The following is a 115,343-nucleotide window of genomic DNA, read 5'->3' as shown; positions in this document are numbered from 1 at the left end:
TGGCCTCGCGCCATTTCGCCGAACTCTGGACCTCCTTTGCCCGCACAGGTAAGCCGAGCCTTCAGAACGGCCCCGTATGGCCTACTTACAATCTCAAAACCCGGCCTACCCTTCGCATCGACACGACCTGCACGGTTATTAACAACCGCTTTGCCGACGAACTCGCCCTCTGGCGCGCTCTGGGCAAATTTTAACCGGCCGGGCAGCCCCGCATTAGTACTCAATCGTTAGAAAAACCATGAAATTGAACATTCTGATCTGGCACATTCACGGTGCTTACCTCACGGCCATTACCCAAACCGAACACAATTGGTACCTCCCCGTCCGGCCCGACCGGGCGGAGGGGTACATTGGCCGGGGCGAAGGCTCTACCCTACCCGATTACGTGCGCGAGGTGCCCGCCGACCGGGTGAAGGATCTCGACCTGGACCTGATTATCTACCAGACTCCGCACAATTACACCACCGACAAAGTCGAGATTCTGTCGGAAACGCAGCAGCAGTTACCGGGTATTTATCTGGAACACAATACGCCCGAACCACACCCCACGCACACGCTACACCCGGCCTCTGGCGACACAGGCGTGCAACTGGTACACGTAACGCAGTACAATCGGCTTATGTGGGACAACGGGCAGGCCCAGGCGGAGGTCATCGAGCACAGTGTGGCTATCGACCCCACGGTGCAGTACACCGGACAGCGGGCCGAGGGAATTTGCGCGATTAACAACATGCAACACCGGGGCCGGATTGCCGGCTACGACCTGTTTGAAACCCTCCGCAAACGGGTGCCCCTCACCACCGTCGGGATGGACGCCGGGGCCATTGGCGGGTTGGGCGAAATCCACTACCGCGACCTGCACCGCACCGTAGCTAACTACCGGTTTCTGTTCAGCCCGATGCGATACAGCAGCCTACCCCTGGCCGTAATCGAGGCCATGACCATCGGGATGCCCATTGTGGCCCTGGCCACCACCGAACTGCCAACCGTAATCGAAAACGGTATCCACGGCTTTGTTTCAAATGACCCCGACGTGTTGGCCGACCGGATGCAATACCTGATTGACCACCCCGACGAAGCCCTCCGCATGGGGGCTAATGCGCAACAACTGGCCCGCACCCGGTTCGGAATTGGGCGGTTTGTGCAGGACTGGAATCACCTTTTTTCCCGATTGACCGCTTCGGTGTGAACCGGGACCTTAAATAGACCATATTTGTCCCATGAGCATTGAACACATAGCCATCTGGGTGCGCGACCTCGAAGGAATGCGAACCTTCTACCAGACGTATTTCGGGGCGATGCCCAACGAAAAATACACCAACGCCCGCAAAGGGTTTTCGTCGTACTTTCTGTCGTTCCCCGACGGCGGCCCCCGGCTCGAACTGATGCAGATGCCGGGCATTCCCGATTCGCAAAACGACCCAATGGTGCAGTTTACGGGCCTGATTCACCTGGCGATCTCGGTCGGGAGCGAGGCCGACGTGGACGCCCTTACCGAGCGGCTCCGGGCCGACGGTTACACCATTGCGGGCGAGCCCCGACGCACCGGCGACGGCTACTACGAAAGCGTGGTACTAGACCCCGAACTGAACCGGCTCGAAATAACGGCCTGAAGATGGGCAACGTTACTGTCCGATCAGTCATTTCCACGAATGACACAAATACAGACTAATTCTGCTTACTTCTCAACTGCGTAAAAGGCCCTTTTTTGGGCCTTTTTTATGCTACTAAAGCTATAGGGTAAACCCTAAGTTTTGCGAAAATTGGGGTTTACCCTATTCCCAGGAGCGCCCTTTCCGTCCTAATTTTGCTTAACAAAGTTCAATAAGGTGCTGCTAATACGGGAAACTATTGGCCCTTACCTGAATAAGAGAGCATACGTCCCGAACGTTAACTAATTTTGGGGTTTAGTTACCCAAACCTTTAACCTCCACTGACCGAATCCGGGGTCGGGCCTTCTTCAGTGGCTAATTTTTGAATGCATGATACGGGTGTTAATCGCCGACGATCATAATGTGTTTGTCGAGGGAATAGAGTCGTTGCTGTCGGGTTCGTCGGAGATTGCCGTAACCCAGCGCTGCTTCACCGTAGCGTCGGCACTGGCTTCGTTGCAGGCTAACCCGGTCGATGTGGTACTGCTCGACATTTCGTTTCCGCACATCGACGATGGCCTCGGGCTCTGCGAACAAATCAATCGGCTATATCCACACATTAAAGTAATTGCCCTGACCATGCACGACGACGCCAGCCTGATTAAGCGGGTAGTGAAAAAAGGCGTGAAAGGGTACCTGCTGAAAAACACAACTAAGACCGAATTGCTCCAGGCTATTCAGACCGTACACGGCGAGAAACAATATTTCAACGAAACCATAACCCATATACTTCTGAACGACGAGCCTCGGAGCCGAAAGGCTACGTCGGGGGCAGGGTTGCGCCCCAACCTGACCCCGCGCGAGTCGGAGGTACTGGCCCTGATTGCGCAGGGCTTTACCACCCAGCAAATGGCTAACCAGCTGTTTGTTAGCTCCAAAGCCGTTGAATTTCACCGCAGTAGCCTCCTGATGAAGTTTGGGGTTCCGAACACAGCCCTGCTCATCAAGAACGCCATGGAAATGCAGTACATTGATTAACCGACAACATGGATAGGGTTCTCTGGCTTTATCTGGGTCTGATGCTGAGCGCCGGTCAGGTACTCGGCCGGGCCGACTCGGTCCGTATCGATAGCGTCAAGAGAGCGATCAACCGATTTTTGAGCGATAAACAGTATGCGAAGGCGGCTCAATCGTACGAGCGGCTGGGGTACCTCTATCACCAACAATTTGGCTACAACAAGTACACCATGGACGCCTATTTCAACGGACTCAAGTACTACAGTCTGGCGGGCGATTCGCTGGGGTACTACCAGCAGCACATGGTGATTGGCGACTACTACACCCACGACTACTTCATGCAGTTGTCGGCGGAGAAGTATCTCAACAAGGCGCTCCAGTATTTCAGGCGGACACAAAATCTGCCCAAAATCATTGAGTGCCGGCTGGGGCTGGCCAACATCGACCAGAAAAAAGTACCGATTCCGGCCGGGCTCGTCGCCCGACTCCGCGAGGTTGAGCAACTCAGTGCCGCCAACAAACAGCCCTATTTTCAGGCGTTTGCGCAGAACCTGTTGGCCAACACATACTCGCAGCTCAAAAAGCCCGACTCAGCACAGTACTTCGCCAGCCGAAGCCTGGTATTGGCTAAGCAACTGAATGTCAACTGGCTTATTGCGCTGAATCACTTTTACCTCGGCATTGTCGAGCAGTTTAAGAACAACCCGCAGGCAGCGCTGAAAGCCTACGAACAAAGTGTAACACTGGCGCGGTCGGAGAACAACGTCGGGATGCTGCGCGAGCTGGCCAAGCACTCGGCCACCAGTTATTCGAGCATGGGCAACTACAAGCAGGCCTACGAGGCTTCGCTGCGGGCGCTCGACTTTGCCGATGAGTTTTATCTCTCGGAGCAAACCAAAAGTATTCGGTTGCAGGAGCTGGACAGTCAGATTAAAACCCTTGAAATTGAAAAACAACTGGTTGAGCAGCAAAGCGCACACCAGCGATTACTCAACACAACTTTGGCCATTATTCTGATTATTAGCGTTCTGGGGGTAGTAGCCCTAATCTTTCTGCGCCGACAGCAGAAACTGATTGCCCACCAGCAGTCGGTAATTGCCCAGCAGCAGATCCGGCAACTCGAACTGAAATCGTTACGGGCTATGATTGAGGGGCAGGAAGGCGAACGAAGCCGGATTGCCCGCGATTTGCACGACGGCCTGGGTATTCAGCTCTCGCGCATCAAACTCTTTGTCGAAGCGCATCAGGAGCAGTTACCCAACTCGGTAAAAGAGCCGCTCAACCAGTTTCTCGACGAAGCCTGCACCGAAACGCGGCTGGTATCAAGCAACTTACGACCCTACACGCTCACCACGTTTGGGCTTATTCCGGCCCTCGATGACCTGGTGCAAAAGCTGAATCTGGTCAACGAAACACGGCTTATTCTGGAGCATTACGGCGAGCTGCCCCCGCTGGGCGACGAGGCTTCGGTGATGCTGTACCGGGTGGTGCAGGAGTTGCTCAACAACGCCCTGAAACACGCACAGGCTCAACAGATTACGGTGCAGATAATGGCAAATGACGAAACCCTGCTGATTAGCGTCGACGACGACGGGCGGGGGGCCGAGTTCCCGGAAGTTCCGACCAAGGGCAACGGCATCACCAACATCAAGTCGCGCATTAGCTACCTCGGCGGGCAGGTCATGTGGCAGAGTGAACCGCAGCGGGGCACCTCGGTCATGATTTCGCTGCCCATGCCCCGGCTTCTGAAAACCGAATCCATACCGGCGTAAACCAACCGGCCCCGAACGGTAGTCGGGACCCATACACACCGAATATCTACTACCCCTATCACCTTACTATTTCAAACACAATTACCACTCATGAAGAAACATGTGCTTACGGGTGCCGTTCTGTTGAGCTGTTGGCTAACGGCCTACGCGCAGGAACGCCCATTAGCCCGAACCGCCCTCGATCCCAATCGGGCGGTGCTGGCCACCACCAAAGCGGTGAAACCGGCCAAAGGTCTGGCATTGTCAGACGTGCAGGCGCTCATCCGGGGCACCGTGTCCGACGAAAAAGGCGTCGGTCTACCCGGCGCAACCGTATCCGTAAAAGGAACACAGATCGGAACCACCACCGACGTCAACGGCGCTTTTTCGATCAATATGCCCGAAGGAGCCAAGGTACTGGTGTTTTCGTTTATCGGTATGAAAACCCAGGAAGTGGAAGTCGGTAGCCGCACAACGCTAAACATCACGCTCCAAACCGGCGATCAGTCGCTGGATGAGGTGGTAGTAATCGGCTACGGAACAGCCAAACGCTCCGACGTCACCTCGTCGATCACAACGATCAAGGCCACTGAGCTGAAAGACATTCCGGCCGCCGGTATCGATCAGTTGTTACAGGGCAAAGCCGCCGGAGTAACCGTCACCAGCAATGGCGGGCAGCCGGGGGGTGGGGTATCGGTAAAGGTGCGCGGGGTAACCTCCATCAACAGCAACGACCCGCTGTTTGTGATTGATGGCGTGCCGTTTGTGGGCGGCAACACCTCCAACAGCTCCGGGTATGCCGGGCTGGGGGGCAGCGATGGGCAAACCGGCAACTCGGTCATGGCCATGCTCAACCCGAACGACATCGAAAGCATCGACGTCCTGAAAGATGCTTCGGCTCAGGCCATTTACGGGTCGCAGGCGGCCAACGGGGTGATTCTGATTACCACCAAAAAAGGGAAGCAGGGCGAGGGCAAGATCAACTACGAAATGTACACGGGGGTGTCGGAAGTGGCCAAACGGCTCGATCTGATGAACCTGCGCGACTTTGCCCGGTACCAGAACGAGGTACTGCCGATTATTGGCAACCCCGTAGCCGATGAATTTCGGAACCCCGACCTACTGGGCGAGGGCACCGACTGGCAGGAGGCCATGTTTCAGCGTGGCAAAATCAACAACCACCAATTGAGCTTTTCGGGCGGGCAGAACAAAACGACGTACTACCTCTCGCTCAACTATTTCGACAACAAGGGAATTCTGCTTGGGTCCGATTTCAAGCGGTACGCGTCGCGGTTCAGCCTCGACAGCCAACTCAAAAGCTGGGCCAAGGTGGGTATCAGTGCCAATGTGTCGCGCAGTATTCAGAATGTGTCATTGGCCGATGCCGCCGAAGGAACCATCTGGTGGGGCGCGTCGACAAGCCCGCTGACCCCCGTGAAAAATCTCGACGGTAGCTGGGGCGGTGGCCAAACCGTGGGCGGAGTGCAGTATTTTGGGGCCAATCTGGTGGGCAACAGTCAGTTTCGGGGCAACACCAAAACCACCAACAACATTTTTGGTAGCCTCTACGCCGAGCTGCAAATCCTGAAAGATCTCTCATTGCGCAACGAGCTCTCGTACTCACTTGGGCAGGACAACAATGCGGCCTTCCAGAAAGCGGGCAACGTGGGCAGTACCTCGTTTCGGAGCAAACTGATCGACTCGCGGTCCGACAGCTACTACTGGTCGCTGACCAACTACCTGACGTACAACAAGTACGTAGGCAAGCACGGTATTCAGGCCACGGTGGGGCATCAGGCGCAGAACTCGTACTACCAGGGCATTTCGGGCACCAAAGTCGATTTGCAGGCCAACATCTTCGACCTCAACACAGGCAGTGCCGACCAAACAACCTGGGGGCTGAGTGGCGGCAAAGGGCAGTGGGCTATGGAGTCGTGGTTTGCCCGTGCCAACTACACCTACGGCGACAAATACTCGATTTCGGCCAGTTTCCGGGCCGATGGTTCGTCCAACTTCGGCCCCAACAACCGGTGGGGGTATTTCCCCGGCGTATCGGTGGGCTGGACACTCTCGAACGAAGAATTCATGAAAGGAGCCGTAGCCAACGTGCTGAGCTACGCCAAAGTGCGGGCGGGCTACGGGGCCGTGGGTAATCAGAACTTCCCCAACGGAGCACCTAACCCGGCCTACGTGGGCGCGGTGCAGTTTTTCTCCGGCCCGGTAGGTTTCGGCTCGTCGAACATGATCAACGGTATTCCGAACCCCAACCTCAAGTGGGAGTCGGTGAAAACGACCAACGTCGGGGTTGACCTCGGTTTCCTCAACGGCCGCATCGATGCTACGGTCGACGTGTACAAGAAAGTAACGTCGGACATGATTATCTTCCTGACCGGCCCTAACCTCATCGGGGTGGGCGATCAGTGGGACGACCTGAAAGCCCCCCTGGGCAATGCCGGCCGCATGACCAACACCGGTATTGATATTGGCCTGACTACCACCAACATCAAAAAAGGCAACTTCAGCTGGAAGACCAACGGCGTGCTGACTCAGTTTACGAACCGCTACGAGAAAGCAGCCTCGGCGGCATCGGCCCTCGACGGGAAGATTTACTACAACAACTACCTCATTACGCACACCACGCCCGGCCGGCCGGTGGGCTCGTTCTGGGGTCTGGTGACCGATGGGCTGTTTCGGACGCAGGAGGAGCTAAACGCGGGTCTGCCCCAGTTTGGCTACAAAGTGAATCCGACCGAAACCTGGCTCGGCGACATCCGGTTCCGCGACATCAACGGCGACAAAAAGATCGACGCGCAGGACTTCACTTACATCGGCAGCCCCCTGCCCAAGTTTACCTGGGGCCTGACCAACTCGGTCAACTACGGCGACTTCGATTTCTCGCTGTTCCTGCAAGGCAGTCAGGGCGCTAAGGCGTTCAACTTTTTGCGCTGGCAACTGGAAGGACTGAACAATGCGTACACCAATCAGCTCAAGACCGTAAACGATCGCTACACGGCCGACAACACCGACGGTGCCCTACCCCGGTTTACAAACACGAACAAAAACAACACGGCCATGTCGGACCGGTACGTGGAAGATGCCTCCTACGCCCGGATTCAGAACATCACGATTGGCTACCGCTTACCCCGCACGGTACTCAACCGGGTAAAAGTGGCCAACGTACGGGTGTACGGGTCGATCCAGAACCTGAAAACCTTCACGAAGTACTCAGGCTACGACCCTGAAATCGGCGCGTTCAACAACAGCATCAAGCTCATGAACGTCGACGCAGGTCACTACCCGAACCCTCGCACGTTTACCGTCGGCGCAAATCTTCAGTTTTAACATGATGAGTTGTTACGCTGAGATACACAGAGAAAAGTGAGGTACGCTGAGAAGTACATGTACCTCTGTGAATCTCCTCTTACTCTGCGCATCTCTGCGTAACAACCTCATTCACTCATTACAATTATGAAACGAAACTTCATATACGCTGCCCTTCTGGCCCCGGCTCTGCTGCTGGCTAGCTGTAAGGAAAGCTTCATAGAACGGCCCTCGCTGTCGGGCACCACCACGGGCAACTATTACAACAATGCCGAAGAGGTACGGGCGGCTACCAGCACCCTGTACAGCGGCCTGCCCTGGCGCAATTACGAAAGCCGGGCGCAGGATGCCATCGGCGATGTTCTGGCCGGTAACATGTTTACCTATACCGACACGGAGTACCTGAATTTTACGATCTCGGCGGCCTCCGAACGGATTGGGGCTTCGTGGGGAGCGTTTTACAAGATCATCGGCTATGCCAACGTGATGATCAAAACGTTCGAGGAAAAGAAAGCCGCCGGGGGTGGTGCCGCGTACCTCGACCCCGCCATTGCCGAGAGCCGTTTTATCCGGGGGCTGGTGTACTTCTACATCGCCCGCACCTGGGGAGCCGCCCCCATCATTACCGATCCGGGTGCAACCGCCCTATCTGGTGACTTCAACATTCCCCGGTATCTCCAGAAAGATGTACTTCGCTTTGCGCTGGAAGACTTGCAGGCTGCCGAGAAGGGGCTGCCCGAATCAGACGTACCGGGCCGCGTCACGAAGTATGCCGCTAAAGCGCTGATGGCTAAGCTGTACCTGTACCAGAAAGACTACGCCAACGCCAGAACCAAAGCCGAGGAGGTAATCAACTCGGGTAAATACACGCTGGTGAGCGACTACACCGGTATGTTTACCAAGGCGAGCATGAACAACAATGCCGAGTCGATCTTTTCGATTCAGCATCAGTTTTCGCAGGACCCCTGGGGGACGGGCAACATCAAAAACCCCGACCGGGGCGCGGGTGCGCTGCGCACGTCTGAAGCCGATGCCTGGGAAATGTACGTGCCCTCGCTTGATATGCTGAAAGAATACGAGTTTGGCGACCTGCGTCGGCGGTGGTCGGTGATGGAACACGGCTGGACGAACCCCAGCTGGAAGCCCCAACGCGCCAACGCACCGAAGTATAACGAGTTTATGGCCAACGGATTCCGGTACGACACCCTCCAGCCCGTTGAGGCCGGTGGCAGCCTAAGCCCTACCCGGTCGAACATCGTGAAATACTTTGCCGGGCCGGGCAAGAGCTTCGGCGGGGAGCCGGTGCTGGGGCAGAACTCAGGTAACAACGTGGTATTGCTGCGCTACGCCGATATTCTGCTTATTTATGCCGAGGCTATTCTGGCCGGGCAGGCTTCTACCTCCGATGCCAAAGCCCTCGACGCGCTCAATCAGGTACGGAAACGGGCGGGCCTGAACCCCAAAACGAGCATTACCAACGACGATATTCTGCACGAGCGCCGGGTTGAGTTTGCCTTTGAGGGCGACTACTGGTACGATATTCAGCGGCAGGGCTTCGCCAAAGCCAAGGCGATTATCGAAAAGCAGAACCGGGGCACCGTCACCGGGGCCGTGTACCTGACCAACTTCACCGAAGACAAGATGTATCTGCCCATTCCGGCGGGCGAAATTGTGCAGGCCCCTGCTCTGGGCAAAGACCCTGTTCCGTATTACAAGTAATCACCTCACCCCCGACCTCTCTCCTTCGTACGAAGAGGGGCCGGGGGTAAGGTCAAACTGACTATCAAATGACTTTCTATAAACTCATTCCCATAGCAAGCTTTGCCCTGTTGGCGGGGTTTGGCCTGACTTCCTGCGAAAAAGACACCGACGGCCGCCCGCAGATTCAGCCGGGCACCCCCGTTGCCACCAAGATTATGCCCGACTCGGCCGCGAGCGGGGCGGTCGTGACCCTCACCGGCAGTGGTTTGGGCGACATACGCACCATCGTGTTTGAGAAACTGAGTGTACCAGCCGGTTTCCAACCGACGCTCAACACGGCCGAAACCCTCATTTTCCGTATTCCAACCGAAGCAGCGGGCGGCCGGCAAAACATCACCTTTACCAATAGCGCGGGGCAGTCGGTCTCGATTCCGTTTAAGGTACTGGCCTACCCTTCCGTTGCCGATGTATCGGATTACAACTTCTCGAAGGGCAAGACCATCACCATCACGGGCAATAACTTCGACGATGTGACGTCTGTGGCCTTTGCCGACTCGGTGAAGGGCATTTCGGACCCGGCCACAATCGTATCTAAGGTGAAAAAGCAACTGGTCATTCAGATGCCTGCCTCAACCCTCACCCGCGGAACGCTTGCCATCACGAACGGTACCGGCCGGATTCGGACCCGGCAGGAGTTCGTCAACGTTGACCGGGCCTATCAGGTCTTCACCGATACCTACGGCACGGGCTATCAGGACGGTTCGTGGGGCGATGCGGGTACGGTAACCTCCAAAGAGTTCAGAAACGGGGCGGCCTCGGCGAGCAAAACCTTCCAGAAAGGTAACTGGCACCTGCTGGCCTTCGCCAACTGGTCGGCCTCGGCCATTAGCTACTCCAACGAGTACACCTACGTAACCGGCTGGATCAAAGGCGCATCAGCCGATTACTCGCTCTACCTCACCACCGACGCCAGCAAGGCCGGTTTTGGGGAGTTTGTAGAGGCTAACCGAATCGATGTGAAAGCCAATACATGGACGTACTTCAAACTGAAGCTCTCGGACATGGACTTCTGGTTGCCCGGCAAAACGCTCAAGCAACTCGGTTTCCGCATCAAGGGCCCCGACAAACAGGATGAAACGTTCTACTTCGACGACATTATGCTTGTGAAATAAGCTTCTCTTTCCCCAGTCAGAACCATCATGAGTTGGCCACACCCAGCCTCTCATGATGGTTTTTTAGCTACTCTCCCCCTGCCGACGGCCCCGGCCCGTACCGGATACGTATAATTTCGTCGTTGACTGCTTCTACCCTTAGAAGCTGTTTGAGTTAGCGATTTGAGACCGTAGGGAGCAGATTTTGGTTGCTGACAAGCCAACTTTTGCCCGTCGTAGCGGTTGCTACGGCCCAAAAAAGTGGCGCAGACAGCGCCCAAAAGATGCCCTTACGGGCCAAAGGGATTAACTCAAACAGCTTCTTACGATCATCAAATGCTGAGGCTATTCCTCCGACTCCTTTTATGCGCCTTTATGTTTATTCGCTCTGCGCCTTCCTGCTCACCCTGAGTGGGTCTCAGGCGCAACCAGCTATCGAATCGGTTCGACTGAATCAGATCGGCTTCTACCCGGATGCCCCCAAAGTAGCGGTCGTTATCGGCGAAGCGGCCTACGAACCCGCCGGGTCCACATTTCAGATCACAACGCCCGATGGCAAAACGGTTCTGTTCACAGGCCCACTGAGCGAACCCCGCCGAAACGAGTTTTCGGGGCGCATGACCCGGCTGGCAGATTTCTCGGCCTTCAAAACGCCCGGCACATACCGGGTTGCTGTGGGGCGCATGGCCCGCTCGTACCCGTTTCAGATCAATGTCAACGTACACCGTGACGTGGCGGTCGGATCGCTCAAAGGGTTTTATTTCCAGCGCACGGCCATCGACCTGCCCGAGAAACACGCCGGACGCTGGCACCGCCCGGCGGGCCACCCCGACACCCGCATACTGGTACACCCGTCGGCGGCCTCGGCCACACGCCCGGCGGGCAGCACACTTGCATCGCCCTTAGGCTGGTACGATGCCGGCGACTACAACAAGTACATTGTCAATTCGGGCATTACGATGGGCACCCTGCTGTCGCTGTACGAAGATTTCCCCGACCTGTGCCGGGCCTTGAACACCAACATTCCCGAAAGCGGTAACCGCCTGCCCGACCTGCTCGATGAGTCGCTCTGGAACCTGCGCTGGATGCTCACCATGCAAGACCCCGCCGACGGGGGCGTGTACCACAAACTGACCAACCCCCGTTTCGACGGGATGGTAATGCCCGACAAGGCCGTGAAAGAACGGTACGTGGTGCAGAAAAGCGTAACAGCCGCCCTCGACTTTGCCGCCGTGATGGCACAGGCAAGCCGGGTATTCAGGCCATTTGGGCGCGAACTGCCCGGTTTGGCCGACTCCTGCCGGGCGGCCGCCGTTCGGGCGTGGGGCTGGGCCAAACAAAACCCTAATGCCCTCTACGATCAGGACGCCATTAACCGCCAATTCGACCCCGACATCAGCACGGGCACCTACGGCGACCGCGACGCGAGCGACGAGTGGATTTGGGCCGCTGCGGAGCTGTATCTGACCACCAAAGACGACGCGTACTATACGGCCGTCAATCTGTTTCCTGACACCAAAACCCCGCTGCCGTCGTGGGCACAGGTCCGCACACTGGCGTATTACTCGCTCGCCCGATTTTCGAAAGAGCTGACAGCGCGTGGCAAAGCCGATCTGCCGAAGATAAACGGACACCTGGTTAGCCAGGCCGATTCGCTCTTGGCTGGCACCGACAAGCAGGCTTACGGAACCGTGATGGGGCGGTCGGCACGCGATTTTATCTGGGGGAGCAGCGCCGTAGCCGCCAATCAGGGAATTGCCCTGATTCAGGCCTACCGGCTGACCAAAAACCGGCGGTATCTAACCGCGGCCCTCGGCAATCTGGACTATCTGCTGGGCCGCAACAGCGTGGGCTATTCGTTTCTGACGGGTTTTGGCGACAAAACGCCCCTGCGCCCACACCACCGCCCGTCGGTAGCCGATGGTATTGATGAGCCGGTACCGGGTCTGCTGTCGGGTGGCACCAACGCCCGGGCAGCTCAACAGGACAAATGCGCGGGGTACGCTACCAACATTCCCGACGAGGTTTTTATTGATGCCGATTGCTCATATGCCTCCAACGAAATAGCCATTAACTGGAACGCCCCCATGGTGTATCTGGCTACGGCCATCGAAGCCTTACAGCGGAGCTTTTAAGTGTATTTGCGCTAAAGTTTTGTAAAACCTGTACAATGGAGCGATGCTCCGTTGGGCCGCCAGGCCAGAAAGGCTACTTAATTGGCTTAACAGCCCAACGGAGCACCGCTCCATTGTACAGGAAACTAAAAACCATCATTTATGAACCGTCTTCTTCCCTTTGCCTTCCTCATTATCTTCCTTTCCCCCGCTTTTGCGCAGGTGCGGATGGCGCGTTTGTTTTCTGACCATGTGGTGCTGCAACGCCAACAGGCCATTCCGGTATGGGGCTGGGCCAAACCCGGCGAAACCGTGCGGGTGACGCTGGCGGGCCAAACCGGACAAGCCAAAGCCGATGCGTCGGGCAAATGGACCGTACGGCTGGCCCCGCTCGAAGCAGGCGGGCCGCACGAGTTGGTAGCCTCGACCAAATCGGGGCAGGCCAAAGCCACCGACGTGCTGGTCGGCGACGTATGGCTCTGCTCCGGGCAGTCGAATATGGAATGGCCCGTGAAGCAGGCCGACAACTACGAGAACGAAAAGAAAAACGCCAATTTTGGACAGATACGGCACTTTCGGGTCGAGCATGAGCTGGCCCTAACACCCGAAACCGACCTAAAAACGGGCGACTGGAAAGTGTGTTCGCCCAAAACCGTTGGTGATTTTACGGCCGTCGGTTTCTTCTTCGCCCGCGAGCTGACCCAAAAATTGGGCGTGCCCGTCGGGCTGCTCCACTCGTCGTGGGGGGGCTCACAGGCCGAGGGCTGGATTAGTAAAGAAGGCATGGCTACCCACAACGACCTGCGGCCTATTGCCCAAACCCTGCCCACCAACTGGCAACAGGCCGACAGCCTTGTCGACTACAAACTCCGCAAACAGTTGCTAAAAGGAGACAACATCAGCCCCACCGCAGCCGACGAAGCCCGCTACCTCACGGCCAACTTTGACATTTCGGGTTGGCGGGCGAGCGACCCGTTTGGGCAGTGGGACTGGAAAGGCATGAGCGGGTTTCGGGGTACGGGGTACATGGCCCGTAACATCGAGATACCGGCGACCCTAGTCGGTACAACTACTACCCTCGCTTTGGCGGAAAACGACAGCCCGAACGAGATTTACATCAACGGGCAGCGCGTAGCCGAGGGTGTACTGACGGGCGTTCGGAGAATCACAATCCCCGCCAACACCTGGAAAGCGGGCACCAACCTGCTCATGATTAAGTTCGGCAATGCGGTCAGGTTGCCGTGGTTCGGGCTGGGGCTTCAGGGCTCACCCAACGACCTTTATGTAGCTGGTGAGGGCGTTAAAATAAGCCTTACCAATGGCTGGCGCATTATGCCCTCCTTTGCCGAAAAGCACACCTACACCCGGTTTATGAACAACCTGGCCACTGGCTTGTACAACGCCATGATTCACCCGCTGGTGCCGTTTGGAATTCGGGGTGCCCTCTGGTATCAGGGCGAAACGAACGCGGGCCGGGCGTACCAGTACCGCCAAACGTTTCCGCTCGTAATTACTGACTGGCGTAAGAAATGGGGCTACGAATTCCCGTTTTATTTCGTGCAGCTATCGAGTTACGGAGCCACGCAAAACAGCAATCAGGGCAGCAATTGGGCCGAACTCCGCGAAGCGCAAACGCTGACTCTGGCCCTGCCCAAAACAGGTATGGCCGTTACGACCGATGTTGGCAACCCCAACGATATTCACCCCACCAACAAGCAGGACGTAGGCCACCGGCTGGCTGTGATCGCCCTCAAACAAGCGTACAGGCAGGCCGGCCCCGATGGCTCACCGTTGTATCAGAGCCTTCGGACAGACGGTAACAAAGCCATTGTTAGCTTCCAGTATGCCGGTGGTGGCCTCATGGCCAAAGACAAATACGGCTATGTGCGCGGTTTCGAGATAGCGGGTGCCGACAAGGTGTTTCACCACGCGCAGGCTCAGATTCAGGGCAGTAACGTCGTGGTCAGCAGCCCTCAGGTAGCCAACCCCGTTGCGGTGCGCTACGGCTGGGCCGATGCTCCCGTTGACGCCAACCTGTTCAGCGCCGATGGCTTTCCGGTGAGCCCCTTCCGCACCGATACCTGGCCCGGCCTGACCGAAAAAAATAAGTTTGAGTAACCCCATACCCCTCTTCCCGACAAACGCCGAATGCGCTTTTCTCTGTCCCTGCTGATTGCTCTCACAGCCTGCACTCTTTTGCGTGTGCAGGCCGACCCACGCCCGCGACTTATTGACCCCAAGGCCACCCGCGAAACCAAAGCCCTGTACCATAACCTGCACCGGCTGTCCCGCCAACACGTTTTGTTTGGGCATCAGCACGCTACGGAGTACGGGCACGGATGGTCGGGCGAGGCCGGGCGTTCCGACGTAAAGTCGGTGAGTGGGTCGCACCCGGCCGTGATTGGTGTCGATTTCAGCGGCTTATCGGGGCGCTCGCCCGAAGCAGTCGGGCAGGCCAAAGCGTTGCTACGGCAGCAAATTTCCGACACCTACAACCGGGGGGGCGTGGTCACGGTAGCTTGGCACTTTACCAATCCGGTGACGCCCCAAACCGGTTTTTACTGGAAAGATTCGGTCACGGCCCCGGCCGTGCGGCACCTGATTCCGGGCGGATCGCATCATACCGAGTACAAACGCATTCTGCAAACGGTGGGTAGCCTGGCCCACGAAACCCGTGGCCACAATGGCAAGCCCGTACCGATGATTTTCCGGCCGTACCACGAGCTCGACGGCGGCTGGTTCTGGTGGGGAAAACCGCACTGTTCGCGGGAGGAATTTACCAAGCTGTGGCAGTTCACGGTTTCGTACCTGCGCGACAGCCTGCAGGTGCACAACTTTATTTACGCCTTCTCGCCCGATTGTCTCTACCAAACCGAGGCCGAGTACCTCGACCGCTACCCCGGCGATGCGTGGGTTGATCTGGTGGGGGTTGATAATTACGCTGATTTTGGCCGCAACGGTCGGTACAATGTAGCGGCTGGCATCGCTAAGCTCAAAATCGTGTCCGACTACGCCCGGAAAGCGGGTAAGCTGGCGGCCTTTACCGAGACGGGGCTGGAGTCGATTCCCGACACAAGCTGGTGGACCAATACCCTGCTTCGGGCACTCAGAACTGACGATATGCGGCTCTCGTACGTGCTGGTATGGCGCAACGACACCCGGAGCCCTACGCACTATTACGCGCCATTTCCCGGTCAGGCGAGTGTGCCCGATTTTCTACGGTTTTACAACGACCCGGCCACCCTCTTCGAAAACGACCTGCCCCGCCTGTACCGCCGGAAACGGTGGCTGTTGTTTTAGCGGGCATCGAATTAACCATCCTGCACTTTTTCTGCCCCTTCCTCCGTATCTTTGCGCCCTGTTTTTGTGACGCAACCTGATGGCAACAACTATGCTTCGCATCGCCCTGCAAAAGTCCGGGCGACTGAGTGAAGACTCCTACCAACTGTTTAAAGAGTGCGGTATCCGTTTCGACTACGGAACCGGCAAACTCAAATCAGTTTCTTCAAACTTCCCGGCGGAATTTCTGTTCCTCCGCGACGATGATATTCCTGGCTATGTAGAAGACGGCGTGGCCGATCTGGGCATTGTGGGCGAAAACGTGGCCGTCGAAACGGGCCGCGCCGTGCAGACAGTCCATAAACTGGGCTTCTCGAAGTGCCGCCTGTCCATTGCGATTCCGCGGGGCGAGACCTACAACTCCCTGCACGACCTGAACGGGAAAAACATCGCGACCTCGTACCCCCGGCTGCTGGGCAACTACCTCGCCGAACAGGGCGTAACGGCGCAGATTCACGAAATCAGTGGGTCGGTAGAGATTGCCCCGAGTATCGGGCTGGCCGAAGCCGTGTGCGACATCGTGAGCTCGGGCAGTACACTGCTGAGCAACGGGCTGAAGGAAGTGGAAACTATTTTCCGCTCCGAGGCCATCATGATTGCCAGCAACGACCTGGAAGCCGAAAAGCAGGCCCTGCTCGACAAACTCCTGTTCCGAATCAAAGCGGTGCAAGCGGCTAAAAACAACAAGTACATCGTGCTGAACGCGCCCAACCACGCGCTGGAGCAGATTACGTCGTTGCTGCCGGGCATGAAAAGCCCTACCGTAACCCCGCTGGCTACCGAGGGTTGGAGCTCTGTGCACTCGGTGCTGAACGAGAACGACTTCTGGGAAAACATCGAAGCCATCCGGGCCGCTGGCGCACAAGGCATTCTGGTAATCCCGATTGAAAAGATGATTTACTAAAAAAAGTAGGTAGGAGTGAGGAGATAGGAGTGAGGAGTCGCTGACGCGTCAGTAATTCTCACTCCTCACTCCTATCTCCTCACTTCTCACTATGAACATCATCCCCTTCCCACCCCGCTCCGAATGGTCGGCTCTGCTGGCCCGGCCGGTGCAAAAAAGTGACCAAATTGAGGCTATCGTGGCCCCTATTCTGCGACAGGTGCGGGAGCAGGGCGACGCGGCTCTGTTGGAGCTGAGCCAACGATTTGATAAGGTTAATCTGGACGAAATTGGTCTGGAAGTGTCGGCCGCCGAGCTCGATGCCGCCGAGGCTCAACTGAGCGACGAACTCAAAGCCGCCATCCGGCAGGCTTATGGGAACATCCGCACATTCCACGAGGCTCAGAAGCAGCCGATTCAGAAAATCGAAACCATGCCCGGTGTCAGCTGCTGGCGTCGGAGCGTCGGTATCGACAAGGTCGGTCTGTACATTCCGGGTGGCACGGCACCCCTCTTCAGCACGGTGCTCATGCTGGGCGTACCGGCTCAGTTGGCCGGTTGCCGCGAGGTAGTACTTTGCACACCTGCAACCCACCCGGCTGTGTTTTTTGCGGCCAAACTGGTGGGCGTTACGCGGGTGTTTCGGGTAGGTGGGGCACAGGCCGTAGCGGCTATGGCCTACGGTACGGCTACTATCCCGCAGGTGTACAAAATTTTTGGTCCAGGTAATCAGTACGTTACGGCGGCCAAAATGCTCGTGGCGAAAGAAGGTGTTGCTATCGATATGCCCGCGGGCCCGAGTGAGGTGGCTGTGTATGCCGACGACACTGCCGTGCCCGCCTTTGTAGCTGCCGACTTGCTCTCGCAGGCCGAACACGGTGCCGACTCGCAGGTGTTGCTGGTATCGACGAGCAAAAAACTGGTTACGGCCGTTAATCTGGTGCTCGATACGCAAATGAGCCGCCTACCCCGTCGGGATTTGGCCGCTCAGGCCATTCAGAACAGCAAGGCCATTCTGGTTGATACGCCCGACGAAGCGATTGAGCTGCTTAACCAATACGCGGCCGAGCACTTGATTCTGAGCGTTCAGGACGCTGAAACCGTGGCCGAACGCATCACCAACGCCGGTTCTATTTTCCTGGGCAACTACACCCCCGAATCGGCGGGCGATTATGCGTCGGGAACCAATCACACCTTGCCCACCAACGGCTTTGCACGGGCATACAGCGGGGTTTCGCTCGATTCTTTTGTGAAGAAAATCACCGTTCAGCACATCAGCCCGGAGGGCCTGCAGGTACTCGGGCCCGTTGTCGAAGCGATGGCCGAAGCGGAGTCGCTCGATGCCCACAAGCGTGCGGTGAGTATCCGGCTGGCGCAACTACAGGCGTAACCGAACAGGCATTTACAAAAAAGGAGGGCTTATCAATGCGTTGATAAGCCCTCCTTTGCATTTCCCAGTCGGCAAACCGTAACATCCGTTTACCAGCCCGGATTTTGGGTCAGCTTGGGATTCGTAATGATGTCGCCCGTCGGGATAGGGTAATAATAATGCTTGTCGGTCCACCGGCGCGGAATGTTGTTGAGCCAGGTCAACTCGCCCGACGTGTCGCCAGCAATCAGTTGCGAGTTCGGCTTACCGGCTACAATCGGTGCCACTTCCACATAGGTCACGCCCGGCACTTTGGTGGCCGGTGGTGTCTTGAAAAAGGCCACATCCATCACCCCGTCTTCGTTGAGGTCCATCGGCGTATTGAGCTGCGGTACATACATCCCGTTCCACTCCATCTGCATCAGTTCGCCCCGGCGCCAGCGCACAATATCGTCGAACCGGAAGCCTTCGAGGCACAGTTCAATACCCCGCTCCCGGCGTACCTCCAGCAGAATTGGGTCAGTAATGCCGGGGAAATAATTGGCTTGCAGATACGGGTCAACCACGGTCGGCCGGGTGCTCAGCCCCCCTGTAATACCAGCCCGCTTGCGCAAAGCACCTACGGTCAGGGCCCAGTCGGCATCGGTCAGGGTACCCAATTCAGCTTTGGCCTCGGCATAGGCGAGTAACACCTCCGCATACCGGAAAATCGATACCGAGTTGATATTCAGGTCACGGGTATCGTAATACATATCGTCGAGGGCCCACTTGATGGGCATGTAGCCCGTGTAGGTGTACGAGAACAAAGGCGGAGACGGCACCACCGCGCCCCCACTCGTCCGCTTATAGTCGCCCGCCCGAATAGTCTGCGTCAAACGCTTGTCGCGGTTTTTTACCTCATCCTTAAACAACATGGTTTTGTAGTTCGGATTGTTGGTAAAAGGCGTTCCGTCGATGTTCAGGTAAGTGTTGATAAACGTCCGAATAAAGCTCGCTTTATCGCCGTAGGTACCGCTTGTCCAGTACCAGTTAGCATCGTTGAGATTGTTCAGAGCCAGGTCGCACACGGCCGAGAGCATCACCTCAGTGGCCATCGGCGCCGGGTTGATAAACACCTGCCGGTACGACTTATCGGTACCTGCCCCATCGTATAGTTTGTAGCCACCTTCGTCAATTACCTTTTTGGCAGCCGTAGCGGCCTGATTCAGCCACGCGGCCGACGTACTCTGCAAACCAATATTGGCGTGGTATTTCCGAAACGTACCCTCGTGCAAACACACCCGCGCCTTAAACGCAAAAGCCACGTATTTGGTAATGAGGCTGCGCGTAGGCTCGCTGTTGGTGGTAATGTTGTTGCAGGCATAATCCAGATCGGCCAGTACCGAGTCCATCACCATAGCGCGGGGGTCGCGCCCCTTGTACAGAATGTCGGTATCGGTCACGTCGAGGGCTTTCCCGATCCAGGGCACATCGCCAAACCGCTTCACCTTATCGAAGTAAAACCAGGCCCGGAAAAACCGGGCAATACCGAGGTAGTTGCGCCGAACATTCAGCGGAACTTTGGGGTCGGTACAGTTCTGGATAAAGTAATTGATATTGCGCAGATCGGTCCAGGTCCAACCTGTGCTAACCTGCGGGCTGAAGTTTCCCTCGGTGATATACGGCGGAGTATCTTTCCGGGCCAGATAGTCCGACATGGCGTCGGCCCGGTGGAGATTCTTACCGTTCAACATGTTGTAAAACGAGTTGGTGTACAGCACCAGACCGCTCTCGCTACTAAAAATGGGTCCTTTCGAGGTGGTGGCTACGGGCAGTTCCTCCAGTTCACAACCGACCAGCAACACAGCCGCCAGTAAAACAAAAATATAGTTGAGCTTCATGAGCTTGAAAATCAAAAGTTAGAAAGTCACAGACAAACCAAACGTGACGCTTTTCATCAGCGGATAGTTGTAGCCATCACCCGAGTTGCCACCCGGATTGAAGACCTGATCGGAAGCTACGGCGTTCTCTACGTCGAAGTCGCGGGTGATGCGGAACAACGGCGACCAGCTCCAGATGTTCTCGGCCGATACAAACACCCGGGCTGCCTGCGAGCCAATTTTCGACACCATCGCGCGCGGCAGGTTATACCCTAACTGAATGTTTTTCAGACGGATATACGCTACGTTTTGCAGGTAGCGGGTTTGCGGGGCAATAAGCGTACCGTTGGCATTGCTGGCCAACCGCGACACGTAGCGCGGGAAGTAGGCATCGGGGTTTTGCTCCGTCCAGATGTTGCCCAGCTGACTCTTCGGAATACCGCCATAGGGCCGGTTGTACTGCCCCCAGAACAGGCTTGCCTCGCCACTTGGGTACCACTGCTGCTTGCCAACTCCCTGCAAAAACGACGAGAAGAAGAAGTTATTCCAGTCGGCCCCGAGCATGATACCGTAGGTGTAGCGCGGGGTTGAATTACCAATAATCGACCGGTCGCCGGGGTTCTCTACCCGACCCGTACCGGGCGTAATAGCACCATCGCCGTTCACATCGCGGAACTTAATATCACCGGGGAACCACAGGCCACTCGATGCCGTACGGAACAGGCTTTGCGACGCACTGTTTTTCACATCTTCGGGCGATTTAAAGAAACCTTCTGTAGTGTAACCCCAGATTTCGCCCAGCCGCTGCCCTACATAGTAATCGCTCAGGAGCTTTTGCGGGTTGTTGTACTTCGTGATTACGGCGGTGTAATCGGCCATAGTGAGCCGCACATCGAACCCAAATGGCTTGGCCCCGAGGTTAAACTTGTCGCGGTACGACAACATGGCTTCCCAACCCTTGGTTTCGAGGTCGGCGTAGTTGCCTCGTGGAGCGGCAGCGCCAAACACAGCGGGCAGGGTAAGGCCCACAGTAAACATATCCGTTGTGGTGCGGATGTAGGCATCCGCCACAAACGTGAGCCGGTTCGAGAGCATCGACAGGTCGATACCGATGTTCTTGGTCGTGGCCGTTTCCCAGGTAAGCCCTTCCGGAATAACGGTTGGGTTACGAGTTTGCTGCGGCCGCTGTCCGTTCAGAATCACGTTTGACTGCGAGATGTTGAACTGCTCCAGATACGCGTATGAGTTGACGTTACCATTACCCAGCGAGCCGTACGAAGCCCGCAGTTTGAGGTCAGACACAATCTGCGCGGGCACCTGCCAGAATGATTCCTTCGATAAACGCCAGCCTACGGAGTACGACGGGAAGAACGCAAACCGCTGGTTGGCCGGGAACTTCGACGAGCCATCGTAACGGGCATTTACCTCGAACAGATAACGGTCCTTGTACGAGTAATTGAGTCGGCTGAAGCCCCCCATGATTTTCCAGCGCTCCCAGCCACCAGCCGTAGTAATAGCTTGGCCCAGAGCGAGGTTAATATCCATAGCATCTTCAAAAATCAGACCGTTACGCTGGGCCGTAAGCCGCTTAAACGTCGATTGCTCGTAGTTGTAGCCCACCATTGCTTTGAGGTAATGGTCGGTATTGAAGGTGTTTTCGTACTCCGTGTACAGGTTACTGGTCATGTAATTGGTTTCCCGGTACACGTTGCTGATGTAGTTGGTGGTAGTACCCACATACGCAATCACGCCCGGCCGGGTGCTGTAGGGTACAGGCACGGCCTTGGTCACGTCGTTGTTGTCGGTGTTCTGAATGGTGAAATCACCTTTCACCCGAAACTTGTCGTTGAAGAACTGAGCCACAAACCCGGCCGTGTTCCGAAACACCCGCTTGTTGTTGTCAATCCCGTTTTTTCCGTAGTAAAAATCGCCCACGGTATAAGCTGCCGAAGCCGTGAGGGTTCCATCGGGGTTGAGCAACGGCGACAATACGTGGCCTTCGTCGGCAATGTTCCGCCAGATACCGCCCCCTTCGCCCACGTTGAGCGGGTTGTGGTACTTCATATCGGAGAACTGCGTCATGTTATTGACCCGCAGCCAGGGTTTGATCTGCACCGAGCCTTTGCCGGTGAAGTTGGCAACTCGGTAATCGTCGGAGTTGTAGCGGAACAGACCATCCTGCCCAAAGTAGCGACCCGTAATGAGGTAGCTGGCTTTGTCGGAGCTACCCGAAATGCTCAGGTTTTGCTCGTGGGCGTGGGTTTGCTTTTTGTACAGCAGATCGTAGTAAGCCGTATTGCCGTAATAGACGTACTCACCCGTTGCCGGGTCAACCTCTACTTCGGGCAGGCCCCCTACTTCCGACCGCCGTTTGATTTCGTTCAGGTAGGCCTGCGAAAACTTCAGGGTCTTATTGGCATTCTGCGGAAATGCCCCGCCAAAATTGACAAACGACTCGGCGAACATCGACGCCCAGGTGTAGCCATCCGTCACCAGATCGGGCCGGGCAATGGGGCTTTTGAGCATGTAGTTGCTCGAAAAGTTGACCGTTGTTTTACCCGCCGATGGATTTTTGGTTGTGATAAGCACCACCCCAAATACCCCCCTTGCCCCGTAAATAGCGGCCGAAGCGGCATCTTTCAGCAACGTGATACTGGCAATGTCGTTGGGGTTAAGCAGGCTGGGGTCGCCCTCCACGTTGTCGATCAGGACGAGCGCGTTCCCCCCTTGCCCGATTGAGGTTGTCCCCCGGATGTTGAACGCGGGCGATTGATTGGGCTTACCATCGCCCATTTTGATGTTCAGGTTGGGCAGTACCCCCTGCAAGCCCTGATTCAGGTTCGAGAGAGGCCGGTTTTCAAACACATCGCCCGTTACCATATCAACGGCCCCGGTCAGGTTGGCTTTTTTCTGGGTGCCGTAACCCACTACCACTACTTCACTCAGCGACTTGGTGTCGACCTTGAGCCGGACGGTAAACTCCGACCCATTGCCCACGGCTATTTCCTGCGGCTGATAGCCCACAAACGAGACCACCAGCACGGCGTCGGTATCGGGCACATTGAGCGTAAATTTCCCATCGACATTCGTGTTAGTGCCGCGTTGGGTGCCTTTCACTACGACACTCACGCCGGGCATTCCGGCACCGGTTTCGTCGGTTACGGTACCCGAAACGGTACGATCAACGGGAGCCGTAACCCGGAGGGCATTTGATTGTGCAGGCTTTGGGGCAAGCGGCCGGTCGATAGCATAGGCTTGCGTGACCCCTGCAAACAGAGCCGCAGCCAACAACTGACGATACGCCAGCCTACCCAAAGGAGGGTTTAGATAGAGTTGCTTCATGATGTTAAGGATTTATGGTATGAAGCAGAAGCTCAGTATCAAATACTTACGATTTATACCTTTTTTATGAAAAACCTTAAACATTCCTAGCTTACCTAACAGTAAACTAACTGATCAGACATAGATTACCCCAAAAAGCGGGTTACGCGTTCAGAAACTCACATTTTCATGTAAGCCAGTTCCCCCACCCAATCGCTCACTTACGTACATATACGTTTGTATGAGTTACCCATACGTACCTTTAGCACACGGACAAAAAAGGCGACCGTTCAATGATCGGTCGCCTTATTCGCATAGTTACATCAACGTACTTCAGAAATGGACTAATCGGGTGAATTTTCGTATCACTCATTCACCCGATCCCGTGTTGCCTTGTGCCGTTGACAGCCATTGTGCCCGGCCGCAGCCGGATAGAAGTCAGCCCGCAACATGTGTCTCTACGGGCTGAACCCTTAATACCCTGCATTTTGCTTCAATTTGCTGTTGTTCCGAATCTCGGCGGTGGGTATCGGGAACAGCAACTCCCGCTCTTTCAACACTGGCCCGTACGAAAACTTGTGTCCTACGTAGTTCTCAAACGTTTTGGTGGTCACGTTGAACGCTTTACGCAGCCGGACCATATCGAACCAGGTTTTATTTTCAAAGCTCAGCTCGTGCCAACGCTCTTTCCAGATAGCCTCACGGAGCTGCTCTTTGGTCAGATTGGCCAGATTGGGCAGCTTAGCCCGGCTTCGGATTCGGTTAACGGCATCATAGACCTCGGCCGACGGCCCCGACGCTTCGTTGGCCGCTTCGGCATAGGTGAGCAGCACCTCGGCAAACCGGATCATGGGCCAGTTGAGGTCGCTGTTCGACGTGACAAGGTGCGCCTGCGTATCGAAATGCTTGTAGATGTAATACCCACCCAGATCGACCGTCGTGTTGCGGTCATTGCTCAGGGTATAGGTGCGGTAGTAGAACTGTTTCTCCTGCGCCCGCAAATCGCCTTTTTCGTACGATTCAACAAACTCCTTGTTTGCGAAAATAGCACCGGTTTCGTCGGAGTATGCCGAGATACCCTGATTGTACGGGATGATAGATGTTTGCCAGCCCGATGGTTGAATATTCGTAGCAAACTGCACCATAAAGATGTTTTCGCCTACGTTTTTCCGGGCCGGGTTGTGGAGGTCGTCGTAGGTCGGAAACAGGCTAAAGCTACCCGCCTTGATGACCTCAGCGGCTTTGTCGGCGGCTTTTTTGTAGTACTCGGCCCCTTTCTGCAACGGGAAGCCCGCCATGGTCAGGTACACACTCGACAGCAGCGACTTAACGGCCCCGGCCGATACCCGACCCGACGCATCAGTTAAGGGCAGACCGGCGGCTTCGGCCTCCACCAAGTCGGCCTCAATCTGCTTATAAACGGCTTCTTCGGTAGCCTGTTCGGGGTAGAGCGTTTGGGAAGTCAGCTCCACCGGCTCCGTAATCAGGGGTACTTTCCCGAAAATCCGCACCAGATTGAAGTAGTACAGAGCCCGTAGGAACCGGGCCTCCCCAATCGCCCGTTTTTTGGCGGCTTCGTCCATCTGAATACCCGGCACCTTGGCAATCACAAGGTTGGCGTTACCGATTCCCTTGTAGCTACTCACCCAGTACACCCGGCCGTATTCGTTGTCGGACGTGTTAACCAGGTTGCGCACAAAAATACTGTTCTGCGCCTGCCCCAGCTCGGTATTGGCCAGGCCGGTGGCAAACTCCAGCATCATCCAGGGGGCTCCGTTGAAGCCACCCCCGGTGGTTGTTTTCAGAAATTCATACGCCGAGTTCACCGCGCTGGTAGCGTGCTGCGGCCGGGTAAAGTAATTATCGGCGGTGAAGTTCGACAGGTCCGTTTCTTCCAGAAAATCGGAGCAGGACGCACTGCTTATCAGAAGCGCCACGGCAAATAGCCCGCGACGGAGGGTATTGATCGTTGGTTTCATGGTTCAGGTTTAGGCTGATTAAAGTCCGATGTTGAGCCCGGCCATAAACACCCGTGGCTTGGGGTAATCATACAGGGCTACACCCTGATCGAAGGCGTTGCCGGTTGTCGACACTTCGGGGTCGTAGCCCTCGTATTTGGTACGCAGGAAGAAGTTCTGCACCGACGCGAAAGCGCGCAACCGGTTCAGCTTCAACTTACTGGCAATGGGAGCCGGGAACGTGTACGACAGCAACAGGTTACGCCCCCGAATAAACGAGCCATCCTGCACGCGGTGGGTATCTTCGTTGGTGTTATACCCTGCCGACACGGGTCGGAACTGCGCAATGGGCGTGTTCTGGTTTTCGGGTGTCCAGGCGTTGAGTACCGTCTTGAAACTGTTGGCAATGCCCTGCCGGTCTTCGGCCGAGTGCTGGCTGCGGAACAAGACATCGTTGCCGTACATGAATTGCAGATCAACGGTCAGGTCGAAGTTGCGGTAGCGGAAGTTGTTGAGCAACGTCCCGAATCCGTCGGGGATACCCTTCCCGATGATAACGCGGTCTTTGTCATTGATAACCCCGTCCTGATTCACGTCCTGGTACTTCACATCGCCCGGCTTTTTGAGGTATTTAGCTGCCTGCGACTCCTCGGCCGTACCCCAGGTGCCCTGATGTACAAACCCAAAATACGAACCTACCGGCTGCTGCTCCCGCACGATGGTGAAGCCCACAAAAATGTCGGAACCACCCGTGAGGGCCAGCACTTTATTTTTGTTGAACGAGATGTTGAACGTCGTGTTCCAGCTAAATCCGCCCGTGTTGACGTTCACACTGTTCAGAGCCAGCTCGATACCCCGGTTTTCCATACTGCCCACGTTTTTGGCGACTGTTTCGTAGCCGCTGCTGAAGGGCACGGGCGCGTTGAGGAGCATATCAGTGGTGAGTTTGCGGTACAGGTCCAGCTCCAGCGACAGCCGGTTGTTGAACAGGCCCAGTTCGAGACCTACGTCGACCTGATGGGTTTTTTCCCAGCGTAGGTCGGGGTTGGCCAGTCGGCCGGTGCCTACGCCAATAGCACGTGCATTACCAAAAATGACCGAGTAGTTGCCCAGACCCGCCAGCGCCTGGTAAGCCGTGATTTCAGAGTTACCCGTGACCCCGTAGCTGGTGCGGAGTTTCAGGTTCGAGATGACCGGCACGTTCTTCATGAAGTCTTCCTCAATTACGCGCCAAGCCAAAGCCGCCGAGGGGAAAAAGGCGTACCGGTTCGAGGAGCCAAATTTCGACGAGCCATCCACCCGGCCCGTGAGCGTAAACAGGTATTTGTCGCGCAAACCGTAATTGACCCGCCCGAAATACGAATTGAGGCCGTAACCCACTGCCGACGAGCTGGGGGCCTGCGGTACCGAACCCGCACCGAGGTTGTTGAACAGGAAGTAATCGTCCTGGAAGTTCTGGGTGGCGGCCCGGCTCGTAAACCGGTCGACGTGCTGCCAGGCCAGCCCCAACAGACCCGTAACCGAGTGCTGATTGGCAAACCGCTTGTTGTACGTCAGGTAGTTTTCAAACTGCCACGAGTTGTGCCGCTCGTTGGTGATAGCCGCCGTACCGCCCTGGTTCCGCGAGATGTAGTTCAGCGTGCGGCCCGCGTATTCGTTGATTCCCTGATTGATGATGTTGGTACCCAGCGTGGTGCGGAGTTCCAGGTCTTTGGTCAGGTTGATGTTGGTGTACACGTTGCCCAGCATGGTTTGCGTGTTCACCAGAAACAGACGCTCTTTCAGAATGTTGACCGGATTACCGCCCCCTTCCATACCGGGGTAGTCTTCATTGCCGCCCCAACGGCCGTCGGGGTACTTAACCGGGATAATAGGCAGAGCCTCCAGCACCTGACGCATGGCAATGATACCACCCGCACCGAGGGGGTCTACCTGATTCTCTTTCTGGTCGTTATAGCTGAGTGAGCCACCCACCCGAATCCAGTTTTTTAGCTGACTGTCAAACACAAACCGACCAGCATAGCGTTTCAGGTACGACTCGCGCACCAGACCGTTCTCATTCCGGTAGCCCAGGTACACCCCGAAATTGTCTTTGCTGTTACCACCCGAAAACGACAACTGATGGTTTTGGGTGAGGGCTTTCTGAAACGACTCATCCTGCCAGTCGGTGTCGTACAGGGGTTGACCACTCGCATCGAACAGCAGCGGGTTAGTACGCTTAGTTTTAGGGTCTTTGTATTTGCCACCTGCCCAACCCACAGGGTCGTATTTCTGAGCGTTCTGGTAGGCAATGTCTTCCACCATCAAAAACTCCTTTGAGTTCAGGAGCGGAATTTTACGCGGCAACACCCCCACGCTGAAGTCGGTATCGTAGGTGATACGCCCACCCGTGGTACTCCCGCGCTTGGTGGTCACCAGAATAACCCCGTTGGCCCCACGGGCCCCGTAAATAGCCGTTGCCGACGCATCTTTGAGGACTTCGATAGAGGCAATATCGTTGGGGTTGATGTAGTCGATGGGGGTACTCCCGTTGGTCAGGCCCGACGCGTTCAGGATCACCCCATCGATTACGTAGAGCGGGTTATTTGCCACACTCACCGACGTATTGCCCCGAATTCGGATGTTCGCCCGGCCGCCCGGACGACCTGAGTTGACCGATACGTTGACGCCCGGAATCCGGCCAGCCAGCCCCTGATTGAGCGACGCAGCCGGGCGTTCCTGCAACATTTCGGCCTTTACGGTACCCACGGCCCCGGTGAGGTCTGATTTTTTCTGAACCCCGTAGCCTACTACCACAACTTCGTTGAGCAGTTTCTGGTCGGGGGCCAGTTGTACGTCGATCACCGACCGGTTTCCCACTACAACTTCCTGATTGGTGTAGCCCACAAACGAAAACACCAGGGTTGTATTGGCCGCGTTTTCGTCAGGAATACCCAACCGAAAAGCCCCTTCGGCATCGGTCGTGGTACCGCGTGTAGTGCCTTTAATCACCACACTTACACCCGGCAGGGCCTCGTTGCTCTCGCTTTTCACGGTGCCCGTAATAGTCCGGTCGGCCTGCTCTACTTTCGGAAGCCGAACGGCTGTTTCCATGGGCCGGGTGCCGGGGGTAGCCTGCCGACTAGCCTGCAACTGAAGGTCAGTATCGGGAACAAACGGAGTGGCTTCGGCCACTTTGCGAGCTTTCCGGCTACCGACAATCAGGTACGAATTCTCATTCACTTTTTTGTACCGCAACCCTAACGGGCTGAGTACATTATCCAGATTTTCTTCAACGCCCGCCTTCGGTCTAATTGCCGTAGGCGCTACTACCATCCCTTCCACGGCTCCCCGCTCAAACAGGATATTCACCTTGTAACGACTGTTGAACTCAGTCAGTACATCTTTGAGCTGACGAGCGTTGTTGGTATGGTCCTGCGTGGTGCTACGCTGCATATTGCTCGCCAGCAACACACCCTGCGACAACGCCGGCTGAGCGGCCATCAGCAAAACAGAGAGCGGTAGTCCCAACTGAATGGACCTTCGTAACTGATTTTTCATTGAAAAGGTAAGGTTTAGGTATTTGGGGGTTAATGACTCGTCAATTGCACTCGGTTTCCCTGTCGGATTACGTTGACATCCAGCAGTTCAGAAATAAATTGCAGCAGTTGGTCGGGGTCACCGGCCTGTATGGAACCTACCAGCACGCGGTCGGCCAGTTCGGGTGTGCCCAGTTGCACCTGAAGACCGTAGCGCTCTTCGAGCATGAAGGCCACTTCACGCAGGGGCGTCTCGTCGAACACAAACCGGTTTCCGGCCGAAACGGGCGCGGACTCGGCCTGCTTCACGACCGACAAAGCCATGTGCCGCCCCGGTTCAAACGTGGCCAGCTGTCCGGGCTTCATCAGCAGTTTACGTGCCTGCTCCCCTTCCCGATATTGCAGCTGAATCTGCCCTTTGGTAAGAGCCACGCGGGCACCCCGGCTACGGGCAAATACCGAAAACTCGGTCCCCAGCACCACTACCTCCATGTTCTTATCGGTTTTGACCACAAACCGGCTGTTGTTGGGGGTGTGCGTTACCGAAAAGTCGGCCTCACCCGTCAGCCATACCTCGCGGGTGCGCTCACCGAATCCCCACCGGGGTATCCGCAGTTTCGAGTTGGGGTTGAGTTGAACCTTACTGCCGTCAGACAACGTCAGGGTGCGGGTTTCACCATACACCGTTCGGTAGTTCTGGTACTGAAGGCGGTCGCGCAGGAGAAACGTCATCAACCCAAGCAGGAGCACCACCGAAGCCGCCATAAACCAGGGCCGGTTCCACCACGGGCTTGCGTGCAGAGGCACTACCGGCGCTGAGAGTGCCCCCTCGGCTGTATCAGCGTTGGTATCCAGGTACGCCCGGTACTTTTCGTAGGCTTTTTCTGTAGGGGCTATGTATTGCGGATGCCGGGTTTCCCACTCTTCCAGCCATTGGTAGTAGGTTTCTTCATTTTTGGGGTCACGCAGCCACTGCGCAATCCGTTCGCGCTGAAGCGTGGATGTTTTTCGGGCAAAATGCCTGAATATAAAGTCTTTGTTGATGTCTGTTCCCATGTGCGTTCGCAGCTTTTGTAGGTCAACTTTCCGGGTTCCTTCGCGAACCAATACCACGCCCGTTACAAGCCGTACCCCATCGTCAGGAGCACCGCAAGCCAGTAATCTCGGAGGCCCCGCCGTACCAGACTTAATGCCTTTACAATGTGTACTTCGACGGTTTTGACCGATAGCCCCAGCTCAGTGGCTATATCCTGATACTTTTTACCTTCAAACCGGCTGAGCAAAAACACTTTGCGACACTGTGGGGGTAGCCGCTCCACGAGGTCTTCTACTTTGTGTAGCACCTCTTCATACTGCATAATTTGGTCGGGCCGCTGACTAAAGGCTCCCTCCTGCACGCCCGCCGTATCGATGGTATCAAGGTCACGAAATTCGAGCCGCAGGTAATTGTAGGCTTCGTTGCGTACGCTCCGAAACAGATAAAACCGGTACGAAGACGTAATATTTTCGTACGCTTTTGTCTTCCAGAATTTGCAAAAAACATCGCTCACCAAATCCTCGGCTACCTCTCTGGAATATACGTACCGGACGGCATGGCTACATAATGCCCCATGATACCGTCGGAACAGCAACTCGCACCCTTTGCGGGGGTTATCGAGAAACACCGACCGGACAAAAAATTCGGTATCCTGCCGGTCTGCATGGTCACTCGTCTGCTCGCCCACCCCGGTTGGCTCCGCATATACCATCTGGGTTTCCTCAACCTCCGACTCCACCAATCGACGAACTTGCATAAGGCAGGGGTTTAGAAAGACTTCTTAGATAAAATCTATTTCATATTAGTAAAGACAACTTTTCCCAAAAACCACCTTACTCTATTTTTAAATTTTCTCCGATAAATCCTCTTTTAGCCATTTCCTTATTACATGGCCCATATAATTTCTTTCTAGTAGGTAAGAAGCGGCCAATTCAGACACTCATCATAACGCAAAAAGTCTGGCCCGTATCCTACGCCTTTTTTATCTCTAATCGACGAACTTTGCCCTTCAATTACCCCTGATTAGCTACCTACGATTTCGTCTTTGTTCGTACCCGAATGCCCTCCGTACAAATAACTCCGCTTACGCCGGCCGACTCCTCTGCCCTTTCTGAAATTGCGCTCCGTGCCTACCGCGATCACTACCTCGATTACTGGTACGACCGGGGAGAATGGTACATGAAACGCTCGTTTGACCCGGCGGTACTATCTGCCGAATTGGCCGATCCTACAGCCTTGTTTTTTCTGGTAAGCCTGGACGGGGAGCCTGTGGGCTTCCTGAAAATCAATCCCGACAATCCGCTACCGGGCACTACCGACGCGCATAGTTTTGAACTGGAGCGCATTTATCTGATTGGACGGGTAACGGGGCAGGGTGTTGGTCGGGCCGCGCTCACATTTACCGAGAATCTGGGCCGTGAACGAGGTAAAACGGTATTGTGGCTAAAGGCGATGGACACGAGTGATGCGCTTCAGTTCTACAACCGGGTAGGATTCGAAACCTGCGGCACCGTACTGCTCGACTTCCCTCAGATGAAAGAAGAGCGCCGAGGCATGGTTATCCTGAAAAAGGTAATTTAAAGGCATAAAAAAGCCGCCCCAAACCGGGGCGGCTATAGCATTTCCGGCGGGCACTCACCTGTAGCCAGAGGCTTTTTAAGAACTTAACTAGTATTTAACAACCACCCTTAAGTTACCTCGCCTTACACGCTGAGACTGATAATGAATATTTACATCAAAGTCATAGTAATCAAATACGCTTTTTAAAGAATCAATTCTTCCTTTAGGCAAGCTGAAAACACGCCAATATAGTTTTTCCGGCTGGCGGGGGTTTACTAGGATGATAGATGCAGAATCGTCCAAATAGCCTACGGCACAAAGTGTAATTCTGGGCACCTTGCTTCCGGCCGTTTTATCCAAATGAAAACTGGTATCGGCAGCAACGTTTGCCACCCGGAGTAGAGTTGGTGTCCATTCAGTCGAGCGGCAACCCAACATAAACAATAGCCCAAAAAGTAAAGCTGCCGTTTTCATTGTAGTCGTTATCTAATCTGCTCTTTCGCAACTAGTGCTCCATTTAGATGACGCAGCAGCTAAAATACAAAAAGCCGCCCCGGTTTGGGGCGGCTTTTTGTAATGTATCACATTAGATCTGCGGTAACGATTCGGGTTCGGTTTGGGCAGGCTTTGATTCCGGCCCAATTTCCTCCTTCACTTCTTCGCCCCGCTTCTTGTAAGCCTGATACGCCGTGTCACGCTCAAACGGACGACGCCCAATCAGACGCTCCAGATCTGCCTGGTACAAAATCTCTTTCGACAACAGCTCCTGCGAAATAATCTCCAGAGCCTGGCGCTTGTCGGCGAGCAGGTTTTTAGTACGCTGATAAGCCTCATCGACAATCTTACGCACTTCTTCGTCGATATGCTTGGCGGTTTCTTCCGAATACGGCTTGTTGAACGCGTACTCCGACTGCTTCGAATCGTAGAACGATACGTTGCCAATCTTGTCGTTCATGCCGTACATGGTTACCATGCTGTACGCCAATTTGGTGATGCGCTCCAGATCGCTCAGGGCACCGGTCGATACTTTACCGAAGACCAGATCTTCAGCGGCCCGACCACCCAGCGCCATGCACATTTCGTCGAGCAGTTGCTCAGTGCGGTACAAGTACTGCTCACGGGGCAGATACTGCGCGTAGCCCAAAGCGGCCACACCACGCGGTACAATGGTCACCTTCACGAGGGGATCGGCATGTTCGAGATACCAGCCGGCTACGGCATGACCCGCTTCGTGATACGCCACAATCTCTTTTTCCTCCGGCGAAATAAGCTTATTCTTCTTCTCCAAACCACCAATTACCCGGTCCATAGCGTCCTGGAAATCGATCATCTGAATAGACTCCTTGTCCCGACGGGCCGCAATCAGGGCCGCTTCGTTACACACGTTGGCGATTTCGGCACCGGCAAAACCGGGTGTCTGAGCGGCCAAGTCTTTCGGGTCAACATCCGAATGCAGCTTGAGCGGCTTCAGGTGCACCTTAAAGATAGCCTCACGACCCACAATATCGGGCTTGTCGATGCTGATCTGCCGGTCGAAACGGCCGGGGCGCAGCAGCGCTGAGTCGAGTACATCAGGGCGGTTGGTAGCGGCCAGGATAATGATACCAGAGTCGGTCGCAAAACCGTCCATCTCTACCAGCAGCGAGTTCAGCGTGTTTTCACGCTCATCGTTGGCTCCGGGCATAGCACCCCGCCCCCGCGAACGACCTACGGCATCAATCTCGTCGATAAAGATGATACAGGGGGCTTTTTCTTTGGCCTGCTTGAAGAGGTCACGTACACGGGCGGCACCTACCCCCACAAACATCTCCACAAAATCGGAGCCTGAAAGCGAGAAGAATGGCACCCCGGCTTCGCCAGCTACAGCCTTGGCCAACAGGGTTTTACCCGTACCTGGAGGGCCGACCAACAGAGCCCCTTTCGGGATTTTAGCGCCCAGCTTGGTAAACTTGGTTGGAGCCTTGAGGTAATCAACAATCTCTTTGATTTCCTCCTTAGCTTCTTCCAGTCCAGCTACCTCGTTGAACGTAATTTTCACCCGGTTCTCCGCGTCGAACAGGGCCGCCCGCGATTTACCAATGTTGAAAATCTGCCCACCGGGTCCACCGGCTCCCGACATCCTTCCCAGCAAAAAGTACATTGCCAGAATCATAATAATCAGGATACCCCAGGTGCTGATAAAGCTGCCCCAGTCGCTACGCTGTTCAAATTTGTACTCAATTTTCTCGTTGTCGCCAACGTTGGCCTGTAGTTTATCGAGGTCTTCTTTAAACGACTCGCCCGATGCAACCTGAAACGAGAAATGGGGGCCGCTGCCGGTACCAAAATAAGGTTTCTCGGCAAACAGACTTTTGTATTTTGGGCCTTGAAGCGCCTGTTGGGTCAGTGTTACTTCAGCCACCCGATCGTTGACCACGGTTACCTCAGCAACCTCGCGGTCTTTCACCATCCGCTCAAAGCGTTTCAGGGAAATCTCGCGAACTGAGCTTGTTCGGCTCATAAACGTGATTCCCAGAATAGCCGCAATCAGCAGGAAAACGATCCATCCCTGGAAATTCGGGCGCTTGGGCCCACGGGACGATAGCGGATTTCTATTGTTATTCTCTGGCATTTCGACAGGTTGTACAAAAAGGGGTTTTCAAAGACTAACACCGTTTATAAAGTGAATGTTTCGGGGGCCGAAACGCCATTGATAGACGGTCAGATTAAGGGATAAGAAGCTTAAATGGCAATAGGAGCCTCGTCGGGGTTAGCCTCATCAAGATACTGAACGTCAGCATCCCCCCAAAGTTGCTCTAAATCATAAAATGCCCGGCGGTCTTTCTTAAACACGTGGGCAACCACGTCGACATAGTCGAGCAGAATCCACTCTTTGTTCATTTTACCTTCCTGATGCCAGGGGTTCTGACCGGTGGCTTTATGCACTTCTTCATCAATTGAATTAGCAATGGCATCAATCTGCGTATCCGAGTTACCCGAACAGATAACGAAGTAATCGCAGATTGCATTTTTTACCTCCCGAAGATCCATCACGGCAATATCCACGGCTTTCTTCTCCTGCATACCCTTCACAATCAGGTCCCGCAGTTCCTCGGAAGATACTTGATCGCTGTTGGCGCGTACGCGCTCAACGGCTGTTGAGTTGTTAATTATCATGCGTATGGTTTAAAATTTCAAGCTAAGCGTTCACAGCTTAGTTTTGCACATCAGGTCTATACGAGCGGGTGCGTTACCAAAGGGCAGGTCTGTCTGTCGCGCGCACCGTCAATGAAGCCTTTCACTAAACGTAACAAATTTTTGTACAAAATCCATCCCAAAACTCTTTTTATTGGCCAAAATTGTCAATACCTGCCAAGCTGTCAGTCTACGAATGACGAAGCTGCCGATCTGCTGAGCCAAACGGACCTCGCAGAGGGTACGCTAATCATCACGGACAATCAAACGGCCGGTCGCGGGCAACGGGGCAATATATGGTTGGCCGAGCCGGGGCAGAACCTGACGTTTTCGCTTGTGCTACGGCCTAATTTTCTGCCCGCAGCCCGGCAGTTCTGGCTCAACATAGCCATATCTGTCGGCATCACCGACGCTCTGCTCCCGCTCACCGACGGCCTGATTCGGATCAAGTGGCCGAACGATCTGTACATTGAAACCCAGAAAACCGGCGGTTTGCTCATCGAAAACACGATTCAGGGGCAATGGTTGGCGTGGTCAATTGTGGGGCTGGGGCTCAACCTCAATCAAACCACGTTTGCTTACCCCACGGCTACCTCACTTCAGTCGCGGTTTCCGCTACCCGAAGGCTATCACCTACCGGGCGTACTCACCTCGATCTGTGAACACATCGAGAAACGATACCTTCAGCTCAAAGCCGGTCACGAGGCCATTCTTAAAGCCACCTACCTGCAACGGCTGTACCGGTTTCAGGAGGGAGGCCGCTTTCGGGATGCACAAACCGGTGCCATTTTTACAGGTACCATCATAGGCGTAAACGAAAATGGGCAGTTGACTCTTGTGATCGGTTCGGATATACAACATTTTAATTTTAAGGAAATCGAATTTCTGCACGACTGATATATGACAAAACCGTACTGTATCCTACTCACGTTCAATGAGTTTAGATACTTAATCAATTTTGCTTATTCCAAGAGGTCGGGAAGCCTAACAGCATTTTAATGTTTTGTCTATAGGTTTAGTATTAAACTTGCAACCAAGTCGAACGGCAAACAAGCCGTTTTGTCGCGTTGTTTAGGATCTTCTTCTATCGATTGAGAGGATTTTTGCAAACACATCAGGGAGCGTTGAGGTAATCAACCAGGTTCGTAGATCAGGCAGGAAAACGATGTTTCGTATGGCCTCCCCACCGGGGGAGGCCACTTACCCACCTATGTTCGTCACTGATTCGAAGCGGGGCATTCGGTACGTTGGCTGTGGTTGCTTCTTGTACTTACCACTTAAAACCTACTGATTGAAATGCTTCACGTTTCTCTGAAACGCCTGGCCGCTTTATGCACGCTGGGAGCGCTTCTGAATGGTTCAGTTACATTACCTTTAGAAGCGAGGCCAGCCGTTCACGACGGTCCGCCCACAACCAACACTACCACAGCCCAATCCCCACTGAATGGGCTGGAAACCATCGAAAACGGTATCATCAAAGTGGGCGTCGATTCCCGCTACGGGGGAGCCATCTCGTACCTCGCCCCAATTGGCGGTCAGAACATGGTCAACAACTTCGACCCCGGACGCCAGTTTCAAATCTCCAATTACAGTGGCCCGGCCAATTACTCGCAGAACGGGCAACCCATGTGGTCGAGTATCGGCTGGAACCCGATTCAGGGTGGCGACTGGGCCGGTAACCCCTCCGAAGTTGTAGCCTTTCAGAAACAGGCCAACGAAATCTACGTTAAGACAATTGGTAAACAGTTTGCCCTCAACAACGTACCGGGCGAGGTGTACATTGAGCACTGGATTCGGCTGTCGGGGAATGTGGTAAAGGTGCACGCCAAAATCAGCCTTTTCCGCAGTGACCGCACCCAGTACGATGCCCGCTCGCAGGAACACCCCTGCCTCTTTATCAACCCGGCTTACAACAACGTGTACATGTATCAGGGCAATAGTCCCTATACCAATGGTCCGTTGACCCGCGTTGCTGCCCCAACTGAGCAGGAGTACGTTCGGCCCGTAACCGAGCCCTGGATGGCTGCCACCAACAACAGTGGTTTTGGCGTGGGTTTGTTCAAACGAAACAATTACCAGTGGACCAAAGGCTTTTTCGGCGACAACTTCAACAGTGGTGAATTTGGCTTCAGCTCGACCTACGTAGCTGCTTCCGACTTCGTTGTACTCGACCACAACATTGTACACGAGTGGGATTATGATCTGGTTGTGGGTTCTATCGACCAGATTCGGAACTATGTGTACAGCCAGCCACGCCTGGCCGCGAACATCAATTACCGGTTCGATGATCAGACGCGCAAAGGCTGGTACTACCACAAGGCGCAGGATACGGGCTGGCCAATCCAGAACAACCTGCACGTGATGGTGTCGAACAAATCAGAAGCGGCCATCAAATCACCCGTAGGTTTCTGGCGGGGCCGCGACAACAAGGTGATCTACCTGCGAGCGGCTTTCCAGGGGCAGTCGGACACGTACCGGATGATTTGGCGGCAACTGAACGACCGGGAGTTTATTCCGACCCCCGATCGGTACATTGACTTTCCGATTATCAACGACGGTCAGTTTCATACCTATGCTATTGACCTCAGCAAACGCAGCAGCTGGACGGATCAGGAGATTGTACAGTTTATGTTTGGGCCTCGTTACGACGGACCCGATGTGAATGGCTGGGTAAAAATCGAGTCGGTTACGACTGATCCGAACGCCACCCCGGTCGCAACGACTCCCCCCCCGACGTACACCAGCCCTACGCCTACCCCAACCGCGCCCATTACCAGTACTACGGGCCTGCAACTGCTACCCCCAGCTTACGACTGCAACACGGGGGCGCTCACGTTCAAAACCTCGGGCGGCAACGGCTCTACGATTGAATACATGGCGCTGGGCATCACAGGCTGGACTACCAATCCCAACCAAATTGTGGATGCGGCCATCCGGCAAGATCCCATGACCACTACGCTCAACCTGCAAGCGCGGCAGAGTGGAGTAGCCGTATCGTATGCGTTCCCATTCAAGGCGTACTGCTCAGGCACGGCTATCACAACGCCAATCGCGGTTAGCCCAACGCCAACTGCCCCAAGCGGTACCGGGCTGCAACTGGTTACTCCCGGCTATGATTGCAACACGGGGGCCCTCACCTTCAGAACGACCGGTGGCAACGGCTCTACAATTGAGTATATGGCTGTAGGCGTAACCGGCTGGACAACGAACCCGAATCAGGTGGTAGATGCAGGTATCCGGCAAGACCCAACGGCCAAAACGCTGGCGCTACAGGCTCGCCAAAACGGCATAACCGTATCGTACACGTTTGATTTCCGGGCGTATTGTGCAGGAGGCTCCACCACTGCCCCCCTGACTACCACTATTGCTGCCCCCATTACCAGCAGCACAGGCCTCCAACTGTTGGCACCGGCTTACGACTGCAACACGGGAGCGCTTACGTTCAAAACCTCGGGCGGCAACGGCTCTATCATTGAATACATGGCGCTAGGCATCACGGGCTGGACTACCAACCCCAACCAAATTGTGGATGCGGCCCTGCGGCAAGATCCCATGACCACCATGCTGACGTTACAGGCTCGGCAGAGCGGAGTGGCTGTCTCGTATTCATTTCCGTTCAAAGCGTACTGTTCGGGCACGCTTACTACCACCTCGCCGACGGTCTCTCCAAGTACTGTCGGCGGACTTAGTCCAACCACGGGAAGCACTTCGACAAGCCAATTGTTCCAGCTCATCATGCCTACCTATAACTGTCAGACGGGTCAGATAACGTTCCGTACGTCGGGCGGCAATGGGTCAACCATTGAGTACATGGCCATTGGCGTGACTGGCTGGACCACCAATCCAAACCAAACCGTTGATCTCGGTCTCCGGCTCGATCCGGGTTCAAAGCCCCTCACGCTGCAAGCCCGTCAGAACGGCGTAACGGTGAGCTACACCTTTGACTTCCGGGCGTACTGCGGCAACACAGCCGCCCGCGTGGCATCGTCGGAAGAAACACCATTAACGATTTCTGTCTGGGGTAACCCGGTCGTTGATCAGCTGGTGGTTGTGGTGGAAGGCTATACCGGCGAGACACTGGATTTCCGGATTGTGAACTACAATGGCGATGTGGTGTCTACCCGCACCCTCACGGGCAACGACCGCCCCGGTCAGCACGTGTTTGACCTGAGCAATCAGGATGCGGGGGTTCTGGTTATGCAGGTAAGCGATGGTACCCGTGCCACCTCGACCAAGATTATTAAGCAGTAAACAGAAGTTAACGTACAAGCTAAAACCTGTGAGGTCCAAATACCTCACAGGTTTTTTTTATTGCCGGTAGCGCTGCTCAAAATGATCAACATAACTGCTACCAACCGGAATTTCCCGCTGGCCAACGTACAGTTTAGACCGCTGAAACGAGCTGATTTTGTCCAGTGCAACGATAAACGATTTGTGGACCCAGCAAAACCGGTTCACCGGCAGTTTGGCTTCGATGGACTTCAGCGTTAGGCGGCTTAGCAGAGGGCGGGCTTGCCCGATCGTGTAGATTTTAACGTAGTCTTTAAGACCCTCCACGTACAAAATATCGAGCACAAACGGTTCGTCGTCGACCGCGATACAACGAAGTTTATGCATGATGGAGCTGGAGGGTTAGTACCATCCGAGACAGCCGGGTTTCGCAAAAAACCGGGAATAATCAGCAGAGGTAAGCTGATAAACACCAGCCAGCCTATGAGGTGAAACGGGGTCTGATACCGTTCGAGAAACTTCATACGCCAGTTTACAAACGTTTTCCGCTTCCCGTTGCCAAGTCCGGGCCTGTGCCGATCTAAACCCCTTCTTTGCCGACCAATTTTGGACTCGCCACGGCTATAGACTTCCCTGGGCATTGATCGACACAATACCTTATTTACTTGGCACTGCCCCTTGTCGGAAGGGCTGATATAACAAAAGCAGAGAAGCGACCCGTCTCCGGGTCGCTTCTCTGCACTATCCATACATTCATTATCCCATTTCGCCCAACGCCTTGTCAAATGGGGCTATCGTGATTAAGTCAGGTAGCTTATTAGCCTTACTTCTTATCCAGTAGCTGTTTGACGAGGGCGCGTAGTTGGTCAATTTCTTCTTTATGCTGAAGCTCTAACTGCTCAATGCGTTTCTGTTGTTGAATACTGTACAGCGTGAGTTCTTCTATCTTTTCCAGCAACTTGGCGTCCATTCTGGCTGGGTCAATACCGTCTTTGACAACCTCCTCTGCCGAGGGAATATTGGGTAAATGGCCATGCGCTTGTATAAACTGCTCAACCTGAGACAACGGCTTCAACGGATAGGTTTGGGAAAATACCTTATCACTCCATTGATTAACGTTGGTGATGCACAGACGATACGACGCCAGAACGGTTTCCCCCTGTTCATTAACGGTCAGGAATTGATCTGTTGCCCCCTGATACAGGGGGTTAGAAAGGTGCGCAAACTTGATTCGACCATTGTTTCGTAAATTAATCGTACCCCGAACATCAAGGGGGAATTGAGGAGAATCGGTACCAATCCCCACCGCAATACTGGTGTTGGTGGGGTCACCCAGCACAATAGCATTATTCAAGGCAACACGGGCGTTGGTGCCAATGGCAACCGTATTAACCAAATTATTGGCTGCAGCCTGACTGTTAAAGCCTAGCAGAATGTTCCCACTCCCAGTGGTAAGGGCGGAGCCTGAAGCAGGCCCGATGATGACATTATTGCTGCCAGTGGTGTTTCTCAGGCCAGCGATGTTGCCCAAAAATGTATTGTTCTGGCCGGTTGTCGTGTTCTTGCCTGCTTCAAACCCCACCATCGTATTGGTAGCCCCTGTTGTATTGGCATAACCAGCTTTAGAACCTATAAAGATATTTTTTGAAATGGTGTTATTAAAGCCAGCAGAGTCTCCGATGGCTATTGTATTATTACCCGTTTCGTTATTGTACCCGGCTCTAACGCCAACCGCTACATTACTGTTACCCGTTGTGATTCGCCGACCCACCGTAAACCCTACAAAGGTGTTGTAATCGCCACCTGTGTTGTCATAACCTGCATGTTCACCCACAAAAACGTTATAATTCCCTATTGTATTCGAAAAGCCCGCCTGACGCCCCGTGAATGTATTGGCCGTTCCTGTTGTATTAGTTTTGCCTGCATCACCACCAATGAATGTATTTACCGTGCCCGTCATAGTCGTATTACCAGCTGCAGGGCCAACCAATGTATTGTTTGATCCAGGGCTGGCCGAGTTAGCTGTATTTGCCACATAATTCGTCTGAGCCAGTGCCGTATGGCATAAAGCGAAAATCAGGAGAATAGACAACTTCTTCATACAAATAGCTGGTTAGTGGTTTTAGGAATTTTGCAACAACCTGATAGCTGTTTTTATGGAAAAGGTACCTACATTATACGTAGATCAAAAGAAAACTTATTTTTCGTAAATATTTCATAACCAACCTATTATACACATACAGACTATTTGCATACAAACAAAAAATAGGGTCTGACCTGAGTGAGCGTTTTGCAGTCACTTAGTATACTACAGTCTTAACTCGATCTGTACCGACGGTCGTGATGCGTAGGGCACGATTGCCTGTCACGGAAAAGTAGACTCAACAATACGTTGAAAGGGGCAACTACGTTTACGTCTGACGCAAATGAGTTTTTCAATACCCTATTAATGCGAAAGCCGCCCGTTGGGCGGCTTTCGCATTCTCTAAATCGCTGATTTGAGCAGCTTCTTACAAAATCAGGCCGCTTCGGCGTAACATAGCCTTGGGCGATGGCTCCCGGCCCCGGAACTTCTTGTACAGTTCCATTGGCTTCTCACTACCGCCTTTTTCGAGCACGTTCGCCCGGAATTTTTCGGCTACTTCGCGGCTGTTCAGGCCACCTTTTTCCTTGAAGGCTTCAAAGGCGTCGGCGTCGAGCACCTCCGACCATTTGTAGCTATAATAACCCGCCGAGTACCCACCAGCAAAAATGTGCGAGAACGCCGGGCTGAATGCGGTGCCTTTCACCGGGGGCAGCAACTGCACCAGCGAATCCACGCGGCTTTCTACTTCCGTTACCGACTCACCCGTGGGTTTCTGGCTATGCCAGTACATATCCACCAGGCCAAACCGGAGCTGACGCAGGTTGGCCATACCGGCCATAAAGTTTTGGCTGGCCCGAATCTTCTCCACCAGTTCGTTCGGAATTACCTCGCCGGTCTGGTAGTGTTTCGCAAACAGACGGAGTGCTTCGGGATCGTAGCACCAGTTTTCCATAACCTGCGAGGGCAGCTCCACAAAGTCGCGGGGTACGCTCGTTCCCGACAGGCTCTCGTACTGCCCATTGGCCAGCATACCATGCAGGGCATGACCAAACTCGTGGAACAGAGTAGTTACCTCGTAAAAGCTCAGCAGCGAAGGCTTGGTCTCGGTTGGGCGCGAGAAATTACAAACGTTTACGATGTGAGGCCGGATGTTTTGCCCGTTCACGATCTTCTGACCCTGTACGTCGTTCATCCAGGCACCGCTCCGCTTACCCGGCCGGGGGAAGTAATCACCATAGAACACCGAGATAAACTTACCGTCGCGGTCGAACACCTCGTAGGCCCGCACTTCGGAGTTGTACACCGGAATCGACTTATTCTCTTTAAACGTCAGGCCATACATCTTGTTAGCCACCGTAAAGACACCCTCCAGCACGTTTTCGAGCTTGAAGTACGGCTTCAGCGTCTCATCATCAAGGTCGTATTTCTCCTTCTTGAGTTTCTCCGAATAGTAGCTGTAGTCCCACTGCTCCACGCGGTCACCGGTGAAGCCATGCGCTTTCGCATAGGTGTTCAGCTCAGTCAATTGCTTCTCAGCAGCCGGCTTGGCGTACGCCACCAGTTCGTTCAGGAAGCTCTGTACCTTGTCTTTTGAACCGGCCATGCTCTCTTCCAGCACAAAATCAGCATGGGTTTTGTAGCCCAGCAGGTTGGCCCGCTCATAGCGCAGGTTGACCATTTTCTGAATAATGGTCGAGTTGTCGTTCTTATCACCACGGAAACCGCGCGAGTTGAACGCCATGAACAGCTTCTGGCGCAGCGCCCGGTTATCGGCATACTGCATGAACGGCCCGTAGCTGGGAGCCTGAAGGGTAAACATCCAGCCTTCTTTTCCCTTCTGCTTGGCCGTCGAGCGGGCCGCTTCACGGGCAAAATCAGGCAAACCGGCGAGGTCTTTCTCGTCGGTCACAAGCATCGAGTACTCGTTTGTCTCGTTCAGCACATTCTCACCAAACTGAAGCGACAATTGCGACAGCTCTTTGTCGATAGCACGCAGCCGGTCTTTGTCTTTGGCGCTCAGGTTGGCTCCGTTGCGGGCAAACCGCTTGTACGTTTTTTCGAGCAGCATCTGGCTCTCGGTATCGAGTTTCAGGCTGGCGCGGGTGTCGTACACGGCTTTGATACGGCCAAAGAGTTTTTCGTTGAGGGTGATGTCGTTACCGTACTCGGTCAGCAAAGGCGATGCCTCACGCACGATTCCCTGAAGCTCTGGCGTTGTTTCGGCACTGTTCAGGTTAAACAGAATCGAGACTGTACGGCCCAGCAGATCACCCGAGCGCTCAAGGGCAACAATCGTGTTTTCAAACGTTGGTTTGGCCGGGTTGGCTGCAATGGCATCAACCTCTTTACGGCCCTGTAACATCCCTTCCTTGATGGCGGGGAGATAATGCTCGTTCTTGATGAGCGCGAACGGGGCCGTTTGGTGGGGCGTTGAAAACGCCTGAAGAAGCGGATTTTGAGTCATACGATCAGAAGAGGTAGACGCCGACTTTGTTGCAGCACGGGCCGAAGTCGGCTGCGTGGTTGGGCTGACCGGGCGGCTGTTCTGCTGAGCCAAACCGGCATGAGTCAGCAAAGCCAGCGTAGCTACCGTGCTAACTTGTTTTCCAAATGGTAACATGTATGAAGCGTTTGTAGTGCATTTAAACCCTAAAATTACGGCATTTTGACCCGTCGGCGAATAGGCAACCCCCATTTTGGGATGAACGGTTGTCTCAGCCATTAAACGAAGGGGGCTTTGTCTCATCAAAGAGGTATTCCTGTACGTTAATACATCGAAAGTTAAATTTTTTCATTGAATTTTTACACATAAACACCTGAGCATCAGCTTGCCCTACCGAATCGCTTTGATTTGTATATTTTCATTTTGTCCTCAGACACAGTAGCTTTGGTCACCACAGGTAGCGTTGGGATTACCTAACAAGTCCACCACATTCTTTACACGATTGAATTTTATGAAAAAAGTCCTCGCCGTAGTACTCGGGTTATTGGCTTACGGAGCCAACGCCCAGGATTTTAAACCCTTTAAAGTAAATTCATCGCTGGGGTATGCCAAACCAATGGGTGCTGGCTCATCGGCCGGGATTCTGCTTTCGGTAGAACCTAAGTACGGTCTCAACGATCAGATTGATGTAGGTCTCCGTATCGAAGGGGCTTTTATGGCCCGCGCTGCCGAGATCGCCGGTGAAATGGCCGACTCAGAAATCAGCATTTCGTCGTCGTATGTACTCACGGGTACCTACATGCTGACCAACACGTACTTCCGACCCTACGTAGGTATTGGAGGTGGTCTGTATTCGGTGGGCAGCCTGAGCTTCAGTGAGAATTCATCTGACCTCGGCATAGGTGCATCGCGCAAGTTGGGAGCTATGGCGCGGGTTGGCTTCAAACTGGGCCATTTTAACATGGGCGTGGAGTATAACCTCGTTCCCACCACTAAATACACGGTTTCTATGATGAATGGGACCGTAGCCCCCGGCAAATCCAACAACTCGTACCTCGGCTTCAAGCTGGGATTCGACATCGGTGGAGGCTATTACGAGTAATTGATTCGAACAAGCCCAACCTACCCTGGCCGCTCCTGACACGCAGGGGCGGCTTTTTCTGTGCCCGGCCGAACCGAAGCCCCCCGTAATTTGTCGGTACAGTAAGATGCGGTATTTTTGCGCTTACGACTTTCTGACGAATGCCAACTATTGATCTGAACACGCTGCTGCGGCCCCATATCCTGACGCTCACGCCCTACTCGTCGGCCCGCGACGAGTACACCGGCAAGGAAGGAATTTTTCTGGATGCCAATGAAAATGCTCTCGGTTCGGCTACGGCCGGCCCTTACAACCGCTACCCCGACCCATATCAGGCGCTGATTAAGGAAAAGCTGGCCCCCATCAAAGGCGTGCGGCCCGGTCAGATTTTTCTGGGTAACGGTTCCGACGAACCCATCGACCTGCTGATTCGGGCCACCTGCCGCCCCGGTCACGACAGTGTCCTGATTATGCCCCCCACGTACGGCATGTACGAGGTATCGGCAACGATCAACGACATCCGTCAGATTCGGGTGCCCCTTACCCCCGACTTCGGCCTTGATGTAGAAGCCGTACTGGCCGCTATCGAGCCCGACACCAAGGTTATCTGGATCTGCTCGCCCAACAACCCGTCGGGGAATCAGCTCTCAGCCGACGCCATCCGGCAGGTACTCGAAGCCGCTACACACTCGCTCGTGGTCGTCGACGAAGCGTACATCGACTTTGCCGATGCCCCGTCCTGGACCGCCCAACTCGACCATTACCCCAATCTGGTGGTACTGCAAACCTTTTCGAAGGCCTGGGGCCTGGCCGCACTTCGGCTCGGTATGTGCTTTGCGTCGGAAGAGCTAATTGCGGTACTGAACAAGATTAAGCCACCGTACAACATCTCGGCCCCGACGCAGACCCTCGCCCTCGAAGCCCTCGATCACGTGGCCGATAAGGACGCCATGGTTCGGGAGATTCTGGCCGAGCGGGCTGTACTGGCCGATGCACTACGGGAATTGCCTATTGTGCAGCATGTGTACCCCTCCGACGCGAACTTTTTGCTCGTCCGGTTCGACAATGCTAAGGCAGTCTTCAACTATTTAATTGATAAACAAGTAATTGTCCGCGACCGTTCCAAAGTAAAATGGTGCGATGGCTGCCTGCGCATTACGGTAGGTACCCCGGCCGAAAACGCGGTACTTATGAGTCAGTTACAACAGTTTCAGGACGTTGGCCGTTTGACAGAAGACACCGGGGCCGTAACACACTGACACCGCCCCCACGGTCGCATCTCTATTACCGAATCTTTTTCTTTATGCAGAAATCCTTTCTGGTCGCTTTTGTGGCCCTCATGCTGGGGCTGTTTCCGGGTAGTCGGGCGGTAGCCCAATACAACAACTGGGCTGTTGGGTTCCGGCTAGGCGAACCCTCCGGTATTAATGTCCGCAAATATTTCCGCGACACTAAAGCGTTCGATCTTAACGTAGGGTCGTACGGAGGGCTTTATGGCAACACCCGTGAGTACCGGCAGGGACGTTACCGGAGTATTGGCCTCTCGGTGCAGGGGCACTATGTGTGGCACAACCGCCTGTTTGGCCGTGACAACCTGCGGGGCTACTACGGATTAGGTGGGCAGGTAAACCGCCGTCGGTACTACCCCGACAATCTGCGCGGACAACAGGTCGACTACATTGCCGAGATTTCGCTCGGTGGCTCAGCCATTGCGGGCCTGGAATATTTCGTACCCGACAAACCGTTTTCGGTCTTTCTGGAATCGGGTCTGTACGTGGAGGTGTTACCCGCTCCCCTGTTCATGAACGTACAGTCGGGCTTAGGGTTGCGGTACAATTTTTAGTCCCGCCCAAAAAACAGGAACTACGTAGTATAAAGGGTTGCACAAAGGCATACAAAGGCACGTGTGGTGCGACGATGCCTTTGTGCAACTCGGCGTTTGACCCCTCTCAACTAATGACCGCCGAAACCATTCTCTCTGCCCACGACCGGATTCGCTCGTACATTCACCGCACGCCCGTACTGACTAACCGCACTATTGATGCGCTGGCAGGGGCCGAACTACATTTCAAGTGCGAAAACTTCCAGAAAATTGGGGCGTTTAAGGCACGGGGGGGGCTTAATGCCGTTTTACAACTGGCTCCGCACGAGCTAAAATCGGGGGTCACCACCCACTCGTCGGGCAACCACGCACAAGCCATTGCGTACGCAGCCCGCGAGGTAGGTGCAAAAGCTTACATTGTGATGCCGCGCACGGCTCCGCAAGTCAAAAAAGATGCCGTTCGGGGATATGGAGCCGAGGTAATTGAGTGCGAACCCACCCTCGACGCCCGCGAACAGGGCGTAGCGGAGGTGATTGCCCGCACCGGGGCCACCATGATTCACCCCTTCGACGATGACCGGGTGATTGCCGGGCAGGCTACTGCAGCCAAAGAGTTGCTCGAAGACGCCACCGGCAACCGGCCGTTCAATTGGCTGCTGGCTCCCGTTGGGGGCGGGGGACTGTTGAGCGGCACAGCGCTCTCGGCGCATTATTTTGCACCGGGCACCCGCGTGCTGGCAGGCGAGCCCGAGGGGGCGGCCGACGCTATTTTGTCGTTTCAAAGCGGCCGGGTCGAGTCGGCTCCGTACATCAACACCATCGCCGACGGCCTGCTCACTACGCTTAGCGAACGGACTCTGGCTATTATCCAGCAGCACGTAACCGACATCAAAACCGTATCCGACCCGGAGATCATCGCGGCCATGCGGCTGATTTGGGAGCGCATGAAAATCATTATCGAACCTTCCTGCGCTGTACCACTGGCTGTTGTTTTAAAACATAAAGACCTATTTGCCGGTCAAAAAGTGGGAATTATCCTGACCGGCGGCAACGTTGACTTAGGGAAATTAGCTTTTTAGCGTTTATGGTTTTTGGTTTTTAGTTTCTCCAGATACCCAAACGGTACACTAAAAACCAAAAACGACAAACTATAAACCCATAACGAATTAGACATGTCACGAAAGATAAATATCGGCTTTGTTCAGATGGCCTGCTCCGACGATGTGGAGGCCAACGTGCAGAAAGCCATTGAGGGTGTTCGGGAGGCTGCTCGTAAGGGGGCACAGATCGTTTGTTTGCAGGAGCTGTTCCGGTCGCTGTACTTCTGCGATGTCGAAGATCACCACAATTTCAGCCTTGCCGAGTCGATTCCCGGCCCTACTACCGACCGCATGGCCGAGGTAGCCAAAGAGTGTGGCGTAGTGGTGGTGGCCTCGCTCTTCGAAAAGCGTGCACAGGGCCTGTATCACAACACCACGGCCGTGCTCGATGCCGATGGCACCTATCTCGGTAAGTACCGCAAAATGCACATTCCCGACGATCCGGGCTATTACGAGAAGTTTTACTTTACCCCCGGCGACCTGGGCTACAAGGTATTCGATACCAAAGTGGCCAAAATCGGGGTGTTGATCTGCTGGGATCAGTGGTACCCCGAAGCCGCCCGGATCACGTCGTTGATGGGGGCCGAGGTGTTGTTTTATCCCACGGCCATTGGCTGGGATACGACTGAACCCGACCCCAAAGCCAATGAGGAGCAGTATAGCGCCTGGCAAACCATTCAGCGGAGCCATGCCATTGCCAATGGGGTGCCGGTGGTGGCCGTGAACCGGGTTGGGCGTGAGGCCGATCAGCAGTTCTGGGGTGGCTCATTTGTGACCAATGCGTTCGGGTCCCTATTGTACGTAGCTCCACACGATAAAGAGATTGTGCACGTTCAGGAGATAGACCTCGATCAATCGGACCGGTACCGCACTACGTGGCCGTACTTCCGCGACCGGCGGATCGACTCCTACCAGCCCATTACCAAACGGTACATTGATGAGTAACCCCATGAAGATACTCCTTTTATCAACCGCCTTAGCCTCACTGGCTGGCGGTTTTTTCGTGCTGGACAAAGCCGGCATGATTGGTGGCCTCCCCGACCCCGTGGGGGTAAAACTACAGGGACAACTCCCCCCCCTTACCCCCTTACAGCCCACCCCCCGCGCCTTTTTCAGGCCCACTACCCGCAAAGGCTACTGGAACATCGACGTAGTGGGTGATTTTCAGTTACCGCCCACCAAAACCCTCATTTTCTCGGCCGCCGGTCGTAACCTACACGTCGATCAGAGTTGGGACAAACTGTTCCGTCGGGGTTTTTCGGCCATCGACCAAACCCGCATGGTGGGTGGCAGCGAGGTCTGGCGCGAGCCCGGCATGCCCCCGGCCAACTGGCGGAGCCGCCTGAAACCAAGTCAGCGGTCGCTCACCATTTACCGAAACTACTACATCGACGAGCCCTTTGCACTGGCATGGTCACGGGATAGCGAACTGGCCCGGCAAACCTGGTACCGCCGACCACCCAGCCACCCGCAAGCCCGCAAAACCATGTATCAGGCATCGTATGAGCTATGCGGGCAGTGCGTGAACTACGGCGATTGCCCACCGGGTACGCTCAAAAACACAAACGGCTTCATTTTCTTCGATCTGGAAAACGATGGTACGTCGGCCGGGAATCAGCAGGAGCATGCCAATATGTATGTGTACATGGCCAAAACCGTAAAGGAAAACACCATGCCGTACACCCAGATTGGCTCTATCACGCCGGTACCCCACAATAGTTTTGGCTATTCGCGTACGTCAGACTACACAGCCGGGCCTGAGTGGCTCTGGACTAAACCGGCTCAGCACACCGCAACCAGTCGTCAGCGCGGCATGCCCGACGACATCGTAGGGAAGTCTTTTTCCGACTACATGGATATTGCCATGCCCGGCACGTACTACCTCTACCCCGACTTCGATTACACGATTCCGCACCATGCCGACGATGCCCGGCACTGGCTGGCCTCGCTCGTGGGCGAGCAGGAGGTTAATATGGCTCTAACAAACAAGCGACGGGTAGCCTGGCAATGGCTATTCAACACCCAAAGCAGTGAGTTTGCCAATAGTGCCAAAGCCTCTAATGCAGCTCCACCCGCTATTGCCGAGGGTATGTCTATTTTCTACTGGTTCACAGGCGCTTACGGGGTGTTGTTCTGGGACGATCATAACCGACTGACGCCCAGCCAGCCTGTTCCGCGCGACCCGGCTTTACAGGGCCTCGGCGACGACCGTAACTATGCGTGTTACGAGCATTACCTGCACGGACTCTGGCGGTTGTTTAAGCATCACGGCGACCTGTTCAATGGGCGGGAGAAATACCTCAATCAGAATACCGAGTGCTCGTTCGACGGGGGGCAGACGTGGTACAAATACAACGCGAATCAACTCAAAACCAAGTCACTACCGTTTGTGCGGGCCATTGTCAACGGCGATCAGATTCTGGTCAGTGCAACCATGCCCTATGCTCAGGCCAACCAATCGACCCGGGTGCTGGTGCGTTATGTAGAAAACGGCTACCGGTTTTACAGTCAAATCCAGCTCCGGGGCGACGAAATCTACCTCGGCCGGGCGACGATGAGCCGGTAAGTGACCTCCAAAAACTTTCCCGATTCAGCGCGGGTTATAGCCTTCATGGAATCGAACGACAAATTGGACCGGATTGTAGAGGCCCGGATGAAACTCAAACGGCGTTTTGAAGAAAAAATGGTCAATACGCCGTCGATGTCGGACCAACTCGTGGGCCCCAATCGGGCGCGCGGTACCGGCCCGACCAACCGGCACGGCATGCCACAGGTGCCCGTTGGGCAAACCGTGACAACCAAATGGCCGGTGCTCGACCTTGGCTACCAACCGGCTATTCCGCTCGACAAGTGGCAACTCAACATTGATGGGGAAGTAAACAACCCCGTGCGGCTCAAATGGGCCGACTTTATGGAGCTGCCTCAGGTTGAAGACACGAGTGATTTTCACTGCGTGACAACCTGGTCGCGGCTCGATGTACCCTGGGTAGGCGTTCGGTTTATGGATTTGGCCGCCCTGGTTGATCCGAAAGGTACAGCAACCCACATTATGTGCTACGGCTACGATGGCTATTCGACCAATGTGACCCTGGAAGAAGCGCTCAAACCCGATGTGTTGCTGGTGCATACGGCCGATGGCCAACCACTCACCAAAGAACATGGCGGCCCCGTCAGGATGATTACTCCGCAACTCTATGCCTGGAAAGGCTCCAAATGGATTAAACGGATTGAATTTATGGCGAGCAACCGGCTGGGCTTCTGGGAAGAACGGGGCTACTCCGACACGGCTTACCCCTGGCGCAACGACCGGTATTCGTAATGCCAACGGGTGTCTTCAATAATCAAAACGGGCGTAAGCGATTGACATGTTGTCAACGACTTACGCCCGTTTTCTGAATATAGTACTCCGTACTGGACATTAGATGTTGGATAGTAGACGTTAGACCTCCCTACAGAATGGTAGTAAGTCTAACGTCCAGTGTCTGAAGTCCGAATGTCCAGTACTGAAAATATAGCAAACCTTACTTCGTCGCGTTGCCCTGAAGTTGATACAGAGACTTTGGGTTGGCCGTTGGCCGCTGGAAGACGTACCGGACCGATAAGCCGTAGCTCGCTCCGTTGCCCCGCGCCCGAATCACGGTTTCGCCAATAGGCTGATTGTTCACGTGATAAGCAACATCGGTTGCCAGTACTTCACCGAGCCCCCAGTTGCTCCGCGCAAACAGGCTTATGTCGAGCGTAGGCGACAGGCGCACCTGATACTCAGCACCCAGCTCTGCCAAAGCGGTGAGGCCGCTACCGGGCCGCGCCTGACTTACGAGCGTCATTTTACTACGGGCATCGTAACTAAGGTACCGATAACCGGTCACGGCCGAAGCTTCCGCGGTTGCGCTTGCGTTTGGCACAGCCCAGGCCCCTCCGGTAAGCCAGAAACCCGACCGATGCCAGTGGCGACTGGTGGTTAACAGCGCCCATTTGCCGCGTACAAAGGCACTTGCCTTGCCGGTACGCGTCTCGATTTCAACGGGCGGATAGGTATTGACACGAGCCTGATTATGTACCGGCGACAACGCCAGTCCGGCCTCCAGCGCCCATTTGTTGCGGTACGTGACCCCAACGCCAAGGCTCCCCCCCACTCGGGTCACGGGGCTTGCCGTCAGTAGGCCACCGAGCGATTGGTCGAGCTTACTGTTGTCGCGTCGAACAAATCCCTCGGTCATCAGATACCATTGCGGAGCCAGATAAGGGCCGTAGCGCATCTGCAACAGGTTTCTTTGATGCGTCTTTACCTGCTTACCGGCCTGATAATACTCTACAAGGCCCTGAGCCGACACGCTCAGAAGGGTGGAAAGGTAAAGAAGCACGAACGTAAACGTTTGTTTCATTGCCGCGTAGCGTTTTCGGTTGTTCCTTTAACCAGCTTAACTAGCTGAAAGTTAAGATTTTTTTGATTATTTCAAGCTTTCCATGAAATAATAACAGAGCATGTGGCAAATGGTCATGTGGGCGTCTTCGACCCGGCCGTAATGCTCTGACTCAATCACTAAAGCATGATGGGCTAACTCGGCCAGTTGCCCCCGCTTACCTCCAACTAACGCCACTGTTTTCAGGCCGTTATCGTTGGCCCAGCCAATCGCTTTCACAAGGTTGGGCGAGTTGCCGCTCACGCTCATCGTCAGTACCAGATCGCCAGGGCGGGCGTAGTTCTGCAACTGCCCGACAAACACATCGTCGTAACTGTAATCATTACCCAGAGCTGTCAGCCAGGCTACGTTGTCATTGAGCGACAGGCATCGAAACCGCTTGCCCAGCCCATCGCGCTGCACCCGGTCCGATGACCCCTTGCCCAAATCGGTGATAAAGTGAGACGCGTTGGCGGCACTTCCCCCGTTTCCGAAAACAAACAATTGGCGGTCGTTACGCCAGCAATCGGTCATTAGTTCGGCCACTTCGGCAACCTGAGCGAGCGGAATGGAATCGTACGCGTTTTTCTGTTGAGTCAGGTACTCGGCAAAATAGGTCATGGGAATAAGGAGTTAACAAACCGGTAGGCCCCGGCCGTTGAGGCATGGGGCGTTACCTGATAAAGCGTATGAATAATTGGGCCTAATGAGTCGGCCGAACGAAATTCAGAACAGCGCAAAGACATATCTGGTCCGAGCGATGTCATCTTGTTAAATAGGCCAGCCTTTTAGAGATGACATCTCGTTTAGAGAGATGTCATCTCTGGTTAAACAAGTCGGCTTTTAGAGATAACCGCCCGGCCCCGCTCTTTCCAAACAAGATGTCATCTCTCATGCCCTTACAGCATCGTGATGGCGCCAATAGGTACGGCTTCTTCACGGAGTTGTGCTCCAAAAACAAGCGGAGCTGGCCGGAAAGCGGGCATCACAAACCGTTCCAGCGCTGTTTTGACGGCCACCCGGAAGGGCTCACCAATGAGTGACAGCCCCCCGCCCAGCACAATCACCTGCGGGTGAAATAGATGTGTAACGTGCGATAACCCCAGCGCCAGCACCGAGCCTACCTGCTCAATGAGCATCTTGGCGACCGGGTCGCTTTTTTCGTAAGCAGGGTGCAGAAAACGGGCCTCGCCCCCAACCCGGCCTTCGTTTGTAGCGGCTTCTACCATCTGCCGCAGGGGCGAGTCGGTGGGGAGTTGCGGCAATAATTCGCGAATCTGCCGGTCCACGGCCCAACCCGAACAAGTCTCCTCCAGCGTTTGGCCCGGCGACGCTTCGCCCGACGTACCGACGCCCGGCGGCACTAACCACAGGTGCCCTAATTCGGCCTCACCCGGTAGAGCCCCGTGATAGATCTGCCCATCGACAATCATTCCCCCACCGATACCGCTGCCTACCGTCACGTAAAACACATGCCGATAGCCCCGGCCAGCCCCGTGCAGGGCTTCGCCCAAAGCGGCCACGTTGGCGTCGTTCTCCACCCGAATGGTCTGGGCCGCTGTTTGCTCTTCGAGCCAGCTTACCAGGTTAAGGCCAGCCCAGCCTTCAATCTGGTACGAGGTGCTAATCTGGCCGGTTTCGCTGTTGATAGGACCACCAAACCCCACACCCACCGCTGTAATGGGGGTATTGAGTTTTTTGAACGTCTGACTGATGTTAGCCAGAATCCCTTCGGCTCCTTTCGTTTTATCAACCTCGTACCGGAACCGCTCTTTCACCTGACCCGAACCGTCGGTGGCGAAGAGTTGCAGCTTGGTGCCGCCTATTTCAATGCCTACTTTCATCTGAATACCGAGTCAAAAATTCAATGTAGAATGTGTAGTGTAGCAAAAACTCAATGTATAATGTAGAATGAATGCACTGACAGTCAGCAGGAAAGGCTATTATCCATCCTTCATTTTACATTATACATTCACTTAAATAGTACACTTCACTTAAATAGCGTTTCGTTTACGCTCTTCGTTCTCTTTTCGGGTTACTAATGCCAGTTGCCCTCTACCAGCCGAACTAGCCCCTCGTAGGTCAACTGGGTAAAATCGTCAATAACCAGTTGAGCTTTGGCCACAGTGAGTTCGTCGCGGGTGTGGGTAGTAGCCAGGGCCACCACCGCCATACCAGCCCGCAAACCGGCCTCTATCCCCGAAAAAGCATCCTCGAACACCACACAGCGCTCAGGCGGCACGCCCAACTGCCGGGCTGCGGTGAGGTAAATCTCCGGGTCGGGTTTGCCCCGGCGCACCATCGACGCATCCACTACTGTCGGGAAATACGACCGAATACCCGCGCCATCGAGCGTAAAGGCGATATTACTCACCGGGGCCGACGTACCAACCGCCATGCGAACATTGTGCGCCTGAAGCGATTGCAGAAACGAAATCAAGCCCGGCGTAGGGGCCAGGTCGGGTGCGTACAAGGCCCGGTAGATTTCTTCTTTTTCCTCCGTCAGCGCCACAACCTCGTCGGGCAGCAGGTCGCGCTGCATCACGTAAGGCATCGAATCCGAAGCCACCCGACCATTGATATACCGGGCATATTGCTCGGGCGTGACCGTACGTTCGTAACGAGCCGCAAACTGTACCCACGAATCGGCATGGTAACGGTAATTGTCGACCAGCACACCGTCCATGTCAAACAAAGCTGCGATGGTAAAATCATTCATGCCGTAAAGGTAAACCCTGCGGCACAGAGTCGCACAGAACAGCTGCGTATTCGGGGGTGCTTTTCCGAAATTTTAGGCTGTAACGCACGCCAAGCCCTTTTCCGAAGCGTCAGTGTACCCTATCGGGCCGTCGGTTCGCCTGGCAAGGGCCGGTGTTTCTACTCATCGCTTTACTTGCCTTTACGGGCCAATACCCGTAATTTTGACCCTTTATCAAGTACAACCTGAACCGCATGACAGGCGCACCTACAGACGCTACCGAACGCCGTGACGACGAATCGTCGGCCCGTTCGCTGAATTTTATTGAGCAGATTGTCGAAGACGATCTGGCCAGTGGTAAACACGGTGGGCGGGTCCACACGCGCTTTCCGCCCGAACCCAATGGCTACCTGCACATCGGCCACGCCAAGTCTATCTGCCTCAATTTTGGGCTGGCCGACAAGTACGGCGGTCAGACGAACCTGCGCTTTGACGACACCAACCCAGTTACCGAAGATACCGAGTACGTTGAGTCGATCAAGGCCGATGTACGCTGGCTGGGTTTCGAGTGGGAGAACGAGTTTTACGCGTCTGACTACTTCGACAAGCTGTACGAATTTGCCGAGTCGCTCATTCAGAAGGGTCTGGCGTATGTAGATGATTCGACCTCGGAGGAGATTGCTGCCCAAAAAGGTAATCCAGCCGAGCCGGGCCAGGAAAGCCCCTACCGGAACCGGAGCATCGACGAAAACCTGGATTTATTCCGTCGGATGCGGGCGGGTGAGTTTCCCGATGGGGCTAAAGTGCTGCGAGCCAAAATCGACATGGCCTCGCCCAATATGCACTTCCGCGACCCGATTATTTACCGCATCAAACACGCACATCACCACCGCACCGGCGACAAGTGGTGCATTTACCCGATGTACGACTTCGCCCACGGGCAGTCGGATTCGATTGAAGAAATCACGCATTCGGTGTGTACGCTGGAGTTTATTCCGCACCGGCCGCTGTACGATTGGTTTATCGAAAAACTGGAGATTTTCCCCTCCAAACAGTACGAGTTTGCCCGCCTGAACCTGACGTACACCGTCATGAGCAAGCGGAAACTGCTGCAATTGGTTAACGAAGGTCACGTAACCGGCTGGGACGACCCTCGCATGCCCACCATTTCGGGCCTGCGTCGGCGTGGCTACACACCCGCCAGTATCCGAGAGTTTGCCGACCGGATTGGTATCGCCAAGCGCGAGAACATGATCGACGTGGGTCTGCTCGAGTTTTGCATTCGGGAAGAACTAAACAAAACCACCGACCGCGTAATGGCCGTGGTGGACGAGAACCCGATCAAACTCGTTATTACCAACTACCCCGAAGGCCAAACCGAAACGCTGCGCATCGAAAACAACCCCGAAGATGCGTCGGCTGGCGACCGTGAAGTGCCCTTTAGCCGCGAGGTGTACGTAGAACGGGACGACTTCATGGAAAACCCGCCGAAGAAATATTTCCGGCTGGCTCCGGGTCAGATGGTGCGGCTCAAAGGTGCGTACATCGTGCGGTGCGACGAGGTGGTCAAAGATGCCGATGGCACGGTGGTACAGCTGAACTGCACCTACATTCCAGAAAGCCGCAGCGGCTCCGACACCTCGGGGATCAACGTGAAAGGCACCATCCATTGGGTATCGGTACCGCACGCCAAAGAAGCCGAAGTTCGGTTGTACGACCGCCTGTTTACCGTCGAAGATCCGTCGGGTGAGGAAGGTGATTTCAAATCGTACATCAACCCCAACTCATTGCAGGTGGTTCGGGCGAAGGTTGAGCCGAACCTGAGCACCCGGCAGGTAGGCGACCGCGTGCAGTTCATGCGGAAGGGCTACTTCACCGTCGACCCTGACTCGACGGCCGATTTGCTCCTTTTCAACCGGACCGTAACCCTCAAAGACAGCTGGGGCAAAGAGGTTAAGAAAGGGTAATAATTGTCCCCATAAACATGAGTTATCCCGAATTTTAAAGTCCAGGTGTTTTTGGCTCAACGCCTGTTTTGATGCCCCGTAGGGGCCGAACATGGGTAGCAACCCGAGCATGGACCCAAGGCCAGAGCCCCGAAGGGGCGTAACCTTAAACAAGTTACGCCCCTTCGGGGCTCTGGTGTTCCGAGGAGACGTCTTTTCTATTAATATTGGGCCCCTGACGGGGCGGTCGAGTAAGGCATCTCCCCCTAACCTAAAATTCGGAATGAATCATGCTTTACAACCTGCCGACTTTAGAATAACGACTGTGTCAGGGTAAACAGTGGCTGCTTTGAAGCCTGTTCGTGGGCTACCGCTGGCAGCGTTTTCAGTGTATAGTGTCTGGTGGCTACTACCGCCATGGGCCACAGATTTTCAGGATGCATGGCCTTAATCTGCTTATGTGTCCAGCTTTGTTTCCCTTCGGCGTAGGGCAACAACCAGAAAAAGGCTTTCTGAAGGCTTTTGCCGTCTGGCGTTTCGTAGTGCCACAAGTCCATATTTAGGTTTTCGGCCAGTTGCGCGATACCGAAGAAGCCCTGCAAATTCATCACCGAGTAGTTCCACGAGAGTGTCCGCGCCAACTCGTGGGGCTGGCTTCCCTCGGGGGTCAGTTGGCTACCGATTCGTTTGTACGTCTTTTGCTCGATGATCTGCTTCGCCAGGGGCTTGTTGTCGGTGAATAACGCGTAGGCCACCGTTTGAAAATCGTAATACGTGCCGTGATTGTTGTGCTCGTCTTCTTCATCCTTACCAATTGGGCTAGTCAGCATCCAGTCCAGAAACTGGCGAAACCAACCCTGCAAAGCTTGGTGGTCAGCCGCTGACCAGGCCGACGACCCACGAATCAGCTGAACGGCATCGGCCAGAACAGCCAGCTCCCGGGAGTCAATCAGACCAATCCCCCTACCCTGCGTAATCCCCGGAATAGCCTGCCCAAAGTTCAGATTCGGGTTCATTTTGGTAGCGGGGTCCAGAAACCAGGCCCGCAGCAATTCGGCGGCCCGACGCGCGTATTTTTCATTGTCGGAGAAGTAGTACGCGATTGCCAGCGTCTGCACATCATTGCACAGGCCGTTCATGTAGGCATCGTCCTGAATGGCGTACCGTTCGGGGTTGATCTGCCCGTCTTTACGGATGTAGGGTAAACCGTCGGGCTTGGTGGAATCGGGCCACCAGTACGGCCCAACACTCATGTAATCGTGCTTATCACCGCTCGGAGGCACTTTGCTCTTATTCACCACCGAATACGTCGGCTTGGTCAACGTCTGGTCGGCCATTGCTAAAAACGCCTGCTGAGCCGCCTTCAAAACAGGGTCTCCCTGCCGAATCTTCGTCTTGTTGGCTTGCAACCGCTCTGCATTGAGCAGAAACGTAGTTGGCTTTCGGGGGTTCTGAGCGGACGTAGGCAAGCCAAGCAGCCAGAGAAATGCCAATCCGTAAAAGGCCAGTTTGTTCATAAGTTTTCGATCCATTCGTTCGGCGCGGGGTAGCGCCATAAAAAACCAGCGCAGAATTGATGGATATATCAACTCTGCGCTGGCTCTGGCAATACAATTAATTTACTTTCAGCCGCTTAATACTGATAGTCATAGTCCTGGCCGTGTTGTTGACGGCGTTGACGTACACATACGCGTTGTAAGCGCCATCGGCGGTTTTGACAAAGGCACCCTGATCGGCAGCAAACCCGAAGGCATAATCGGCCGCGCTGGGGAAGGTGGTTTGTTGCAGATCAATATCGTCGATATACAAATCAAAACCCGACGTACCCCGCAGTTGGGCGTCTTTTACATCCACACGCTTGTCGATAGCCGTACGCGTACGGGCCAAACCCGTCGGCAGGGTTACGTCTTTAAGATACTCCGGGTTCGACGGAGCCACAATGGCGTGCCCGAACGCGAAGTTACCGGTGCCCAGCGTAGGGCGGTAGATGTACACAAAATCGATTTTGTTGGCCAGATTGTTCTGCTCCACCTCGGCTTTGGTGTACACGGCCATGTCGGCAATCGACACGTAGGCTTTGGCCCCGTCGGCCAGCACGAGCGACCGGCGCATGTCCATATTGCTGATCCGGTACGTGGGCGACTGGAAACTCACCTCCTGCCCCGTCGACGAAGTACCGCTAAACCGAAACGATACATCTTTACCCTTGGCATCGGCCGTGGGGTAATAGAAGTAGCGCAGGGTCACGGCCTTGTTGCTCGTTGGCGAGTCGATGATACGGGCGGTCGAGAGGGCTCCGTTGGTAACGGTATCGGTGGCGGTTTGCACCGGCTGATCGACGCCCGTATTTCGGTTGGTAAACCACGAGAACCGGCTGAAACCGGTACCCGCCCCCCCGGCAATGGTGGCTTCGGCCCGCACGTTTTGCAGGTTCCCTTCGACGGTGCCGAGGGCGTAGGCAAACTCAATACGGTCGCCGACAACGGCGGGGCCGGTTGTTTTTTTAAGCAGATCGTTGCGCAGGGGGCCTTCGGGCGTCACCTTGTCGCTTTGGCAACCGGTTATCAGCAGCAGACTTCCCACCACCGCACCGATAGCATAACCTATTGTTTTCATGAGCTAAATCGGTTGAGGGGTTATTTCTGAAGCGTTACCGTGATGGTGTAGGTTTTCCGGACTTTCCGGTTGCCCGACACCACCGTGTACTGTTTGGGCTCGGTAAAGTCCGTCCAGACACCCATGTTTGGTTCCACAATGGCATCGGTCACCACGCTGCAATACGGTTTCACCCGCTGCATATTGGTACCAAACCGAGCTACGGCTTTCACGGTCAGGGCCGTGGTATCAATCACCGTTTGGCCACTCACCAGCACCGTGCGGTGGTCAGAGCCCAACAGGTCGAAAAAGGTCATAAAGCACTGGGAACGCCCGGTAATGAGCAAGCCCGATTCGTCGACGGGTTCTTCCGCACACGAAAGCAAACCGACCACCGTCAACAGGCTCATCAATTTGATCAAAATACTTTTTTTCATCATTTCAGTAGAAAGCATCAGTTTATAACCAGGGCTCGTTCTGCACAATTTTGGGGTTCACCTCGATCTCGCCCGTCGGAATCTGGAAGATGTAAAACCGCTGGTAGTTCCGGTCCGGTGCGTTCACAAACTCGTCGCGCACCCGCGTCCCCTGCGTATCGAACAAGACCTGCCCGCCCGGCATTGGCCAGATTTCCTCTACTTTTTTCCAGCGCCGGATGTCGAAGAAACGGTGTCCTTCGCCCACCAGCTCAATAATCCGCTCCTGCTCAATGGCCTTGAAGAACTCGTCGCGGCTGGCAAATTTGGCCCGGTTGAGTGGGGGCAGGTTACCCCGCCGGCGAATCCGGTCGAGCAGCGTAAACGTCTCGGGTGTGGGGCCGCTCAGTTCGTTGACAGCCTCGGCGTACATCAGCCACACATCAGGCAAACGCATGAGGTACATATCCTGCGGCCCATCGCTCCGGCCGATGCCCCCCGTCTGGCGTACCCACTTCCGGAAAATATAGCCCGAGGGCGCACCGTCGTAGTTGATATACGTGACCCCATCGCGGCTACCGAACCGGAACGGAATGCTGTCGAGTACGTTCAGGCCGTCGGTCGAGAGCCGGAGCATTTTCTGCTCATCCCAGAGCATGGTGGCCCGCATCCGATAGTCGCGGCCGGCGTAGGAACGGGGGTTGGTGGCGCTGTTGACCTGCGTGGTGTTGCGGCTGAGCACGAGCGGGGGCGCAAAGTCGCCCGTTGCTATCAGCTGGTAGCGATTGGCCAGCCGGAACGTGGGCGCTACCCAGCACTGAGCGTTGCCGGTGTTGCGGGTGCCAAAGTCACGCATCATTTCCTCGCCCTGACTCAGCAGCGGGCCACCAAACTGCACCGAGAAGATAATTTCGGGGTCGTACTCGTTGAAATACTGGAACAGATGCCAGTAGTTCGGGTTGTCGGCCGGGCCGGGCTCCCCATTCCGAAACAGAGGAATGTTTTTGTCGATGACCTTTTTGAAATCGGCAGCCGCGGCCGTGTAGTGCTTCTGCGCTTCGGAGCCATTCCCGGCGTTTTTCATCCAGCAGGCCCAGAACAGATTCACCTTGCCGCTAAACGACCACGCAGCCAGTTTGGTAGCCCGGCCGAGGTTGTCGCCCGTATAGGTTTCGGGCAGCACGGTTGCCGCATAGGCCAGGTCGGCCAGAATCGAATCTTTCACGGCGGCACGCGGGGTGCGCGTCAGGCTGAAGGCTTCCGTGTTACCGTCGAGCTTTTTGGTAAAGAACGGCACATCGCCCCACAAATCGATCAGGCGGAAATAGTTGAGCGCGCGCAGAAACCGGGTTTCGGCCACGAGCCGATCCATCAGGGCCAAATCGGCCGGGGCAGTCAGTGTTTTCCGCAGCGCGCCGATGTTTTGCAACACGTAGTTGGCCCGGTTGATGGTCCGGTAGCAATCGCTCCAGAGAAACCCGAAGTTACCGCTCGAGCCAATGGGGCCAGGGTTATAGGTACCCTGCCCGTTGCTGGTGCCCCGAGTATTGACAAACTCACCCGCTCCGTCGAAGTAATAGTCACGGTCGAAGGTGGTCCGGTTGGCGTCGTACACCCCGTTGACGGCAAAAATGGCGTCGTCGGTGGTTTTCCAGAACAGGTCAGACGAAAGCTGGGTTGTCGGAACCTGATCGAGCAGGTCTTCCGTACAGGCGGTCACAAACAGGGCCAGCCCAACCAGCAGGTATATAGGAGAAAATCGTTTCATGGATGATAGACCAAACATCGGGATGAATTAAAGGCTGATGTTGAGACCAAACGAATAGCTTTTGAGCAGCGGGAAGGGGTCGTCGTTGTTTTCGGCCCCCGACGTACTCGTACTTTTCTCAGGGTCAACGCCCCGGTACTTCGTGAAAGTCAGCAGGTTTTCGGAGGTCAGGTACACCCGTACCCGCCCGATACCCACCCGGCTGCTGTATTTGCTCGGAATGTTGTAACCCGCCTGAATGTTTTTCAGACGCAGGTAGTTGAAGCTGTCGAGCCAAAACGTCGACTCGGCCTGATTGTTACCGCCCGAGCCACTCACCAGACGCGGCAGCGAAGCCGATCGGTTGTCGAGAGTCCAGGTATCGTACCACAGGAAGTCCTGGAAGGCATTGCGCGCCGAGGGGATGTTTACCTGGTTGAACGGCTCGAGCCAGAAGTCTTTCCGGCCGGTAGCGCCCTGCCACAGAATGCTCACGTCGAAGCCCCGCCAGTTGCCAAACAGGTTGAGACCAAACGTACCCGTCGGCTGATCGCGGTTGAACCGGGGCTGAGCCACGCGGTCTTCGTCGTTTACCTGTCCGTCGCCGTTCATGTCTTTGTAGAGAATATCGCCCGGCGAGAAGTACTGTCCCTGAAACGGTGCGTTCGAAATATCTTCCCAGGTCTGCGCAATACCCGTCGACACGCGGCTGTAGGCAAAGTGGTACGGCATATTCAGGTAGGTGAAGCCCTTACCCAAAAACTCGTTCCACTCCAACAGGCGGTTGCGGTTAAAGGCCAGGTTGAGCGTAGCCCCCACGTTGGCGTCGCGTACTTTGGCCCGGTAGGTGATGTTGGTCTCCAGACCTACGTTACGCAGCTTGCCAATGTTGACCCGTGGGGCACTGTAGCCCGACAGGAACGTCGACAGCGACGACGGCCGGATCATACCCGATGTCAGTTTGTTGTAGGCATCAATCTCGGTGGTCAGCCGGCCGCCGAAAAACGACAGATCCAGACCCACGTTGGTCACGTTGGTTTCTTCCCACGAGAAATCTTCGTTAATGATCTTGGCCGAGCTGAAGCCCTTCACAATTTTTCCGTTCAGGATGTAATTGGTCAGGTTGAAAATGTCACGCTGCTCGTACCGGCCTACCCCTGAGTTGTTACCCAGTTTACCAATCGAAGCCCGGATTTTAGCCGACGACACTACCGACGACAGCTTGCTGAAGAAGGGCTCCTCCGAAATACGCCAGCCTACCGAAGCCGACGGGAAGAAACCGTACTGGAAACCGGGCAAAAACTTGCTGGAACCGTCGTAACGGGCGTTGGCCTCGAACAGATACCGGTCGTTGATCACGTAGTTGATCCGCCCGATACCTGACCGCAACCCCTCGGCGTCGGAGTTACCCCCGGCAGCCTGTGTAGTGGTCAGGGCCGCGTCAATTTCGCTCAGGAGCGGGTTAATCCGGTCTTGCCGGCTCGCCGACAGGTTCCGGTTAAACCAATATTCTTCGTTATACGCCCCCAACAAGCTCAGCTGATGGTTGCCAAACAGCGTGCGGTTGTAGGTGATCCGTCCCTGCAACAGGGTTTTGTAGCCCGAGTTCACGGCGTTGCTGATACCGGCACTCGGCGCAATTACGTTGCGGGCAATCTGGTTGGTCTGGAAGTTCCACTCGTCCGTCGGGAACGAATAACTTTTGGTAAACTGGTTGTAATACCGCAGACCGTAATCGCCCCGGAGAGTCAGGCCTTCAATGGGGCTCCACTCGCCGTACAGGTTGGCGTTCAGTTCCTGCCGGTCACGCTTATTTTTGTTGGCCTCCATGATGGTGAGCATGTTTCGGGCGAAAGCATCTTCACCATAAGCCATAATACCTCCGTACCGGCCTGTTTCGGGCTCTTTCGGCAAAATACCGGCTACCGCGTACCGAATGTCGTAGCCTGCCGTGCCTTGATACGTAATCAGACCTTCGGCGTTGGCATAATCCTGCTTCGACCACTGTCCATCGAGCCGCACCCCCACCTTGATAGCGTCGCGCACCTTGTAGTCCATGTTGAAGCGGGTGTTGTACCGCTTGAAGTCGTGGTTGATCAGAATACCCAGTTCGTCGAGCACACCGGCCGAGAGGTAGAAATTGGCTTTGTCGGTACTCCCCGATGCCGAAAGGTTATGGGTCTGAATCCGGCCCTGATCGCGTAGAATCACATCCCACCAGTTGGTGCTGGGGTAGTTGATTGGGTCGATGAGGCTTTTCGAGAGCCAATCGTCGACGGTGCCGTAGCGGTACGTGGTGGCCGATGCACCCGCTGCCGACGCCCGCAGGTGCATGGTGAGCGAACGGGCGTAGTCGTCGAAGTAATTGTAGAAATTAGTCGGCTGCGACAACCCGAACGTACCCGTATAGTTGATCTGCGCCTTCTTGCTTTGCGAACCGTTTTTGGTGGTAATCAACACAACCCCGTTGGCCGCCCGCGACCCATAGACCGAAGCCGAGGCCGCATCTTTCAGCACCGAAATACTGGCCACGTCGTTCATATCGATCCGGTTGATGTCAACATCGGGAATCCCATCGACTACGATGAGCGGCCCGGCATTGTTAACCGTTCCGAGCCCCCGGATCACGAGCGATGCTCCGCTCCGACCGGCCTGCCCTGTAGACTGCTGCACGGCCAAACCCGGCACCAGACCCGACAAGGCCGACGACACGTTGGACAGCGAACGGCTCGAAATCTTTTCATCGATGTTGATAGCGGCAACGGCACCCGTCAGGTTTTCCTTCTTCTGGGTACCGTACCCCACCACCACCACTTCGTTGAGGGTTTTCACGTCGGGTGCGAGGGCTATGTCGAGCGTCGATTCACTCGTGACCGCTACCTCCTTCGACAGATACCCAATTGCCGAAACCACCAGCGTACCTCCTCCGGTTGGTATGTTGATCACAAACTTACCATCGGCATCGGACGTTGTGCCCGTTTTGTCGTTGCCTTTCAGCACCACCGTGGCGCCGGGCAAACCGGTGTTCTTTTCGTCCAGCACCCGACCGTTGAGTCGGTAGTTGGCTACCTGCTGCCCGGATGCAGGTCGAGCCCCACCCGGTGGCGTAGCCTGGGCTGTGGCATCGCTGCTCATCAGCAACAGCGCCAAGCAGCCCGCAGGCAGGAGAAGTGTTAGAGATAAAGGTTTACACATAGTATTGAGATTCACTACGGGAGCGTCGTAGCCACCAACCAGGTGCCGTACTCGCCCGTTTATCAGACAATTATAGTAGCTATGTGAACAAAAAATATCGGAATAATCTAAACTGAACGCTCAATCCACCCTTTTGAACGCTTTTTAGCCCTCCCGAACGATTCGTCCACCTTTTTGATACCAGCGACCTACCCCACTTACCTCAAGCTCCCGTAAACTTGCATTCTACTATGACAAACCCCATTTGTGAAACGCGACCGCTTTACGTTGACCCTGGCCGAACTCGGCTCGCTGGCTCTATTGACTCTCTTTCTGATGTATCTTCTCTCCGTGCTGCTTTGACCAAGATGTACTGGTATGTACTTGCTCTGGTTCTGGTGATTCTGGGCGTCCCCAGCTTCGGGCAGCTGCCGTCCGCCATACGGGCTACCCTCAAGCCCCACGTGCTCGCCGAGGCCCGGTGGGCTATGCAGCAGCAACCAGTTACCGTTACGGCCCATACGTCGGCCCGGAGTGCTGGCGGAGTACATGATTTTTTCTCGGAAGGGGATTACTGGTGGCCCGACCCGAGCAACCCACAGGGGCCCTACATTCAACGCGATGGTATGACCAACCCCGACAATTTTGTGGCCCATCGGCAAGCCATGATTCGGTTTAGCCGGGTGATGGGGGCTCTGGCATCGGCCTACCGGCTTACGGGCAATCAGGCCTACGTACGGCACGCGTTCCGGCACCTCAACGCCTGGTTTGTCGACACCACAACCCGCATGAATCCGTCGCTTTTGTACGCGCAGGCCATCAAGGGGCGGCATACGGGCCGGGGCATTGGCATCATCGACACCATTCATCTGATGGAGGTGGCGCAGGCCGTGCAGGTGATGGAATCGGCTAAAGGCGCTGACCGGCCCATGGTCGCGGCTATTCGGCGGTGGTTTGCCGACTACCTCAATTGGCTCACTACGCACCCCTACGGTGCCGACGAAATGAACGCCAAAAACAACCACGGCACCTGCTGGGTGATGCAGGTAGCCGCCTTTGCCCGGCTGACCCGCAACGACTCGCTGCTGGCGTTTTGCCGAAACCGGTACAAAACCGTGCTCCTCCCCGACCAGATGGCCGTTGACGGTAGCTTCCCGCTCGAACTCCGGCGCACCAAACCCTACGGTTACTCATTGTTCAACCTCGACGCCATGGCAACTATCTGCCAGATTCTGTCCACGCCGGCCGATAACCTCTGGACGTACCAAACGCCCGATGGTCGGGGTATTCGGCAGGGCATCCGATACCTGTATCCGTATGTGGCCGACAAAACGACCTGGCCCCTCAAACCCGACGTGATGTATTGGAACGACTGGCCCGTGGCGCAACCGTTTCTGGCGTTCGGGGCGGTGGCCTTCAACGAATCGCGCTGGCTCGAGACCTGGCAAAAAGCGAACCACAGCCCACACGTTGAGGAGGTAATCCGTAACCTACCCATTCGGAACCCGATTATCTGGCTTCCCTAAACAATATACACGCCACTAAAAACGACAAACCTTACATCTTAAGTGAATGAACAATGTATAATGAACAATTGTATTACCCGCTGATAATCAGTCGTCTCATTGTCCATTTTGCACTATTCATTTTACATTTAATTCTGTCTGACTACTTAAGTCTCCCCTGTTCAATAGCATGAAAAAACCTCTGATGATTACCTCGCTGGCCCTGCTGGCCGGTACCTTTCTGACAAGCGCCCTCCCCGACCGGTTTATACGCGATCAATTCAAAAAAGCCGAAGCCCAAACAGAGCTTATGCTGGCTCAGGTGGCGGAGGCCACCAAAACCCAACCAGTGGGCAAGCCAGCCTTGGTGTCGCCCCGCACCCTCACCGACGCGGGTGAGCTGCACATGGTGCCCGCCCGCGACTGGACGAGTGGGTTCTTTCCGGGTCAGCTCTGGTACCTGTACGAGTTTACGGGCCGCAAAGAATGGGCCGATCTGGCCCGGCAGTTTACCGCCCGGCTCGAATCCGAAAAAATGAACGCGGGTACGCACGACATGGGTTTTAAGCTGTATTGCAGCTACGGTAACGGCTACCGACTCACCAACGACCCCGCCTACAAAGATATTCTGATACAGGCCGCCCGAACGCTTTCTAAACGCTACAAACCGAAGGCAGGCATTATCCGGTCGTGGGACCACAACACGGCAAAATGGCTGTGTCCTGTGATTATCGACAACATGATGAACCTGGAGCTGCTCTTTGCCGCCACCCGCTTCACAGGCGACTCGACGTTCTACAAGATTGCCGTTTCGCATGCCCAAACGACCCTCAAAAATCATTTTCGGCCCGATAACAGCTCGTACCACGTGGTTGATTACGACACGCTGACGGGCCGGGTTATCAAGAAAAATACGCATCAAGGCTTCAACGATGAGTCGGCCTGGTCGCGGGGGCAAGCCTGGGGTTTGTACGGGTACACACTCTGCTACCGTGAAACCAAAAACCCGCAGTTTCTGAAGCAGGCCGAAGCCATTGCCCGGTTTATGCTGAACCACAAGAATATGCCCGCCGACCTGGTGCCGTACTACGATTACGACGCGCCCGGCATTCCGAACGAAACCCGCGACGTGTCGGCAGCTTCTGTAATGGCCTCGGCTCTGTACGAATTGAGCACCTACGTTCCTAAATCAAACTACCGCGCCAAAGCCGATGCCGTTATGGCGAGTCTGGCCAAAACGTACACGTCGCCCGTGGGACAAAATCGCGGTTTCCTGTTGTTGCACAGCACCGGTGCCAAAACCTTCGAGCGCGATGTGCCGCTCATCTACGCGGATTACTACTATCTGGAGGCCCTTCTCCGTGCCCGAAAGTAAGCGGTGCTATCTGAATAACGTGAGTTATGGAAAATGGCTGACGCTTGGGCCTTCGACAGGCTCAGGCTGACTGTAGACTTGAGAACTGCCTGTCAGCCTGAGCCTGTCGAAGGCCCAAGCGTCAGCAACTAATTGTAAATCAAGCAGTCAAGACCTGCGTTATCCATAATTCACGTTGAATAGAAGTATTTGTAAAATCAAATACGGTAGAGATGTCATCTTGTTTAGAAAGATGACATCTCTACCGTATTTGATTTTCGTATAGCAGACAATTCGCTCAATCACTCAATTAGCAACTGTCTGCCCCGGCCGACTGTGCACTGTACTCCGATGGCGTTTGACCAAACTGACTTCGGAACGCCCGACTGAAATATTTAGGGTCGCTGAAGCCCACGGCAAAGGCGATTTCGGCCACCGATGCCTTGCGCTGCCGCAGTAGCTGTTCGGCTTTTTTGAGTCGGGTGGTTCGCAGCAGATCAATCACCGACATATCGGTCAGCATTTTCACCTTACGGAACAATACCGGTCGGCTCATGCCCATTTCGCCCACCAGGCTCGTTACGTTGAACTCCGGGTCGGCCAAATTGGCGTTGAGAACGGCCATGAGCTGATTCAGGAATTTAGCATCGGGGTGCTCCAGCTCCGGGGCCTGGGGTTGCAGGGTCACTAAACGGTGGTATTTAGCCTTCAATTGCTCACGTACCAGCAAGAGGTTGCGCACGCGGGCCACCAACAGCAACGGATGAAACGGCTTGGCCACGTAATCATCGGCCCCGGTTTGCAGGCCCGTCAGCTGATGCTCCATTGAGTCTTTGGCCGTGAGCATAATCACCGGAATATGACTCGTACGCGGGTCTGATTTGAGCTTATGCGTCAGCGCAAAGCCGTCCATGTGGGGCATAGCCACGTCGGTGATAATCAGATCGGGCAGCACCTGCGCAGCTTTTTCCCAGGCCACCCGTCCATCGGCCGCTTCGAACACCTGATACGAATCGGCGAACAGGTCGCGCACGTACATCCGAATATCGTCCTGATCTTCAACCACCAGTATAATCGGCTTGTCGGCTACCGGATGGGGTAAATTGGCCGCAACAGACGGTTCCGAAATGGGTGCGTCAGGGCTTTTATGGGTTGGTGGCAGATCGGCCAGCAGCGCCACCGGACCGGTAGTTGGTAGCGGAACCGCCCCGACCACTGCCCGTACGGGCAGTGTGATGGTAAACCGCGTAAAACCCGGCCCGGCGGAATCGGCTTCGCGACTCTCGACGGTGATCTGCCCCTGATGCTGTGCCACAATCTGTTGGCTCAGGGCAAGGCCCAACCCAAAGCCCAGCTCGCGGGTTTGGGGTTTGCCCGCCTGATAAAACCGGTCGAAAATATGCCCGAGGTCGGCGGCCGGAATACCGCTACCCGTGTCTTCGACCACGATAACAGCATTGTCGGTCAGGCCAAAATCCTGCTGAAGCCGTACTGAAATAGTACCACCAGCGGGCGTAAACTTAAAGGCGTTCTGCAAGAGGTTGTACAGCACCTTTTCGAGTTCGCCCACGTCGACCCAGGCGGGTAAGGTATCCACCTCAGCCTCGGCCGTCAGCAGTACGTTCCCCGAACGGGCATGTTCGCCAAACGAATCGGTAATCTGCCGCAGAAACGCGACCAGATCGGTTTCGGTCGGCTGAAGCTGACTATTTCCGGTTTCGTGCTTCCGAAAATCGAGTAACTGATTCAGCAACCGTAACAGTCGGCCAGTACTGTTCCGAACAAGCGTTACCTGTTTCTGCACAAACGGATCATCGGCGTAGCGGTCGGTTAGCACCTCTACAGGTCCCAGCACCAAGGTCAGAGGGGTACGAATCTCGTGGGCGATTTCGGTAAAAAAGTTAAGCTTGGTCTGATGTAACTCCTGCTGCCGGAGTTTTTCCAGATGCTCCACTTCCAGCTCGTGCGCCAGTTGCAGGCGGCTCTGATTAAAACCCGACCACAACCGCAGCAGACCCACAAACACCAGCGCGTACAGCAGATAAGCCCAGGGGGTTTTCCAGAACGGTGGCAGCACCTCAATGTTTAGTTCGAGCGGTTTCTGATTCCAGACGGCATCGTTGTTACTGCCTTTTACCTGCAAGGTGTAGTGACCCGGACTCAGATTCATGTACATAGCCCGGGGCTCGCTCACGTAGTTCCAGTCCTTATCAAAACCCACCAGCCGGTAGGCATACCGGTTTTTAGCCGAGTTGACGTAGTTGAAAGCGGCAAAATCGATCGAAAATACGTTCTGCTCGTGCGTAAATGTGAGCCCTTCGTCGGTATTCCCCAGGGGCAAGCCCGCTACCGGTTCGTTGAACAGGCGAAGTTGGGCGAAGGCCAGTTGGGGAGCCGTGCGATTCGGCCGAATACTATCCGGGTGAAACGTGATAATCCCGTTGAAACCACCAAAGTACATCTGCCCGGCGGGGTCTTGATACGACGAGTAGGGCGTAAACTCCTTGCACACCAGCCCATCGTACCGGTTATACGATACCACCCGGTAGCCATCATCAGGTTCAAATTCGGTCAGGCCCTTGTCGGTACTGATCCACAACCGCCCGTGACTATCTTCCTGAATGCTCACAATCATGTTGCTGGCAAAACCATCGGTCCGGCCAAAGTGCCGAAACGTGTGCCCATCGGGCAGAAGCAGATTCAAGCCGGTATCGCGGGTACCAATCCACAATCGGCCTTTCCGGTCCTGAAACAGACAGGTGATGTGGTTACTGCTGAGCGAGGTGGTATCATCGTCGCGGTGGGCAAATCGCGAAAACGCCTGCTGCCCGGTAAGTTTCCGGTTCAGGCCGTTTACAGTTCCTACCCACAACTGATGCCGGTTGTCGAGCAGGAGGCAGGTTGTACCGTTGGCACTGAGTGTTTTGGCTTCCTGCGGGCGGGCCTTGAAGGATTCGAACGTGCGCGTTCGCGGATCGAACCGGCACAGCCCCCCCAGGTTCGTCGCAATCCAGAGTGTGCCGTCGGTATCGCGTTTGATGTCGTAAATCCGGTCGTTCGGGAGCGAATTAGGGTTGTTCGGTTCGTGCGAAAACCGGGTAATCTGGCCGTCGGTCAGGTTCAGGTAATTCAGCCCTTTGAGGGTCCCAACCCAGAGCCCCTGCGCCCCGTCGGCGAGCAAACACTTCACGCGGTCGCTCGACAAGCTGCGGGCGTCGGCCGGGTCATGCAAAAAATGACGGGCAATGGTTTTGTCGGGATTGATCAGAAACAGGCCCCGGTCTTCGGTACCGAGCCAGAGTTGTTTTCCGCCCGACGCGGGTAGCATGGGGCTCGCCGTTTTGAACGGAACACCACCGTGCTTATCAACGGGCCGAAAGGCGCTGAACTGCCGCGCCAGGGGGCTATACATATCCACACCCCCGTAGTACGTACCCACCCACATGGAGCCATCCCGGTCGCGGAAGATGGAACGGATCGAATTGTCGTTAAGCGAGTTAGGGTCAGCCGGATGGTTCATCAATGCCCGAAACCGGCTACCGTCCTGCGCCACAATAAACAGGCCCGACATGGTTCCAATCCAGAAATTCCCTTTACCGTCGGGCTGAATACTGCGGACGGCCTGTGTGCTCAGGTCTAACTGGGGCACGGCATTGTGCGAAATAACCCGTCCCTGTTGCCGGTCGAACAGCAGCACCCCGTTGCGCTCGGTACCAAGCCACAGGCGGCCCTGCCGGTCTTCGGCTATGGCATTGACCCCGTTGAACGCATTCTGGTACACGGTACTCCCCGATTCGAGCGAGTAGTTGGTCAGCTCAAACCGTCCCGAAGCGGTCGGGCGGAGCCGGGTCAGGCCATTGGCGGTGCCCACCCACAACATACCGTGGGGGTCTTCGTACAGCGTCCGAATCTGTCGGCTGCTCAGGTCGGCCCCGGTTTGAATCAGCTTTTTCACCGACTCGTACCGGAGCGATTCGCGCCGGAGCCGATACAAGCCCCGCTGCGTACCAACCCACAGATTCCGGTGCGAATCTTCGAGCAGTGCGTTTACGAGTGAGTCGGGAACTTCGGCAAAGTCGGCGGGGGCAATCGGGATTCGTTCAAAATCATCTTGTTGAGGGCGGTAGCGGGTAAGCCCTTTGCTCGTACCGGCCCACAGTTGGCCACTCCGGTCGAGCAGCAGGGCATTGATGGTATTCGAGGCAAAGCCGCCTTTGCGCCCGCTTGGGTATTGGTACACATTGACCCGGCGGGCGTCGTACCGGTTCAGCCCATCGCGGGTACCAAACCACATAAAGCCCTGCGTGTCCTGCACAATAGCGTACACGCTGCTTTGCGATAGCCCTTCTTCGACCGTCAAATGGCTAAACGCGATGCCGTCGGGCTGCCCCAAAGCATCGGGTCGGGCGAGCACCAACAGCAGCAACAGGGCGGATAAAACGTGTCTCAGATTCATGGCAATAATCTAACAATCTGGTTAGTAAGCTCATGGCCTATCTACGTCAGAGGTTAGAATATCTAAAATGAATCGGCAGGCCGGTTATACCGTAGTTTGGGAGGAAATTTAGGCCAGCTGGTGCCATCCTTCGGGTCAATGCCAGGGAGCCTGCATTGACCCGAAGAAAACTATGCTGACCAGGTTAACACTACACCCGCTTTTAGTCGGCGTAAACCTCGCGCCGGGCTGCCTTGACCGTATTCTGCATCAGGGAGCAGATTGTCATCAGGCCAACTCCACCGGGCACCGGCGTAATATACCCGGCCTTGGGAGCAACCGCGTCAAAATCTACATCACCCCGGAGCGCGAAACCACTCTTTTTGGTCGGATCGGCCACTTTCTCAAGACCCACGTCGATCACAACGGCCCCTTCTTTTACCATGTCGGCCTTGATAAAACCGGGCCGCCCGAGGGCAGCAATCAGAATATCGGCTGATCGGCAAATCTCGGCCAGATTCTGGGTTTTGGAGTGCGTGAGGGTTACGGTGCAGTTGCCGGGGTAATCGTTGCGTTGCATCAGGATCGACATGGGCAGGCCCACAATCTGACTCCGGCCCACTACCACGCAGTGCTTGCCACTTGTCTCGATCTGATACCGCTTGAGCATTTCCAGAATACCCTGGGGCGTAGCCGATACGTAGGCGGGCAGTCCTTTTGCCATCCGGCCGATATTGATCGGGTGAAACCCATCCACATCTTTGGCGGGCGCAATGGCCTCCATCACACGGTCGGGGTTGATGTGCGGAGGCAGCGGCAGCTGCACAATCAGCCCATCCATATCGGGGTTTTCGTTGACGGCCTGAACCTTCGCGAGCAGTTCTTCCTCGGTCACGTCGTCTTCAAACCGGATAAGGGTCGAGTGCATACCCACCTCTTCGCAGCTTTTCATTTTACTGGCTACGTAGGTTTCTGACCGACCCGCATTGCCAACCAGAATAGCCACGAGGTGCGGAGTTTTTCCGCCTTCGGCTTTGATTTGAGCGACTTCGGCCGCGATTTCCCCTTTGATCTGTGCCGAGAGAAGTTTACCGTCTAAGAGTTGCATGAAACTGGAGAGAAAAAAGAAAAGGCAAAGATAACCGTTTGTCGCGTTACACGACCCGCCCTTCGGCTAATCGGAGGGTTTGCGTCACACAGCGGGGCAGCTCGTCGGGGTAATGCGTCACGTAAATGAGCGTCTGATCGGGGTTTTGGGTGGCCATTTCGTCGATCAAATCCCGAAATTGGGCTACCTGCTCCGTATCGAGTCCCTGCGTCGGTTCGTCGAGAATAAGCAACGGGGGCCGTTTTACCAATGCCCTCGCCAGTAGCACCCACCGCTGCAACCCGGCCGACAGATCGGCCAGTCGGCGGTCGCGGAAGCTGGTCAAGCCGAGTGTTTCTAATTGCTTTTGGACCTGACGTTGCTGCTCGGCATCCAGTTTTCGGAAAAGGCCCATCGTATCGAACAGGCCCGACGCAACCACATCCCAAACGCGAGTTTGACGCGGAAAATACAGATGCAGTTCGGGCGATACAAACCCGATGCGGCTTTTAATCCACCAGATACTTTCGCCCGTACCCCGCCGGCGGTCGAACAGGTGAAGCTTGTTGGCGTAGGCCTGCGGGTTATCGCCCGTAATCAGACTCAGCAAGGTACTTTTACCCGACCCGTTCGGACCCAGCAAGGCCCACTTTTCGCCCCGCTGTACCGTCCAGTTGACCCGGTCGAGCACCGTTTTGGCCCCGTACCGTACGGTCACGTCCTGCATCTGAATGGCGGTTGAAAAGGAAGGAGGGAGAACGGAGGAAGGAGAAAGGGGGGCGCTGCTCTCCTCTCCCTTCTCCTTGTTCCCTTCTCCCTTCTCCTTTTTCCCTCCCTCCAACACCAACCGATGCGTAACACAAGCTGGCATGTCGCGTTCATCGACCACCATCACGAGCGAGACACCCGTTTGCGCGGCCTGCTCGATTGTTTCGTGCAGTTGAGCCCGGCTATCGGCGTCAAGGCCTGAAAACGGGTTGTCGAGCAGCAAAATTCGGGGCTGCTTGAGCAACGAGCGGACGAGCAATGTACGGCGGGTTTCGCCGTTGGAGAGCGAAGTGAGCCGCCGATCGAGCAGATGCGTAATGCGGAGCACATCGGCCCGGTTGCGGAGCCAGTCTTCAGGGTACAACGGAGGTGGCAACGGCACCGATGCGGGGTCGATGGTGCCCACGGGCCGCACCTGCCCCTGCAACACGTCCCAAACAGTGGGGCCATCGTCGACCGTTTGGGTGTTGAACCGTTGCTGGTAAAACTGCACAGCCCCGGCAATGCGCCAGTCGAAGCTATAGTCACGCGCCACCAGTTCAATTTGGGAGCGGAGGGTTGCGTCGACGAGGCACAACCGGCCACCGGCTACGGGCAACCGACCGGCAACGGTTTCGAGGAAGAGACTTTTGCCCGAGCCAGAAGGCCCCATAATGGCCCAGTGCTGATTGGGTTCGAGTGTCCAGTTAAGGTTGGTAAGGGTAAAGCCGTTGGGTCGGCGGAGGGTAGCGTCTTGTAAGGCAATCAGGGTCATAAAGAGTGCATAGTTTTGGCGGCCGGCGTTCCGGTTCATCGGTTAGAGTCGGGAAACGAACCGATCCCAACACGCTTACCATACCGCAAACGCGATAAACCACTTCACAGGGCAAAGGTCGCAAATACCGCCCGACTCTGCATACCCTACAAAACCACCGGCCCGAATTACGCGACGTAATCCGGGCCGGTGCTGGTTATGCCCAAACGGGTTAACCAAAAGTCAGAAGTTCATTATGAATTGGCGGCTTCGACTGCAGCAGCAGCCTGCGCAGCTTCCAGAGCCCCTTTGTTCTTCTCGGCGTACTCGTCGCGCTGGGCTTCAAAGTGCGCAAATATTTCATTGACCGCGTCTACGCTTTCCGCAATCTTGCTGTGCATATCGCCCAGGTGGTCTTCCAGATACTTGTCGTTGAGGCCATTCATGTTATCAACTTCAATCTGGCTAATTTTGGTGATAATGGCCGTTTGGCTGTTCTGAAGGTCTTCGAGCTCCCGAACAATTTTGTTCATTAGCTCAAGCTTTTGCAGTTTATCCATAATGTTGATAGGTATTATAATCTATATAACAACTTCCCAACTCTCAGGATAGTTTTACAAAAATGTACCCTCAGCCGTACTTTTCCTGCCAGGCTTTACGCAGGGCTTTATACGCCGGGTCTTCACGAGCCTGAAGATATTTAGCGTAGAAAACGCGAGCCGACTCGGTATACAATTACCTCAGATGTTTCTCTAACTTAAATCAGTACTATTTCATCAAAAGTTAGACTCTTCTGAGCCATATAAATCTAAAATTTCTTTGGCCCAAATAATAAGATCTCTCACTCGGCCTCCAATAGGCTGATTTTTTGACCAAAGCTCCAGATTTTCGATACGATTATCAGAGCGAACACCATTTTTGTGATGCACCTGCTCATACGGAAAAAGGGGTCTACCAAGCTTTTGGGACATAACTAACCTATGCTCAAAAATTCGCCCTGATTTTGAAGTTACATAATCACTTTTAGGTGCGTCAAGCATTACGTACCCACCAGCATTATATCTTTTTTTCCCTACAATCATTTTCTTCTGTGGGTCACCATTGCGGACTAAATAGCCATAATGGCTTGAGCAATACCCTTTTCCGTGGCTTAATTCTTCACAACCTTCTACTAAACATTCCACACGTGGTTTCTGGACAGGAAAATGGGATGTATCAATACCAAGTTGCTTAACTCGATTTTGTATCTGCTTTCTAGCACCTGACATAGTTGCGAATCCTAAATGATTGAGCATCTCACGCCAACTACTCGATTTTTGAGCAGCTTCCAAGAGTTGATCATCGGTAATTGAAATAGCCGCTTTTCTTAAAGGCTTCTCTGGATTCAGTCCAGCACCTTTTTTTATTCGCTCATGGTGTGCAGAACAATACCCCAACGCTTTCGCTTGTCGATTACAATTATCAACAGAGCATTCTCCGATCTTCTTGTTTTGGTTTGGCATAGCTAGTACAAGAATAAGCACACAATTCATCGTTGTTATCTATCCATATTTTATTTTAAACGCTTCTCTCTGTTTTACGTACTCTTCATCAGCCAGCACCTGAAGATATTTCTCGCGGAAGATCTGGGCACTTTCCCATTTTGAATAGTCCCTATCTTCAGGGGCCTGCTCGCGGCCGTGGGCCCCACTCTGCCCCTTTTTGTCGTCAGGTACAGGACCAATATACTTTTGCCCTGACTTATGGTGATAATAGCGTAAGCTTCGTGTCATGCCCATTTGCAAAAATTTGCGGGCCATGTCCATACCGACAAAATCACCTTTGGCTTTGTAATCGAGGAAAAGGCTGTAGATTTTCTCCGACGACTCGCGGGCGATTTCGGGCGTTTTAAAGCGCCAATGGGGCAGAATCTCGTCTTTGTACGGCCGCACCAGCAACACCCCCATTTCGCCTTTGCCTACCCGGTACAAGTGGGGTTGTTGGCGCAAGTCGAGGTTGCGGTAATCGAGGTCATAGTTGAAGGCACGATCCGATTTGGCCATGAGTCCGGGCTTTTGTTGCACAATGGGGTTCTGCCCTATCAACGCGCCCGGTCCCAAACCGCCCCGCCCATCTTACCGAATGACCCGCACCCCGGCATCGACAAAGGCCTGTACCACCTCGTCAGGCGCGGCCGGGTCGGTAACAAGCACCTCAACCACCGACAGGGGCGCGAATTGCAAATACCGGTCCTGCCCAAGTTTGGAAGCGTCGCAGAGCAGGTACGTATGCGCGGCTTGCCGCATCAGGGCCAACGTAAGGGTAGCCTCTTTTTCACCATTGGCACTCAGTCCGTTAGCAACCGACACCCCATCGACACCCACAAAGGCTTTGTCGGCCCGGTAGCGGGCAATGTGGCTTTCGGCCGTCAGGCCATGTACGGCCTGACGCTCCTTGTCTACCTCACCGCCCACCAGATTCAGGGTCACATTAGACCGCATCAGCTCGGCTACCACCGGCAATGAATTGGTTATGACCGTAATGCGCTTTTGCCGAATGTAGGGACACAAGGCAAACACGGTACTGCCACAATCCATGAAAATGACGTCGCCGTCGACAATTTCGGCGGCCGCCCGCCGGGCAATCTGCTCTTTGGCCTCATGCTGTTGAGCCGACTTACCGGCAAACGAAACCGGGCGGTCGGCAAGGCCCGGCAGCATAGCTCCGCCATGCGTTCGGATAATCAGCCCCTGCTCGGCCAACGCGTTGAGGTCGCGCCGAACGGTCATATCCGATAAATCGAGCGAGGCCGCCAATTGGCGCACGTCGACCGCTCCTCCCGCTTGCTCAAGGAGTCCTAAAATTTTTGCCTTACGAATTTGAAAGCTCATTCAAAGGTAGTTCATTTGCACAATATCAAACAATTTCAAACAAAATCAAACATGAGTAACCGAATTCGCCATATCGAACGCACCGTTTTGTCGGACAACTGGTACGTTCTGAACAAAATCACGTTTGAGTATCAGCAGAAAAACGGCCAATGGGTAAAGCAGTCGCGCGAGGCTTACGACCGGGGCAATGGGGCAACCATTTTGCTCTACAACCCGGAAGCCGACACGGTGATTCTGACCCGACAGTTTCGGATGCCTACGTACCTCAACGGCAACACGCCCGACGGGATGCTGATTGAAACCTGCGCTGGCCTGCTCGACAACGACACGCCCGACGTAGCTATCCGTCGCGAGACTGAGGAGGAAACCGGCTACCGCATCCATCACGTTACGAAGGTAATGGAAGCCTACATGAGTCCGGGCTCCGTGACGGAGAAGTTGTTTTTTTACCTGGCGCACTACCACCCCAACACCGAACGGAGCGAAGGGGGCGGGGTGGAGGAAGAAGAAATCGACGTGCTCGAAATTCCGCTTACCGAGGCTATACAGATGATCCGGTCGGGCACGATTCAGGACGGCAAAACGATTATGCTGCTCCAGCACCTATACATTACGCAACTGACCGCGCAACAAGGTCTTAATTGACCCGTTGGCCGGGCCACACACGAACCAAACGTTGGACAAACGCGCCGGGTCGGCTATGTTTGCGGGTAAACCGTTTTCAATCGTCCTTATGCGTCTATCCGTACCAATTCTATCTACACTGTTTGGGTTGCTCCTTTTGATGCTGGCGTGCCGGGGTCCTGAAGGCCCACAAGGGCCGGTTGGCCCGCAAGGACCAGCCGGACCACAAGGGCCTGCCGGGGCTGCCGGGCAGAACGGAGCCCCTGGGCAGAACGGAACACCGGGTTCGAGCACCGTAGTGACGGTGGTACAGGGAGCCGCCAACGTGCTGCAAATTACGTATTCGGCCCGGCCCCATACGGGTAACGAAGACCTCCGGCTAACCTTCCCGGCATCGAGTTCGCTCACCTTCGACCAAATAGAGAAAAGCTCATTTAATGTGTACGTCAAACAAACCGTAGCCGACGCGCAGGGCAACCGCCTGTCGTACTGGTTTGCGGTGCCGGGGCAAACACCCGTCGGCAACGCGTACAGCTACTATCTTTTTCCGGGCAACTCAGGGTTGAGTGCGGCCCTGTTTCTCAAACGAACCACTAACTTCCGGCTTGGCCCCGAAGATTTCGACGCTATCCGGGTCGTGGTGATCCCCGCCAGTCTGCTCGTGGGCGGGCGCCTGGCCGTAGACTGGAGCCGGTACGAATCGGTACAACAGGCATTTGGATTGTCCGATTAAGCCCCGCCCCGTACCTGCTCTACTGCCGGGCAAAGCGAAATTGGACTTTCCCCGATGCCGCCGGGTTGAGGCCGGTAAAGAGTACCCGCTGAATTGTCTGATTAGGCCATTTGCTCTTGAAGCCCTCATCGTCGGGTTCGGTCAGGGCAATGGGTTCCACGGCTACCTGCCAGCGCTTTGCATCGTAATACAGCACCACCGGCTGCATTGGTTCGGCTCCACTCCACCGGAACACCACCCGACCGGGCGTAGCCGTATCGACCCGGCAGGTGGTCATAAAACTTTGTTGCAACGAACGGGGGGCCGTTGCCAGTGCGTACTCGTCGGCCACCGAAACGGTTTCGTTCTTACGGTCGAGGGCTACCGTCCGCAGCCACGTTTGCACGCCCGCTTCGGCCGGATACGCTTTGGCAATGTCCATACTAAGCGAAGCCCCCCGCGCTGAGGGTGTATAGCGCACGGCCTGAGCCTCGTACTTCCGGCCGGCTGGTTGCCCTAATCCGTTGATGGTTGGCAGGTTGTGGTAAGCCGATTGGGTCCACCAGAGGCTGTAGCGTTTCGACGAGAACGTTTTGGCGGTGTACGTTCCCCGCCCAGCGTCGATAATTACCGGGCGGCCATCGGCATACAGGATAAAATCGCCCACGTCGTTATGATTATGGCTTTCGTTGTTGTGACCCGCGTGGGTAGCCACATACAGCCCTTTGTCGGAACGGGCTGTCATAACCTGCACATCCGGAAACCACACATCCCGTACGCCCGCAAACGAAGTCTGGGTAGCGCCCAGCCGGGGTATAGCCAGCAAATTTTGCACTTGCCGCTGCCGGTGAAAACCACGTTGCCGAAAAGCGTTTCCTTTCAGTTCGGGTTGGGTAAATGTCTGGTATGCCCACGCGCCAAACCGTCTGAGGGTATCGTCGGCAATCTGTTCCCCAAACCGGTACAGCATCAGCCCGTCAGGTTTGAGCGTGGGGTCAGCATCGGCGAAATCAACGAAATAGCCACCGTCGATATGCATTTTGTAGACGTACGAAGCCATGTTTCGAATAAGCGGCAACCGATACACGTCTATCTTGCCATTGCTGGCGCTGTGCAGTAGGTCGAGTGCATCGAACACGCAGGCCCCGGCCGCAAACCAGTAGCTCGGCCCTTCGTCGCAACCACCGTCTTCGCCCAGGCCGTTGAGATAAATATCCAGGCCGTCCATGGCAGCAAACGTCATCTGACTCCGGCGCTGCTCATCGGGCTCAAGCAACAGGGTGGCCGTCAGCCAGTTTGCCATAATCCACGGATTCCAGTTGTTCACTTTGGCATCGCGCTTGAGCCATACGTATCGGTTTGTTTGCGCTATGGGCTTAAAAATCCGTTCGTTTGTTTCGTGGTAAATACGAGGGCGAATCAGGCGCGACACCGTTGCCAGCCGGTCGCCGAGCAGATAGTCGGTCAGGGCCAGCACCGCGCCGGTTTCGGCCGCAAACAGGTCCACAATACGGTCTTCTACATTGGGCAGGCCACTACCCGTTTTTTGCACACTCAGGTGAGCCGGAATGCCCCAGAAACTTTCTTCACAAATAGCCCAGACGTAGTTCACAATCGGGTCGATAAACCGCCCCTTCCCCTCCACCGATTCGGCCAGGACCAAATCCATGAGCTGATGCCGCCGGGCAAACGATACCCCTTCGTAGTGGCTCCGGTTGGCCGTGCGCACAAACTCGAGTATAAGGGTTGCGGGCAAGGTCGGCATCGGTTGGGCGGCCGTTTCTTCGCCCGCCCGGACCAGTTTGAGCCGCAGGCTGTCGGGTAGGGCTTTTTGCCAGGCGTCGGGCGTCCGCGGGTAGGGTGTCCAGGCAGCCCGTGGCACCAACGCCGACCGGACAGCCTCGGCCGAATACCGGCTCACCAGTACGTTGCGCGGTACTACCTGCGCCGACGCGCTTAGTGCGCAAAGGAAGAGAAAAGAAAGGAGGTGTTTCATATCCGCAAAAGGGTTAAGTCGGACATCCCTAACGGTGTTGTATCGGATAAAACACGTCCTCCATTCGATTTAACAACCCTAGATGGGGGCAATTTGGGCCTTACAGCCCCACAACCGATCCGGCTCGCCCGGCCTGCGCTTTAGTGTATATTGTATCGAAAATTGTATATTGTAAAGCAATACCAACAGACTATGCCTAAAGCAACCTACCTTTTGATGAGTCTTCTGCTCACCGCTTTTCTTTCTACCCACTCACTCTGGGCACAGAAACAACGGATTAGGGTTGAGACGGATTTGGGCGTAGAGCTCATCAACGCGCTCGAAGTGCAGAATGCTTCCGAGTTTTTGAAGGACTCCCTCGCCGACCCATACCTGTATCGAACCACCCGTCTGATGCGCATTAGTTACGAGTTCTTCGCCCCGTTTCGGCAACACCCGGCCGTAACACGTACGCATTGGATGACCGAAAAAATCGGGACAGGCGTGTATCTATTGCCGCTGTTTTACGAAGGCTTTCCCCGGCCTCGTCGGCACACCCCCGTTTCACCCGAAATTCTACAGGCAATCCATCCGCAGGCCGATTCGGCGGCACGGCTGGTTGATGAGTATATGCTGTTGGTGAGTGCATTTTACCGTGATGCCGGTTTTGCCCGCTTTCAAAAGCAATACCAGTACGTTTACACACAAGCGTTGGCGCAGGTTGAACGTAACTTACCACCTGCCCGCTTCATCCCCACTATGGAGGCTTACTATGGTGCCCGCAAGACGGCTTACCGCCTGATCATCAACCCTTTTTTCAAAGCGAACTGGGGTATGGCCTGGGAGGTAACTACCGCAAGCGGCCGGGTTGCCAACCAAATTGCAGCGCCACTCGGCGAGCAATCGGTACCGTCTAACCGGGTTATGGATGCCGGTTTCGATAACCCGGAACAGATTCGAAACCTGTCGGTCCACGAATTTGGACACACGTTTGTTAATCCGCTCACGGCCCTGCCAGCCATTGCGCCAACCCTTGCTGCACACAAAAACCTGTTTCAGCCCATTCCGGGACAAGGGCAATACTCCGACTGGGAAACCTCCTTCAACGAGCACCTCGTTCGGGCGGGCGAAGTACGCATTGCCCTCGCCCTGGGTTTACCGAAAGTTGCGCAGCAATTACGCACCGAAAATGCCAACTGGATGTACCTTCCCTTTTTTGAAAAGCAATTGACCCGCTACGAAGCAAACCGGAAACGATACCCAACGCTGGCCTCGTTTTTACCCGATCTTATTGCCGAGTTACCCACCATCCCCCGCTAATACAACGCACTTAGTTTGCGGTTGAAACACGCCGAAGGCCACCCAATTACTGGTTGGTGCCCGCTCGCATCCACGTATGGGGCAAGCTGGTTGTCAGCAGTAAAAGTAGAATAAGCCAAAACGGCTGCTTTCTGCCTTGAGCAGCAAGCCTGCCCCCTATTCCGTCATTCTACTTCGTATGGTTCAGTCCAACAATTCGCTTACACCCGCCTACCTTTCCGCCAAACTACAGCGATTCTGGGAGCTGTCGGCCCGGAAAATCCGGCTCATCGAAAAACAATACGACGCCCGTAAAGGCTCACCCGTGTTTACCGTTCAGGGCCGGTACACGACCCGCGGCTGGACCGAATGGACACAGGGCTTTCAGTACGGCTCGGCTATTGTGCAGTTCGATGCTACGGGCGATGCGGAGTTTCTCGACCTCGGCCGGGCGCAAACGCTCCAGTCGATGGCCCCGCACGTGAGCCACGTAGGTGTACACGACCACGGGTTCAACAACGTGAGCACCTACGGCAACTTACTGCGGCTCATGCGCGAAGGCAAAATTCCGACAAACGAGTGGGAGGCCAACTTCTACGCACTGGCGCTCAAAATTTCGGGGGCGGTGCAGGCTAATCGCTGGACGCCCATCCAATCGGTGGCTCCTGGTATGCCCGAAGCCGGTTTTATTCATTCATTCAACGGGCCGCACTCGCTGTTTGTCGACACTATCCGGTCGTGCCGGGCGCTGGTGGTGAGCCACCTGCTGGGCCATACCTTTCAGGCCGAAAACGACCGGCGTATCAGCCTCCTCGAACGGGCCTTGCTGCACATCGACGCCACGGCCCGCTTCTCGGTCTATTACGGCGAAGGCCGCGATAGCTACGATATTTGGGGACGCACGGCCCACGAGAGCGTTTTTAACGTCACCGACGGCAACTACCGCTGCCCGAACTCCCAGCAGGGTTACACGGGTTTCAGCACCTGGACCCGCGGTTTGGCCTGGGCCATGTGTGGGTTTGCCGAAGAGCTGGAAGCCCTCCCCCTCCTCTCCGACACCGACCTCGACCGGCTCGGTGGGCGGGCAGCCATTGAGGCCATGATGCTCAAGGGAGCTCGTGCCACCTGCGACTTTTTCCTGCAACACACCCCCACCGATGGCGTCCCGTACTGGGACACCGGGGCCCCGAATCTTTACAAGCTGGGTGATTACCTGAACCGGCCCGCCGAACCGTACAACGACCACGAACCGGTCGATAGCTCAGCGGCTGCAATTGGGGCACAGGGCCTGCTCCGGCTCGGTCATTACCTGCAACAGAACGGCCGGGATGTTGAAGCGGGTCGGCGGTACTGGCAGGCTGGCCTTACCGTGCTCGACACACTCCTCCAGGAACCGTACCTCAGCACCGACCCCGCGCATGAGGGGCTATTGCTCCACTCGATTTACCACCGGCCCAACGGCTGGGACTATACCCCCGAGGGCAGTCAGATTCCGTGCGGGGAGTCGAGTATGTGGGGCGATTACCACATGCGCGAGCTGGCTCTGTACGTACAGCGTATAATCGACGGCGGACCGTACTACGCGTTCTTCAACTGTGTTCCAACCCCCAACCAATGAGCGGCAAATACAAACCCAAATATACCCGGATGGCCCAGCTAAAAACGGCCTCCGACCTATCGGCTTACCTGCAAACCCACCAAATCGATCTACCGTACGACGAGACGCTGCTCCCCCCGGACCAAAGTCCGTTTGGCAAGCCCATTGCCCTCAAATCGGGTAAAACGATTGGCAACAGCCTGTGTATTCTGCCGATGGAAGGCTGGGACGGTACCCCCGATGGTAAACCGACTGATTTTACCCGCCGACGGTGGCTCAAATTTGCCGAAAGCGGAGCCAAACTCCTGTTCGGGTGCGAGGCTGTGGCCGTGTGCCACTCAGGCAAGGCAAATCCCAATCAGCTGGTTATTAACCCCGAAAACTTCGACGAGTTTGTTAGCCTGCGCCAGCTGATTCTCGATAAACACACTGAGCAGTTTAACCGTACCGACGACTTAGTCATCGGGCTGCAACTCACCCATTCGGGCCGGTTTTGCAAGCCGAACAGCCACCGGCAGTTCGAGTCGAAGATTCTGTATGCGCACCCCTACCTGAACCAGAAATTTGGGATGGACGCCGATTATCCGGTACTCACCGACAGCGAAATCGACGACATTATTGAACATTACGTAGCTGCGGCCGTGCTGGCGCAAAAGGCCGGTTTCGACTTTGTCGACATCAAGCACTGCCACGGGTATCTGGGCCATGAGTTTCTGAGTGCCGTGAACCGCGAAGGCCGGTACGGGGGCAGTTTTGAAAACCGGACGCGGTTTCTACGCAACATCGTGGCCGGTATCCGACAGGCCGCACCGGGGCTCGAAATGGGCATCCGGCTCAGTGCGTTCGATTTGTTGCCGTTCAAAAAAGGGCCCGCCGATGTGGGCATCCCCGAACCGACCGACGCGTATCCGTACGCGTTTGGCGGGGCAGAATCGGGCCTGACTATTGACCTGAGCGAGCCGAAGGCATTTCTGGAGCTGGCGCAATCGCTGGGGATTCAGATGATCTGCATTACGGGGGGCAGCCCGTACTACAACCCCCACCTGATGCGCCCGGCCCTGTTTCCGCCCTCCGACGGCTACCTGCCGCCCGAAGACCCGCTGCTGGGCGTAAAACGGCAAATCGACGTGACTCACGAACTGAAAAAGGCGTTTCCAGAGCTGGTCATTATCGGATCGGGGTACTCATACCTGCAGGAATGGCTGCCCAACGTGGCTCAGTACGTGCTGCGCGAGGGCATGGCCGACAGTGTGGGCTTCGGCCGGATGGTGTTGTCGTACCCCACTATGCCCGCCGATATGCTGGCCGGGCAGGCGTTGACGCGCAACCTGATTTGCCGCACCTTCTCCGACTGCACCACCGCTCCTCGAAACGGGCTTATTTCGGGTTGTTACCCGCTCGATACTCTGTACAAAAAACTTCCCGAAGCCGAACAGCTCAAAGAACTCAAGTTTTAAGGAGTGAACGAGTGCGCCCTTTCACCTTTTCGCTCTTTCACCAAAAGTACCCTGCCATAAGTGAATGAACCCTGTAAAATGTACAATGAACAATTGCATTACCTGCTGACAATCAACCATCTCATTGTACATTTTACATTATTCATTTAATTCTGTCTGACTCATGACACCTAAAAAAGTCGCTTTTATTACCGGAAGCAGCCGGGGCATTGGCTTAGGCATTGCCGAACATCTGGCCCGGAAAGGATTCGACCTGGCCATCAACGGGGTGCGCGAGGAGTCGGCCGTGACGGAGGTGCTGAATCAGTTACGGACACTCGGAACCGAGGTGATTTACTGCCGGGGCAGCGTGGCCGACGCCGACGCCCGACGCCAAATGCTCAGGCAAATTGAGGCCCACTTTGGCCAGTTGAATCTGTTGGTAAACAATGCGGGGATTGCCCCCAGGGTTCGGGCCGACATTCTTGAAGCAAGTGAAGAGAGTTTCGATGAAGTGCTGACGGTGAACCTGAAAGGCCCCTACTTTCTGACTCAGGCCGTGGCCAACTGGATGATTACCCAGAAAGAAGCGAACCCCGATTTTGAGGGGAGCATCATCACGGTATCGTCTATTTCGGCCACGGTAGCCTCCGTAAACCGGGGCGACTACTGCCTGTCGAAAGCCGGCTTGAGCATGGCAACGCAGTTGTTCGCGGCCCGGCTCGGTGCGTTCGGGATTCCGGTGTACGAAGTGCGGCCGGGCATTATCAAAACCGACATGACGGCAGGCGTCACCGACAAATACGACAAGCTAATTGCCGACGGTCTGACCATACAACCCCGTTGGGGCTTACCCGACGATGTAGGCCGGGCCGTAGCAGCCATTGCCGAGGGTGGGTTCCCCTACTCCACCGGTCAGGTGTTTATGGTCGATGGTGGCCTGACACTCGCCCGGCTGTAAATGGGTTCATAGTTTTGGGTTTATTGTTTCTGGTTTATTCTGATTGCTTATTTTAGGTTAGTGGAGTCGGCTACCGGCCCTCATAACCAACTCTTTACCTTATCTTTAATTTCCTATAAACCTTACCTATTTTTCTCATGCAAGACTCCTCTGTTTCCCGGCGGAAGTTTATCCAGACTACCGCCCTCGGAACGGCCGCGCTGGGACTTCCCACGCTTATTCCGAGTAGCGCCTTCGGGGCCAACGACCGCCTGCGGGTGGCCGTTATCGGTATCAACGGCCGTGGTCAGGACCACATCTCCGGTTTCTCTAAACTGGAAAACGTAGAAGTTGCCACGCTTTGCGACGTCGACAATGTGGTGCTGCAAAAGTCGGCCACCGAGTTCGAAACCAAGTACAAGCGCAAGGTCAAAACCGAGCAGGACCTCCGGCGGGTGTACGAAGACAAAGACATCGACGCGGTGAGTATTGCCACGCCCAACCACTGGCACGCACTGGCTACCATATGGGCCTGTCAGGCCGGCAAAGATGTGTACGTGGAGAAACCCGCCTGCCATAACCTGTTTGAAGGTCGTAAGCTGGTGGAAGCAGCCAACAAATACAACCGGATTGTGCAGCATGGCGTGCAGTTACGCAGCTCGGTAGCCATTCAGGAGGCTATTAAACACCTGCGCGACGGCCTCATTGGCAAGGTGTACATGGCTCGCGGTACGGTGTACAAATGGCGGCCCGACATCGGCAACCTGGGCAACTCACCGGTACCCGACGGCCTCAACTGGGACTTGTGGCAGGGACCGGCCCAAACCCGCCCTTTCAGCAAAAACTACGTGCATTACAACTGGCACTGGTTTTGGGACTACGGCAACGGAGACATTGGTAATCAGGGTATTCACGAAACAGATCTTTGCATGTGGGGGCTCGACGTGGGGCTGCCCGAGGTCATTACATCTGCAGGGGGTAAGTTTCTCTGGAACGATTGCAAAGAAACCCCCGAAGTGCTCACCTCTACGTACCACTATCCCAAGCAGGGTAAAGTGATTCAGTTTGAGGTACGCCCCTGGATGACCAACAAAGAAGACGGCGTAGAAGTCGGTAATATCTTCTACGGCGACAAAGGCTACATGGTTATCAACGGCTATGCGGATTACAAAACGTATTTGGGGCGCAACCGCGAGCCCGGCCCCGCCCGCAATGCCGGTGGCGACCACTACAAGAATTTTGTGGATGCCGTGCGGGCGCGTGACAAAAAACTGCTCAACGGCCCCATCGAAACGGGGCATCTGGCGTCGTCGCTGGCGCACCTCGGCAACATTTCGTACCGGCTCGGGCGCACGCTGCACTTCGACCCGCAAAAGGAAGTGTTTGTGAACGACAAGGAAGCCAACGCCATGCTCACCCGCAAGTACCGGGCGCCGTACCTGGTTCCCACAACGGTGTAATTTGGTAAGATGCACCAACAAAAAGATGACATCTCTCTAAACGAGATGTCATCTTTAGAACACCCCAGGTGGTGCCAGCTTGAAAAGATGATGCACCAACGAAAAAGATGACATCTCTCCAAACGAGATGTCATCTTTGGAACACAAATGCCAGTATCCATCTCGACAGGAGATCAGGCATCGCTCTAAACGAGATGTCAGTTCTAAAGACGGCATCATTCTCGCTTTTTTTGAGCGTGAACCTTTATTTTTACCCTACAGCAGCTCCTTCGGGAGCTGTTGTTTATTTAGCCTGTTCTTCATCAAACCCATGCGCATACCGTACTTTGCCTACCGACTCGGGTTTTTACTTCCGACCCTGATTCTTCTCCTCAGCAGCTACTCCGTTCCTGCTCAATCGTTTAACCAGACCGACATCAACCGTTGGCAACAACGGGCCAAAGGCGTCACCATCACCCGCGATACGTGGGGAGTACCCCACATTTACGGTAAAACCGATGCCGACGTCGTGTTTGGCCTCATGTACACGCAGTGTGAAGATGATTTTGCGCGGGTCGAAGAGAACTACATCACCTCCATTGGCCGATTGGCCGAGGTAGAAGGCGAATCGGCGCTGTACCACGACCTCCGGGCCCGGTTGTTTATGGACACGACCCAAGCCATTGCGGTGTATAAAAAAAGCCCGGCCTGGATGAAACAACTGCTCGACGCTTTTGCCGATGGCACCAACTATTACCTCTACACCCACCCCGAAGCAAAACCCCGGCTAATCCGCCGGTTTCAGCCCTGGATGCCCCTGATGTTCAGCGAGGGAAGTATCGGCGGCAACATCAGCGTGGTGCCCATCGACCGGATCAAGGCGTTTTATGAGGGAACTCCTAAAACCTCGTGGGTGCCCCGCGAAGATTACTACGAGCGCGAATCCATCGGCTCCAACGGGTTTGCCGTGGCCCCATCGAAAAGTGCCACCAAAAACGCTCTCCTGCTCATCAACCCGCACACATCGTTCTACTTCCGGTCGGAGGTGCACATGGTGAGTGAGGCCGGTCTCAACGCATACGGGGCCGTAACGTGGGGTCAGTTCTTTATCTATCAGGGCTTCAACGAAAACTGCGGCTGGATGCACACCTCCAGCTATGCCGATTCGATGGACGAATACCTCGAAACAGTCCAGAAGAAAAACGGAAAACTATACTACCAGCACGGCGGCAAGCCCAAACCGGTTCGGACACAGACCGTGCGGCTACCCTACAAATCGGGCAATGGCGTGCAGTACAAGGACTTCACGATGTATTTCACACACCACGGCCCTATAGCCGGCCAACAGGGCGACAAATGGATTGCCGTGGCCATGATGAATACCCCGCTCAACGCGCTTTCGCAATCGTACCTGCGCACCAAAGCAAAAGACTACGCGAGCTACCAGGAGGTAATGAAACTGAACGGTAATGCCTCAAACAACACCGTGTTTGCCGACCGCACCGGCACCATTGCGTACTGGCACGGCAACTTTATGCCCCGTCGGGATACGCAATTTGACTGGAACAAACCCGTTGACGGCAGCAACCCGGCCACCGACTGGAAAGGACTACACCCCATTACGGAGCTGGTACAGGTGCGTAACCCGGCATCGGGCTGGATTCAGAACTGCAACGCTACGCCCTTCACGGTATCGGGGCCGAGTAGCCCCGTCAAGGCTAATTTCCCCGCTTACATGGCCCCTGATGCCGAAAACTACCGCGGTATCAACGCGGTACGGGTGTTGAGCCAAAAATCGATCTTTACGCTCGATACGCTGATTGCGGCTGCCAACGACCCCCATCTGGCGGCTTTCGACGATTTACTGCCTCCCCTGCTGGTGGCTTATGGGTCAGTTTCGAGCGACCCCAAATACAACGGAAAAGACCTGGCCGAAGCCATCAATATCCTCCGAACATGGGACCGGGGCTACGGTGTTGGGTCAGTTGGGCAAACCCTGGCGATTTATTGGGGGGAAAAAATTGGGCGACTGGCGCGCACCCGGGCCTCGGCCGACACCCGATTCGACAACCTCGGCCTGAGCGATTTTATCCTAAAAAACACCTCAGAAGCGGAAAAAGTAACCGCTCTCACCGAGGTCCTGAGCGACCTGAGCCGTCAGTTTGGCACCTGGCGTATGCCCTGGGGTGAGGTAAACCGCTACCAACGACTGACGGGCAAAATCAACGAAACCTACGACGACCAGAAACCAAGCTTGCCGGTTGGCTTTACCTCGTCGGCCTGGGGCTCGCTGGCGGCATACGGTGCCCGCAGCTACCCCGGCACCCAAAAACGCTACGGCAACGTGGGCAACAGCTTTGTGGCCGTGGTTGAGTTTGGCGAGCGGGTCAAGGCCCGGTCGGTGGTGACGGGTGGGCAAAGCAGCCGCCCCGGCGACAAGCACTTTACCGATCAGGCAGCGCTGTACTGCGAAGGCAAGTTTAAAGACGTCTTGTTCTACCCCGAAGACGTACAGAAACACGTCGAGAAAACCTATCATCCCGGCGAGCGGTAATCGCCAGACGCGGGGTCTAAACGAGACACCGGCCCGCCTACTCGAACAGGGTGTTCGGTAAGGCGGGCCGGTGTCTCGTTTTAGGGTCGGTGAGTTAGCTTACCAACCCGGATTTTGCTTCAGGTTCCGGGGAGCGCGGTTAAGCTCAGCCTGCGGAATAGGGAATCGGTACATTTTCTCGGAGAAAATCCGGTTTTCTACCTGAAAACGGATGTACGTCAGCGTGGTGCCGTTGCGCACAATCCGCATCCCCGTTACGGGCCGGTTGAACAACTGCTCACCTTTGCGCCACCGCCGAACATCGTAGAACCGGTGGTCTTCAAAGCAAAGCTCCACCTGCCGTTCCTTCTGGATCCGCTCGCGCATCTGGTCTTTGGTAAGACCCGCTGGTAAGGCTGGCATACCCACCCGCGACCGAATCTGGTTCACGGCCGTATACACATCGGCCACCGGCCCCTGTGCTTCGTTGAGAGCCTCGGCATAGTTCAGCAGCACTTCGGCATACCGGAAAATAACCCACGGCCGCCGGACGTTGATGGCCGTACCTACCCCCCAAAACGCCGACTCGCTCATGAATTTACGCATGTAATAGCCCGTTTTGGTGTTGTTCACGTTGGTCGGCACATTATCGCGGCCACCTTCAAAAATCTCCACCGGACGACCTTTGAACGACGCGCCGTTCACGATAATGAACAGACCCAACCGGGGGTCGCGGTCGTTGTACGGGTTGGCCGGGTTGTAGCCCGACGTAGGGTCGGTGATGGGCTTGCCAGTCGACCGTACATCAAACGCATCGACGAGTTCCTGGGTCGGGTTAGTGCGCCCGCGGGCTCCATCGTACCCTACGGGCGCATTGTTCAGCTCCAGCGTGTTGTTGTTGTCGGTCTGGCTCGCAAAAATTACCTCGTTGTTATACGCCAGCGAGCCGTAGTTCCAGAGGTTTGGCAACTGGGCCTGCGTCAGCAGCGAGTGTTTGTTGAGCACCATCACGGCCCGGGCTGCATCAGCCGCCTGTTGCCACCGGGCCACATCACCGGTGGGGTTGTTGAGCGGACTGGCCGCGTACAACAGCGTGCGGGCTTTCAGGGCCAAAGCGGCCGTTTGGCTCACCCGCCCTTTGTCGCCAGCTGCCTGATCGACCAGACCACCCGGCGCTACCATCACCGCGGCCGAATCGCAATCGCGGACAATATGTGCCACCACCTCTTCGACCGTATTGCGGGGCAGGTCCAGATTATCGGCCAGGGTGTACGACCGGGTTGCCAGTACAATAGGCCCGTACCGACGCATCAGCTCAAAGTGGAACATGGCCCGCAGGAAGAAAGCCTCGCCCCGCAACCGTGGAATATCCGAGGCCGGATTAATGGCACTCTCCCCTGCTTTTTCGAGAAAAATATTAGCCCGGCGCAGATAATCGTACATGTTGGCGTACTGATCGTCGTTGGTCCGTAGCGAGCCCCAGGTATCGTTATTGAAAATATTGATGTTGGAGCTCAGGTTTGAGTTTACGGCTTCGTCGGTGGCTTGCGAAAACATGGAGCCGTTACCGTCGAGGTTGTACCGGTTAAACGTCCCGAAATACACGTTGCTCAGAAAGCCGCGCGCATTACGGTCCGAACTCCAGATTTCGGTTTCGTCCCGAATATTTCCGTCCGTAAAATCAAAGCTCAGAAAGTCGTCTTTGCAGGCTACCAGCGTGCTGAGCATGCCTACCGAGAAGAGAATGGATACTATTTTTTTCATGGTCAAAGGCTTAAAACGACGTACGGATACCGGCATAAAACGTTTTTACGTACGGGTAGGTACTCCCTCGTCCGGCACCCGGCAGTTCGGGGTCGATGTCGAGTTTGAGCTTGTCGAACGAAATGAGGTTGAAGCCCCCGACGTACACCCGCGCATTTTTCATACGGTAGCGCGACAGCAGGCCCTTGGGCAGCGTAGCCCCCAGCTCCACGTTCTTGAGCCGTACATAATCGCCCGGCACGAGCCAGAAATCCGAAGCCGAGGTGTTGTTGGCCCGGTCTGAAATGCCCAGACGTGGGTACAGGGCTGTAGCGGCCGTTTCGGGCGTCCAGCGGTTGAGGCTCTCCTGGTTGAAGTTAAACGGCCCTGAGTTTACAATCCCCTGAATATCAATGGTACGACCAGCTACCCCCTGAAAATGCACCAGCATATCGAAAATACCGTAGCGGGCCACCGTACCGAAACCAAAGTACGACTTAGGCCGGTCGCGCTCGTCGATCCGAACCCGGTCGAGGTTGTCCACAATGCCGTCGGGTGTGCCGTTTACCCCGCCAATGTCCTTGTACTTGATGTCGCCCGGCACCACCCGACCCGACAGCACCTGCCGGGGGCTGGCGTCGATTTCGGCCTGACTCTGGAAAATGCCGTCGGACACAAACACAAACCGGCTGCCTACAATCCGGCCCACCGTGCTCTGGTAGCCGGGTAAACCTGCCTGCCCGTTTTCGGCCAGTACGCGGTCGTCGGTGATGGTAGCATTCCCGTACAGCGACAGCGACAGCCGACCCAGCTGCTTCTCGTAGTTCAGGGTCAGGTCAACACCTTTACTTTCCACCTCGCCCTCATTCACAACCAGCGTTTTACCCAGCACGCTCGGGATGGCCGAGGGCGTCAGGATACCGCGACGGTTGTTGATGAAATAATCGACCGAGCCCGTGATGGCGTGGTTGAACAGGTGGAAATCTACGCCCGCGTTGAGCGTGGTGAGGGTTTCCCAGGTAATGTTGGGGTTCGCAATCGACACCTCGTTGGCCGATGTGGTAGCTGAGAAACCCGTTCCGAACGTGTAGCCCCCTCCACCCGTGTTGCGGGCAAAGAACTGCTCGAATGGGAACCGGCTGCCGCCAATGTCGCTGCTCCCCGCCTGCCCGTACGACGCACGCAGCTTGAGGTAACTCAGCAGCTTGTTCGGTTTCAGGAACGACTCGTCGGACACGACCCAGCCCGCCGAAACGGCCGGAAAGAAGCCGTACCGCTTGTCGGGCGGGAAGTTTTCGGAGCCGGAGTAGCCGCCCACAAACCCGAAATAGTAGCGATCTTTAAACGAGTAGTCGAGCCGCGACGACAGGCCCTGCCCCCGGAAATCGAGCTGCGAAGGCGTGTAGCTCACGTTGCGTTGGGCCTTCAGCGAAGCCTTTACCGAGTGCTGCCCAAACCGGCGGTCGTAGTCGAAACCGGCCCAGGCTTCGTTGCGCTGAGCGGTGCCGCCAAACGCTGCCGAGCGGTAGCTGAGGGGGGTCTGGTTGCGGAAAATAACCGGGTTAGCCCCCGTTGCATCGATCACCTGATAGTCGCGGTTCAAGCCCGACGAGTAAGTACCCTGAATGTCGTAGTTGAAATTGATATTTGCCGACAGACCCGGCACCCAGAAGTCGAGTTTCTCGCGCACGTCGATGGTCGCCATCAGCACCCGCGTCACGAAACTCGTAAAGCCCCGGTCGCGCAGAATCCCGAGCGGGTTGTTCTGAAACTGAGCGCTACCGCCGTACGAGCCGTCGCGGTTCTGAATCGGAAACGCGTTGGGCGGAGTATTGTACAGCAAGCTCAGCAACGTACCGGCTTCCTGACTACCGGGCTGCCGCTGATTTTCGGAGCGGCCCGCCACGTTGAGCCCCACGGTCAGGTTCTTGTTCACGTCGAAATCAACGTTACCCCGGAAGTTGAACCGGTTAAAGCCCATGTTGGCGTTGAAGTCGTCGGTTTTCGCGTTTTTAAACAGACCGTCCTGATTGAAATAACTCAGCAAGGCAAAATACCGGACCCCGTTGCTCCCTCCATCGGCCGAGAGCACATACCGCTGCGTGGCCGACTGCTTGTTCAGAAACGACTCACCGTAGTTGTTGTCGGGAAACCGAAACAAATCCGAGCCAGTCTTGTACGCGTTCAGCGTGGCTTCGTCGTAAATCGGCTGGCTACCGTCGTTCACGAGGGCTTCGTTGTAGAGCCGCCCGAAATCGTAGGAGTTAAGCGGCCGAATCATTTTTTCGGGAACCTGAATCCCGCCCTGCACATCAAACTGAAGGTTCGAGCGGGTGGCGCTGCCCTTGCGGGTGGTTACGAGCACCACGCCGTTGCCGTAGCGCAGGCCGTACCAGGCGAGCGAGGCCGCATCTTTGAGTACCGTAATACTCTCCACCTCGTTGATATCGATGTCGTTGAACGGCCGCAGTACCCCGTCTACCAGCGCCCGCAGCGAGTTGGGTCCGAAGGTAGAGGCTCCCCGCCCGAAAAAGTTGGCCCCATCGGCGCCGGGTGCCGAGCCCGACTGCTGCACGTACAGGCCCGCCAGCCGACCGGCCAGCGTAGCGTTGGCGGTGGCTACCGGAATCTGCGGCAGGTTGCGGGTGCTAAACGTGCCAATAGCCATGTTGACCTCGCGCTTCTTGCGGGTGCCAAACGGAATCGGAACAATGTCGTCGTCGCCAGCTTCGGTCAGAGCTGCGGGCAGTTCAACCCGAAAAGCGGTGCCGTCGCCCACGGTTTTGGTCTGGGCCAGATACCCCTTTTTCTGGATGACGAGCACATCGCCCAGGGCCGCGTTGATCGCAAAGCGCCCTTCGGCATCGGTAACAGTTTGGGCGCGCACCTCCTGCACAGCCACCACTGCCCCCGGTAGCGGCTTGCCATCGGAGCCGGTAACTACGCCCGAAAAGCTCCCCGACAGGGTTGCTTTGCTTTGGGCCAATACGCCGGTGCTACTGAGCAATAACAGCCCCAGAAGCGGATTTATAAATGTTTTCATCGGAAACGATTGCGTGAATAGGTCTTTACCAGCCCGGATTTTGTTTCAGAATGCCGTTGCTCTTGAAAATCTCGTTGCGGGGAATTGGGTACCGGTGCATGTGGTCTTCAAACACCCGCTGGTAGGTTCCCGGCATCGGAATCACGGTATATTTGAAGGTCGTGGCCGTCAGGCGCTCTACATCCATACCGGTAATGGTTTTGGGGATGATCTCGACGCCTTTTTTCCAGCGCAGAATGTCCCACCACCGAAACTCCTCGAAGGCCAGTTCAACGGCCCGCTCGTTATGGATTCGGGCCCGCATCTGATCTTTGGTGAGACCCACCGGAAGGTCGGGCATACCGGCCCGCTTCCGAATCTGGTTCACGGCCGCGTACACATCGGCCACCGGCCCCTGTGCCTCGTTGAGAGCCTCGGCATAGTTCAGCAGCACTTCGCCGTACCGGAAAAACACAAAGTTCAGAATCGCCGATGCGCCCCCGGTACCACCCCGCACCGATTCCGGCCACAGTTTCTTCACGTAGTAGCGGGTACGGGTGTAGCTGTTGGAAGCGGGCTGATAATCAACCCCGAACGTAACCGGACTGGTTGCGTTGTTGACCCACATGGCCACTTTCCGGTTCTGCCACGTCTGGTCGTTGTAGATGACGTTGGCGTAGAAACGGGGGTCCCGACCGGTGTAGGGGTCCTGCGGCTTGTAGCCCGACGTGGGGTCGGTGATGGGCTTGCCGTTGGCCATTTCGTACAGGTCAACGTGGTTCTGGGTCGGGTTGAGCTGCCCCTGCGCGCCCCCGAACGACGGCGGAATGATAAAGTCGCCGAGGAAGCTACCATTGCCCGAACGCGGTCCCCGCACCTTAATCATGATGTACTCGGGCGACGAAGCCTGGTTCAGAATGGTGCCGTACTGACCATGCAGCGAGTAGCGGCCCATGTCCATAATCGACTTGGCGGCATCGGCCGCTTTTTGCCACTTGGCCGCGTTGTTCGTCGGGTTGTTGAGCGGGCTGGCATCCATCAGCAGCAACCGGGCACGCAAGGCCTTCACGGCCCCCACGGTGGCCCGGCCCCCGTTGCCCGTGCCCCAATCGGTAGCCGGCGTGTAGAACGTCCCCCAACTCTCAGACGACAGAATGGCTTCGGCGGCATCGAGGTCTTTCAGGATAAACGCCAGCGTTTCGTCGTAGGTGTTGCGGGGCAGGTCGAAGTTATCGGTCTGGGCGAGCGGCTTATCGAGCAGAATCACCCCGCCGAAGCGCTTAATCAGTTCGAAGTAGAAAAATGCCCGCAGAAACAGTTGCTGGGCCTTAATGAGCGGGCCGTTCTGGGCTTCGGTCCACTTCACCTTGTCTACATTGGCCAGCATCACGTTGGCGTTGCGGATGCCCTGATACATACGCGTGTACACCGACACCACGTCGGTTGAAGAGCCATCCAGAAACTTGCCCTGGTTCATGGTCAGTACGCCATGTCCCGTGTTGGGTTCGGCAAAAATGGCCTCATCCGTAAACTGACCGGTGGTGCCTTTATAGGCCTGCAACACGCTCAGGCGGCCAAAATCGTCGATCAGGTAATTGTAGGTGTTATCGGCAAAGCGGGTGGCCAGCACCGGGTCGGCAAACACGTCGTCCTGCGTGATGGCCACACCGGGGTCTCGCTGCAAAAAGTCTTCTTTGCAGGCCCCCAAACTCAGCCCAAGGCAAATCAGTGCGGTATAATGAAGGTATTTCATGAGTCGTCAGAATTGGATGTTTACACCGAGGTTAAACGTCCGGCTTACGGGGATGGCATTGTTCGGACCCGCGAAGAACGAGCCGGCAACGGTGCCGTTCTGGTTGTTTTCGGGGTCGAGGCCCACAAACTTGGTCCAGGTAAACAGGTTCTGGCCTGTTACGTAAATCCGCAGGGTTTCCATGTTCAGGCGCTTGGCAAAAGCGGCCGGTACGGCGTAGCTCACCTCCACGTTGCGGAGTTTGAGGTAGCTGGCGTCCTGCATCAGATAATCGTTGAACGAGTAGCTGGGTGCAGCCGTCGAGCGGGGCCGAATAGCGGGCCAGGTAGCGTTCTGAGCGTTTTCGGGTGTCCAGCGGTTCAGCATGGCCGAGTAGTAGTTACCGCCCGCAAAAAACACGTTGGAGTTCACCTTGGTCACCCCCTGAAACAGGGCCGATACGGTAAAACCCTTGTAACCAAAGTTGGGCTCGATACCGAACACGTTCTGGGGCACGTCGGCGTAGCCAATGGGTGCCCGGTCCTGATCGTCGATAATGCCGTCTTCGTTCAGGTCAGCGAATTTGAAATCGCCCGGAATCACGGCCCCGTTGACCCGGCTCTGCGGGCTGTTGGCGATGTCTTCGAGGCTCTGGTAAAAGCCGATTACTTTGTACCCCCGGAACTGTCCGATAGCCTGGCCCGTGTTTTTCTGGTTTTCGGGCAGATTGATGGGTTCATCGGTGCGCACAATCCGGTTTTTGGCGTGGGTGTACTGCACGTTGATGCCGTACCGGAAATTACCCTTGGCGTCTTTGAAGCTGGTTTCGAACTCGTAACCCGCGTTGTAGTTCTCGCCGTAGTTGCTCGACGGCAGCGATTCGCCGTAGATCACCAAAGCCGAGTTGTTACGGGCGAGCAGAATGTCGTACCGCTTTTCGTCGAAAATATCAGCCGTGATCGAGAGCCGGTTGCGCAAGAAGGCCGCTTCGACCCCGAAGTTGCGCTTGATCGACTTCTCCCAGGTCACGTCGGGGTTGCCCGAGCGGCTGTGCCATACCACCGGGTAAAGTACGTTGGCACTCGCCGTACCGAAACGCACGCGCCGGTTCGGAATGGAGTTGGCGCTGGCGTCGGGGTCACTGCCGCCGTTCGAGTATTCGTCGAGGTAGATAAAGCGGGTGCCGCCCACGTTACCATATCCGATCAGGCCGTATGAACCACGCAGCTTGAGGTAGTCGATCCACTTAGCCCCTTTCAAAAACGACTCTTCGCTCACGGTCCAGCCGGCCGAGATAGCCGGGAACAAGCCGTATCGCTCGGCTTTTGGGTAGTTTTCAGAGCCGTTGTACGATCCGTTCAGCTCGACAAAATACTTGCTGGCATAGTTGTAGGTGGCCCGCAACACCAGACCTTCGTTGGCAAACGGAGCCTGTGCGCCCTCGGCACCGCGCAACTCGCGCTGCGCCACCGCTACCCCCGACACGTTGTGCTTCCCAAACGACCGGGCGTAGTTGAGCGCCAGCTGGAGGTTGGTTTTGATGTAGCCGTAGTTCTGAGAGGTTACGCCACCGAGCGGATCTTCGAACGAGTTCCGAGCCAGCACCAGCGTGCCCGTGGCCCGATCGACGTTATAGGCCGCGTAGGCACCCGTTTGGCCCCGCACCCCGGCAATGTAGGCATCGTACCCGAAGGTGGCTTTGAAACCAAGCCCCTTGGTGATGAAATCGAGTTTCTGATCGAGCACAAACACGCTTTCAATAGCGTTGTTGCGGTAATCGGCGTACCCGTTCCGCCTCATCACGGCGTAGGGATTGAAGGTATTTACACCCGCCCGCCCGAAGTCTTCAATATGGTTAAGGGTATTGTCGAGCCGCCGGTCTTCGGGCGTTTTCGGGTTGGTGTATTCGGGATAGAACGGAATCATCCAGGCCGGGATGGCGTACATCCGGGTAAGCAGGTACTCCGGTCCACTCTCGAACCGCTGCCGCAAATCGCCCTGACCCGAGTTGGCTACAAACGAGTAGCGTCCTTCCAGACGGCCACCCAAACGCAGGCTCAACGTGGTAGTTTTTGTCAGGTTCAGGTCGAGGTTGGAGCGGAAGTTGTAGCGGGTGTACGAGGGGTTGGTTTTGTAGCCCGACGGCGTATCAAAATCCTTAAACCCGCCATCTTCAAACAGATAGCCCATGGATACGAAGTACTTGATCGCTTTGGAGCCTCCGGTAAAGTTCAGGTTGTGCTGCGTACGGAACCAGTACGGGCGCGTAACGGCTTTGAACCAGTTGGTATTGGGGTACAACAGACGATCGCCGGTGCCTTCCTTGAAAATGCGGAGGTCTTCGGCCGTAAACACTTTCTGGAAACTGGGCGGCACCAACCCGTATTTGATCAGGTTTTCTTCGCCTTCGTTGTGGAGCATGGCACTCTCGTAGGCGTCCAGAAATTCAGGCACCTGCGTAAAGTTAACCCGGCCCACGTTGCCCGAGTACGATACCCGTGGCTTACCAGTTTTACCCGTTTTGGTGGTCACGATAATAACCCCATTGGCCCCTTTGATACCAAACAGGGCGGTCGATGAGGCATCTTTGAGCACCGAAATCGACTCGATCTCGTTCGGGTCAATATCGCCGAAACTTTGGCGTTCCACCCCGTCCACGATAATCAGAGCCGCCGAGTTGGTCGAAGCCCGGCCCCGGATGGTGATGTTGGCCCCGTTGATACCCGGCCGACCGCTGATCTGCTGGGCAAACAGGCCCGGCACGCGCCCCACGAGTGCGTTCGAGGCATCGGTTACGGGCGCTTTCACGATTTCATCTCCTCCAATGCTGCTGATGGCGGCCGTTTGTTCGCTTTTTTTCTGCGTACCGTACCCCACCACGACCACCTCTTCGAGCGACTTTTCGTCGGTTTGCAACACCACGTTCACGGCGGTTTTGTTGCCGATCGTCACTTCTTTTGTCAGGTAGCCAACGTAACTAAAAACCAGCTCATTCACGTTATCGGGCACACTTACCCGGTACTGACCTTCCACGTTGGTGGTGGCCCCGCGTTGCAGGCCCTTCACCACCACCGTTACACCGGGTAGCCGTTCGCCTTTCTCGTCGGTTACGGTACCCGTCACGATACGCTCAGCCGGCGCCACCGACTCGTTCAGCGCCTGCCCATTGTCGGGGGTTGGCTGGGGTGCCGGGGGCTGGGTTGTAATGAGTACCTGCCCGCTCAGCACCTGATAGTTTAGGCCAACGGGCTTTAGCAGGGTTTCGAGGGCCACCGCCAACCGCTGATTGGTGAGCGAGAGGCTTACCCGCCGGTTGGCCGGCACGGTATTGGGGCTGTACACAATTCGGACTTCGGTCAGGCGTTCGAGCTCTTTGAGCGCCGTTTTCATCGGTACGGCCTGCACATTGATGGTCACGGGCCGTTGCAGCAAATCCTGACCGCCGGGTTCGCGGCCATACGCAACGGCCGTGAGCAGAGTCAGCAGACACAGGGACAAACTCAACGTCAGTATCCTGCCCAGCAGGCCCGGTCGAGTGGGGTAGAAAAACATCATAGATTGGCAGAAGGGATTATGTGGTAAAACGGTTTGACTGACATTGTAAATGAGTGAATTAGCGAATGCGTGATTGGGTGAATGGGCATAGACAGTCTATCTCAGTATGGATTACAGCCGGGGCCGCTGATCTGAATTCGGGTACCAACCACCTCGTAACTGGCGTTGATAGCCCGGCAAACGAGTTCGAGCTGGGTAAAGAAAGGCTGACCGCTGATGTCGCCCGTAAACCGGCAGTTTTCGAGCAGGTTGTCGGCCGCCGTGATCTGGATACCATATTGGTCTGCAAAGGCTTTGAGCACATCGGGCAGCGGGCTTTCGTCAAACCCAAACCGGATCTCGGCCGGGGCTCCTCCCTCCACCTTGAGCGGTTCGGGCCGGGCCACCAGGCCGGTATCCCACTGGCTTTTGTCGGTGTAAAACGTAACCTGCTGATTGGGCGTCAGTACCACCCCCTGGCCGTCGGGAATGGCTCCGGTTTCGGCCACCGACCCACCCGTCGACCGCGACACCCACACCCGCCCCGTACGAACCGACACATCGACGGCCGAGGTATTGGCGGGGGCATTCACCCAGAAACTCGTGCCCAATACCCGCGTCACAACGGCACCGGTGTAGACCAGAAACGGCCGTTTTTCGTCGCGCTTCACGCAGAAGAACGCCCGGCCGGTGAGCCATACCTCGCGTTTGGTACCCGCTTCGGGAGCCGTAAAATGCAGTTGGCTACCGGGTTCGAGCTGTACGGTACTGCCGTCGTCGAGCGTGATTTTCTGGCTTTTTCGGGTGGTGTTGCGCCATTCATCGGTACCATCGGCTTTGGGTACGACCAATTCGGTCAGAGCCGGTAAGGCCTCGCGCACAGTCAGGTCGCGGTTGTCGAGGTAATACGACAGGGCAGCCCCCATCCCGACTACCACCACCGTAGCCGCTACGGCCCAACGGCTCAGCCGCGGCCACCGCCGGGCCTCTATGGTTGAGGGATGCCGAATCAGTTCGGGGCCATCGGCAAAGGCCAGGGCAGGTTCGAGTTCGGCAACGGCTTCGGCCATATGCATACGCCGTTCGATACGTTGCCAGAGGTATTGCTGAAGGGCAAATCGCTCATCGGGGGTCAGGCGGGGCTCTACATCGGCCCGGAGCCGGTCGTACCACCGCTCGATCAAGTCGACCTCATCGGGAGAGCACTCCTGCTGGCCATATCGGCGTAGCAAATGGATAAAATCATCTACAGACATGAGGGCGAAGGGAGATAGGTAGTTGCCCGATATGTCGTTTGAAAGGGGGGTAAACCCTAAATGATTGTAAGAATTCCCGGAAAGTTTACAACTGCAAACGTTTGTGGCGAAAAACTTCTTTAAAAAATGGTATCTATTTTTAGCCGCCCTCCCAGCCTTTACTCAAATTGAAAGGCAAAGTACATACACGCCTTGCCTCCTGTATTCTGAATAGCATGGGGCACATTGGCCTCCAGAAAGAGCAAGTCGCCCACCGAAACGGGGTACAAGGTGCCGTCGATGCTTTCCTGCGCCGAGTTGTCGATCATCAGAATAATTTCGGCTGCCCGGTGCGTATGGGGAGGGTGGCTCCACAAGCCCGGACGCAGCGTGGTTACGTGCATTTCGAATCGTTTGCTCATGGCCGTAGCCCGGTCGAACATCCGTCGGATGCCTCCTTTGTCATGCGGCTGAAAGGCCACCTCTTTCCAGTCGACACTAAACGACCCACCGGCCCGGCGGCCTCGCTCGGCATCGGCCGGGGCTTCAGACTGGTACCGCATCACGTAATACGTGGCCGGCACATCGCCCCGGTTGGCAAAACCGTGCTCGTCGCCGGGCATAATCAGGGCGATACTGCCGGGGCCGAGTACGGTGGTACTGCCCATAATGGTCACGGTCAGCTCGCCCTGCTTTACAATGATTAGCTCCTCGTCGTCGTGCCGGTGAGCCGGGTGCGGGGCCTGCTTCGGGGCGAGCGTGGTCGCATGAATTTTCAGGTGTCGGAAGTCCGTAGTGCGGCCTTCCAGCAAGGTTCGTTGCTCTGTATACGGCTTGCGGGTCACGGGGGCTTCGTTCCAGCCGTAACGCCCCGACGGTATGGGTTGGGCACCGGCAAGCAGGGCGGTACATACAAGCAGGATGAGCCCCAACAAGCTGGCTCGCATACGGAACATGGGCATACAGAAACGGTTTAAAACAGGAAACGACGCACGCTCTACGACCACTCCCGAAGCAGATAACCAAGCAGAGGCAGCGGGTAGTGCAGCATGGTCAGATTTTGCCGCAGGGTTTTGAGGGCTTTATTGAGGTGGTATTCAACGGCTTTCTCCGACAGGTCGAGCGATTGGGCAATGGACGGAATCGACTGGTCTTCGTACCGGCTCAGCCGAAAAATCTGCCCTGTTTTTTCGGGCATCTTCTGTAACTCGTCTTCAATCAACGCAATCAGGTCCTGATAATTCAGAAGCTCTTCGGTAGCGGTGTCGGCCTGCCCCATCTGTTGTTGCTGGTACAGTTGAAACCGCTCGCGCTGCACCTGCCGCCGGATGTGATCGACAACAGCATAGCGCAGGGCCGTAAACAGGTAAGCCTCCACCTGCTGTACGGCAAGGGTAGCCCGCCCCTGCCACAGATCGACAAAGAGATCCTGCACCAACTCCTCGGCCACTTCGTGGGAGTTGGTTTTCTGCAAGGCCACCCGGTACAGGCCGTACCAGTATCGCTCATACAATTCGGCCAACGCCAACCTGTCGTGATTAGTGAGGGCAGTCAGCAACTGGCCATTGTCCCATTGGCTATAGGTGGAGGCAGGCTTACGTGTCGACATGAAGGCTGGATATAGAAGGTTTGCAGTTGGCAGTTATGGCGGCTGGCGTGAAGTGCTTAGCTAGGCATTGCTCTGCAGTTGAAGGTCAGAAATAGCCCGTTGAACCCCTAAGCTACCTAATAATTACAGATTTTAAAGAAATCGTGCCATTTCACAACTGACACTTAAATCCAAATCAGATCATTTTATACTGATGCAGTAACCCACATTATAAACGTGTACACTTGCACTTACCTCTACTTGCTTTTTTTATGAGTAAGAGAGGGCATTTGTTTCTCTTTGCTCAGGGATTCTCTCCACAACGAATGAAGCAGTTTTTACTTCTCGCCTGTTTACTCATGGCCTTCGTGGCCGGGGCGCAGTCGCTCCCAACAACGGGCTCCCCACAGAGTAACCTCACGGTAAATGGCAGCGTAATTGACTCGGTCAGCCGCAAACCTGTCGAATTTGCCACGGTCGCCCTGCTTGGGCCTACCGATGGCCCACCCATTGCCGGGGATGTAACCGACGCGTCGGGCCGCTTTTCGTTTGCCAACATTACGCCCGGCCGCTACCGGGTACGGATTACATTTATTGGCTACGAAGATCGTACCCTCGATCCGGTGTCGGTCAACCCGTCGGCTACGGTGCTCGACCTGCCCCCGCTCCTGCTGCGCACCACAAGCCGCACCCTGGGTGAAGTGACTGTGACGGCCCAACGCGACCTAATCGAAGACAAGGAAGACCGGGTGGTGTACAACGCGGGCAGCGACCCCTCCAACGCGGGTGGCACGGCCATCGACGTGATGAAAAAAGTGCCCATGTTGAGCGTCGACCCCGACGGTAGCATTCAGCTCAAAGGCAGTTCGAGCATTAAGGTGCTGATTAACAACAAGCCGTCGAGTATTATGGCCCGCAGCATTGCCGAAGCCCTGCAGATGATTCCGGCGGAGGCCATCAAATCTGTGGAAGTAATTACGGCCCCCTCGGCCAAGTACGATGCCGAAGGTACGGCCGGGATTATCAACATCATCACCAAAAACCGCTTGCAGGGTCTGGTGGGTGGCCTCAACGGAACTACTGGCAATCGGTCGCACAATGTGGGGGGCAATATTAACCTTAAGCAGGGCAAAGTGGGGCTTACGGCCTACGGGGGTGGCAACCTGAACCTGAACGACGGCGGCTCGGCCTCGGTCCGTAAAAGCCTGCTGGCCAACCAGTCGGTGAGCGAACTACGCCAGAACAACACCTACCGCAACGAAAACCGATCGGTATTTGGGTCGTTTAATTTTGACTACGAACTCGACTCTACTAATCAGCTTGGTTTCGACGGAAGCCTGTCGGCCGGGTCGCGGGTGGGCACGTCGGTACGCGACACCCGGTACGAGGGGTTGCAGGCCCGGCAGCCGTTTCGGCGCTACAGCGATAATAGTGGCGAAAACCTGAATTACGACTTCAATTTTAACTACACCCGCTTGTTCAAACGGCCTGAGCAGGACCTTACATTCCTGGCCCAACTGAACAACAGCGACAACGACAGCCGCTACGCCCTCGATCAGTATATGTTGCCGGAAAATCAGTTCATCAACTACCGGGAACGCAACACCAACCTGAATCAGACAAGCGAATTTACCCTTCAGACCGACTACACGCACCCGTTCAAAAAGGGCCGTAAAACGCTTGAAGTAGGTGTGAAAAGCATCCGGCGGAACGTACAGAGCGATTTCCAGCTTCAGAACGCCACCGACAGCACGGGCTTTCGGGACGACCCGCGCCGGGCCAATCAGTTCGATTATCGGCAGTGGGTAACGGCGGCTTACACCTCGTTTCGGATCACAACCTCCAAGCGCTGGACGTACACGCTCGGCGGGCGGTACGAGTACACGGCGATCGACGCCAACTTTGTGTCGAGCCAAACCACCTTTACCGATCAGTACCCGGTGTTGCTGCCCAACGTGGCTATTTCGAAGCGGATGCCCAACAATCAGCGGCTCCGGCTGAGCTACAACCAGCGGATTCAGCGGCCTAACATCGTGTTTCTGAACCCGTTTATCAATTCCAACGACCCCAAAAACCTGTCGTTTGGTAATCCCTACCTCGACCCCGAACGGGCCCACTCGGCCGAGCTGACCTACAGCATTTACACCAAAAAGGGGCTTTCGATCAATACGACCCTGTTTGGCCGGATGACCAACAACGCCATCGAACGGGTCACAACGGTCGATACGGCCAATGTGTCGTTCAGTACGTACCAGAACATCGCCAAAAATTCGACGTACGGGCTCAACCTGTTTGCCGCCGGCCGACCGGCCAAAAACTGGCAGCTCAACGGCACTGTCAACCTGAACTACAACCTCTTGAACAGCGCGGCCCTGAACATTCAGAACCGCAACTGGAGCTACCGGCTCTCGATGAACAGCAACCTGTCGTTACGGGCCAACTACAGCCTACAGGCGCAGGCTTCGTACCAGTCGGCCCGGATTCAATTGCAGGGGCAATCGGGTGGGTTTTATAACTACGGGGTATCGGCCCGGAAAGAGTTCAAACAGTACAAAGTGGTGCTGACGGTCAACGCCGAAAACTTCCTGAGCCGCTACAACACGATTACCAACCAGTTTAGAACCACCACATTCCTGACCGACGCAAGCAGCTACAACGCGTTCCGCAACGTACGTGTAACGGCCAACTGGCGTTTCGGGCGCATGAACGCCAACAAAACCACCCGCACTAAAAAACGCATTGCGAATGATGATGGGAAGTCGGCGGATTAGAGGGAAAGGGAGGAAAGGAGCAAAGGAGGAAAGGAGCAAAGGGTAAGCCTCCTTCATTGAGCCGTCTACTGTCTATAGGGTTGTTTAATTCTTAGCCCTTAACTCCAACTCTTAAGTGAGCAAGCAGAATTAAGTTAGACTTTGCTTTGTCATCCCGACGACAGGACCGGGCCGCCCTTTAGGTTTGTGGGCTGGTAATATTCCAAGAATTGGTCTTTTGCCAGTAGTCAACCAGAGTGGGGTAACCTAACGGGTCGCCAAGGAGAAAGACCTATGCTCCGATTCAGGACCCCACTCTGTTAGACCTGCTTAGGCTCGGATAGAAAAACGGGTTCGCGGCCCATTACAAGGGTTTGAGCATTGGCAAGTCTGGTTGATCAACTCATCAAAACTAATCAGTTTTATGGACTTTTCTCACTACGTCGGCATCGACATTGCTAAGGCTACATTAGATTGGGCCGTCTACAGCCAGCAAGGATCTTTACTCCACATTCACACGCCAAATACGATGGCCGGCATTAAGAAAGCCCTTCGCCAATTGAAAACAATACCGGGATGGGATATGACTCGTGTTGTATTTTGCATGGAGCACACAGGCATATATAATGCACATGTCCTGGAGTTTCTTCATAAATTACACTTACCAATCTGGTTAGAAAGCAGTCTTCAAATTAAGCAGGCGGGTGGGATGCAACGTGGTAAAAATGATACTGTCGACGCCTTCCGAATAGCCGAGTACGCTTACCGATTCCGAGACCAGATCCGCTTATGGACGCCCCCTCGCCCTGTCATCCAGCAGTTAGCGTTCCTTAGTGCCGCTCGTCAGCGCCTTATTCAAGCATACAATTTATTGGCGGGACCGTTGAGCGAGCAGGATTCGTTTATTAATCCTGTTTTACAAAAACAGCTTTTGCGCAGCTCGCGTAAATCACTGATCGCTCTTAAGGATGAACAAAAGGCTATTGAGCAACAGATTGATCAACTTATCAAGGCCGACAGCCGACTCAAAGAGCTGTTTGAATGGATTGTTTCAGTACCAGGTATTGGCTCGACAACGGCCACCGAGATTCTTGTTGTTACGAACGAAATGACCACGATCACCGATCCAAAGCAGATGGCCTGTCATGCAGGAGTAGCTCCTTTCGAATACCGATCAGGGACTAGTATCCGAGGCAAGACCAGGGTAAGTCATCAAGCCAGGAAACGCTTGAAAGCTCTATTTCATTTAGGCGCTATGTCATGCATTCGAAAAGAAGGCGAACTGCAAACGTATTACCACCGGAAAGTAGGCGAAGGCAAGAACAAAATGCTGGTACTAAATGCTATCAGAAACAAACTCATTCACCGAGTGTACGCAGTAGTCCGTCGGGGAGAGAAATATGACAAAACTTATGCCCCTACGCTTGCATAGATCATAGAAATCGGAGCGGGGATCTTACAGTCAGTCAATTAGAAAGATTCCTCCTTCGTCGGAATGACAAAAATGTTGAGCGTAATTCTGCTCTAATACTTAAGTGAATAAACAATGTAAAATGAACAATGAATTATTGGATTACCTACTGATAACCAGGCATTTCATTATACATTTCCACACTATTAATTATACATTCTACACTGTTCATTATACATTTAACCCTTCCCCCCATTTATAAACGCCCCAATCTGCTCAATGCTTAGAATATGGTCGACGGGCGTGTGCAGGATGGCCTGATTGGGCATGTACCCCACCTGTGCGGTGTCGGGGCGCTGCGCGACCAGAATACCCCCGGCCTGCTTAATGGCCCGGAATCCCTCGGTACCGTCGGCATTGGCCCCCGACAGAATAATGCCTACTACAGCAGGGCCGTACACATCGGCGGCTGACTCAAAAGTGACATCGATAGACGGTCGGCTGTAATTGATTTTTTCGGAGTCATCGAGCGAAAACGTACCGTCGTGCTCAAACAGCAAATGATAGTCGGCCGGGGCCAGGTAGATATGACCGGGCTGCACGAGGTCTTTATCGTCTACTTCGTGTACGGGTAGGCTCGTGCGGAGGGCAAGCACCGCCGAAAGTGCCGAATCCGCCGTATTTTTACGGTGCACCACAATCACAATAGCAGCACCAGTCAAGGGCACCTGCACCATCGGCAACACACTCAGCAACACGTCAATACTCCCCGTTGACCCACCAATAACGACCAGTTTTTCTGGCCGGCCTACCCCATTTTCCGCCATATCTTCTCGGTTCCTATCTGTTTGTATTTCGGCTCTATGTTCGAGAATTTCAGGGTTTCTTTAGACCCCAGCGCCAGGTAGCTCAAAGGCCCCAGGCTCTCATCGAACAGATTCAATACCCGGTTTTGCAAAGGCTTGTCGAAGTAAATCAGCACGTTACGACACATAATCAGGTCGAACTCATTGAACGAGCGGTCGGATACCAGATTGTGGGTTGAGAATACCATGCGCTCGGCCAGCTCTTCGTTGAATTTAACGTGCCCGTACTGCGCGGTGTAATACGTCGAAAAGTCGCGGGTTCCGCCCGAAAGCAGGTAGTTTTCGGAGTATTGCTTCATGGGGCTCATCATGAAAATCCCCTTCCGCGCCGACTCCAGCACGTCGGGGTTCAGGTCGGTGGCGTAGAGCAGGGTTTTGTGAAGCAGGTTGGCTTCTTTGAGCAGAATCGCCATCGAAAATACCTCCTCGCCCGTGGAACAGCCCGCGTGCCAGATGCGCACAAACGGCTTAGCCAGCAGCGACGGAATCACGCTCGTGCGCAGCGTCCGGTAAAACAGGGGGTCGCGGAACATCTCCGTTACGTTGACGGTCAGCTCCTGCACAAATCGCTTGATATACTCACCATCTGACCGAACCCGGTACCGCAACTCGGCAAAACTCGGGAACTTGTCGAGCGACACCAGCCGGTTGATCCGTCGCTTGAGCGAGGCCCGGCTGTAATGAGTAAAGTCGTACCCGTACAGCTCCTGCAAATCGGCCAGTAAAAGATCAACTTCGTATTCGGCAATCATGCTTCTGTTTCTAAAACGTTGAGTCCGCCAAATGAGCAAGCCGGGTGGCCAGCTTACCGGTTTCATTCAGCCCACATTCAGTTAATCGGCCAATAGCTGCAACAGCCGATCCACGTCGATCGGTTTCGCGATGTAATCGGTGGCACCGGCCCGCAGGCATTTTTCCCGGTCGCCCACCATAGCCTGCGCCGTAACGGCAATAATAGGCGTTTGAGCCCGATTGGGCAGGTTTTTGATACGCGGAATAGCCTCGTACCCGTCCATATCGGGCATCATCATATCGATCAGAACCGCATCGATCACCTCATCCGTTCGAAGAATATCAAGGGCATCCTGCGCATTCAGGCACGAGAGGCAATCAAACGATTTGGCACGCAGTGTGGCTTTCAGCGCGAAAATATTGCGGGCATCATCGTCGATGATCAGGACTCGTTTTTTTGACATAAGCTCGTGCTTCAAAATTGATTACCCCTATTTCTCAGTTTACTGTTTGCTGTTTAGAGTTTACTGTTCATTGTTCACTGTTCACAGCCGGTCGTACAGCCATACCCGCAGGAGTGAAATAAGCTGATCGATATCGACGGGCTTGGTGATATAGTCCGAAGCACCGGCCTGAATACATTTTTCGCGGTCGCCGGTCATGGCTTTGGCCGTCACGGCAATCACGGGGAGGTCGCGCCATTGGTAGTGTTCGCGGATGGCACGGGCGGTTTCGTAGCCGTCGAGTTGCGGCATCATCATGTCGAGCAGAACAACCTGAATATCCGGATTCTCTTTTAGTTTTTGCAGAGCCTCTTTGCCATCCAGCGCGGCCACTACGGTCATTTTGTACTGTTCAAGGGCTTTCGAGAGCGAGAAAATATTCCGTACATCGTCATCCACGATCAGCACCGTTTTGCCGTCGAGCACCTGATTAAGTGCCCCCAGTTTTTTGGCCGCCCCCGTGTTGGCCGCGTTGCCGTTGGGCTTATTTTCTTCCACCAGATGCAAAAACAACGACACCTCGTCGAGCATACGCTGGTACGAATGAGCTGTTTTAACAATGATTGAATCGGCGTATTTCTTGATTTTCAGCTCCTCCGACATCGACAGGCTACGGCCCGTAAACACAATAATCGGCAGGTTTTCGAAACTGGGGTCTTTGCGGGCCTCTTCGAGCATTTCGTAGGCTTTGCTATCGGGCACGCCCATGTCCAGAATCACACAGTCGACCTCCTTGCGCTTGAGCGCGTCGACGCCCTCCGGTATGTTGCTTTTCAGTTCCGAGCTGATGTCGAACGTTTCGAGGAAGTAGGCCAACGCTTTGGCGTGCTTGGGGTTATCTTCCACGATGAGCACTTTTTTGTGTTTCCGGTTGAGCACATATTCAATCTTGCCCAGCACGTCCTGCATCTGATCGAAGGCCATCGGCTTATCCACAAAATCAATGGCCCCTTTGAGCAGACTTTCTTTCCGGAGTTTGTGCGACGACATCATGTGCACCGGAATCGGGCGGGTTTGCGGATTTGCCTTAAGGGCATCCATCACCTCCCAACCGCTCATAATGGGCAGCTGAATATCGAGTAAAATGCCTAAGGGCTTAAACGTAGCCGCCAACTGGAGGCCTTCGTCGCCCCGCACCGACACAATCACCTTGTACCCTTTTTTACGGGCGTAATCCTGCAATGACCGGGCAAAGGCCACGTCGTCTTCGATAATCAGGAGCGTTTTATCGCCCGCCTGAATCGTATTACGGTCGTCGGGAATCGCTTCGGGAATGACCGTGCTGATGAACTGGTTTTCGGGCCGGGCGGGTACCGGGCTGGGCGATGTGACCGCCGAGGGCGTGGGCGCCGGGGTTAAAGCCGGTGTAGGTAGCGCGGGTTCAGGTTCGGGCGTAGCTACCGGGTCAATGGGCAACCGGACTGTAAATGCACTCCCCTTATCGAGTTCACTTTTGAGACTTATTTCGCCCCCGAGGAGTTTGGCCAGTTCGCGGCTGATGGACAGGCCGAGGCCGGTGCCGCCGTATTTGCGTTTGGTAGAACCATCGGCCTGCTGGAAAGCCTCAAACACCAGCGGCTGCTTTTCGGGTGCAATGCCAATGCCCGTATCGCGAACGGTGTAACACAACCGGGTTGGGTCTTGTGCATCGCGCGAAATGGCGAGCGAAACACTGCCCTGCGCTGTAAATTTGAGGGCGTTCGAGAGCAGGTTTTTCAGAATCTGCCCCAACCGCATTTTGTCGGTTTGGAGCGTCTTGGGCACGTCGGGGGCCACCTCAATACTAAACGCCAGCCCTTTTTCTTTCGCCATCAGACCAAACAGGGCGTTCAGTTCCTCTACCACATCGCCCACGGCCACGGTCTGGTAGTCGAGTTTCATTTGCCCCGCTTCAATCTTCGACAGGTCTAGGATCTCGTCGATCAGGCCCAGCAACCCATTGCCCGACGACTGAATTACCTTGGCGTACTCAATCTGGTCGTCGTTGAGATTTTCGTCGATATTTTCGGCCAGTAAGCGGCTGAGCAAGAGAATAGAGTTAAGCGGTGTCCGTAACTCGTGCGACATATTGGCCAGAAACTCCGATTTATAGCGGGTAGCCACCTCCAGTTCGTCGGCTTTTTTCTGAATCTCACTGTTCCGTTCTTCGAGCAGCGTACCGCGCTCTTCCAGTTCGGTATTGGTTTGCTGCAACTCCTCCTGCTGTACGCGCAGTTCCTCTTCCGAGGCCTGTAGTTTCTGCGCCTGTAGCTCCAGCTCGGCATTGAGGTTTTCCAGCTCTTCCTGCTGGGCCTGCAACTCCTCCGACTGGGCCTGGGTTTCTTCCAGAAAATTCTGAAGCCGGATGTAATCAAGGGCCGCATTGAAGCCAATGGCAATAGGCTCGCGGTTGGTTTCCACAAAATCGACATCGACCGGGCGGGCCTGATGCAGCATCCCCAACTCAATCACCCCGATGCAATCGGAGCCGTACAGAAGCGGGGTAATCAGGAGCGACGCAGGCACGGCATCGCCGAGCGACGAGGCCACGCGGCTGTAATCGGGCGGCACCGCGTCGATCCGTTTCGTTTTCTTGTCCAGAATCACCTGTCCGAGCAACCCTTCGCCGGGTACCACCACCTCCGGGGCCTGCCCGGCGGCATAGCTACCCACCAGTCGGAAACGCCCATCGCGGTCGCTCAGGTACACCGTACCCATAGGCGCATTCAGGTACTCGGCCAGGGTTTTGACCAGATTATTCCCGAGCTTCTTCACCTCTTTCTCGCCCCGCATGGCGTCGCTCACCAGTACCGCCCCTTCCTGCAACCAGTTGCGCCGGTTCAGGTCGGTAAAGGTCTGCTCGAGCGCGGCCGTCATCTGGTTAAGCGCTTTAGCAATACGGCCCAGCTCATCGTCCTGCTCATCCGTGCTGCGTGCCGCGTAGTCGCCCCCGGCAATTTGCTCGGTGAGGTCCTCCATCACAGCAATCCGGCGGTTGGTTTCGATGTATTTGGCTTCGGCTTCTTCCTGCTGCGCCATCCGAATGTCCATATCCCGCTTGATGCGGAAGTAGGCAAAGGCCGTAATGAGCATGGAGATAAGGGCCGCAATAACCAGCAAAAAGGGCGTGTACCGAATGTACAGCTGCTGGGCTTCCGTGCGAGCTTGCAACTGTTTGTTCTCGTCGGCTTTCAGCTGGTTGACCACCTTCCGCAAATCGTCCATGATCAGTTTGCCCCGGGTCATTTCGGTATGCCGCCGGGCTGTATCGCGCCCGAACCCATCGGCCCGCTGCGTCAGGTTCAGTACCCGGCGCATCTGTTCGTATCGGGCCACATACAACCGCTTTATTTCGAGCAGATTCTGTTGTTGCGCCTTGTTGTCGGTAGTAAGTTGCTGGAGCTGGTCATAGCTATTTTCGACTTTTTCGTAGCTCCCGTTATAAATCTCCAGAAATACCGGATCGAGCGTGATGAGGTAGCCCCGCTGCCCGGTTTCGCCGTCTTTGATGTACGAGATCACGTTCTCGGCCTCAATCAGCACCCGGTTAGTGTGGTTTACCAGCTCCGAGTTTTCAATCAGCTTCTGAATACTGTAAAACGAAGCCGTCAGGCTGACGAGCAGGAGCAGCGTCGACACGGTAAAAACGGCCTGCAACTGTCGAATAACCGAGTTTGTGGTAGTGGATGGAGGCATACAAATGGGGTTAAAGCGACTCAGGAGCGGAGGCTATATGGGTCGGTTGAGATTGGTGGATGGGCAAAACCAGAATAAAACGAGCCCCTTCGTTCACGCGGCTACGGGCCGAAATCAACCCGTGGTGCTTATCAATGTTCTTTTTGGCAATAGCCAGCCCGATGCCCGTTCCGTCGTAACTCGACGGGTCGTGCAACCGCTGGAAAATGACAAAAATCCGGTCCAGAAACTTCTCATCGAAACCAATACCGTTGTCCTCGACCGTAATGCGGCAATAGTCGCCGTCGGGTACGGGCGGGCTATCGATGGCTTTCTGGGCTACGCGTTCGGCCCGGATCGTAATCACGGGCGACTGGTCGGGTTTGGCAAATTTGAGGGCGTTACTGATGAGGTTCTGAAACACCTGCCGAATACGCGACGGAATGGTGTCGATAACGGGTAGCTCCATCACGTGAAAAACCGCCTTTTTCCCCTCAATAGCCGTCCCAAAGTCGTGCCGAAGCCCGTCGATCAGCGCGTTGAGATCGGTAGGCTCAAACGGCTCGGGCACCGACAGTTGCGAGTAGGCCAGCAGGTCGTTGATGAGCGTCGACATCCGCGACGATGACCGGATAGACCGTTCAATGTACGAGCGGGCCTCGGGGTTATCGCCCAGAAACCGCTCTTTGATGGTATCGTTGAGCAGCTGCACTTTGCGGAGCGGCTCCTTCAGGTCGTGCGAGATAACCCAGGTAAACTGTTGCAGTTCAAAGTGGGTTTGTTCGAGTTCAGCGTTTTTTTGGCGTAGCTCGTTGGTACGCACGGCCACCTGTTGTTCAAGCAGTTCGGCGGCCTGTTTCTGGGGGTGAATATCGGTGTAGGTCCCAATCCAGCGCGTAGGCTGATCGACCTGCCCAATCGGGATGATTCGGAGCAAGTGGTAGCGGTAATCGCCCGTAGCCAACTCCTTTAGCCGTACCTCCCGGTTAAACTCAAGCCCCTCGGTCAGCGCCCGTTTCCAGTCGACACAGATAGCGTCATCGTCGTGGGTGGTCGGAAACGACTGCGCATCAACCGCGTACCGGAACCAGTGCTGATTCACGTACTCGATCTGCCCATCGCCCGAGATCGTAAACGCCATCTGGGGCAATGACGACAGCATGGCCTGCATCTCCTGCATACGTTCAGTCAGGGCCTCCTGCGCCTGCTTGCGAACCTCCACCTCCCGCCGAAGTTGCTCCTGCGCGGTGCGTAACTCCTGCTGCTGCTCGTACAGCTTTTTGAGTATTCTTACTTTCAGTACCAGAATATCGGGGTCGACCGGCTTGGTCAGATAGTCGATGGCCCCGGCGGTATAGCCTTTCTTGATAAACTTCTTTTCGGTATTGACGGCCGAGAGAAAGATAATCGATGTGTCGCGGGCTTTGCTGAAACCGGCAATGGCATTGGCTACCTCGAAGCCATCCATGTCGGGCATCTGCACATCCAGAATAATAACGGAGTACGCGTTTTTCAACACTTTCCGAAGCGCTTCTTCGCCCGACTCAGCGGTATCGACCGGGAACTGATGCAGCTCCAGAATTCGCTTCAGCGGAAGGATATTCTCGGGTCTGTCATCAACAATAAGAATCATGAAAAGCAGTCATTAAACGTTGAACAGGGGATGATTAGGGAGATTAACGTAAAAACGTCTCCAAACGTTTAGCCAATTTAGGAACGAACCCGCTGGGTATATTTCCGCTAACAACTGAGTGAAGATAAGGAGGTCGGACAAGGAGTGCAAACACCCCAACCAGCCCTAACCGGTTTACCCATCTAAGTAGGGCGGCCTGGTAGCTTCCCTCCAACAGAAATACCCGCCAGGAAGGCCTATTAATCAGTTTTTAACCGATCCGACGCCCCTAAGCCCCCCTGTGCAAAATATTCTTTCAAATTATCTTTACTTTGCTTTACTGTTTTGAGTAACTAGTGATCGCATAGCCTGCCCCGCGTAGTTGCAACGGGCCGACTGTTGTATCCACAACCCGCATTTTGCGCAGCCGCTTGTTTAACGTATGTCTCTGAAAGGCCCCATCATATCGGTTGAAGATGATGAAGATGACCAATATCTGATTGGCGAAACACTTAAAAACTTAGGGGTTCCCAATGAGGTTCGCTTTTTCCCCAACGGCGAAGCGGCTCTGCAATACCTCGAAACCACCACTGAGCAGCCTTTTCTGATTCTCTGCGATATCAATATGCCGTTGATGAACGGCCTTGAACTGCGGCAGCGCATTTTGGCTAACCAGCATCTGGCACAGAAAGCCATTCCGTTTATCTTTCTGACCACGGCCGCTACGCCCCAGATTATCCGAACAGCCTACGATGCCACCGTGCAGGGCTTCTATAAAAAGGCTACCGACTATGCCAGTATGCAGCACCAGCTGAAACTGATTATCGACTACTGGCAACATTGTATGCACCCCACCAACCCCGTATAGGGCTGGTCCGTTCGCGTATCCTTCACGTTATGGAATGAACCTGTATGAAACCGAATCCGCTTACCGCTTCTTACCGATTTCTGGCCGGTGGTGGAAAAATAGGCCTACTCATGCGGTCGGGCGATTGGTCGGCTACCGGGGTAGGCACACCCGATACCTGGCCACTCCCTTTACGGACCACCGTCGGGATGATACTCACGGCCCATGTGCCGATGCTGCTTTGCTGGGGCCCCGACCGGATTGCGTTTTTCAATGATGCCTTTCGGGATCGTCTGGACCCGTCTGGGCAGTTTGACTCCCTCCCCGGCCGCGCCACTGCTCAGGCATGGCCTCACTTCTGGCAGGTAAGCCAACCGCACATTGAAGGCGTATTTGCCCGTA

Annotated in this window: 79 protein-coding genes (2 of these 79 running past the window's edge); 38 read left to right on the top strand and 41 right to left on the bottom strand. The window is 55.2% G+C overall.

What is annotated here, in order from left to right; translation table 11 throughout:
- The 13 genes from F5984_RS04625 to hisD form a co-directional block, all read left to right on the top strand.
- On the top strand, positions 1-194 hold the 3' end of the coding sequence (locus F5984_RS04625; RefSeq protein WP_152123056.1) for a carboxylesterase/lipase family protein. The gene continues 1,468 nt to the left of window position 1, outside the view; only the last 194 of its 1,662 coding nucleotides appear in the window; the start codon falls outside the window, past its left edge; it ends in the stop codon at positions 192-194.
- A gap of 44 nt (positions 195-238) precedes the next feature.
- Positions 239-1,189, top strand: a complete 951-nt coding sequence (locus tag F5984_RS04620; protein ID WP_152123055.1) for a glycosyltransferase — start codon at positions 239-241, stop codon at positions 1,187-1,189.
- A 31-nt stretch (positions 1,190-1,220) separates the two neighbouring features.
- Positions 1,221-1,613 (top strand): VOC family protein, encoded by a 393-nt coding sequence (locus F5984_RS04615; RefSeq protein ID WP_152123054.1) that lies wholly within the window; start codon positions 1,221-1,223, stop codon positions 1,611-1,613.
- Between the two features lie 369 nt (positions 1,614-1,982).
- Complete coding sequence (locus F5984_RS04610; RefSeq protein ID WP_152123053.1) at positions 1,983-2,630, top strand: response regulator transcription factor; 648 nt, start codon at positions 1,983-1,985, stop codon at positions 2,628-2,630.
- Between the two features lie 8 nt (positions 2,631-2,638).
- Positions 2,639-4,381 carry a tetratricopeptide repeat-containing sensor histidine kinase gene (locus F5984_RS04605; protein ID WP_152123052.1) on the top strand — a complete coding sequence of 581 codons (1,743 nt, stop codon included), beginning with the start codon at positions 2,639-2,641 and terminating at the stop codon, positions 4,379-4,381.
- A gap of 90 nt (positions 4,382-4,471) precedes the next feature.
- Positions 4,472-7,702, top strand: coding sequence for a SusC/RagA family TonB-linked outer membrane protein (locus tag F5984_RS04600; protein WP_152123051.1), 3,231 nt, complete (start codon positions 4,472-4,474; stop codon positions 7,700-7,702).
- Positions 7,703-7,828: 126 nt separating this feature from the next.
- On the top strand, positions 7,829-9,400 hold the full coding sequence (locus F5984_RS04595; RefSeq protein WP_152123050.1) for a RagB/SusD family nutrient uptake outer membrane protein: 1,572 nt from the start codon (positions 7,829-7,831) through the stop codon (positions 9,398-9,400).
- A gap of 68 nt (positions 9,401-9,468) precedes the next feature.
- Complete coding sequence (locus tag F5984_RS04590; protein ID WP_152123049.1) at positions 9,469-10,554, top strand: IPT/TIG domain-containing protein; 1,086 nt, start codon at positions 9,469-9,471, stop codon at positions 10,552-10,554.
- A gap of 344 nt (positions 10,555-10,898) precedes the next feature.
- Complete coding sequence (locus tag F5984_RS04585; RefSeq protein ID WP_152123048.1) at positions 10,899-12,668, top strand: glycoside hydrolase family 9 protein; 1,770 nt, start codon at positions 10,899-10,901, stop codon at positions 12,666-12,668.
- A 141-nt stretch (positions 12,669-12,809) separates the two neighbouring features.
- A complete protein-coding gene (locus tag F5984_RS04580; protein WP_152123047.1) occupies positions 12,810-14,765 on the top strand; it encodes a sialate O-acetylesterase in 1,956 nt (651 codons plus the stop codon).
- 30 nt (positions 14,766-14,795) lie between these two features.
- Positions 14,796-15,947, top strand: coding sequence for a glycoside hydrolase family 26 protein (locus F5984_RS04575; RefSeq protein ID WP_152123046.1), 1,152 nt, complete (start codon positions 14,796-14,798; stop codon positions 15,945-15,947).
- Positions 15,948-16,026: 79 nt separating this feature from the next.
- A complete protein-coding gene (hisG, locus tag F5984_RS04570) occupies positions 16,027-16,890 on the top strand; it encodes an ATP phosphoribosyltransferase (protein ID WP_152123045.1) in 864 nt (287 codons plus the stop codon).
- 91 nt (positions 16,891-16,981) lie between these two features.
- Entirely contained in the window at positions 16,982-18,259 is a 1,278-nt protein-coding gene (hisD, locus tag F5984_RS04565; protein ID WP_152123044.1) for a histidinol dehydrogenase, read from the top strand.
- An 89-nt stretch (positions 18,260-18,348) separates the two neighbouring features.
- On the opposite strand, the gene F5984_RS04560 is transcribed toward hisD, so the two are convergent.
- The 6 genes from F5984_RS04560 to F5984_RS04535 form a co-directional block, all read right to left on the bottom strand.
- Positions 18,349-20,118, bottom strand: coding sequence for a RagB/SusD family nutrient uptake outer membrane protein (locus F5984_RS04560; RefSeq protein WP_152123043.1), 1,770 nt, complete (start codon positions 20,116-20,118; stop codon positions 18,349-18,351).
- A gap of 18 nt (positions 20,119-20,136) precedes the next feature.
- Positions 20,137-23,439, bottom strand: coding sequence for a SusC/RagA family TonB-linked outer membrane protein (locus tag F5984_RS04555; RefSeq protein ID WP_246168823.1), 3,303 nt, complete (start codon positions 23,437-23,439; stop codon positions 20,137-20,139).
- A gap of 452 nt (positions 23,440-23,891) precedes the next feature.
- Positions 23,892-25,397, bottom strand: a complete 1,506-nt coding sequence (locus F5984_RS04550; protein WP_152123042.1) for a RagB/SusD family nutrient uptake outer membrane protein — start codon at positions 25,395-25,397, stop codon at positions 23,892-23,894.
- A gap of 18 nt (positions 25,398-25,415) precedes the next feature.
- Positions 25,416-28,916 (bottom strand): SusC/RagA family TonB-linked outer membrane protein, encoded by a 3,501-nt coding sequence (locus F5984_RS04545; RefSeq protein WP_246168822.1) that lies wholly within the window; start codon positions 28,914-28,916, stop codon positions 25,416-25,418.
- A 29-nt stretch (positions 28,917-28,945) separates the two neighbouring features.
- Positions 28,946-29,950, bottom strand: a complete 1,005-nt coding sequence (locus tag F5984_RS04540; RefSeq protein WP_152123041.1) for a FecR family protein — start codon at positions 29,948-29,950, stop codon at positions 28,946-28,948.
- A 62-nt stretch (positions 29,951-30,012) separates the two neighbouring features.
- Entirely contained in the window at positions 30,013-30,687 is a 675-nt protein-coding gene (locus tag F5984_RS04535; protein ID WP_246168821.1) for an RNA polymerase sigma-70 factor, read from the bottom strand.
- Positions 30,688-30,989: 302 nt separating this feature from the next.
- On the opposite strand from F5984_RS04535, the gene F5984_RS04530 reads away from it, so the two are divergent.
- Complete coding sequence (locus F5984_RS04530; RefSeq protein WP_152123040.1) at positions 30,990-31,511, top strand: GNAT family N-acetyltransferase; 522 nt, start codon at positions 30,990-30,992, stop codon at positions 31,509-31,511.
- Between the two features lie 87 nt (positions 31,512-31,598).
- Here F5984_RS04530 and F5984_RS04525 read toward each other — a convergent pair whose 3' ends face one another.
- From F5984_RS04525 to rsfS, 3 genes are all read right to left on the bottom strand, one after another.
- The gene (locus F5984_RS04525; RefSeq protein ID WP_152123039.1) at positions 31,599-31,964 is read right to left on the bottom strand and encodes a hypothetical protein; all 366 of its coding nucleotides are present in this window, start codon (positions 31,962-31,964) and stop codon (positions 31,599-31,601) included.
- A 112-nt stretch (positions 31,965-32,076) separates the two neighbouring features.
- On the bottom strand, positions 32,077-34,101 hold the full coding sequence (gene ftsH / locus F5984_RS04520; RefSeq protein WP_152123038.1) for an ATP-dependent zinc metalloprotease FtsH: 2,025 nt from the start codon (positions 34,099-34,101) through the stop codon (positions 32,077-32,079).
- A gap of 110 nt (positions 34,102-34,211) precedes the next feature.
- A complete protein-coding gene (gene rsfS / locus F5984_RS04515) occupies positions 34,212-34,646 on the bottom strand; it encodes a ribosome silencing factor (protein WP_152123037.1) in 435 nt (144 codons plus the stop codon).
- Between the two features lie 141 nt (positions 34,647-34,787).
- On the opposite strand from rsfS, the gene F5984_RS04510 reads away from it, so the two are divergent.
- A complete protein-coding gene (locus F5984_RS04510; protein ID WP_246168820.1) occupies positions 34,788-35,561 on the top strand; it encodes a biotin--[acetyl-CoA-carboxylase] ligase in 774 nt (257 codons plus the stop codon).
- 399 nt (positions 35,562-35,960) lie between these two features.
- Positions 35,961-38,915: a T9SS type A sorting domain-containing protein gene (locus F5984_RS04505; protein WP_152123035.1), complete on the top strand. Its 2,955-nt coding sequence runs from the start codon at positions 35,961-35,963 to the stop codon at positions 38,913-38,915.
- A gap of 57 nt (positions 38,916-38,972) precedes the next feature.
- On the opposite strand, the gene F5984_RS04500 is transcribed toward F5984_RS04505, so the two are convergent.
- The 3 genes from F5984_RS04500 to F5984_RS04490 all read right to left on the bottom strand — a co-directional run bounded on the left by F5984_RS04500 (position 38,973) and on the right by F5984_RS04490 (position 43,444).
- Entirely contained in the window at positions 38,973-39,281 is a 309-nt protein-coding gene (locus F5984_RS04500) for a LytR/AlgR family response regulator transcription factor (RefSeq protein ID WP_152123034.1), read from the bottom strand.
- A gap of 436 nt (positions 39,282-39,717) precedes the next feature.
- On the bottom strand, positions 39,718-40,995 hold the full coding sequence (locus F5984_RS04495; protein WP_152123033.1) for an autotransporter outer membrane beta-barrel domain-containing protein: 1,278 nt from the start codon (positions 40,993-40,995) through the stop codon (positions 39,718-39,720).
- Between the two features lie 409 nt (positions 40,996-41,404).
- Entirely contained in the window at positions 41,405-43,444 is a 2,040-nt protein-coding gene (locus F5984_RS04490) for a M3 family metallopeptidase (protein ID WP_185155422.1), read from the bottom strand.
- Between the two features lie 490 nt (positions 43,445-43,934).
- Here F5984_RS04490 and F5984_RS04485 point away from each other — a divergent pair, with 490 nt between their 5' ends.
- The 7 genes from F5984_RS04485 (at position 43,935) to F5984_RS04455 (ending at position 50,745) form a co-directional block, all read left to right on the top strand.
- Positions 43,935-44,525 carry an outer membrane beta-barrel protein gene (locus F5984_RS04485; RefSeq protein ID WP_152123031.1) on the top strand — a complete coding sequence of 197 codons (591 nt, stop codon included), beginning with the start codon at positions 43,935-43,937 and terminating at the stop codon, positions 44,523-44,525.
- A 140-nt stretch (positions 44,526-44,665) separates the two neighbouring features.
- Positions 44,666-45,763: a histidinol-phosphate transaminase gene (gene hisC, locus F5984_RS04480; RefSeq protein ID WP_152123030.1), complete on the top strand. Its 1,098-nt coding sequence runs from the start codon at positions 44,666-44,668 to the stop codon at positions 45,761-45,763.
- Positions 45,764-45,807: 44 nt separating this feature from the next.
- Positions 45,808-46,347 carry a hypothetical protein gene (locus F5984_RS04475; RefSeq protein ID WP_152123029.1) on the top strand — a complete coding sequence of 180 codons (540 nt, stop codon included), beginning with the start codon at positions 45,808-45,810 and terminating at the stop codon, positions 46,345-46,347.
- Between the two features lie 113 nt (positions 46,348-46,460).
- Positions 46,461-47,405, top strand: a complete 945-nt coding sequence (locus tag F5984_RS04470) for a threonine ammonia-lyase (RefSeq protein WP_152123028.1) — start codon at positions 46,461-46,463, stop codon at positions 47,403-47,405.
- Positions 47,406-47,498: 93 nt separating this feature from the next.
- Positions 47,499-48,371: a carbon-nitrogen hydrolase gene (locus F5984_RS04465; protein ID WP_152123027.1), complete on the top strand. Its 873-nt coding sequence runs from the start codon at positions 47,499-47,501 to the stop codon at positions 48,369-48,371.
- 4 nt (positions 48,372-48,375) lie between these two features.
- The gene (locus F5984_RS04460) at positions 48,376-49,992 is read left to right on the top strand and encodes a hypothetical protein (RefSeq protein WP_246168819.1); all 1,617 of its coding nucleotides are present in this window, start codon (positions 48,376-48,378) and stop codon (positions 49,990-49,992) included.
- Positions 49,993-50,037: 45 nt separating this feature from the next.
- Positions 50,038-50,745: a sulfite oxidase-like oxidoreductase gene (locus F5984_RS04455; RefSeq protein WP_152123025.1), complete on the top strand. Its 708-nt coding sequence runs from the start codon at positions 50,038-50,040 to the stop codon at positions 50,743-50,745.
- 202 nt (positions 50,746-50,947) lie between these two features.
- On the opposite strand, the gene F5984_RS04450 is transcribed toward F5984_RS04455, so the two are convergent.
- The 4 genes from F5984_RS04450 to F5984_RS04435 form a co-directional block, all read right to left on the bottom strand.
- Positions 50,948-51,811, bottom strand: a complete 864-nt coding sequence (locus F5984_RS04450; protein WP_152123024.1) for a hypothetical protein — start codon at positions 51,809-51,811, stop codon at positions 50,948-50,950.
- A gap of 66 nt (positions 51,812-51,877) precedes the next feature.
- Positions 51,878-52,450 carry a D-sedoheptulose-7-phosphate isomerase gene (locus tag F5984_RS04445; RefSeq protein WP_185155415.1) on the bottom strand — a complete coding sequence of 191 codons (573 nt, stop codon included), beginning with the start codon at positions 52,448-52,450 and terminating at the stop codon, positions 51,878-51,880.
- Positions 52,451-52,728: 278 nt separating this feature from the next.
- The gene (locus F5984_RS04440; RefSeq protein WP_152123022.1) at positions 52,729-53,673 is read right to left on the bottom strand and encodes an ROK family protein; all 945 of its coding nucleotides are present in this window, start codon (positions 53,671-53,673) and stop codon (positions 52,729-52,731) included.
- Positions 53,674-53,867: 194 nt separating this feature from the next.
- A complete protein-coding gene (locus F5984_RS04435) occupies positions 53,868-54,548 on the bottom strand; it encodes an HAD family hydrolase (protein ID WP_152123021.1) in 681 nt (226 codons plus the stop codon).
- A gap of 233 nt (positions 54,549-54,781) precedes the next feature.
- Here F5984_RS04435 and F5984_RS04430 point away from each other — a divergent pair, with 233 nt between their 5' ends.
- A complete protein-coding gene (locus tag F5984_RS04430; protein WP_152123020.1) occupies positions 54,782-56,494 on the top strand; it encodes a glutamine--tRNA ligase/YqeY domain fusion protein in 1,713 nt (570 codons plus the stop codon).
- 290 nt (positions 56,495-56,784) lie between these two features.
- Here F5984_RS04430 and F5984_RS04425 read toward each other — a convergent pair whose 3' ends face one another.
- The 5 genes from F5984_RS04425 to F5984_RS04405 form a co-directional block, all read right to left on the bottom strand.
- Positions 56,785-58,005: an alginate lyase family protein gene (locus tag F5984_RS04425; RefSeq protein WP_246168818.1), complete on the bottom strand. Its 1,221-nt coding sequence runs from the start codon at positions 58,003-58,005 to the stop codon at positions 56,785-56,787.
- An 82-nt stretch (positions 58,006-58,087) separates the two neighbouring features.
- On the bottom strand, positions 58,088-59,089 hold the full coding sequence (locus F5984_RS04420; RefSeq protein WP_152123019.1) for a DUF4466 family protein: 1,002 nt from the start codon (positions 59,087-59,089) through the stop codon (positions 58,088-58,090).
- A 20-nt stretch (positions 59,090-59,109) separates the two neighbouring features.
- Entirely contained in the window at positions 59,110-59,505 is a 396-nt protein-coding gene (locus F5984_RS04415; RefSeq protein ID WP_246168816.1) for a DUF5018 domain-containing protein, read from the bottom strand.
- Between the two features lie 22 nt (positions 59,506-59,527).
- A complete protein-coding gene (locus tag F5984_RS04410) occupies positions 59,528-61,252 on the bottom strand; it encodes a RagB/SusD family nutrient uptake outer membrane protein (protein ID WP_152123018.1) in 1,725 nt (574 codons plus the stop codon).
- A gap of 27 nt (positions 61,253-61,279) precedes the next feature.
- Entirely contained in the window at positions 61,280-64,366 is a 3,087-nt protein-coding gene (locus tag F5984_RS04405) for a SusC/RagA family TonB-linked outer membrane protein (protein WP_152123017.1), read from the bottom strand.
- A gap of 407 nt (positions 64,367-64,773) precedes the next feature.
- Here F5984_RS04405 and F5984_RS04400 point away from each other — a divergent pair, with 407 nt between their 5' ends.
- Positions 64,774-65,931, top strand: a complete 1,158-nt coding sequence (locus tag F5984_RS04400) for an alginate lyase family protein (protein ID WP_152123171.1) — start codon at positions 64,774-64,776, stop codon at positions 65,929-65,931.
- Between the two features lie 169 nt (positions 65,932-66,100).
- Positions 66,101-67,285 (top strand): glycoside hydrolase family 88 protein, encoded by a 1,185-nt coding sequence (locus tag F5984_RS04395; RefSeq protein ID WP_152123016.1) that lies wholly within the window; start codon positions 66,101-66,103, stop codon positions 67,283-67,285.
- A gap of 289 nt (positions 67,286-67,574) precedes the next feature.
- Here the strand turns inward: F5984_RS04395 and F5984_RS04390 are convergent, their stop codons facing one another.
- The 7 genes from F5984_RS04390 to F5984_RS04355 form a co-directional block, all read right to left on the bottom strand.
- Positions 67,575-71,720, bottom strand: a complete 4,146-nt coding sequence (locus F5984_RS04390) for a hybrid sensor histidine kinase/response regulator transcription factor (RefSeq protein ID WP_152123015.1) — start codon at positions 71,718-71,720, stop codon at positions 67,575-67,577.
- Positions 71,721-71,922: 202 nt separating this feature from the next.
- The gene (locus tag F5984_RS04385; protein WP_152123014.1) at positions 71,923-72,807 is read right to left on the bottom strand and encodes a bifunctional 5,10-methylenetetrahydrofolate dehydrogenase/5,10-methenyltetrahydrofolate cyclohydrolase; all 885 of its coding nucleotides are present in this window, start codon (positions 72,805-72,807) and stop codon (positions 71,923-71,925) included.
- Between the two features lie 46 nt (positions 72,808-72,853).
- A complete protein-coding gene (locus F5984_RS04380) occupies positions 72,854-74,347 on the bottom strand; it encodes an ATP-binding cassette domain-containing protein (RefSeq protein ID WP_246168815.1) in 1,494 nt (497 codons plus the stop codon).
- A gap of 194 nt (positions 74,348-74,541) precedes the next feature.
- Complete coding sequence (locus F5984_RS04375) at positions 74,542-74,847, bottom strand: hypothetical protein (RefSeq protein ID WP_152123013.1); 306 nt, start codon at positions 74,845-74,847, stop codon at positions 74,542-74,544.
- A gap of 216 nt (positions 74,848-75,063) precedes the next feature.
- Positions 75,064-75,789, bottom strand: coding sequence for an HNH endonuclease (locus F5984_RS26675; RefSeq protein WP_221412952.1), 726 nt, complete (start codon positions 75,787-75,789; stop codon positions 75,064-75,066).
- A 39-nt stretch (positions 75,790-75,828) separates the two neighbouring features.
- Complete coding sequence (locus F5984_RS04360) at positions 75,829-76,329, bottom strand: DUF4385 domain-containing protein (protein WP_152123012.1); 501 nt, start codon at positions 76,327-76,329, stop codon at positions 75,829-75,831.
- 72 nt (positions 76,330-76,401) lie between these two features.
- Complete coding sequence (locus F5984_RS04355; protein ID WP_152123011.1) at positions 76,402-77,157, bottom strand: DeoR/GlpR family DNA-binding transcription regulator; 756 nt, start codon at positions 77,155-77,157, stop codon at positions 76,402-76,404.
- Positions 77,158-77,208: 51 nt separating this feature from the next.
- Between F5984_RS04355 and nudK the strand changes: the two genes are divergently transcribed.
- Positions 77,209-77,802: a GDP-mannose pyrophosphatase NudK gene (gene nudK, locus F5984_RS04350; protein WP_152123010.1), complete on the top strand. Its 594-nt coding sequence runs from the start codon at positions 77,209-77,211 to the stop codon at positions 77,800-77,802.
- A gap of 88 nt (positions 77,803-77,890) precedes the next feature.
- Positions 77,891-78,514, top strand: a complete 624-nt coding sequence (locus tag F5984_RS04340) for a collagen-like triple helix repeat-containing protein (protein ID WP_221412951.1) — start codon at positions 77,891-77,893, stop codon at positions 78,512-78,514.
- 19 nt (positions 78,515-78,533) lie between these two features.
- Here F5984_RS04340 and F5984_RS04335 read toward each other — a convergent pair whose 3' ends face one another.
- Positions 78,534-80,489, bottom strand: a complete 1,956-nt coding sequence (locus F5984_RS04335; protein ID WP_152123007.1) for a heparinase II/III domain-containing protein — start codon at positions 80,487-80,489, stop codon at positions 78,534-78,536.
- A gap of 192 nt (positions 80,490-80,681) precedes the next feature.
- Here F5984_RS04335 and F5984_RS04330 point away from each other — a divergent pair, with 192 nt between their 5' ends.
- The 6 genes from F5984_RS04330 to F5984_RS04305 all read left to right on the top strand — a co-directional run bounded on the left by F5984_RS04330 (position 80,682) and on the right by F5984_RS04305 (position 89,733).
- Complete coding sequence (locus F5984_RS04330; RefSeq protein WP_152123006.1) at positions 80,682-81,788, top strand: DUF4932 domain-containing protein; 1,107 nt, start codon at positions 80,682-80,684, stop codon at positions 81,786-81,788.
- A gap of 178 nt (positions 81,789-81,966) precedes the next feature.
- Positions 81,967-83,385 carry a glycoside hydrolase family 88 protein gene (locus F5984_RS04325; protein WP_152123005.1) on the top strand — a complete coding sequence of 473 codons (1,419 nt, stop codon included), beginning with the start codon at positions 81,967-81,969 and terminating at the stop codon, positions 83,383-83,385.
- Positions 83,382-84,821, top strand: a complete 1,440-nt coding sequence (locus tag F5984_RS04320; RefSeq protein ID WP_152123004.1) for an oxidoreductase — start codon at positions 83,382-83,384, stop codon at positions 84,819-84,821. Before F5984_RS04325 ends, F5984_RS04320 begins: the two co-directional genes overlap by 4 nt.
- A 163-nt stretch (positions 84,822-84,984) precedes the next feature.
- Positions 84,985-85,761 carry a 3-ketoacyl-ACP reductase gene (locus F5984_RS04315; protein WP_152123003.1) on the top strand — a complete coding sequence of 259 codons (777 nt, stop codon included), beginning with the start codon at positions 84,985-84,987 and terminating at the stop codon, positions 85,759-85,761.
- Between the two features lie 137 nt (positions 85,762-85,898).
- Entirely contained in the window at positions 85,899-87,200 is a 1,302-nt protein-coding gene (locus tag F5984_RS04310) for a Gfo/Idh/MocA family oxidoreductase (RefSeq protein WP_152123002.1), read from the top strand.
- 310 nt (positions 87,201-87,510) lie between these two features.
- Positions 87,511-89,733, top strand: coding sequence for a penicillin acylase family protein (locus F5984_RS04305; protein WP_152123001.1), 2,223 nt, complete (start codon positions 87,511-87,513; stop codon positions 89,731-89,733).
- Between the two features lie 99 nt (positions 89,734-89,832).
- Here the strand turns inward: F5984_RS04305 and F5984_RS04300 are convergent, their stop codons facing one another.
- The 7 genes from F5984_RS04300 to F5984_RS04270 form a co-directional block, all read right to left on the bottom strand.
- Positions 89,833-91,476 (bottom strand): RagB/SusD family nutrient uptake outer membrane protein, encoded by a 1,644-nt coding sequence (locus tag F5984_RS04300; protein WP_246168813.1) that lies wholly within the window; start codon positions 91,474-91,476, stop codon positions 89,833-89,835.
- 10 nt (positions 91,477-91,486) lie between these two features.
- Entirely contained in the window at positions 91,487-94,498 is a 3,012-nt protein-coding gene (locus tag F5984_RS04295) for a SusC/RagA family TonB-linked outer membrane protein (RefSeq protein WP_152123000.1), read from the bottom strand.
- 25 nt (positions 94,499-94,523) lie between these two features.
- The gene (locus F5984_RS04290) at positions 94,524-96,230 is read right to left on the bottom strand and encodes a RagB/SusD family nutrient uptake outer membrane protein (protein ID WP_152122999.1); all 1,707 of its coding nucleotides are present in this window, start codon (positions 96,228-96,230) and stop codon (positions 94,524-94,526) included.
- 6 nt (positions 96,231-96,236) lie between these two features.
- Positions 96,237-99,764, bottom strand: coding sequence for a TonB-dependent receptor (locus tag F5984_RS04285; protein ID WP_152122998.1), 3,528 nt, complete (start codon positions 99,762-99,764; stop codon positions 96,237-96,239).
- Positions 99,765-99,865: 101 nt separating this feature from the next.
- Positions 99,866-100,999 carry a FecR family protein gene (locus F5984_RS04280; protein WP_152122997.1) on the bottom strand — a complete coding sequence of 378 codons (1,134 nt, stop codon included), beginning with the start codon at positions 100,997-100,999 and terminating at the stop codon, positions 99,866-99,868.
- 158 nt (positions 101,000-101,157) lie between these two features.
- A complete protein-coding gene (locus F5984_RS04275; protein WP_152123167.1) occupies positions 101,158-101,925 on the bottom strand; it encodes a cupin domain-containing protein in 768 nt (255 codons plus the stop codon).
- Positions 101,926-101,975: 50 nt separating this feature from the next.
- Positions 101,976-102,587, bottom strand: a complete 612-nt coding sequence (locus F5984_RS04270; RefSeq protein ID WP_152122996.1) for an RNA polymerase sigma-70 factor — start codon at positions 102,585-102,587, stop codon at positions 101,976-101,978.
- A gap of 305 nt (positions 102,588-102,892) precedes the next feature.
- Between F5984_RS04270 and F5984_RS04265 the strand changes: the two genes are divergently transcribed.
- Together F5984_RS04265 and F5984_RS04260 are read left to right on the top strand one after the other, a co-directional pair.
- The gene (locus tag F5984_RS04265) at positions 102,893-105,337 is read left to right on the top strand and encodes an outer membrane beta-barrel family protein (RefSeq protein ID WP_246168812.1); all 2,445 of its coding nucleotides are present in this window, start codon (positions 102,893-102,895) and stop codon (positions 105,335-105,337) included.
- A gap of 403 nt (positions 105,338-105,740) precedes the next feature.
- Positions 105,741-106,748 (top strand): IS110 family RNA-guided transposase, encoded by a 1,008-nt coding sequence (locus F5984_RS04260; RefSeq protein ID WP_152122995.1) that lies wholly within the window; start codon positions 105,741-105,743, stop codon positions 106,746-106,748.
- A 218-nt stretch (positions 106,749-106,966) separates the two neighbouring features.
- Here F5984_RS04260 and F5984_RS04255 read toward each other — a convergent pair whose 3' ends face one another.
- The 5 genes from F5984_RS04255 to F5984_RS04235 all read right to left on the bottom strand — a co-directional run bounded on the left by F5984_RS04255 (position 106,967) and on the right by F5984_RS04235 (position 114,115).
- Positions 106,967-107,554 carry a chemotaxis protein CheB gene (locus F5984_RS04255; protein ID WP_152122994.1) on the bottom strand — a complete coding sequence of 196 codons (588 nt, stop codon included), beginning with the start codon at positions 107,552-107,554 and terminating at the stop codon, positions 106,967-106,969.
- Positions 107,536-108,345 (bottom strand): CheR family methyltransferase, encoded by an 810-nt coding sequence (locus F5984_RS04250; RefSeq protein WP_152122993.1) that lies wholly within the window; start codon positions 108,343-108,345, stop codon positions 107,536-107,538. Before F5984_RS04250 ends, F5984_RS04255 begins: the two co-directional genes overlap by 19 nt.
- A gap of 81 nt (positions 108,346-108,426) precedes the next feature.
- Positions 108,427-108,789, bottom strand: a complete 363-nt coding sequence (locus tag F5984_RS04245; protein WP_152122992.1) for a response regulator — start codon at positions 108,787-108,789, stop codon at positions 108,427-108,429.
- A gap of 81 nt (positions 108,790-108,870) precedes the next feature.
- On the bottom strand, positions 108,871-112,503 hold the full coding sequence (locus F5984_RS04240; RefSeq protein WP_152122991.1) for a response regulator: 3,633 nt from the start codon (positions 112,501-112,503) through the stop codon (positions 108,871-108,873).
- A gap of 10 nt (positions 112,504-112,513) precedes the next feature.
- Positions 112,514-114,115: a sensor histidine kinase gene (locus F5984_RS04235; protein ID WP_152122990.1), complete on the bottom strand. Its 1,602-nt coding sequence runs from the start codon at positions 114,113-114,115 to the stop codon at positions 112,514-112,516.
- Positions 114,116-114,536: 421 nt separating this feature from the next.
- Here F5984_RS04235 and F5984_RS04230 point away from each other — a divergent pair, with 421 nt between their 5' ends.
- Both F5984_RS04230 and F5984_RS26505 read left to right on the top strand, forming a co-directional pair.
- Positions 114,537-114,962, top strand: a complete 426-nt coding sequence (locus F5984_RS04230; RefSeq protein WP_152122989.1) for a response regulator — start codon at positions 114,537-114,539, stop codon at positions 114,960-114,962.
- A 44-nt stretch (positions 114,963-115,006) separates the two neighbouring features.
- Positions 115,007-115,343 carry the beginning of a PAS domain-containing protein gene (locus tag F5984_RS26505; protein ID WP_185155414.1) on the top strand. The gene runs 2,966 nt beyond the window's last position, so 337 of the gene's 3,303 nt are visible here — the first part of the coding sequence; it begins with the start codon at positions 115,007-115,009; the stop codon falls past the right edge of the window.

The organism is Rudanella paleaurantiibacter (genome assembly GCF_009184635.1).
Classification (GTDB): Bacteria; Bacteroidota; Bacteroidia; order Cytophagales; family Spirosomataceae; genus Rudanella; species Rudanella paleaurantiibacter.
This window is presented reverse-complemented; position numbering and strand designations above follow the sequence as displayed.

What these genes read in the sequence shown, in the direction of transcription:
- F5984_RS04620 (WP_152123055.1), top strand. Translation starts at nt 239, where the DNA reads ATGAAATTGAACATTCTGATCTGGCACATTCACGGTGCTTACCTCACG.
- F5984_RS04615 (WP_152123054.1), top strand. Translation starts at nt 1,221, where the DNA reads ATGAGCATTGAACACATAGCCATCTGGGTGCGCGACCTCGAAGGAATG.
- F5984_RS04610 (WP_152123053.1), top strand. Translation starts at nt 1,983, where the DNA reads ATGATACGGGTGTTAATCGCCGACGATCATAATGTGTTTGTCGAGGGA.
- F5984_RS04605 (WP_152123052.1), top strand. Translation starts at nt 2,639, where the DNA reads ATGGATAGGGTTCTCTGGCTTTATCTGGGTCTGATGCTGAGCGCCGGT.
- F5984_RS04600 (WP_152123051.1), top strand. Translation starts at nt 4,472, where the DNA reads ATGAAGAAACATGTGCTTACGGGTGCCGTTCTGTTGAGCTGTTGGCTA.
- F5984_RS04595 (WP_152123050.1), top strand. Translation starts at nt 7,829, where the DNA reads ATGAAACGAAACTTCATATACGCTGCCCTTCTGGCCCCGGCTCTGCTG.
- F5984_RS04590 (WP_152123049.1), top strand. Translation starts at nt 9,469, where the DNA reads ATGACTTTCTATAAACTCATTCCCATAGCAAGCTTTGCCCTGTTGGCG.
- F5984_RS04585 (WP_152123048.1), top strand. Translation starts at nt 10,899, where the DNA reads ATGCGCCTTTATGTTTATTCGCTCTGCGCCTTCCTGCTCACCCTGAGT.
- F5984_RS04580 (WP_152123047.1), top strand. Translation starts at nt 12,810, where the DNA reads ATGAACCGTCTTCTTCCCTTTGCCTTCCTCATTATCTTCCTTTCCCCC.
- F5984_RS04575 (WP_152123046.1), top strand. Translation starts at nt 14,796, where the DNA reads ATGCGCTTTTCTCTGTCCCTGCTGATTGCTCTCACAGCCTGCACTCTT.
- hisG (WP_152123045.1), top strand. Translation starts at nt 16,027, where the DNA reads ATGGCAACAACTATGCTTCGCATCGCCCTGCAAAAGTCCGGGCGACTG.
- hisD (WP_152123044.1), top strand. Translation starts at nt 16,982, where the DNA reads ATGAACATCATCCCCTTCCCACCCCGCTCCGAATGGTCGGCTCTGCTG.
- F5984_RS04560 (WP_152123043.1), bottom strand. Translation starts at nt 20,118, where the DNA reads ATGAAGCTCAACTATATTTTTGTTTTACTGGCGGCTGTGTTGCTGGTC.
- F5984_RS04555 (WP_246168823.1), bottom strand. Translation starts at nt 23,439, where the DNA reads ATGAAGCAACTCTATCTAAACCCTCCTTTGGGTAGGCTGGCGTATCGT.
- F5984_RS04550 (WP_152123042.1), bottom strand. Translation starts at nt 25,397, where the DNA reads ATGAAACCAACGATCAATACCCTCCGTCGCGGGCTATTTGCCGTGGCG.
- F5984_RS04545 (WP_246168822.1), bottom strand. Translation starts at nt 28,916, where the DNA reads ATGAAAAATCAGTTACGAAGGTCCATTCAGTTGGGACTACCGCTCTCT.
- F5984_RS04540 (WP_152123041.1), bottom strand. Translation starts at nt 29,950, where the DNA reads ATGGGAACAGACATCAACAAAGACTTTATATTCAGGCATTTTGCCCGA.
- F5984_RS04535 (WP_246168821.1), bottom strand. Translation starts at nt 30,687, where the DNA reads ATGCAAGTTCGTCGATTGGTGGAGTCGGAGGTTGAGGAAACCCAGATG.
- F5984_RS04530 (WP_152123040.1), top strand. Translation starts at nt 30,990, where the DNA reads ATGCCCTCCGTACAAATAACTCCGCTTACGCCGGCCGACTCCTCTGCC.
- F5984_RS04525 (WP_152123039.1), bottom strand. Translation starts at nt 31,964, where the DNA reads ATGAAAACGGCAGCTTTACTTTTTGGGCTATTGTTTATGTTGGGTTGC.
- ftsH (WP_152123038.1), bottom strand. Translation starts at nt 34,101, where the DNA reads ATGCCAGAGAATAACAATAGAAATCCGCTATCGTCCCGTGGGCCCAAG.
- rsfS (WP_152123037.1), bottom strand. Translation starts at nt 34,646, where the DNA reads ATGATAATTAACAACTCAACAGCCGTTGAGCGCGTACGCGCCAACAGC.
- F5984_RS04505 (WP_152123035.1), top strand. Translation starts at nt 35,961, where the DNA reads ATGCTTCACGTTTCTCTGAAACGCCTGGCCGCTTTATGCACGCTGGGA.
- F5984_RS04500 (WP_152123034.1), bottom strand. Translation starts at nt 39,281, where the DNA reads ATGCATAAACTTCGTTGTATCGCGGTCGACGACGAACCGTTTGTGCTC.
- F5984_RS04495 (WP_152123033.1), bottom strand. Translation starts at nt 40,995, where the DNA reads ATGAAGAAGTTGTCTATTCTCCTGATTTTCGCTTTATGCCATACGGCA.
- F5984_RS04490 (WP_185155422.1), bottom strand. Translation starts at nt 43,444, where the DNA reads ATGACTCAAAATCCGCTTCTTCAGGCGTTTTCAACGCCCCACCAAACG.
- F5984_RS04485 (WP_152123031.1), top strand. Translation starts at nt 43,935, where the DNA reads ATGAAAAAAGTCCTCGCCGTAGTACTCGGGTTATTGGCTTACGGAGCC.
- hisC (WP_152123030.1), top strand. Translation starts at nt 44,666, where the DNA reads ATGCCAACTATTGATCTGAACACGCTGCTGCGGCCCCATATCCTGACG.
- F5984_RS04475 (WP_152123029.1), top strand. Translation starts at nt 45,808, where the DNA reads ATGCAGAAATCCTTTCTGGTCGCTTTTGTGGCCCTCATGCTGGGGCTG.
- F5984_RS04470 (WP_152123028.1), top strand. Translation starts at nt 46,461, where the DNA reads ATGACCGCCGAAACCATTCTCTCTGCCCACGACCGGATTCGCTCGTAC.
- F5984_RS04465 (WP_152123027.1), top strand. Translation starts at nt 47,499, where the DNA reads ATGTCACGAAAGATAAATATCGGCTTTGTTCAGATGGCCTGCTCCGAC.
- F5984_RS04460 (WP_246168819.1), top strand. Translation starts at nt 48,376, where the DNA reads ATGAAGATACTCCTTTTATCAACCGCCTTAGCCTCACTGGCTGGCGGT.
- F5984_RS04455 (WP_152123025.1), top strand. Translation starts at nt 50,038, where the DNA reads ATGGAATCGAACGACAAATTGGACCGGATTGTAGAGGCCCGGATGAAA.
- F5984_RS04450 (WP_152123024.1), bottom strand. Translation starts at nt 51,811, where the DNA reads ATGAAACAAACGTTTACGTTCGTGCTTCTTTACCTTTCCACCCTTCTG.
- F5984_RS04445 (WP_185155415.1), bottom strand. Translation starts at nt 52,450, where the DNA reads ATGACCTATTTTGCCGAGTACCTGACTCAACAGAAAAACGCGTACGAT.
- F5984_RS04440 (WP_152123022.1), bottom strand. Translation starts at nt 53,673, where the DNA reads ATGAAAGTAGGCATTGAAATAGGCGGCACCAAGCTGCAACTCTTCGCC.
- F5984_RS04435 (WP_152123021.1), bottom strand. Translation starts at nt 54,548, where the DNA reads ATGAATGATTTTACCATCGCAGCTTTGTTTGACATGGACGGTGTGCTG.
- F5984_RS04430 (WP_152123020.1), top strand. Translation starts at nt 54,782, where the DNA reads ATGACAGGCGCACCTACAGACGCTACCGAACGCCGTGACGACGAATCG.
- F5984_RS04425 (WP_246168818.1), bottom strand. Translation starts at nt 58,005, where the DNA reads ATGGATCGAAAACTTATGAACAAACTGGCCTTTTACGGATTGGCATTT.
- F5984_RS04420 (WP_152123019.1), bottom strand. Translation starts at nt 59,089, where the DNA reads ATGAAAACAATAGGTTATGCTATCGGTGCGGTGGTGGGAAGTCTGCTG.
- F5984_RS04415 (WP_246168816.1), bottom strand. Translation starts at nt 59,505, where the DNA reads ATGAAAAAAAGTATTTTGATCAAATTGATGAGCCTGTTGACGGTGGTC.
- F5984_RS04410 (WP_152123018.1), bottom strand. Translation starts at nt 61,252, where the DNA reads ATGAAACGATTTTCTCCTATATACCTGCTGGTTGGGCTGGCCCTGTTT.
- F5984_RS04405 (WP_152123017.1), bottom strand. Translation starts at nt 64,366, where the DNA reads ATGAGCAGCGATGCCACAGCCCAGGCTACGCCACCGGGTGGGGCTCGA.
- F5984_RS04400 (WP_152123171.1), top strand. Translation starts at nt 64,774, where the DNA reads ATGTACTGGTATGTACTTGCTCTGGTTCTGGTGATTCTGGGCGTCCCC.
- F5984_RS04395 (WP_152123016.1), top strand. Translation starts at nt 66,101, where the DNA reads ATGAAAAAACCTCTGATGATTACCTCGCTGGCCCTGCTGGCCGGTACC.
- F5984_RS04390 (WP_152123015.1), bottom strand. Translation starts at nt 71,720, where the DNA reads ATGAATCTGAGACACGTTTTATCCGCCCTGTTGCTGCTGTTGGTGCTC.
- F5984_RS04385 (WP_152123014.1), bottom strand. Translation starts at nt 72,807, where the DNA reads ATGCAACTCTTAGACGGTAAACTTCTCTCGGCACAGATCAAAGGGGAA.
- F5984_RS04380 (WP_246168815.1), bottom strand. Translation starts at nt 74,347, where the DNA reads ATGAACCGGAACGCCGGCCGCCAAAACTATGCACTCTTTATGACCCTG.
- F5984_RS04375 (WP_152123013.1), bottom strand. Translation starts at nt 74,847, where the DNA reads ATGGATAAACTGCAAAAGCTTGAGCTAATGAACAAAATTGTTCGGGAG.
- F5984_RS26675 (WP_221412952.1), bottom strand. Translation starts at nt 75,789, where the DNA reads ATGCCAAACCAAAACAAGAAGATCGGAGAATGCTCTGTTGATAATTGT.
- F5984_RS04360 (WP_152123012.1), bottom strand. Translation starts at nt 76,329, where the DNA reads ATGGCCAAATCGGATCGTGCCTTCAACTATGACCTCGATTACCGCAAC.
- F5984_RS04355 (WP_152123011.1), bottom strand. Translation starts at nt 77,157, where the DNA reads ATGAGCTTTCAAATTCGTAAGGCAAAAATTTTAGGACTCCTTGAGCAA.
- nudK (WP_152123010.1), top strand. Translation starts at nt 77,209, where the DNA reads ATGAGTAACCGAATTCGCCATATCGAACGCACCGTTTTGTCGGACAAC.
- F5984_RS04340 (WP_221412951.1), top strand. Translation starts at nt 77,891, where the DNA reads ATGCGTCTATCCGTACCAATTCTATCTACACTGTTTGGGTTGCTCCTT.
- F5984_RS04335 (WP_152123007.1), bottom strand. Translation starts at nt 80,489, where the DNA reads ATGAAACACCTCCTTTCTTTTCTCTTCCTTTGCGCACTAAGCGCGTCG.
- F5984_RS04330 (WP_152123006.1), top strand. Translation starts at nt 80,682, where the DNA reads ATGCCTAAAGCAACCTACCTTTTGATGAGTCTTCTGCTCACCGCTTTT.
- F5984_RS04325 (WP_152123005.1), top strand. Translation starts at nt 81,967, where the DNA reads ATGGTTCAGTCCAACAATTCGCTTACACCCGCCTACCTTTCCGCCAAA.
- F5984_RS04320 (WP_152123004.1), top strand. Translation starts at nt 83,382, where the DNA reads ATGAGCGGCAAATACAAACCCAAATATACCCGGATGGCCCAGCTAAAA.
- F5984_RS04315 (WP_152123003.1), top strand. Translation starts at nt 84,985, where the DNA reads ATGACACCTAAAAAAGTCGCTTTTATTACCGGAAGCAGCCGGGGCATT.
- F5984_RS04310 (WP_152123002.1), top strand. Translation starts at nt 85,899, where the DNA reads ATGCAAGACTCCTCTGTTTCCCGGCGGAAGTTTATCCAGACTACCGCC.
- F5984_RS04305 (WP_152123001.1), top strand. Translation starts at nt 87,511, where the DNA reads ATGCGCATACCGTACTTTGCCTACCGACTCGGGTTTTTACTTCCGACC.
- F5984_RS04300 (WP_246168813.1), bottom strand. Translation starts at nt 91,476, where the DNA reads ATGAAAAAAATAGTATCCATTCTCTTCTCGGTAGGCATGCTCAGCACG.
- F5984_RS04295 (WP_152123000.1), bottom strand. Translation starts at nt 94,498, where the DNA reads ATGAAAACATTTATAAATCCGCTTCTGGGGCTGTTATTGCTCAGTAGC.
- F5984_RS04290 (WP_152122999.1), bottom strand. Translation starts at nt 96,230, where the DNA reads ATGAAATACCTTCATTATACCGCACTGATTTGCCTTGGGCTGAGTTTG.
- F5984_RS04285 (WP_152122998.1), bottom strand. Translation starts at nt 99,764, where the DNA reads ATGATGTTTTTCTACCCCACTCGACCGGGCCTGCTGGGCAGGATACTG.
- F5984_RS04280 (WP_152122997.1), bottom strand. Translation starts at nt 100,999, where the DNA reads ATGTCTGTAGATGATTTTATCCATTTGCTACGCCGATATGGCCAGCAG.
- F5984_RS04275 (WP_152123167.1), bottom strand. Translation starts at nt 101,925, where the DNA reads ATGCGAGCCAGCTTGTTGGGGCTCATCCTGCTTGTATGTACCGCCCTG.
- F5984_RS04270 (WP_152122996.1), bottom strand. Translation starts at nt 102,587, where the DNA reads ATGTCGACACGTAAGCCTGCCTCCACCTATAGCCAATGGGACAATGGC.
- F5984_RS04265 (WP_246168812.1), top strand. Translation starts at nt 102,893, where the DNA reads ATGAAGCAGTTTTTACTTCTCGCCTGTTTACTCATGGCCTTCGTGGCC.
- F5984_RS04260 (WP_152122995.1), top strand. Translation starts at nt 105,741, where the DNA reads ATGGACTTTTCTCACTACGTCGGCATCGACATTGCTAAGGCTACATTA.
- F5984_RS04255 (WP_152122994.1), bottom strand. Translation starts at nt 107,554, where the DNA reads ATGGCGGAAAATGGGGTAGGCCGGCCAGAAAAACTGGTCGTTATTGGT.
- F5984_RS04250 (WP_152122993.1), bottom strand. Translation starts at nt 108,345, where the DNA reads ATGATTGCCGAATACGAAGTTGATCTTTTACTGGCCGATTTGCAGGAG.
- F5984_RS04245 (WP_152122992.1), bottom strand. Translation starts at nt 108,789, where the DNA reads ATGTCAAAAAAACGAGTCCTGATCATCGACGATGATGCCCGCAATATT.
- F5984_RS04240 (WP_152122991.1), bottom strand. Translation starts at nt 112,503, where the DNA reads ATGCCTCCATCCACTACCACAAACTCGGTTATTCGACAGTTGCAGGCC.
- F5984_RS04235 (WP_152122990.1), bottom strand. Translation starts at nt 114,115, where the DNA reads ATGATTCTTATTGTTGATGACAGACCCGAGAATATCCTTCCGCTGAAG.
- F5984_RS04230 (WP_152122989.1), top strand. Translation starts at nt 114,537, where the DNA reads ATGTCTCTGAAAGGCCCCATCATATCGGTTGAAGATGATGAAGATGAC.